Origin of the sequence: Streptomyces sp. NPDC001985 (assembly GCF_040296845.1) — a bacterium.
Taxonomy (GTDB): domain Bacteria; phylum Actinomycetota; class Actinomycetes; order Streptomycetales; family Streptomycetaceae; genus Streptomyces.
Map to the genome: position 1 here is coordinate 1 of NZ_JBEOYB010000028.1, position 91,123 is coordinate 91,123.

Genomic DNA, 91,123 nt, shown 5'->3' on the forward strand with positions numbered 1-91,123 from the left:
CCGATGTGCAGCTCGTAGAGGACCGCGCCGCGCAGGGTCCGCCCGGGCCAGTCGTGGCGCCAGACGAAGGAGTCCGGGACCCGGCCCGTCCGGCCGGGCGTCTCGGGCATCACCTCGCCCGCCTTGGGCGCGGGCCGGCTCGTACCGGGCACCCAGGCCGCGCCGTTCCAGTACCGGACGTAGCCGGGGATGGAGGGGTCCGGGTAGTAGCCGGGCAGAGGACTGTCGTCGCCGCCGGCCGGGGTTGGGGCGCTCATACCGTGGTCCCGTATCTCCTCAAGAGCCTCAGTTCAAGGCTCCACAAATATCAGACGCTTGTGGGCACCTGGGCCCGTCCAGCTGTAACGACCACTATCCGGGGAGGTTCCGCGCATGCACCCGGCGCGGGGAAGCCCGTCCCCGGGAAGCGGGGGACCGGCCCCCGTGCCACAGGCCCCCGAAGCCCCGAGCGCCTCGAACACCGGTGAGGCCGGATTCGGTCGGGCCGCGTCGCTGAGCGAGGTGCGGGTGCCGGGCGTCGCCGGGCGGAGGACCGGGCCACCGGGGGCATGGGTGAGGGACGGCCGCGCGGCGGGGTGCGGTGCCGGCGCGCGCGGGCCCGGTCCGCTCCGCTCCGCACGGAAGGTCCCGGGGCCCGCCGGAGCAGCTACCCAGGGCGACCGACGATTACGGAAAGTTTTTCGGGAAAGCCGCGTCATAGCTGAGCACGAGCCCGCTCTCACCTTGCAAGGGCCCGCGAATGGCCCGGTCCGTACAGCGAAAGAGAGCCCTCATGCACTCCGTGGTCGAACGCGAACTCGAACTGAATCTGGTCCTGTCGCCCGAGCGCAGCATCCCGGTGCCCGCGCGGCTGACCTACCGCACCGCCGACCCGTACGCCGTGCACATCACCTTCCACATCGGCTCCGAGCACCCCGTCACCTGGACCTTCGCCCGGGAGCTGCTCGTGGAGGGGGTGTTCCGGCCGTGCGGGCACGGCGATGTGCGGATCTGGCCCACCAAGGTGGACGGGCGGAGCGTGGTGCTGATGGCGCTCAGCTCGCCCGACGGGGACGCGCTTCTGGAGGTGTCGGCGGCGGTGGTGTCGGCCTGGCTGGAGCGGACGCTGCGGGTGGTGCCGCCGGGCACCGAGGGCGGGCGGCTCGACCTCGACCACGAACTGGCCGATCTGCTCTCGCCCCGGCGGGCCAACCGGCTCTGGGCCGGCGGACGCTTCCCCGCGCACGGCGAGAAGGCCCCCCGGCCCGTCGACGAATCACCGGACGGTGACGGCGCCTAGTCCGTGACGTAGGTATGCGTGAGGAACTCCAGCGAGTGGCCGTCCGGGTCGTCGATGTAGACGCCCCGGCCCCCGTGGTGATGGTTGATCACCTGGGGCTCGTTGTGCATCGGGTCCGCCCAGTAGGGCAGTCCCCGGTCCTCGATACGGCCCAGGATGACGTCGAACTCCTCCTCCGGGACCAGAAAGGCCAGGTGCTGGGCGACTATCGAGCCCTCCGTCGTCAGATAGTCCAGCGTCACCCCGCCCTCCAGCGGGACCATCATGAACGGTCCGAACTCCTTCGGCTCGTCCCCTCCGATGAGCTCGCTGAGAAAGCGGGCCCCCGCGAGGCGGTCGCTGCTCTGCACAATGGTGTGGTCGAGTCGTGCCGGCATGGCTTCTCCTTCGAGGATCTCCACTGCTGCGGTGATCTCACGGTAGGCGGAGGGGCCGTGCCGGACCATCGGGCATTCGCCTTAGGACCGGGGTCCGGCGCCGGGCCGGTCCCCGGGACCAGCGAAATCAAGCTGGTTGGCGATAAATCACCCTGCGGACGGCCCGGTTGGGGGCTCAGAAGAGCTTGCCCGGGTTCAGAATCCCCAGCGGATCGAAGGTCCGCTTGACGCCCCGCTGCAACTCCAGTCCCACCGGGCCCAGCTCCCTCGCCAGCCACTCCTTCTTCAGCACCCCGACACCGTGCTCACCGGTGATCGTTCCGCCCAGTTCGAGCCCGAGCGCCATGATCTCGTCGAAGGACTCGCGCGCCCGGCGCGACTCGTCCGGGTCCTGGTGGTCGAAACAGACCACCGGATGGGTGTTCCCGTCGCCCGCGTGCGCGCAGACGCCGATCGTCAGACCGTGGCGCGCGGCGATGGCCTCCGTACCCTCGATCATCGCGCCCAGCCGGGAGCGCGGCACGCACACATCGTCGATCATCGTCGCCGACTTGATCGTCTCCAGCGCGGGGAGTGCCGACCGGCGGGCCTGGAGCAGCAGTTCGGACTCGGCGGGCGTGTCCGCCGGTACGACCTCGGTGGCGCCCGCCGCCCGGCACAGCTCGCCGACCGCCGCCAGATCGGCCGCCGGGTCCGGGGTGTCGAACGCGGCGAGCAGCAGCGCCCCGGTCGACTCGGGCAGTCCCATCCGGGTCATCGCGTTGACCGCGCGGACCGTCGTACGGTCCATCAGCTCCAGCAGCGACGGGGTGTGACCGCTCTCCATGATCGCGCAGACCGCCTCGCAGGCCGCGGCGGGCGAGGCGAACTCCGCGCCGAGCACCAACCGCGCGGGCGGCTTCGGGCGCAGTCCCAGGACCGCCTTGACCACGATGCCGAGCGTGCCCTCGGAGCCGACGAACAGCCGGGTCAGGTCGTAGCCCGCGACCCCCTTCGCGGTGCGGCGGCCGGTGGACAGCAGCCGGCCGTCGGCGAGGACGACCTCCAGGCCGAGGACGTACTCCGCCGTCACCCCGTACTTCACACAGCACAGGCCGCCCGACGCGGTGCCGATGTTCCCGCCGATGGTGCACGTCTCCCAGCTCGACGGGTCCGGCGGGTAGTGGAGGCCCACCTCGCCGACCGCGCGCGCGAGCACGGCGTTGACCACCCCGGGCTCGACCACGGCGATCCGGTCCACCGGGCTGATCTCCAGAATCCGGTCCATCCGGGTCAGCGACAGCACGATGCAGCCGTCGGAGGCGTTGGCCGCGCCGGAGAGTCCCGTGCGAGCGCCCTGCGGGACGACGGGGACGCGCAGCTCCGTCGCCGTGCGCATGACCTCCTGGACCTGTTCGACCGTACGCGGCAGCACCACGGCAGCGGGGGCGCCCGCGGCGCAGAAGCTCGCCATGTCCCGTCCGTACGAGACCATCACGTCCGGATCGGTGATCAGGGCTTCGGCCGGCAGGGCGGCACGCAGCCGCGCGAGGAGATCGTCCATGATCCCAGCGTCGCACCCGGGGCCATCGGTGTGAACCCGTCCGCGTTCCGCTCCGTGCCGCGGGGCGCGTTCTTCGGATGAGCTGCCCGCTGACGCACAGTGAGCGGTATGCGCAGTGAACATATGAAGAACGCCGCTGTCGGGACGCTCGTCGCCGCGACGCTGGTCGCCGGGGTGCTGGCGCTCGCGCCCCCCGACCCCGGGGCCTCGGGGGCCCGCCCGGCGCCCGGGCCCGCCGCGCGGGCGCGGACGGCGGCGGTGGCGGGCGCTCCGGCGGCGCTGCCGGAGCTGAACGCGCTGATCGCGGAGCGCGAGCGGTGGCTGCGCGCCAACCCCGGCGACGAGGAGTCCTGGGCCGTTCTGGGGACGGCGTACGCGGAGCGCGGGGCGCGGTTCGCCGACTGGGCCTCGCTCCCCCGGGCGGAGGGCGCGCTGCGGCGCTCGCTGGAGGTGCTCCCCGCGGACCGGGGCAACACCGAGGCGCTGCTCGGCCTCGCCGCCCTCGCCGCCGCCCGCCAGGACTGGACCACCGCCCGCGACCACGCCCTGCGGGCGCAGCAGCAGCGGCCCCGGCGGTGGACGGTGCACCGGGCGCTGGTCGAGGCGTACGGCGGGCTCGGCGACTACAACGCGGTCGGTACGTCCCTGGAGAAGCTGACGGCCCTGTACTCGGGGGCGCAGGCGCGGGGGCTCGCCGCGCAGGTCTACCGCGACCGGGGGTGGCGCGAGGACGCGGCGGCCAACGCGCACGACGCGGTCTCCGGCGCGGCCACGGTCACCGAGCGGGCCGCCGCCCTGTGCCGCCTCGGGGACTTCGCCTGGGAGCGCGGCGATCCGGAGGAGGCGCTCCGGAGCTACGGCCTGGCGCTCGAACTGGACCCGGGCGAACACCGCGCACGGGCCGCCCGGGCCCGGGCACTGGCGGCACTCGGCCGCACGGAGGACGCCTTCCGCGACTACCGGGCGGCGCTGGAGGGGCTGCCGCTGCCCGAGATCGCGCTGGAGGCGGGCGAGCTGTACGAGTCGCTCGGGCTCACCGGGGAGGCCGGGGAGCTGTACGGGCGGGCCCTGGCGGAGGCGGAGCGCGCGGCGGCGAGCGGGGTCAACCAGGAGCTGCTGCTCGGCCGGTACGAGGCGGACCACGGGGACCCGGAGGAGGCGGTGCGGCGGCTGACGGCGGAGTGGGAGCGCGGGCGGCACAGCATGGAGACGGCGGACGCGCTGGGGTGGGCGCTGTTCCGGGCGGGCCGGGGGAAGGCGGCGCTGCCGTACGCGAAGCGGGCGACGAAGGAGGGGCCGAGGATTCCGCTCTTCTCCTACCACCGGGGAGAGATCGAACGGGCGCTCGCCCTGTACGGCCCGGCGCGCCGCAGCATCGGCCAGGCGCTCCGGATCAACCCCCACTTCTCACCCCGCCTGGCACCGGAGGCCCGAAGCGCCCTGACCAGACTGGGCGACCCACCGGCAGGGGGGCCGCCGATGGGAGGTGGGGGGCGGAAGGTGAGAGGGGGCGCACCCGGCCCCGCCGGCGATTGAGGCACACCCACCCAGCCCAGCCGACGCTGGAGGCACACCCACCCAGCCCCGCCGACGCTGGAGGCACACCCACCCAGCCCCGCCGGCGCTGGAGACGCACCACCCCAGCCCCGCCGACGCTGGAGGCACACCCACCCAGCCCCGCCGCCGCTGGAAACGCACCCACCCAGCCCCGTCGGCGATTGAGGCACACCCACCCAGCCCCGCCGCCGCTGGAAACGCACCCACCCAGCCCCGTCGGCGATTGAGGCGCGGGGGTTCGGGGGCTGGCCCCCGACCGAGGCCCGCACCGTGCGGGTCACCTGTCGCACAGGGGCCGTCCTCAAACTCCCCCAGAGCTGCCTCCGGCAGGTACCCCCAGACAGGCCGGGTGGTCCAGCCCCACCGGCGATGGAGGCGCGTGCGGGGCGGGACGTCAGGTCTGGGCCGTCGCGTAGACGATCAGGTTGTCGAGGGGGTGCCCCTCGGCGTCGACAGCGCCATCGCACGTGATGAGGCGGAGGTCGCGGGTGTTCGGCTGCGCATAGACCCGCTCCGTCGGAAACGCCTTCTTCGCGACCGTCTCCGTCCGCGTCACCGTAAACCTCGCCGTCTCCCCCGCCGCGTTCCGCACCGCGATCTCCGCCCCCTTGCCGACCTTCCTCAGGTCGTGGAAGACCGCCTTCCCGAAACGGGTGTTGTTGTGACCGATGATCACGGACGCCCCCCGCTCCCCGGGGACGGGCGCCCCGGTGTACCAGCCGGCCGTCATGCCCTTCTCCGGGGGCGGGACCTCGACCGTGCCGTCCTTGTTGAGGCCGAGGGACATCAGCGTGCTCCGCACACCGATGGAGGGGATGGAGACCTGGACGGGAGGCGCGGGCCGCGCGGGAGCCGGCGCGGAGGAAGAAGCGGAGGCAGAAGCGGGGGCGGAGGCGGGGGCCCGGGTGCTCGGGGCGGTGTCCCCGGCCGCGCCGGTCTCCGAGGCGCCGGAGGAGCAGGCCGTCACGGCGGTGAGGGCGACGAGGACGAGCGCGAGGGCCCCGACGGGGCGCTGGGTGGTCATCAGGACTCCAGGAGGCGGACGGGGCCGCAGTGGCACCGCGCGCGCGGTGCCACTGCGGGAGGGTGGTGGACCGGCGTCAGCCGAGGGTGGCGCGGCGGCGGACGACGAAGGTCCCCGCGCCCGCCACCAGCGCGAAGGCGACCGCCGTTCCGGCGAGCGCCGCGGTCCCGTTCCCGCTCCCGTTCGTGCTCGTGCTCGTGCTCGCGGCGGTCTGCTCACCGGCGGCGACTCCCCCGCGCGGGGCGACGACAACCGGGGCGGCCTTGTCGCCCTTGTCGGCCTTGCCGGGCTTGACCGCCATGGGCGCGGCCGCGGGCTTCCGCTCCTTCGCCACCACGGGCTTGTCGCCGGCGGCGACCCCGCCGACCGGGACACGGACCATCGGGCCGGACGGCTTGCCCTTCTGGTCGCCGAGTTCCCTGACCGGGAACTCGGCGGGGTTCTCGGCGGGCCGCGCGGTGGACTTGTCGACCGGCTTCTCGACGGCGGGCACGGCCGTGGGCGACGAGTCGGCGAACGCCGCACCCGCCGGGAGGAGCGCCGCTCCGACGGCCGCGGTGGCGACGGCGAGGGCGCGCAGGGAGAGACGACGAGTCTTCAAGGTGGCTCCATTCGGAAAACCGGCTGGGACGTGGTGGTGCCGGGACCGCGTCGCGATCACGGACCGGCCCGTACGCCAGGCTGGCCTGAAGTTGTGAAGAACCTGTCAGATCGTTGTGGTGGGCGTATCAGCCCCGTCGCCCGCCCCCCGCCGCGCGCCCTCCTCCGGCGGACCGGCCACCGGCAGCCGGAGCGTGAACACCGCCCCGTGGCCCGCCCTGCTCTCCACGTCCACCGAACCCCCGTGCCCCTCCACCAGCTTGCGGACGATCGCCAGACCGAGCCCGCTCCCGCCGGTCCGACGGTTGCGGGACTTCTCGGCCCGCCAGAAGCGGTCGAAGACATAGGGCAGATCGTCCGCCGCGATCCCCTCCCCGGTGTCGGCGACGGCCACCGCGAGCCGGCCCTCGCCGCAGCGGTGCGCCCGCAGGGTGACCGACCCGCCGGGCGGAGTGTGCCGTACCGCGTTGGAGACCAGGTTCCCCACCGCCTGCCGCAGCCGGACCGGGTCCGCGCGCAGCACCGGCAGGTCCTCGTCCGCGACGGTGCGCAGGGTGACGCCCGCGGTGTCGGCGCGGCCCTGGTGGGCGGCGGCGACCTGGCAGACCAGTTCGGCGATCCCGACCGGTTCGGGGTGCAGCCGCAGGGCGCCCGCGTCGGCCTCCGCCAGGTCCTGGAGGTCGTCGATGATGTGCTGGAGCTGCACCGCCTCCTCCAGCAGCGAGGAGACAAAGGCCTCGTCGGGCTCGGCGATGCCGTCCTGCGCGCCCTCCAGCCAGCCGCGGATATTGCTCAGCGGGGTGCGCAGCTCATGCGCCACATCGCTGACCATCGCCCGTCGCTGGGCCTCCATCCGGGCACGGTGCGCGGTCATGTCGTTGAAGGCGGCGGCCAGCCTTCCGATCTCGTTGTCGGTGGTGACCGGTACGGGCTCGGAGCGCTCCCCGTCCTTCATCCGCTGGGCGGCGCCGGTGAGGGCGCGCAGCGGCCGGACGAGCCGGGAGGCGGCCAGCAGGGTCGCGCCGAAGGTCAGCGCGAGGACGAGGGCGGCGACGCCGACGATCCGGGCGGTGTTCTCCGGGGAGAGGTCGAAACCGGGGACGGTGGGCCCGTCGGAGTCGCCGATGAAGAGCAGCGCGGGCGGGGAGACATGGGAGGTGAGCTGCTCGCGGCGGGCGGTCTCGACGCAGGAGGCGATGTCCCGGTCGGCGGCGCTGTCGCCGGGCTTCGAGCGGGGCAGCACCAGCATGCCGTCGGAGGGCGGCGGGGCCGGGAGCGGGCGCACGGCGCTGCCGCCGCCGTCCACGACGGGCTCCGGCATCTTCTCCGGTGCCGGGGGCCCGCCCTTCCAGGAGAGGTCCAGGTTCAGCCGTACCCCCTTCCGTCCCTTCAGCTTCAGACAGTCGTCGGAGAGCTTGTTGAGCGCGGTGAGGGCCCTGGCCTCGGTACGGGTGGGCTCGGCGAGGGTGTTCTCGCCGCAGCGGGTGCCGGCGGGGACATCGCCGCCGTTGTGGCCGACGATCCGGATGTGCGGCCGGCCGCTCGGGGTCTCGACGATGTCGGCGGCCAGCGCGTAGTCGCGCAGACAGGCCACGGTCCCCCGGGCGGTCTTCCGCAGGGTGGCGCGCTCGGCGGCGGGGAGCCGGAAGGGGCCCACGGCGCGCGGGTCGATCCGGTCGGCGGGGTCGGCGCCGTTCGGTACGGCGGCGGGGGCGAGGGCGGTGTGCGGGTTGAGCGGGTCGACCACGGCGGACGCCTGCGCGGGCAGCGCGGGGGCGGGCGCCCCGGAACCGGAACCGGAACCGGAACCGGAACTTGAGCCTGAGCCTGAGCCGGAGCCGCTCCCGGCGCCCTGGCCCGCGGAGTCCGCGATGGTCCTGCGGTCCCGGGTGGTGAGCGCTATCCGGCGGTCGTACTTCCGGGCCAGGTCGCGCACGGTCTTCTGGACGCCGTCCCAGCGTGCGCTGGTGGCCGCGTGGCCGCGCAGGGCGTCGTAGATCCGGGCGCCGTCGGTGAGGTTCTGGCCCTGTTCCTGGCGGATGGCGCCGGTGGTGGTCTGGACGGCGAGCCAGGCGGTGGCGGCGACCGAGCAGGCGGCGACCAGCGCGGAGACGGCGAGCAGCCGGCCCAGGAGGCTTCTGCGCAGCGGCAGCCGCCGGGGGCTCCCCCGGCCGCGCTCCTGCCCGGGCCCACGACGGGACCGGCGACGGGGCTCACGACGGGGCCCGCCAGGGGGGCCGGGCTCACGGCCGGGCATGGCGCGGCTGCCTCTCGGGTGCCGCCAGCTTGTAGCCCACGCCGAAGACCGTGAGCAGCCGCTCCGGACGCCGGGGCGCGGGCTCGATCTTCTTGCGCAGATTCATGATGTGGACGTCCACGGTCCGGTCGCCTATGTAGCGGGCGAAGCCGTGCAGCTCCTCCAGGAGCTGCTGCCGGGTGAAGACCCGGCCCGGTTCGGCCACCATCGCGGCGAGGATGCGGAACTCCCCCGGGGTGCAGTCGATCCGGACGCCGTCGACGGTGACCTCGTGCCGCTGCGGGTCCACGACGAGGGAGCCGACCGCGAGCACCGGCTCCCCCGGCGGCTCCTCCGGCCCGGGGGCCGCCCTGCGGGCGCGCCGGAGCAGGGTGCGGACCCGGGCCATCAGCTCACGGGGGCTGTAGGGCTTGGTCATGTAGTCGTCGGCGCCCAGGTCGAGCCCGAGCAGCAGATCGTCCTCGGTGGTGCGGGCGGTGAGCATCAGCACCGGGAGTTCGTACGCCTCGGCGCGCAGGATGCGCAGCACGTCCAGGCCGTCGACCTTGGGCATCATCACATCGAGGACGAGCAGATCGGGTGGGCGGTGCCGGACGGCCTCGATGGCGGAGCGGCCGTCGCGCACGAGCGTGACGGCGTGGCCCTCCCGTTCGAGATAGCGGCGGACCAGCTCGGCCTGCTTCTCGTCGTCCTCGGCGATCATCACTTGTGCGCACACGAGCCGCATCGTAGGCGGAGGGCGGTGGCGGGCCGTGCGCCGGGCAGGGGCGGGGGCTGCCCGGCGGGGGCGTCCAGGGTGCGTCAGAGGTTGCCGCGCTTCTCCTGCTCGCGCTCGATCGCCTCGAAGAGGGCCTTGAAGTTGCCCTTGCCGAAGCCCATCGAGCCATGGCGTTCGATCATCTCGAAGAAGACCGTCGGCCGGTCCTGCACCGGCTTGGTGAAGATCTGGAGCAGATAGCCGTCCTCGTCGCGGTCGACGAGGATCTTCAGCTCGCGCAGCGTCTCGACCGGGACCCGGGTCTCGCCGGCCCACTCGCCGAGGGTGTCGTAGTACGAGTCCGGGGTGTCCAGGAAGGTCACACCGGCGGCGCGCATGGCGCGCACGGTCGAGACGATGTCGTTGGTCGCGAGGGCGATGTGCTGGACCCCGGCGCCGCCGTAGAACTCCAGATACTCGTCGATCTGGGACTTCTTCTTCGCGATGGCGGGCTCGTTGATCGGGAACTTGACCTTGAGGGTGCCGTCGGCGACGACCTTCGACATCAGGGCGGAGTACTCGGTGGCGATGTCGTCGCCCACGAACTCCTTCATGTTGGTGAAGCCCATGACGTTGTTGTAGAAGGCCACCCACTCGTTCATCCGGCCGAGTTCGACATTGCCGACGCAGTGGTCGATGGCCTGGAAGGTCCGCTTGGCGGGCGGCGCGACCATGGGCTCGGCGGCGGTGAACCCGGGGAGGTAGGGGCCGTCGTAGCCGGAGCGGTCGACCAGGGTGTGCCGGGTCTTCCCGTAGGTGGCGATGGCGGCGAGCACCACCGTGCCGTGCTCGTCCTTGAGTTCGTACGGCTCGGTGACGCCGCGCGCTCCGTGCGCGGTGGCATAGGCGTACGCGGCACGGGCGTCGGGGACCTCGATCGCGAGGTCGATCACCCCGTCGCCGTGTTCGGCGACATGGCCGGCGAGGAAGTGGCCCCAGTCGGTGGACTGTTTGATGACCGAGGTGAGGACGAAGCGGGCGGCACCGCTCTCCAGTACGTAACTCGCGGTCTCCCGGCTGCCGTTCTCCGGTCCGGAGTAGGCGACGAGTTTCATGCCGAAGGCCGTGGAGTAGTAGTGCGCGGCCTGGCGGGCATTGCCGACGGCGAAGACGACCGCGTCCATTCCCTTCACCGGGAAGGGGTCGGCCTCGCGCGCGGTGGTCAGGTGGTGATCCATGGTCTCAGTCATAGCCGCAGCGTGCGCTCGATCCACAAGGTGCGCAACAGTTCGTCATTTCACTGAGCAATCCGCACAACCCTGCCCCACCATGGTGATGCTTTCTGTACAGGATGACCACTCGGGAGAGCTGATGGCGATCGATCATCTGGACGGCCGCTTGATCGTGCTGCTGGCGCGCGAGCCCCGGATCGGGGTGCTGGAGGCGTCCCGGCGGCTCGGGGTGGCGCGGGGGACGGTGCAGGCGCGCCTCGACCGGCTCCGGGCGCACGGGGTGATCAGGGGCTTCGGCCCCGATGTCGATCCGGCGGCGCTCGGCTATCCGGTCACGGCCTTCGCGACCCTGGAGATCAAGCAGGGGCAGGGGGCGGATGTGCGGGCGCATCTGGCGAACGTCCCCGAGGTGCTGGAGCTGCACACGACGACCGGGCACGGGGACATGCTCTGCCGGCTGGTGGCCCGCTCCAACGCGGATCTCCAGCGGGTGATCGACCGGGTGGTGGGCTTCGAGGGGATCATGCGGGCCTCGACGGCGATCGTGATGGAGAACCCGGTGCGGCTGCGGATCATCCCGCTGGTGGAGCAGGCGGCGGCGGACGAGTAGCCCCCGGCGGGGGCCGGGTCAGCAGGAGGGGACCCGGGCTCCCTCGTCCAGGGCGCGGAGGGACTCCACCGCGCCCTTCAGGGTGGCCACGGGGATCAGCCGGAGCCCGTCATCGGCCCCGGCCCGCGCGGACTCGCACTCCCCTTTCGGCACCAGGAAGACCGTGGCGCCGTCGCGCTTGGCGGCCTGGGTCTTCAGCGCCACGCCGGCGACCGGGCCGACCGTGCCGTCGGCGCTGATCGTTCCCGTACCGGCGATGTTCCGGCCGCCGGTGAGATCGCCGCCGGAGCCGTTGCCGTCGAGCTTGTCGACGATGCCGAGGGAGAAGAGCAGCCCGGCGCTGGGTCCGCCCACATCGGCCAGCCGGAGGGTGACCTTCACCTTCTTCGGGTCCTCACCGAGGTACGAGAGCGCCGCCCGGGTCGCCTCGTGCTGGGACTCCGCCATGTCCGCGAGATTGCGCTCGGAGACCTCCTGGCTGGACTTGCCGGAGGGGTAGACGGAGTCGCGGGGCAGGACGGAGCGGTCCGTGCGCTGCCAGCTGTCGGCGACCCGGGCGAGATCGACCTCGGTGTCCGGGCCGGTGGCGAGGATCGTGGTCATCCGCAGCGCGCCCTGGGTCGGGCGGACGGGCGCGCCGGTGATGGAGATGACCGGGGCGCCCTTGTGCTCGCCGAGGACATCCGCGGTGTCCCCGGGCCCGGCGATGACGTACGGGAGGGGGGCGAGGGCGGCGACGGCGAGGAGGGCGGCGATGGGGAGGGCGCTGAGGGTGAGGGCGAGGGCGCGGGTGCGCGGAAGACGGAAGGCCACGCCCCCAATCTATCGGGCCGCCCCCGCCCCCGTGCCCCGCGGCCGGGGTGCCCGGGGGTGCCCCGGGGCCGGGAGCGCCTGGGGCCGGGGGGTGCCCGGGGCCCGGGGGTGCCCGAGCCACCCGCCGCGCGCGGCCCCTCGTCGGGGGCCCGCCCCCGAACCCCCGCGCCTCAAACGCCGGCGGGGCTCAGATGGCCCGGCTGTCCGACACGGCGGGGATCACTCAGACCACCGGGAAAGCGGGGTGGGTACGCCTCAAACAACGCCAAGGAGGCCGAGACGGCCCGGGGCGCCGACGAGGGCGGGGATCACTCAGGCCACCGGGAAGACCGGGTGGGTACGCCCCGAACACCGTGGAGGCCGAGACGGCCCGGGGCCCCGACGGGCGGGAATCTCAGCCCGTCCGGCGATTGAGGACGGACCCCGGGGCACACGGGCCCGCACGGGACGGAGGACGGCCCCGGGGTCAGCGGAGGGCGTCGGCGACCTCGCGGGCCGCGTCCATCACACGGCGCCCGACCCGCTCGGGAACAGCGTCCGCGAGCATCACCACCCCCACACTCCCCTCTATCCCCGTCACCCCCACCAGCGCCGCCGCAGCCCCGCTCGCCCCCGCCTCCAGCTCCCCGTGGGTCAGGGTGTACCCGGGCTCGTCCGCGTCCCGCTGCCGGGCGGCCAGAATCGCCCGGCCCGCCGCCCCCCGGTCGAGGGGGTGCCGGAAGCCCGCCCGGTACGCCACGTGATAGTCGGTCCAGGTCGGCTCGACCACGGCGACCGCCAGCGCCTCCGCCCCGTCCACCAGGGTGAGATGCGCGGTCGCCCCGATGTCCTCGGCGAGCGCCCGCAGCGCGGGCATCGCCGCCTCCCGCACCAGCGGGTGCACCTGGCGGCCCAGCCGCAGCACCCCGAGCCCCACGCGGGCACGCCCGCCGAGGTCGCGGCGGACGAGGGCGTGCTGCTCCAGGGTGGCGAGCAGCCGGTAGACGACAGTCCGGTTGACACCGAGCTTGTTGGACAACTCGGTGACGGTCAGCCCGTGATCGGTGTCGGCGAGCAGTTTGAGGACGCGCAGTCCTCGGTCGAGCGTCTGGGATGTCTCCGCGGTCACGACGCCCTCTCCTTCGGAGTGTGTGACGGCGGACTCTCATGGCGTTGTGTCGCGGCACCGGTCCCGTTGGCGCCGCGCCCCAGAGGCCCGCCGGCAGGCCAAGGCACACCGACTGGGCTCCGCGGCGGCGCTGCCACGGGGCGCTTGCATTGCCCGGGACAGTATCGACCCGGTCCGCTCAGCGGAAGACCTCGTCCAGAATCCGGGCGTCAGCACGTGATGGACCGGCTCCGGCGCCACTCCCCCGGGCCTTCCCCGGGCCTCCCCTGAGCCTTCCCGGCAGCCGGACTCACCGCATCCGGGTGGCCCACTCCTGCACCTTCTTGATGCGCTCCCGGATCTGCCCGGCGGTCGCCTCCGCGCTCGGCGGCCCGCCGCAGACCCGCCGCAGCTCGGTGTGGACGACGCCGTGCGGCTTGCCGCTCTGATGGACATAGGCGCCCACCATGGTGTTCAACTGCTTGCGCAGTTCCAGGAGTTCCTTGTGCGAGATGACGGGCCTGCGCTCGGCGGGCAGCTCCAGCAGATCGGCCTCGGAGTCGGGCTTCTTGCGGCTGTGGGCGATCTGCCGCGCCTGCCGCTTCTGGAGAAGCATCTGCACCTGGTCGGGTTCGAGGAGCCCGGGGATGCCGAGGTAGTCCTGCTCCTCCTCGCTGCCGGGGTGCGCCTGCATGCCGAACTCGGCGCCGTTGTACATGACCCGGTCGAAGACGGCGTCCGACTCCAGGGCCTCGAAGGGCAGGGTGTCCTGCTCGCCCGTGTCCTCGTCCTGCTCGCGGTTGGCCTCGTCCATCTCCTTCTCGGACTCGGCGTACGGGTCCTCGTCGTCGCCGTCCTTCTTCGGCCGGTCGAGGACGTGGTCGCGCTCGACCTCCATCTCGTTGGCGAAGCCGAGGAGCATGGGGATGGTGGGCAGAAAGACGGACGCGGTCTCACCGCGCCGGCGCGAGCGGACGAAACGGCCGACGGCCTGGGCGAAGAAGAGCGGGGTGGAGATGGTGGTGGCGTAGACGCCGACGGCGAGGCGGGGGACGTCGACGCCCTCGGACACCATCCGGACGGCGACCATCCAGCGGTCGCCGCTCTCGCTGAACTCGTCGATGCGCTTGGAGGCGCCGGTGTCGTCGGAGAGGACGACAGTGGCTTTCACCCCGGTGATCTCGCGGATGAGTTTGGCGTACGAGCGGGCCGCGTCCTGGTCGGCGGCGATGACCAGCCCACCGGCGTCCGGGATGGACTTGCGGACCTCGCTCAGCCGCTGGTCGGCGGCGCGCAGCACATTGGGCATCCAGTCGCCGCGCGGGTCGAGCGCGGTGCGCCAGGCCTGGGAGACGGCGTCCTTGGTCATCGGCTCGCCGAGGCGGGCGGCGACCTCGTCGCCGGCCTTGGTGCGCCAGCGCATGTTGCCGCTGTAGCTGAGGAAGATCACGGGCCGGACGACTCCGTCGCCCAGGGCGTTGCCGTATCCGTAGGTGTAGTCGGCGGCGGACCGGCGGATGCCGTCGTTGCCCTCCTCGTACGTGACGAAGGGGATCGGGTTGGTGTCCGAGCGGAAGGGGGTGCCGGTGAGCGCGAGCCGGCGGGTGGCCGGGTCGAAGGCTTCGAGGCAGGCCTCGCCCCAGGACTTGGAGTCGCCGGCGTGGTGGATCTCGTCGAGGATGACGAGGGTCTTGCGCTGCTCGCAGCGGTTGCGGTGGAGCATGGGGCGTACGCCGACACCGGCGTAGGTGATGGCGACGCCGTGGTACTCCTTGCTGAGCGGCCCGGCGCTGTAGTCGGGGTCGAGCTTGATCCCGACCCGCGCGGCCGCCGCGGCCCACTGCTTCTTCAGATGCTCGGTCGGGGCGACGACGGTCACCTGCTGGACGACATGGTGGTGCAGCAGCCAGGAGGCGAGGGTGAGCGCGAAGGTGGTCTTGCCGGCGCCGGGGGTGGCGACGGCGAGGAAGTCGCGGGGCTGCTCCTGGAGGTATCTGTCCATGGCGCCCTGCTGCCAGGCGCGCAGCTTGCCGGCGGTGCCCCAGGGGGCGCGGCCGGGGAAGGCGGGGGACAGGTGGTGGGAGTGGGAGGCGGTAGTAGTCACGGTCTCCGGTTCGGCGCTGGTCCAGTCACGACGGGTATGACAACCGGGCCACCCTACCGGGGTGCCGGCCCCGGCCGAGGCGCGCGGGGCGACCGGTGAGACCCGCTTCACACACCCCACCCGGGTCACCCCCCGAAGCCCGAGCACCCCAGCCCGTCCGGCAAACCCAGCCCGTCCGGCGCTTGAGGACGGACCCTGTGCCACAGGTGCCCGCATCCTGCGGGCCCGGGTCGGGGGCCAGCCCCCGAACCCCCGCGCCTCAGACGCCGGCGAGGCTGGATTTCGTGCCTCAGCTCACCGGAGCGGTGAAGGTGGCCCGACCCAAACGCCGGCGAGGCTGGATTTCGTGCCTCAGCTCGCCGGAGCGGTGAAGGTGGCCCGGCCCAAACGCCGGCGGGGCTGGATTTCGTGCCTCAGCTCGCCGGAGGGGTGGGGATGGTGCGGCCCAATCGCCGAAGCGGCTGGAGTGGTGCTGCTCGAACACAGGAGAGGCCGAGGCGGAGCGGCCTCAAGCGCGGAGAGGCCGGGTGGTGCCACTCGAACTCCCCCGGGGCTGCATCCGGGGGGGCGCCCACAGCGAGGCCGGGCGCCCGAACACACCAGAGAAGCAGAGGCGGCGCGGCTCAGGCGCCAGTGGTGGGGCAGGGCGCGGTGGGGACCCGGGGGCGGGCAGGGGCCCGGGGCTCGGGTGCGTCCGGGGGCGGGCTACGCGGGGTCGGGGCGTACGCGGAGGCGCGTCGCCACCCAGGCCCCCGCCAGCGCCACCACCGCCATCGGAAGGAACACCACCGCGAAGGCCACCGGCTGCGACTCCCCCGCCGCCGTGACGGCATGCCCCGCCACCGACCCCCCGCCGAGCGCGGCGAACGCCGCCCCTCCCGCAGCGAGCAGCATCACATTGGAGAGGCCGTCCGAGATCTGGAGGGAGGCCGAGTTCGCCCCGGCCTCCTCAGGCGCGGAGAGCTTCAGCAGCAGCACACTGGTCGAAGCGATCACCATGCCCATGCCGAAACAGCCAACCCCCCACGCGACCCCCACGATCCACACCGGCACCGACGGGATCAGCACGCTCGGCGCGGTGGCTATCGCGGCGGCCACCAGGATCATCCCGCCGACCATCAGCCGCTGCCGGTGCGGCTCCATGCGGGGCCGGGACTGGAGGAACGAACCGAGGGCCCAGGTCGCCCCACCGACCGCGAGCGAGAGCCCGGCCATCGTGGGCGACAGCCCCCGCTGGGTGACCAGCATCAGCGGTACGAAGGACTCGGCGGCGATGAAGGACCCGGCGGCGACACCGCGCAGCAGGACGACGGAGGGCAGCCCGCGTGCCGCGCGGTAGGTGCCCTTGGGCAGCAGCCCGAGCACGGCGGGCACCATCAGCGCCGCGCCGAGCGCGGCCGGGAGGAGGGAGATCCACTCCAGGTCCTGGGCCGCGTACTGGAGCAGCCCCACCCCCAGCGAGATACCGAGGGCGAGCCTGATCCTGCGGGCGTCGAAGGGCGGGCGGGGCGCGGCCTTGTCGGCGGGACCGGAGGCCGTCCGCCGTATCGCGGGCAGGGCGAGGGCGAGCGGGAAGACGACGAGGACGGGGATGCCGACGAAGACCCAGCGCCAGCCGAGCTGCTCGGTGACGGTCCCGGAGGCGAGCGGTCCGACGACCGAGGGGATCACCCAGCTCGCGGCGAAGGCGGCGAGGATGGCGGGCCGGAGCCGCTCCGGGTAGGCGCGGCCGATGACCACGTACAGCGCGACGATCACCAGCCCGCCGCCGAGCCCCTGCACGGCCCGTCCGAGGATGAAGAGCCACATGGTGCCGGCGGTCCCGGAGAGCAGCAGCCCGACCGCGAACGCCGAGATCCCGGCGGCGAGCGGCCGGAGCGGCCCGTCGCGGTCGGCCCACTGCCCGGAGAGGACCATGGCGAAGAGGCTGGTGGTGAAGTAGGAGGAGAAGGCGAAGGCGTACAGCCCGATCCCGTTCAGCTCCCGCGCGGCGACGGGCATCGCGGTGCCGACCGCGGTCGCCTCGAAGGCGATCAGCAGCACGACGGCGATGATCCCGATACTGAGCGCCCGGTGGGTCCGCCCGAGAATCCCGCTGGCCTGAGCCCGTTCCTCGCCGCGTGCGGCGTCGGGCTCGGCGGTGTTCACAGCTGTCGGCGGCGTGACCTCGGCGTCACGGGGTTCCAGGGCGGTCATGGCCCAAGAGTAAGGGGCATGGCCGAATGTGAACCCTGTCGCAGGTCGCTACCGGAGGTGGTCCCTTGGTCGTACGTCTGTGAACGCCGTGTGGCAGTCGTATTGCGGGATGCGGAGATCGCTTGAGCCCACCGCCCGCGGCGGCCTACGGTCGGATCAGTTCCAGCACACGGCCGTGTGCCCGAGTGGTTGAGGGACTCGCCTGCAAAGCGAGTTAGGTCGGTTCGATTCCGATCACGGCCTCTCATCGACACCCGTACCGGGGCCTCCGACCGGAGGTCCCGGGGGCACCCCCGGAAAGACACAGCAGGCGCGGCTCTCCCGCGCCCGCCCCGCCCCGCTCAGACGCGGGCCCCTCCCAGGTCCCCCAGAATCGCGTCCACCGTCTCCTGAGGCGTCTGGTCGCTCGTGTCCAGCCAGAGGCCCAGGCGCGGGGTGTCGCGGCGGAGGGCCGTGTCCAGGGCCTCGACCGTCCAGGGCGGGCCGTAGCCCGTTTTGGGGCGGGCGGACTCGCGGGCCGTGACCGCGGCGGGGGTGGGGGCCAGAACCACCACGTACAGGGGCCGGGTGTGGATGAGGGTGAGACAGGCGGGGAGGTCGGCGCCGATCACGATGTCCTGCACCACCGCCGTCCAGCCGGACTCCGCGTAGGTGTCGGCCGTGCGGGCGGAGAGGCGGTGGCGGAGGCGGAGTTGGGCGAGGGCCTCGGCCTCGTCGGGTGAGCCCATCTCGACCCGGCCGGAGACCGTCATACGGCGGAAGACATCACCCCGGACATGCGCCGCCCTGGGGAGCCGCTCCGCCAGTGCCTGGGCGACCGTGGACTTGCCGGAGGCCATGATCCCGGTGATGAGGACGACGGCCGAGTTCAACTGCTCGCTCATGATCCGACGCTATCCCCGGACCCCTCGGCCCCGCCATCCCTGCCCCAGACAGCTCAGGGCACTCAGGAACCACACGAGACACGGGGACACGGGGACACGGGGGCACGGGGATGGCACCACCGCGGCACACACCGGGGCGGGAGCACACACCGGCACAGGGCCGGATCGGGGTGTACGAGATCATTGGCGGCTCGCCCCGGACGGCCCCGGATCTCCCGCCCGCGCGGCGGCGACGGCGCCCGCACGGTCCCGCTCGCGACCCCTCCGGCGGCGCCGGCCCCGGGCGGTTCGCCGCCGAGGCGGGCGGACGCGGCCCGGCACCTCTCCGGGCCCTGGCTCCTTCCCGTACGGGAGGCGGGGCCCGACCCCGCCCCCGCCCGTGGCGCGGGCGGCCGTGAGCAGCCCGGGGGCGGCGAACACGGCGATGGCCGCCGCCCGAGCCGACTCACCCTCACCCCCACCGGCCGGACCCCGGCGCCCCCCGGTTCCGGCGCGCCCGAACAGGCCCTGGGCCGCCGGGCGGGCCTCGTCCGATGTCTTCCCGCTCGGTGCGGTGCCGGTGTACACGGCGGGCGGGCGGGCCGCCCTCCAGGCGAGCGCGCACCGCCCTCGCCGACGGCCTCCCGAAGCCCTGGGTCGTCTCTTTCGGATCGTGCCGGGCTCGCGATCCACCGCACCGGACCCCGCTCACCGATCCGGCCCGATCCGAAAGAAACTCCCTAGCCGTGGGCGACGGCGGCCTGGGGGCGGATCGGAAGGCGGTTGACCGGGCGGCCGGTGGCGGCGCGGACGGCCGCCGCCACCGCCGCCGGGGAGGTGACCACGGGGGCCGCGCTCGCCGCCTTCGCGCCGAACGGCGCCACCACGTCCCGCTCCTCCACCAGCTTCACAATGCGGATGTCGGGCGCGTCGAGCGAGGTCGGCAGGGCGTATCCGGTGAGGTCGGGGTGGCGGATCACCCCCCGGGCCGAGCGCAGGTTCTCGGTGAGGGCCGTGCCGACCCCGAGGGTGATCCCCGCCTCGATCCGGCTGGCGAGCTGCGCCGGGTTGAGCACCCGGCCCACGTCCTGGGCGACCGCCATCTCGACCACCCGGACCGAGCCCAGCTCGATGTCCACATCGACCACCGCGCGCACCGCGCAGAAGGCCATGCCGACGAAGGCGTCGCCCTGGCCGGTCTCGTCGAGCGGCTCGGTGGGGTGCGGACGGCACTGGGCCGTGGCCCACAGCTCCTTGCCCTCCATCGCCTCCATCACCGTGGTGGAGAGGACGCCGTCGTACGAGGTGATCTTGCCGTCGGCGATCTGGAGCAGCTCGGTGGACATGCCGAACTGGTGGGCCAGCGGCTGGAGCAGTTGCGTACGGACCATCTTCGCGGCCCGTTCGACCGCGCCGCCCGAGACCCAGGTGTGCCGGCCGTGGGCGGCGGGGCCCGCGGGGGGCTGGTCGGTGTCGACGGCGGCGACATGGACCTCGTCGACGCCCAGGGTCTCCTGGACGATCTGGCGGGCGAGGGTGGTGAAGCCCTGGCCGGTCTCGACGGCCGCGCAGATGACGGTGGCGATACCGTCGTGGATCTTGACGGTGGCGGTGGAGACCTCGTCGGTGCCCTCGGCGCCGAGCATGTGCACCATGCCCAGGGCGTACCCCACGCCCCGGCGCACCGCGCCCGGCTCGCCCGCGCCCTCCGGGCCGCCGGGGAGGAGCCAGTCGTCCTCGGGCGTGTCCTTGGGCAGCGGCGGCAGCGGGAAGTCCCGTACGGCCTGGAGCAGTTCGGCGACCGGGGCCGGGCAGGTCACGGTCTGGCCGGTGGGGAGGATGTCACCGGTCGCGAGCACATTGCGGAGCCGCAGCTCGGTGGGGTCGAGTCCGAGCTTGACGGAGAGCTTGTCCATCTGGGCCTCGTAGGCGGCGCACACCTGCATCGCGCCCTCGCCGCGCACATGGCCCGACGGGGGGTTGTTGGTGCGGACCGCCCAGCCCTCGATGAAGGCGTGCGGGACGACATAGGGGCCGCAGGCGAAGGCGACGGCCGCCGCGAGGGACTCGGAGGACGAGTCGGCGTAGGCGCCCGCGTCCAGCAGGAGTTGTGCCTCCACCTTCACCAGCCGGCCGTCCGCGTCGGCGTGGTGGCGGTAGCGCAGCAGCGTCGGGTGGCGGTGGGCGTGGCCGAGGAAGGACTCCTCGCGGGTGGCGGTCAGCTTGACCGGGCAGCCGGTGCGCAGCGCCAGCAGCCCCAGCGGGAGCTGGAAGCCGGGGTCCTCGCGGTCGCCGGTCGCACCGGGGACACCGGTGACCACGATCTTCACCCGGTCCGGCTCCAGGCCGAAGCAGTTGGCCGCGAGATCGCGGTCGGTGTGCGGGTCGGTGGAGGCGACGTACAGCTCGACCCCGCCGTCCGGGCGCGGTACGGCGAGACCGGCCTCGGCGCCGATCGGCGCGGGGTCCTGGCGGCCGATGCGGTAGAGGCCCTCGACGACGATCTCCCCGGCGATGTCCGGGTCGCCGTAGCGCAGCGGGATGTGCCGGATCAGATTGCCGTCGGGGTGCAGCGGCTCGGCGGCGAACGCCTTCTCCGGGTCGGTGACCGGCTCCAGCACCTCGTACTCGACGGCGATGGCGGCGGCGGCGAGCCGGGCGGTATCGGGGTGGTCGGCGGCGACGGCGGCGATGGCCTCGCCGTGGTGGCGCACCAGTTCGGAGGCGAAGACGGGCCGGTCGGCGATGCGTCGCCCGTACGAGGTGTCACCGGGGATGTCCTCATGGGTGACGACCGCGCGGACCCCGGGCATCTCCAGGGCCGCCGAGGTGTCGATGCCGGTGATCCGGGCGTGGGGGTGCGGCGAGCGCAGGATCGCCGCCCACAGCAGGCCCTCGGCCCAGAGGTCGGAGGCGTACGGGAAGGTGCCCTCGGTCTTCGCCCGGGCGTCGGCCGGGAGGAGCGAGGTCCCGAGGCCGTGGGCGGGCTGCTCCGGCCGGGGGAAGGGGGCCGCGTCGTTGGTCACGCCATGCCTCCGTCATGCGGGTGGGGCTGCACACTACCGGCGCCGGGGGGCGCCTGGTGCGGAATGCGGGCATCCGCCGCCGGGTGGGCGGCCTGCGCGGCTTCGCCCGCCTCCGCGGCGGCGGCGGCGGAGGCCTCCCGGCCCGCCACCACCTCCCGTACGGCGTCGAGGACTCCGCGGTAGCCCGAGCAGCGGCAGAGGTTGCCGCAGAGGGCCTGGCGGGTCTCCAGTTCGGTGGGGCGGTGGTTGCCCTCCAGCAGGTCATGGACGGTCATGGCCATGCCGGGGATGCAGAAGCCGCACTGGACGGCGCCGCAGGCGGCCAGGGCCCGCTGGACGTCGGAGGGTTCGCCGTCGGTGGCGAGCCCCTCGACCGTACGGACCTCGCAGCCGGCGGCGGTCGCCGCGGGCACCAGACAGGAGGCGACCAGCCGGCCGTCCACCTGGACGTTGCAGGCGCCGCACTCGCCCTGGGAGCAGCCGTCCTTGGCGCCGGCGAGGCCGAGGCGCTCGCGCAGGACGTAGAGCAGGGACTCGCCGATCCAGGCGTCGGTGACGGGGCGGTCGGTGCCGTTGACCCGCAGGACGTAGGAGGTGGGCGGGTGCTCCTGCGCGGCGGCGGCGAGGGCCGCGGCGGAATCGGGGACGGGAGGGGGCGCGGGGGCGGCCCCTTCCGGCTCCGTGGCCGGGGCGGCGGCGGGCGGCTCGCCGGTGCCGGGCGCGCCGGCCACGTCGGTGTCCGGCGCGGGAGCCGCGTCCGCGACCGGGTCCTCACGGGGTTCCGGGGCGCCGGGGCCGGGGGTGTCGGGCGCGAGTGCCCCGGGAGACCGCGGGGCCCCCTCGGCTCCTTCGGTCGCTTCGGCCCGTTCCGTTCCCGCGGCCTCGGGAGCCGGCGGCTCTCCGGCGGTCTCCTCGCCGGTCACCGGGGAGCCGTGGGCCCGGGGCGCACCTGTCCCGGGGGGGTCGGCGGCGAAGCCGTGGCCCCCGGCCGCCGGAGTGGCGGACGGCGGGACGGACCCGTCGGCCGGGGCCGGGCCGGCCTGGGCCTCGGGCTCGGCGCCGAAGGCGTGGTCCTCGGAGACCGCAGTGCCGGACGGCCCCGGGGCGGTCGCCGGGTCGGCCGGGGCGGCCTGGTCCGGTTCCCCGGCGGCGAGGAGCCCCGCCGGGTGGGGCTCCGGGAGGTCTTCGGGTGCCGGGGGGACGGCGGTCGGCGCACCGCTCCCGTGGTCGGCGGGGTGTTCCCCGGCCGGGGGGGCGGCGGGCCCGGCGGGGGCGTGGGTGCCGGTCGCGGTGGTGTCCGGGGCCGGTTCCCGTGCGTCCGGCGCCGCCGGGGCGGGGGCCTCGGGCGCGTGGGCGGCGGGCGCGTGGGCGGCGGGCGCGTGGGCCGTGGGCGCGGCGGCGGCCTGCTCCCGGGGCGGTTCGGTGTCCCGGGGGCCGGGCCCGCCGGGGGCGTGGGCGTCCGGCCCGGCGGCCCGGCCCTCCCCGGGTGCCGGGGGCGCGGGCGGGAACGCCCGGTCCTCGGGGCCGGTGGCCCAGGGCGCGGGAGCGCCGCCCGGGAGGGTGGAGGGGGGCTCGGCGGCCCAGGGCGCGGTGGCGCCGCCGGGCAGGGTCGCGGGCGCCGAGTTCCACTGGGAGTGGAGCATGGAGGCGGTGAACTCCCCCGTCTCCTCGGGGAGATCCCCGCGGGCGACGGGAATGGTCCACTGCCCGGTGACGTCCGCGCCCGGCGCGGAGTGCGGGGCGTCCTGGAACGCCCACTGCCCGGTGGCGTGCGGATCGGCGCCGGGATGCCCCTCGCCGTGGACCTCCGGGCCCCCGGGACCGCGCTGCCCGGGGTCGGCGGCGTACGGCGCGGGGTGGCCGCCCGGCTCCGGCCAGACCTGGTGACCGTGGTCCTCGGCGGCCTGGTGGGACCGGTGGTCCTGCCAGGCCTCCGGGACCTGCGGGTCGGCCGCCGGGGTGAGCGGCAGGATCATCGGCGGCACATAGCCGTGCCCGGGGGCCTCCAGCGGGGAGGCGCCCGGCATGTCCTCCGGCGGGATGTGCACGAAGGCCGTGGCCTCGTAGTCGTACTCGCCGTGGGGCGTCGGCTGCCAGCCGCCGTGCTCGGCGGGGTGCCCCTGCCGCTGGGCGTGCTGGTGCGGGTGCGCCCCGCTGTCGCCGTGGGCGTTGTTGCCGCTGTTGCCGCTGTTGTCGCTGCTGTTGCTCATGACAGCGCCCTCCCCAGTGCACGTCGGGCCAGCGCGGCGACGGTGCGCCGCAGATGCAGTACGGCGGGCGGGTGGACGGCCTGCTCCTCGCCGTCGGCCGGCGGTGGCGGGTCGGGGATGCACGCGGTGGCGACGTACTCCCCGAAGGCGGTGAGCGCTTCGGCCGCGAGCCCGCGCCGGCCGTCCCAGTCGATGAGCGAGGCGATCCAGCGCTCGGCGTCCATGGGCCGCAGCGGCATGGGCGCGATGGCGCCCACCGCGCAGCGCACCCCGCGCCGCACGGGGTCGAGGACGACGGCGACGGACGCGGTGGCGCGGCCGGGTCCGGTGCGTCCTGTCGCCTTCAGGAAGACCTGGGGGGCGTGCAGCAGCGGTACCCGCACATAGCCGATGAGTTCGGCCGGCGCGAGCAGCTCGCGGCCCGTCAGCAGATGGGAGACGGGCAGTTCGCGGCGGACGCCGCCGGGGCCGGCGATGACCAGCTCCGCCTCCAGCGCGGCGAGCACGGGCAGGCTGTCGCCGGTCGGGGCGGCGGTGGCGATATTGCCGCCGAGGGTGCCCGCGTTGCGGATCTGCGGGGGTCCGGCGGCGCGCGCGGACGCCGCGAGCGCGGGCATGAGGGCGGCGAAGTCGGGACGGCCCATCCGGGCGTGGGTGAGCCCGGCGCCGAGGAGGGCGTGGCCGTCCTGGTAGCGCCAGCCGCGGATCTCGCTGATCCGGCCGAGGCCCACCAGTCCGGCGGGCCTGAGCTGGCCCCGGTTGACGGCCGCCATGAGGTCCGTTCCCCCGGCGACCGGCACGGCCGCGGGCATGGCGGTCAGCGCCGCGACGGCCTCGTCGAGTGTGGTCGGCAGCGTCACCGACCGCGTTGTCTGCGGTGCGTGTGTGGTCACCCAGCTGCCCCTTCCCGGTGTCCGGCGTTCCCGCCCGTGTTGCCGTACCGTACGTGCTCACAGGCCGGACGTGGCAACTCTGGCACATCTTCCGGGCCGACCGGCGAGAGGGTCCGCGAAGGACGCATCCGCGAGGGATGCGCCCTTCCGACAGCGGCGTCCACTTTTGTCATATCTTCGGCACCACATACGGATTGCCGGTCTTCAACGCTGTTGTACGACTTGTTCCTCATGGCCGTTCAACGGTCCCAGAGTCCGGGGCGGCGGACACCGGGGTTGGCGCCGACTCACACGTTCGGGGGCGTCCCCTCGCGCGGGAACCCGGTCACCCCGGGGCGCTTCTGCCACGGCAACGGGCCGCCGGGCGGCCGGTAGTCGACACCGAGGGCGTCGAGCCGCCGGTAGTGGCTGCCCATCCGCCGCTCGAACGCCGCGTAGTCGCGCTCCTCGGGGGCGGGCAGCTCGGACCAGGCGACCTCGGCGAAGGCGGCGAGACGCGGGAAGACCTGGTAGTCGATGCGGGCGCGCTCCTGCATCACCTCGGTCCAGACATTGGCCTGGGTGCCGATGATGTGCGCGCGGGCCTCGGGGCCGAGGCTCGGCGGCACCGGCTCGAACCGGTAGACGTCCTCCAGGGTGCGGACCCAGCCGATCGGCATCGGCTCGTCGGGGCCGCCGTCCTGACGGAAGTCCAGATACACCTGCTGCTCGGGGCACATCACGACGTCGTGGCCCGCCTCGGCCGCCGCGATCCCGCCGGCGTAGCCGCGCCAGGAGGAGACGGTGGCGCCGGGCGCGATGCCGCCCTCCAGGATCTCGTCCCAGCCGATGAGCCGGCGGCCCCGGGCGGTCAGCCAGCTGTCGAAGTGGCGGATCAGCCAGGCCTGGAGGCCGTCCTCGTCCCCGACGCCCAGCTCGGCGATGCGGGCCTGGGCGGTGGCGGACGCCTTCCACTGGTCCTTGGGGCACTCGTCGCCGCCGATGTGGATGAAGGGCGAGATATCGGCGGGGAAGAGTTCCAGAATCTCCTCCAGGACGCCCTCGTAGAACCGCAGGGTGTTCTCGGTGGGCGCGAGGACATTGGGATTGATGCCCCAGGTGTCCCAGGGGGAGAGGGCTGAGGTGTCGATGACATCGGTGTTGCCGAGTTCCGGGTAGGCGGCGATCGCCGCCTGCGAGTGGCCCGGCACATCGATCTCGGGGACGACGGTGATATGCCGCTCGGCCGCGTAGGCGACGATTTCCCGGATGTCGTCCTGGGTGTAGTAGCCGCCGTAGGGCCGCTCGTCCCAGAGTTCGGAGAACCGGTGGCCCCATTTCGTGCGCGAGCGCCAGGCGCCGACCTCGGTCAGCCGGGGGTGGCGCTTGATCTCGACGCGCCAGCCCTGGTCGTCGGTGAGGTGGAAGTGGAAGACATTGAGTTTATGGGCGGCCAGCAGATCGAGATAGCGCAGGATGTCGGTCTTGTGGGTGAAGTGGCGCGCCACGTCGAGCATCATTCCGCGCCAGGAGAAACGGGGCCGGTCCTCGATGATCTGGGGGGCGACGCTGTGCAGCGCCTCGGGGTCCACGGCCGCCCGGCGGAAGGCCGCGGGGCCCAGCAGCTGACGCAGGGTCTGCGCGCCCCAGAACACCCCGGCGGCGCTGCCGCCGCGGATCTCGACGCCCCGGTTCTGCACGACCTGGAGCCGGTAGGCCTCGGCCTCCAGGCTGGGGTCGACGAGGAGGGTGAGGGAGTTCTCCGCGTTCTCGGTCTCCCCCGGCGGCAGTGGCAGCCCGAGCGCGGGTCCCACCACCGAGCGCAGCCACCGCTCGGTGGTGCCCGTGCCCGGTCCCGCGAACAGGGTGGTGCGGGCGTCGGGGGTGAAGCTGCCGCCGGCGGTGACTTCGGCGGCGCGGGGAGCCGGAATCAGATCCACGGGAATGTTCTCAAGCGTCATGACGTCCATCCTTGATCGCTTTCTGTGCCTGTGGCCAGGCCCTTGCCGCCGCTCCACACGGCGTTGCCGGTCCTTCACACCGGGGGTCCATCAGTCCTTCACGGCGCCGCCGAGACCGGAGACCAGCCTCCGCTGGACGAGGACGAAGAAGATCAGCACGGGCACGGTCATGATGGTGGAGCCCGCCATGATGCCGCCCCAGTCGTTCTCGTCGGGTTTGAAGAAGACCAGCAGCGCCATGGGCAGGGTCGACTGCGAGGTGTCGCTGATGATGAAGGACTTGGCGAAGAGGAAATCGTTCCAGGTCGAGATGAACGAGAAGACACTGGTGGCGACCAGGCCCGGGAAGACCAGCGGGAAGAGGATCTGCCAGAGGAATCGGGTGCGGCTGGCGCCGTCGATGTAGGCGGCCTCCTCCAGCGCCTCGGGCACCGCCTTCACAAAGCCCCGGAGCATCCAGATCGCGAACGGGAGGGAGAAGGCGATGTGCGGCAGGATCAGCGACCAGAGGGTATTGAGCTGGCCCGCGTCGCGCATCAGGAAGAACAGCGGGATGGTCAGCGCCTCGATCGGCACCATCTGCGCCACCAGGAACATGATCAGCAGGGTGGTGCGGAATTTGAACTTGAAGCGGGTGACCGCCGTCGCGGCGAGGAAGGCGATCAGCGCGGAGGCGATGACCACGACGGTCGCGACGAAGAGGCTGTTGAGGAAATAGCGTCCGAATTCCTGCTGCTCGAAGACGCGGCGGAAGGAGTCCAGCGACGGATTGAGCGTCCAGGGGAGCGCGTCGGTCGACTGGATCTCGCCCGCCGGTTTGAAGGCGGAGAGCACCATCCAGTACAGCGGGAAGGCCACGACCACCGCGACGACGAGCGCGAACGCCTCGGCGGCGAGCCGCCAGGGACGGCGGATGCGGAGCATGCTCGTACGGCTCACAGTTCTTCTCCCTGGCGTCGCAGAAGGCGCAGATAGACAAGGGTGACGACCAGCAGAATCAGCAGCATGACGACGCCGATCGCCGAGCCCAGGCTGTACTGCGAGGACGCGAAGGCTTTCTGGTACGCGTACACATTGAGCACGAGATTCTGGCCCGCGATACCGCCGCCATTGGTCATCACATAGATCTGCGTGAAGACCTTGAAGTCCCAGATGATGGACTGAATGGTGACGACAACCAGAATGGGCCGGAGCATCGGCGCCGTGATCGAGCGCCAGATCCGCCACTGGGAGGCGCCGTCCAGCGAGGCCGCCTCCAGCACTTCGGTGGGGATGGCCTTGATGCCCGCGTACACGGTCACCATGACGAACGGGAACGAGCACCAGACGACCTCGAAGAGCACCAGCGCGAAGGCGCTGTAGCGCTCATAGGTCCAGGAGAAGTCGCCGAGGCCGAGCACGCGGTTGACCGGGCCGTAGTCCGGGTCGAAGAGGAAGACCCAGACGGTGGAGCCGGTGATCGCGGGGGTGGCCCAGGCGCCGAGCGCGGCCATCATCAGGACGAGCCGGGGCAGTGCGCGGACGCGGGTGAGCAGCACGGCGAGCGCGCATCCCACGGCCAGTGTGGTGACCACACAGGCGGCGGCGAAGAGCACCGTGGAGAGCAGGACCTGCCAGAACTGGCTGTCGGCGAAGAGTTCCCGGTAGTTGCCGAAACCCTTGAAGGTGGTGGGCTCGCCGCCGCTGACCTGGGCCTGGGTGTATTCGAGGAAGGAGATCAGACCGAGCTGGTAGATCGGGTAGACCAGCAGCGCGGCCAGGACGACGAGCGCGGGCAGCAGATAGAGCCAGGGGGTCCAGCCGCTGCCCTTGCGGCCGTGGCGCCTGATCCTCGGGGGTTTCCGTTCGGCCGGGGCCGGCGCGGTCTTCGGGGAGACCGCGGCCGGGCCGGCTGCTGTGGCGTGGTGCGTCATATCGGTCAGCCCGCGTCGTTGAACGCGGTGTCCATCTTCTTGGCGGCGTCGCCCGAGGCGGCGGCCACGTCCTTCTTGCCGCTGATGATCTCCTGGAACATCGTCGGCAGAACGAGGGAGGCGTCGATCTGGCCCCACCCGGAGGACGCGGGGACGAACTTGGCGCCCGCGCCGAGCGTCTTCACGAACGGCTCGACGAAGGGCTCGGCCTTCGCGACCTCGCCGCGCACATCGGTGTAGGTCGGCAGGAAGCCCATGGCGTCGAAGAACTTGCGCTGGGACTCCTTGCCGGCCAGCTCCTTCATCAGATCGACGGCGAGGGTGCGGTGCGAGCTGCTCTTGAGCACCCCGATGTTGTTGCCGCCCGCGAAGGCCGGCGCGATCTCGCCCTCCTTCGCGCCGGGCAGCGGCACCACGGCGTACTTGCCCTTGACCGAGCCCGCCTCGACGGCCTGGTGGCTGAAGTCGCCGCCGATCGCCATGGCGGCCTTGCCGGAGGCGAAGGCGGTGACGACCGCGTTGCCGGTCATGGCCGCGCACTTGGCCGCCGGACAGTTGTCGTCACCGAAGAGGGAGGTGTACGCCTTGATGCCCTTCTGGGAGGCGTCGCTGTCGATGGCCGACTTGTAGGAGCCGCCGCTGCCCTCGGCCAGCTCGCCGCCGTTGGCCCAGATGAACGGCATCGCGCCGTAGGTGTACGCGCCGCCGACGGCCATGCCGTACAGGTCCGGCTTCTCCTTGCGGATCTTCTTCGCGGTGGAGATCAGCTCTTCCTGGGTCTTCGGCGGCTGGATGCCCAGCTCCTTGAAGACGTCGGTGCGGTAGTACAGCGCCCGCACACCGACGAAGAGGGGGGCGCCGTAGACCTTGTCGTTGACGGTGACCGACTGGGTGGCGGTCGGGTCGCTGTCCTTGGCCTCGTCCCAGGCCTTGAACTCCTCGCTGATGTCGGCGAGTCCGCCGTCCTTGACGTACCCGGCGGTGTCGGTGTTGCCGTACTCGATCACATCGGGGGCGCTCTTCGGGTCGTTGAAGGCGGCCTTGATGCGCTGGGCGCGGGTCTCGACGGGTATGTACTCGACCTCGACCTTGGTGTCCTTGTTCTCCTTGGTGAACGCCGCGACGGCACCGTCCACGACCTTCTTCTTGGGGTCGTTGTTGACCTCCTGGAAGAGCCAGACGCGCAGGGTCCCGGACTTCTCGTCCTTCGATGAGCTGTTGTCGGAGGTCTGGGGGGCGCAGGCGGTGGCGGTGAGACCCGCGAGCACCAGAGCCGCGGTGGGGGCGGCGAGACGGGAGCTGAGCTTCATGAGCGGTCCCCTACGGTGAGCGTTGCAGCATCTGCAACGTACGTTTCGTGCTGCACAACACGAGGAGGCTAGAGCGGGTCACACAAAGGGACAAGAGGTCTCAACCACTCTGTGACCGGCGGACGCATCCTGTGCAACGCGAAGCGCCCCGGGGCGGGGGAAGGGGAACAACCGGTGAGCGGGCGGACACGGAAACGGCCCCGGGGGCACGCTTCTCGCGTGCCCCCGGGGCCGTATCACCGTGATGCCGGGGCCTGCCCGCGCGGCGGGCCGGCGGGCGCCGCCCTCGCGGGCGCCGCCCCGGTCGGCGCTACTTCTTGTCCTTGCCGCCCTTGTCCTTGTCCCCGCCGGGGCCCATGGACTCGTAGATCTCCTTGCACATGGGACAGACCGGGTACTTCTTGGGGTCGCGCCCCGGCACCCAGACCTTCCCGCACAGCGCGACCACGGGAGTGCCGTCGAGGGCGCTCGCCATGATCTTGTCCTTCTGGACGTAATGGGCGAAGCGCTCGTGATCGCCATCGCCGTGCGACACCTGCGGCGTCGGCTCTACGAGGGTTCCCGTCCCAGTCCCGCGATCGGGCTCAAGAGTGCTCATGAGCTCCAAGGGTACCCGTGCCGGACGCCCCCGGGCCGCACCCGGGTCCGCGCGGTCAGTTGAGCGAGGGATCGTCCGGATAGGTGGCGAACATCGCCAGTTCGCTGCGCTGGCGGCGCAGCACCGCGCGCCAGAGCGTCTCGGGCCGGGGCGAGGAGACATCGCCCGGCTCGGACTCCACGACGTACCACGCGCCGTCCTCCAGTTCGCTCTCCAACTGGCCCGGGCCCCAGCCCGCGTACCCGGCGAAGATGCGCAGCGACCCGAGGGCCGCGCCGAGCAGTTCGGGCGGGGTCTCCAGATCGACCAGGCCGATCGCCCCGTACACCCGGCGCCAGCCGAGCGGGCCCTCGTCGCCGGGGATGACGGCGACGCCGAGCGCGGAGTCGAGGGAGACCGGGCCGCCCTGGAAGACCACTCCGGGCTCGCCGGCGAGCGGGGCCCAGGGCAGCAGGATGTCGCCGACGTCCACCGGGGTGGGCCGGTTGAGGACCACGCCGAGGGAGCCCTCGTCGTCGTGGTCGAGCAACAGCACGACCGCGCGGTCGAAATTCGGGTCCGCGAGGGCCGGAGTGGCGACGAGCAGCCGCCCTGTGAGCGAGGACACCTCGGTCATGCGAGACATGATCCCGCATCTTCGCCGTTCTCGGGGCCCGACCTGAGGACCGCGCCGCCGCGCAGCTCACCGGGGGCGCGGGGACCGGCCCGGGAACATCCGGAACATTACACTCCGCATCCCGCCCCCAACCGAGCGTGCTGTAGCGAACTCATGACGTCACACAGCCTCCCCGCCCTTACGGCACAGGGACTGTGGCCCCTTACCCTTTTCTCTGACCCTCTGCCCGACGTCCCCCTGCTCCACCGAGGGGGACCCCCTCCGGAACGCGAGATTCATGACCGGCACAGACGATGTACTGCTTGTCCACGGCGGGACCCCGCTGGAGGGCGAGATCCGCGTCCGAGGCGCCAAGAACCTGGTGCCGAAGGCGATGGTCGCCGCTCTCCTCGGCAGCGAGCCGAGCAGAATGCGCAATGTGCCCGACATCAGGGACGTACGGGTGGTGCGCGGGCTGCTCCAGCTGCACGGGGTGACCGTCCGTCCGGGCGAGGAGCCCGGCGAACTGGTGCTCGACCCGACGCATGTCGAGAGCGCCAATGTCGCCGACATCGACGCCCACGCGGGGTCCTCGCGCATCCCGATCCTCTTCTGCGGCCCGCTGCTGCACCGGCTCGGCCACGCCTTCATCCCCGGTCTGGGCGGCTGTGACATCGGCGGCCGGCCGATCGACTTCCACTTCGACGTGCTGCGCAAGTTCGGCGCGCGGATAGAGAAGCGGGACGACGGCCAGTATCTGGAGGCCCCGCAGCGGCTGCGCGGCTGCAAGATCCAGCTGCCGTACCCCTCGGTCGGCTCCACGGAGCAGGTGCTGCTGACGGCGGTGCTCGCGGAGGGCGTCACCGAGCTGTCGAACGCGGCGGTGGAGCCCGAGATCGAGGATCTCATCTGTGTGCTCCAGAAGATGGGCGCCATCATCTCCGTGGACACCGACCGGACGATCCGGATCACCGGTGTCGACCGGCTCGGCGGCTACACCCACCGGGCGCTGCCGGACCGTCTGGAGGCCGCGTCCTGGGCCTCGGCGGCGCTGGCGACCGAGGGCAACATCTATGTGCGGGGCGCCCAGCAGCGCTCGATGATGACCTTCCTGAACACCTACCGCCGGGTCGGCGGCGCCTTCGAGATCGACGACGAGGGCATCCGCTTCTGGCACCCCGGGGGCTCGCTCAACGCGATCGCCCTGGAGACGGACGTGCACCCCGGTTTCCAGACCGACTGGCAGCAGCCGCTGGTCGTGGCGCTCACCCAGGCGGCGGGGCTCTCCATCGTCCACGAGACGGTCTACGAGTCCCGGCTCGGCTTCACCTCGGCACTCAACCAGATGGGTGCGCACATTCAGCTCTACCGCGAGTGCCTGGGCGGTTCGGACTGCCGCTTCGGGCAGCGGAACTTCCTCCACTCGGCGGTGGTGTCGGGGCCGACGAAGCTCCAGGGCGCGGATCTGGTCATCCCCGACCTGCGCGGCGGCTTCTCGTATCTGATCGCGGCGCTGGCGGCGCAGGGCACGTCGCGCGTGCACGGGATCGACCTGATCAACCGGGGCTACGAGAACTTCATGGAGAAGCTCGTGGAGCTGGGCGCGAAGGTGGAACTGCCCGGCGGGGCGCTGGTCTAGCCCACAGGGCCCTGTGGGGCTCCCGGGGGCCCTGGGGCGGCCGGGAGGGCCGGGCAGGGCTCCCGGGCCCGCCCCGGAGCACGGGACGCAGCAAGGGCGGCCACCCTGGCAGGGTGGCCGCCCTTGTCGTGTTCAGCGGTCGTGCGGGTAAGCCGGAAGGCTTACTTGCCCTTGGCCGCTTCCTTCAGCTTCGAGCCCGCCGAAACCTTCACGCTGTAACCGGCCGGAATCTGGATCGGGTCACCGGTCTGCGGGTTACGCGCGGTACGAGCCGCACGGTGGGTGCGCTCGAAGGTCAGGAAGCCGGGGATGGTGACCTTCTCGTCGCCCTTGGCGACAATCTCGCCGACGGTCTCGGCGAGGGCGGCCAGCACGGCGTCGGCGTCCTTGCGAGTCACCTCGGCGCGGTCGGCCAGCGCGGCCACCAGCTCACTGCGGTTCATGTTCTTACTCCCGTGTTTCTACTTGCCTGTGAGGCGTGAGATCGAAGCCGATGCTGCCAGGGCCCTCTGACAGTCCCCGGACCAGGGTCTGCATCAGACCCTCTCGCCCGGTTACGCATCCTGCCCCCACCAACGGCGGGAACGCCAATCCGGCACCCTCCTGAGTCACACGAAAAGCGCCACTACCACATCGTGGTGACGCTCCGTTCACCAGGCGGGGACTCCGTGGAGCCGCCGGGGCCATGGTCCGCCACCCTAGATCGGCGGCCGGGGCCCGGCATCCCACGACGCGCCGGAGGTCAGGGCGGGCGAGCCGGTCGGGTTGCGGGGAGACACCGCCTCGGGGGGTGGCCCTGGGGCGGGGGCTGTGATGAGAACTGTAAGTGTCCGGCGCCCCCGCCGCGACCGGGGGTACGCCCTCCGCGAAGCCCGCCCCCCTCCGCCCCGCGCACCCCGGGCGGCCCGAGCACCCTCAGCCCGTCCGGGGGCACCTCCCAGAGGCAGCTCCGGGGAAGCTTGAGGACGGACCCCGCGCCACAGGAGGCCCGAGCCATTTCAGCCCGTCCGGCGTTTGAGGACGGACCCCGCGCCACAGAAGGCCCGAGCCATTTCAGCCCGTCCGGCGTTTGAGGACGGACCCTGTGCCACAGGACCCCGCATCCTGCGGGCCACGGTCGGGGGCCAGCCCCCGAACCCCCGCGCCTCAAACGCCGGCGAGGCTGGGTGTGCTCAGGCTTCCCGGCGAGGCTGGATGTGCCCAGGCCTCCCGACGGGACCGGGTGTACCCAGGCCTCCCGACGGGACCGGGTGTACCCAGGCCTCCCGACGGGACCGGGTGTACCCAGGCCTCCCGACGGGACCGGGTGTACCCGGGCTCCTTCCGCCGGCAGGGCCGGGGGTGGCGAGGTCTCCCGGGGAGGCCGGGGGTGGCCGGGCTCCACTCCGCCGGGCAGGCCGGGGGTGGCCGGGTCTGCCGGCGGGAGGGAGGAGACGGTCAGCCGTTGCCGTTCAGGACCGGGGCGTGCGCCGCGCCCGCCGCCTTCGCGGCATTGCGGACCGCCCCCGCCACCGCCCCCGCCACCTTGTCGTTGAAGACCGACGGAATGATGTAGTTCGGATTCAGCTCGTCCTCCGTCACCACATCCGCCAGCGCACTCGCCGCCGCGAGCATCATCTCCGTGTTGACGGTGCGCGACTGAGCGTCCAGCAGCCCCCGGAACACCCCGGGGAAGACCAGCACATTGTTGATCTGGTTCGGGAAGTCGGACCGCCCGGTCGCCACCACCGCCGCCGTCCGGCGGGCGATCGCCGGGTCCACCTCGGGATCGGGATTCGCGAGCGCGAACACGATCGCCCCCTCCGCCATCGCCGCCACATCCTCCGCGCCCAGCAGGTTCGGCGCGGAGACCCCGATGAAGACATCGGCGCCCACCACGGCCTCCTTGAGGGTGCCGGTCACCCCTTCGGGGTTCGTGTTGTCGGCGATCCAGCGCAGCGGCGACTCCGGCGCGGCGTCGACCAGGTCGGCGCGGCCCGCGTGGACCACACCGTGGATGTCCGCGACGACCGCGTGCTTGACGCCCGCGGCGAGCAGCAGCTTCAGGATGGCCGTGCCGGCCGCGCCCGCGCCGGACATGACGACCCGTACATCCCCGACCCCCTTGCCGACCACCCGCAGCGCGTTGGTCAGCGCGGCGAGCACCACGATGGCGGTGCCGTGCTGGTCGTCGTGGAAGACCGGGATGTCCAGGGCCTCCCGCAGCCGCGCCTCGATCTCGAAGCAGCGGGGCGCGGAGATGTCCTCCAGGTTGATCCCCGCGAAGCCGGGCGCGATGGCCTTGACGATGGCGACGATCTCGTCGGTGTCCTGGGTGTCCAGGCAGATCGGCCAGGCGTCGATCCCGGCGAACCGCTTGAAGAGGGCCGCCTTGCCCTCCATCACGGGCAGCGAGGCCATCGGGCCGATGTTGCCGAGCCCCAGGACGGCGGAGCCGTCGGTGACCACGGCGACCGAGTTCCGCTTGATGGTGAGGCGGCGGGCGTCCTCGGGGTTCTCGGCGATCGCCATGCAGACCCGCGCCACACCGGGGGTGTAGATCATCGAGAGGTCGTCGCGGTTGCGGATGGGGTGCTTCGACTGCATCTCGATCTTGCCGCCGAGGTGCATCAGGAACGTACGGTCGGAGACCTTCCCGAGGACGACGCCCTCGATGTCGCGGAGTCCTTCGACGATCTCCTCGGCGTGCGCCGTGGAGGTGGCCGCGATGGTCACATCGATCCGCAGCTTCTCGTGGCCGGAAGCGGTCACGTCCAGGCCGGTCACGGAGCCGCCGGAGGACTCCACGGCCGTGGTGAGCTGGGAGACCGCGGTACCGCTCGCGGGGACCTCCAGCCGGACCGTCATCGAATACGAGACGCTGGGCGCCGTTGCCATGACCGGGTTCCTCTGCTTTCCCTAGCTTCATTGCTATGCGCCCGGCCCCGGGCACCCCGGGGCGGACGCACTCCGATGGTCGCACCTACCAGCCGGTAGCCGGTAATAGTGGTCGTTTTGTTTCTGGAAGAAACTTTCCACTATACGGAATACCGCGACCGGACCATCCCAGCACAGCAGCAGGCCCGTGCCCCACCGAGAGTGGGACACGGGCCTGAAGAGACGCTGAAAGTGGCACCGACCCGCCATGCTCGCCTCGCGGCAAGTGGTCGCTCTGAGCGACGAAGGTTGGGCCCGGGGGCTTGGATCGAGCCGGTGCCACCCCCAGGCTAACAAACCACCCCGGCAAGTGATTCCTTCTCGGCGGGTTGACTCCTCGTCACTCCCGTGTCTGCTCCGGGCGGGTCTGCCCCCGGCCGCCCTGGCCCCGCTCTCCGCCGGGCCGCTCGCGTCTGCGCCCGCCCTGCCGTCTGCCGCGCGGCGGACGGCCTCCCTGACCGCCCTGGCCACCCTGGCCGCCCTCACGGGCCTGCTCGCGGCCCTGCTCACGGCCCTGCTCGCGGGTCTGCTCGCGCGGCTTCTCCCGGAACCGCTCCCGGAGCCGGTCTCCCACCCGCTCGGCGAGCAGCTCCGGCACCCCCTCCGCGTCCGGCTCGTCCCGGCTCCCCGAGACCACCGTCAGCTCCTGGGTCGCCCGGGTCAGTGCGACGTACAGCACACGCAGCCCGACGGGCGTGCCGTCGGCGATCTCCGCGGGCGAGACCACGACGGTCGCGTCGTACTCCAGCCCCTTCGCCTCCAGCGAACCGAGCGCCACCGCCCGGTCCCCCAGCCCCTCCAGCCAGCGCGCGGCCTCCTCGCGGCGGCTCATGGCCACCACGACGCCGACGGTGCCGTCGACCCGGTCGAGGAGCCGGCGCGTCTCCTCCCGCACGGTCTCGCCGAGGTCGCGCCCGCCGACGGCCGTGAAGCGGGGGACGACCCCGGTGGAGCGGACCGCCGCCGGGGACTCCATGTCCGGCATCGCCAGCGCCAGCACCCGGGCCGCCAGCGCGGCGATCTCGGCCGGGTTGCGGTAGTTGACGGTGAGCTGGAAACGGCGGCGCGGACGGGTGCCCAGCGCCTCGTCGCGGATCTCCGCGGCCTCCTGGGGCTCCGGCCAGGAGGACTGGGCCGGATCGCCGACGACCGTCCAGGTGGCGTGGCGGCCCCGGCGGCCCACCATGCGCCACTGCATCGGGGTGAGGTCCTGTGCCTCGTCGACGATGACATGCGCGTACTCGGTGCGCTCGGCCGCCAGCCGCTCCGCCCGCTCGCGCTGGGTCTCCTCGCGCTGGGGCATCAGCTCCTCCAGACCGGTGAGCTGGTCCAGCGGGTCCAGCTCCCGCTTGCGCCGGGGCCGGGCCGGCGCCCCCAGCAGGGCCTGGAGCTCGTCGAGGAGGGCGACGTCGTGCACGGACAGGGGGCCCTTGCCGTCCTCGCCCGCCCGCTTCAGCGAGCGCGCCAGCCGGCGCACCTCGCCCTGGTCGAGAATCCGTCGCGCCCACCGGCCGAGCCGCCGCTCGTCGGCCATGGCGGCGAGCACCCCGCGCGGGGTCAGCTCGGGCCACCACTCGTCCAGGAAGGAGCGGAAGCTGTCCTCGCCGCTGACGTCCTCGTCGAAGGAGGAGCGCAGTTCGGCGGCGAGTTCGGGATCGCTGTGGCGGCCCGCCGAACCCGACCGGGTCCAGAGCGCGTCCAGCAGCAGCCGGCGGGCGCGCGGGCGCAGCAGATTGACCGGCGCGGTGCCGCTGAGGACATTGGCCCGGATACGGCGCAGCTCGGCGGCCTCCAGCTCCAGCCGGCGTCCGAAGACGACCACCCGCAGCCGCTCGGGCGTACCGGCGGCCTCCTCCTCGCCCAGCGTCAGCTGGCCGTCCCGCACGGTCACCGTCGGCCCCGGGCGCTCCAGGGCGCCCCGGGCGGCGTGGCGGAGGACCTTCAGCATCCGGCACGAGCCCTTGACCCGCGCCACGGCGGGTTCGTCGTAGACGGTGGCCTCGGCGCCGTCGACCAGATGGCCCACCGCGCGGATGGCGACCTGGCCCTCCTCGCCGAGCGAGGGCAGCACGCCCTCGGTGTAGGCGACGAGCAGCGGAGTGGGCGAGACGATGAGGATGCCGCCCGCGTACCGTCTGCGGTCCTGGTAGAGGAGGTACGCGGCCCGGTGCAGCGCCACCGCCGTCTTGCCGGTGCCGGGGCCGCCCTCCACATGGGTGACGGAGGCGGCGGGCGCCCGGATGACCAGGTCCTGTTCGGCCTGGATGGAGGCGACGATGTCCCGCATGGTGTGGCTGCGGGCCTGGCCGAGCGCGGCCATCAGCGCGCCGTCGCCGATCACGGGGAGGGCGGCGCCGTCGAGCCGCGCGGTCAGCTCGGGACGCATCAGGTCGTCCTCGACCCCGAGGACCCGGCGGCCCTTGGAGCGGATGACCCGGCGGCGCACCACCCGGCCCGGCTCCACCGGTGTCGAGCGGTAGAAGGGGGCGGCGGCGGGGGCGCGCCAGTCGATGACCAGGGGCGTGTAGTCGGTGTCCAGCACCCCGATCCGGCCGATGTGCAGGGTCTCGGCGATGTCGGCGGTGCTGTCGGGGCGCACGGCGTCGTCGGCCGGCTCCACCGAGGTGTACGCGCCGTCCGGGCCGCGCTGTCCGTCCTTGCCCGGCAGCAGGTCGATCCGGCCGAAGAGGAAGTCCTCGAATTCGTTGTTGAGGCGGCTGAGGTGGACGCCCGCGCGGAAGACCTGGGCGTCCCGCTCGGCGAGCGCCCCGGGGGTGCCGACCTGGCCGAGTTTGGCGGCGTCCTTCATCAGGAACTCCGCCTCGTCGATCTTCTCCTCCAGCCGGCGGTACACCCGGTCGAGATGTTCCTGCTCAACGGCGATCTCTCGGTCCCGGACGGAGTCCTCGGGGGTGGAATGTCCCCGGACGGTGTCTCTTGCGACCTGATCGACAGCGTCGACAGCGGCTTCCTGCGCGGCCACCGAGGCCCCCTTCTGACGTGCACTGGGCAGCCGCCAACCGTACGCGAAGGGGGCGAATCTGTCAGGCGTCGACCTCCACGAGCTTTCTGCCGTCGAACGTACGCACCTCGAAACGGTCGATGTCCGCGCGGGGCATGGCGGCTCCGCCGTGGACGTAGAGCGGCTCACCCGACGTTCCGTTCGGGCCGTCCGCCGGGCCGTAGCCGCGGCGGGGGACGGCCCAGGAGGCCACGATCTCCTCCTCGCCGCTCCTGGAGACGGCGATCAGCGAGCACTTGAGCGGGCCCGTGACATTCCTCAGCTCCAGGACGGTGTGGGTGCCCCACTCCCTCTCCTCGGTGCCGACGGTGGCCCGGACGCGGGTGGTGGAGTCGGTGGCGGTGACCTTGGCGTCCATGGTGCGGAGGGAGGTGTCCTCGGCCGGGGGCGCCTGCGCGGCGGGGGCGGCGGCGTCGGCGGTGACCACGACGGCGGTGAGCGGGCCGCCGACGATCAGGGCCCCGGCGACGGCGATCAGGCACAGGGCGCGGCGGCGCCTGGCGGCCCGCTGCCCCGCGACCTCCGCGAGCAGCCCTTCGAGCACCCGCCCGCCGGGCGGGGCGGGGGCGCGGGGCGGGGTGGCCGGGGGCAGCGCGGCGAGCACGGGCTCCATGCCGGAGAGCTCCTCCAGACGGGCCGCGCAGACATCGCACCCGACGAGATGGGTCTCGAACACGGAGGCGTCGGTGTCGTCGAGCACCCCGAGCACATACGCGCCGACCGCGTCGTGGACGGACTCGTGCTCGTGCCCGCTCATGCCGTGACCCCCCTCTCCTCCAGTGCGAGCTTCATCGAACGGAGGGCGTAGAACACCCGGGAGCGGACCGTCCCGCTGGGTATGCCGAGGGCCTCGGCGGCCTCGTTGACCGTACGTCCCCTGAAGTACGTCTCCAGAAGGACTTCCCGGTGCGCGGGAGTCAAATCATCGAACGCGTCCGCGAGCGTCATCAGCCAGAGCGCCCTGTCGATCTCGTCCTCGGCGGGGATGACGTCGAGCGGCGACGGATCGACCTCCCTCGGCCGGGCCTGGCGGCTGCGGTGCCCGTCGATGACGATCCGGCGGGCGACCGTCACCAGCCAGGGCCGGACGGAGCCGGTCGTCCGGTTGAGCCGGCCGGCGTTCTTCCAGGCGCGGATGAGGGTCTCCTGCACCACGTCCTCGGCGCGCTGGCGGTCGCCGGCGACAAGGCGCAGAACGTAGGCGAGGAGGGGGCCGGCGTGGTCGCGGTAGAGCGCGCGCATGAGGTCCTCGTCGGGCGCGGAGGGGGCACGGAGCGGTTTCCCGCCGCGATGGCGGGCCCTGCGCGGACGGTCGTCGGCCACGGCGGCATCCTCGCGCACCCGACCCTCCCGGTCGACCCCCACGACACCCTCATCCGGGAGCCCCCCGCCCACGGGGAGCGGGGTCCTGTGGGCGCGGGGTCGGTGCTCAATCTCCCCCAGAGCTTCCTCTGGGGGGTGCCCCCGGAGGTGCTGGGTCCACCCAGCCCCGCCGAAGCCGCCGAGGCAGCTCCACTTCAGCCCCCGCCGGCGATTGACGCAGCACCACTCCAGCCGCGCCGAAGCCCCCCATACAGCTCCACTCCAGCCCCGCCGACGATTGACGCAGCACCACTCCAGCCCCGCCGGAGCCCCCCATACAGCACCCCTCACCCCCGCGGACGAGCGACGCAGCACCACTCCAGCCCCGCCGGAGCCCTCCATACAGCTCCACTCCAGCCCCGCCGACGATTGACGCAGCACCACTCCAGCCCCGCCGGAGCCCCCCATACAGCACCCCTCACCCCCGCGGACGAGCGACGCAGCACCACTCCAGCCCCGCCGGAGCCCTCCATACAGCACCACTCCAGCCCGCCGGCAAGCGACGCAGCACCCCTCACCCCCGCCGGCGATTGACGCAGCACCACTCCAGCCCCGCCGGCGTTTGAGGCGCGGGGGTTCGGGGGCTGGCCCCCGACCGTGGCCCGCACCGTGCGGGCACCTGTCGCACAGAGTCCGTCCCCAAGTGCCGGACAACCCGGGTTCGCCCGGCGATTGGGGCGCGGGGCCTCGGGGCCGGGCCCCGGGTGTGGGCCGTGCACGGGGCGGAGGTCAGGCGCGGGTCATCGAGGCGGTGCGGCGGCGGTGGCGGGCCACACGCTCCCGGTTTCCACAGACCTCACTCGAACACCACCTCCTCCTCCGCCCCCGCGAACTGTCCAGATACACCCGCCGGCACCCCTCCCCCGAACACTCCCTCAACCCCCCTCTCGCCACCGAATCCGTCAGCAGCTCCACCGCGTCCCGCGCCACCGCCGCCAGCAGCGCCCCGCACTCCGGCGCCGTCCCCAGCACCATCACCAGAGCGCCGCTGGTGTCGTCCCGCACGGCCCGGATCGGCGGCGGCGGCCCCGAGGCCGCCGCGTTCACCCGTTCCAGGGCGGTCGGGGCGTACCGCCCGTCGATCTCCGCCCGCACCACCTGGTTGATCCAGCCGCGCAGTTCCACGAACCGCCCCACCCAGGGGCCGTCCACCGCGCTCACCGGCGTACCTGCGGGAAGCAGCCCCGCGGTCAGCAGCCAGTGGGCGAGCCGGCCGGGGCCCGCGAGGGGTTCGCGTCCGGCCGACTCTCCTGTCGCCATCAGATCCAGGCAGAGCCGGCCCGAGTCGAACCGCCAGTCGTGAGGAGCCGTACCGGTCGCGCCTGTCACCATGCGCCTGTCACCGCCTCAAGGTCACTGCCTCGGGCACTCCGCCGGGTCCGCCACGGGTGCCGCAAAGTCCTGCCGCGGGGTCTTCCCACCAGAGTGCCCGTCCCGGCGGGTGCCCGGAAGCCTTTCCGGCGCGGGCGGCCGGAACCCCTCCCCCGGGAACCCGGCCCGGGCCCGGGCCCGGTTCAGGGGCGGGCCGCGTCCCGTGCGGCGGCGGCCCCGCCGCAGAAGACGGCCTCCAGGGTGCGGGGCAGGGTGTTGAGGACGGCGCTGTTGTTGGAGGTGTTGGCGGCCGAGGTCACCGAGCGGGCGCCGTCCCCGGAGGTGAAGGAGTAGGTGTAGTACCCCTGGACGGTGCCGTTGTGCCCGTACACGGAGACCCCGCAGGAGAGATCGCGGCGGCGCAGCCCGAGCCCGTACCCCTGGGTGCTGTTGACCGCGGTCCACTTCCGCATCTGCGCCAGCCCCGCGGTGGAGGTCAGCTCGCCCCGGAGCAGCGCGGCGAAGAAGGTGTTGAGGTCCCGGGCGCTGGAGATGAGCGCGCCCGCGCTCTGGGCCCAGGACGCGGTCTGGCGGGTGGAGTCGATCAGCGACGCGTTCGCCGAGTCGGGGGTGAGGTACCCCTTGGTGTGCGTGCCGGGAATGGCGGTGGAGGGGTGGACGTAGAAGGTGTCCGCGAGACCCAGCGGGTTGATGATCCGCTCGCGGTAGGCGGCCCCGGTGGAGACGCCGGTGAGCTTCTCGACGAGCATGCCGGCGACCACGAAGTTGGTGTTGGAGTAGGAGTACGCCGCGCCGGGCTGCCCGGTCCTGGGCTCGGCCAGGGAGATGTCGAGCAGTTCCCGGTGGGTGAAGACCCGGTTCCGTACGGCTTCGAAGCCGGCGACGGTACGGGCGAACAGCACGTTGGTGTAGTCGTACAGGCCGCTGCGGTGGCTGAGGAGATGACGCACCGTGATCCGGTCGTCCGGCAGCACCCCGGGCAGATGGCGGGTGACCGGGGAATCGAGGGTGAGCCGGCCCTCGTCCACGAGCTGGAGCAGCACCACGGCCGTGAAGGTCTTGGTGACGCTGCCGACCCGGAAGCGCTCGGCGGCGGTGACGGCCCGTCCGGTGGCGCGGTCGGCGACGCCCTCGGCGAAGGTGCGCACGGACGCGCCGTCCTGGACGCGCGCGAGGGCGCCGGGCGCGCCGTGGGAGAGCGCCGAGCGCAGGGCGGCGCGCAGGGCGACGGCGTCGGGCGCGGCGAGCACGGGGGCGACGGCGTCGGGCGCGGCGAGCACGGGCGCGGAGGAGGACGCCGTCGCGGCGGACCCCCCGCCGGCCGCCCGTACGGGCACCGCCGCCGCGCTCGCGCCCGCCCCCTCCCCCACCGGGACCGCCAGGAGCGACAGCACGGCCGCGCCCAGCGCCGCGCCCCTGCCCACCGTGATCGAGATCATCTGCCTCAGCTCCCGTTCCGCGTTCGACGAACGGCCGCGCGGCGGTCGCGAGCGCGGCTCCCCGTGTGAACGGCGCAATCCGGCGCGGGTTTCGCTCCCGTGCGCCGGACACCCCCGGATGGCAGCGCCCGGGGCGCGGAGGTGCGGGTGGGTGCGGGCGTGAGTGTGGGGGACCCATCCCCCCGTCGCGGGTCCCCCACGGTGGGCGCGTCATCGGCGGCACGGAGCGCCGGCGGCCCGTGGCCGATTCCCCCTGGCACACCGCCCCCGTCGGTGCGGCGCCGTGCGACCCGGATCGATCCGGGTCCCGACCACGGGACCACTGTCCCGCACGGGCATGGCGGCGAACCTTGCGGAAACCTTGCGCCGGCGGTGCGAGCCGGCGGTGAAGTGCCGGCGGCACCGGCACAAGACGGCCGGGCGGCGCTCAGGCCGCTTCCGGGACGGGCACCCAGTGGCCCGGGCCGCGCTCCAGCCGGCCCGACTCGCCCGCCAGCCCGGCCGCCGCCGCGCACAGGGCATCGAGGCCCGGGTGGCGCAGCCCCCGGCGCCAGACCAGGGAGAGCGGGGAGAGCGGCACGGGGTCGGTGAGCGGGCGCAGCACGGCCTCCGGCATCGCCGGGAAGTCGACGGTCGCCAGCACCGGGCGGCGGGTCTTCGCCATCACCCGCCGGAGCTCCTCGGCCCCGACCGCCATCGGCGCGGGCGGCGCGATCCCGATCCCCCGGCCCGCGAAGAGCCGCCGGGCCAGCTCCGTCCACTCCGGGGTGCGCGGATTGCCGGCCCCCGCGTAGACCGTCTCGCCCGCGAGCGCGTCGAGCGGCACCCGCTCGCGCCCGGCGAGCGGATGGTCGTACGGCAGGATCACCGCCAGCGGTTCGTACCGGACGAGCCGGTGGGCGAGGGGGGCCCGCAGCGCGTCGGCCAGCCCGTGGAAGTAGCCGAAGGAGACATCGAGCCGGCCGGCGGCGATCTCGGCCGCCGCGCCGGTGAGCCCGCTCTCGAAGCGCGCCATCAGCTCGCACCGGGGATCGAGTTCCCGGGCCCTGGCCAGGACACCCGCGCCGCCGCCCGGCTCCACATCGCCCAGCAGGCGCTGAGCCGCGATGTGCGCAGGCTGGAGCGCGAACTGGGCGCCGAGCTGTTCCTCCGTACCACCCGGCGGGTCACCCTCACCGCCGACGGCGAACGCCCATGGGCATGTTCGGCGTCAGCGCGGTGATCATGATCGCCGGGTCGCGGGGCTCGTACGCGCTCGCCGGGGCGGTCACCGCGACCGGCCTGGTGGTCACCGCGCTGGTCGCGCCGTGGACCGCCCGGCTGGTGGACCGGTACGGGCAGGCCAGGGTCGCCGTTCCGGCGGTGGTGCCGGCCGTGCTCGGGGCGCTCGCGCTGGTTCTGTGCGTACGTCTCGACGCGCCCGACTGGACGCTCTTCGCCGCCTGCGCCGCGACCGCCACCGCCACCGCCCCCAACACCGGCGGGATGTCCCGGGCCCGCTGGGCCCGTCTCCACCGGGACGACCCGGCCGCCCTGCACACCGCGAACTCGTTCGAACAGGCCGCCGACGAGGTGTGCTTCATGCTGGGCCCGGTGCTCGCGGCCCTGCTCTGCTCGGCGCTCTTCCCGGAGGCGGGCACGGTGACCGGCGCGGTGCTGCTCCTCGCCGGGGTACTGGTCTTCACCGCGCAGCGCGCCACCGAGCCCCCGCCCGCCCCGCGCCGCGCGGGCGCCCGCTCCCCGCTGCGCGTATCCGGCGTCCTGCCGCTGCTGCTGGTCTTCCTGGCCACCGGCACGGTCTTCGGCGCGCTGGAGGTCTCCACCCTGGCCCATCTGGACGGCCCGTGGGCGGGCGCGCTGCTCGGACTCCAGGCGGCGGGGTCGGGCGCCGCCGGACTGCTGTACGGGACGCTGCGGCCGGCCCGCGATCTGCCCGGGCGGCTGGGGCTCTGTCTGGGGGCGATGGCGGCGCTGATGGTGCTGCCGCTGCTGGCCGCCCGCACCGGCTCGGCGGTGCCGCTGGCGCTCGCGCTGCTGTCGGCGGGTGCCGCGACCGCGCCGGCGATGGTCACCGGGATGACGCTGGTGCAGCGGCTGACCCCGCGCGGCTCGCTGAACGAGGGGATGACCCTCTCGGTGACGGCGATTCTCGGGGGCATCGCGGTGGGCGCGGCGGCGGCCGGGCGGATCGCCGAGGGGCCGGGCGCGGTGTACGGCTATACGGTGCCCGTCGCGGCGGCGGCGGTCGCGGCGCTGCTCACCGTCCCGATCCGGGCGGCTGCGCGCCGGGCGGACCGGGCGGCGGCCGGACAGGCGGGCGGGCCGGAAGGGCGGGCGGGCCGGAAGGGGCGCGCATGACCTCCGCACCGGCCGGGCGCACGCGGACATGACAGAGGCCCGGCTGCCGTAGCAGCCGGGCCTCTGCCCACATGGGATGAAGTGGAGATGGCGGGAATCGAACCCGCGTCCAACGGTGCGGAATCAGGGCTTCTCCGAGCGCAGTCCGCTGCGATTTTCTCGGCCCCGGAGATCACACGGACAAGTCTCCGACGGGCTCAGTCACTGTTTGATTTCCCTCTGGACCCCGTGACCGGGTCCAGAGGTTTAGTTCCCTAGTTGACGCCAGGAACCGGGTCGGGAACGCTCCCCGGGCTGACGCTCCATGAGTGAAGGTTCGTTCTTACTGCTTATCAGGCAGCGAGAGCGAAGGCTTCGGAGTTATCGCGCTTAGAATTGGCGATTGTTTTTTGCGACATATGGTTTACGAGATCATTGCCGCTTCCTCGGCTCGCTTCACCTGCTTCGACATCCGCTGTCGAAACCGATCATCCCCATGTTTTTTTATCAATGCTTCCCGCGGAAGGGTTGCCCCTCCGGTGGTCGGCAGTGCCATCGTACGTGACCAACGCGGCCACATGCCAGCGTATTCCCGCGATGGCGCGGGTCAGGCCCGCTGACGGCGGCGCACGGCCGACATCGCCCGGTCCGCCTCGCGGCGGTCCTGGCGCTCGCGCAGGGTCTGCCGCTTGTCGTACTCCTTCTTGCCCCGGGCCAGCGCGATCTCGATCTTCGCCCGGCCCTCCCGGAAGTACAGCACCAGGGGCACGATCGTGTGACCGGTCTCCTGGGACTTGGACTCCAGCTTGTCGATCTCCGCCCGGTGCAGCAGCAGCTTCCGCTTCCGCCGCGCGGAGTGGTTGGTCCAGGTGCCCTGGGTGTACTCGGGCACATGGACGTTGTGCAGCCAGGCCTCGTGGCCGTCGATCTGGACGAAGCCGTCGGCCAGCGAGGCCCGCCCCTGCCGGAGGGACTTCACCTCGGTACCGGTGAGCACGAGACCGCACTCATAGGTGTCGATGATCTGGTAGTCGTGCCGCGCCTTCTTGTTCTGCGCGATCAGCTTGCGCCCTGGGTCCTTTTCCTTAGCCATAGTGCGTTCATTTTCGCACTACCCCGCAACAGATTTAAGCCCGAGGATCAGTCGGACGCCCCGGGCGCGGTGCCGAGGCCGTCCAGCACGTTCCTCGCCCGCTGCTGGGCGCCCTCGCCCGCCGGGAGGTCGGGGGCGATGCCCTCGCCGTCCACATCGTGTCCCGCGGGGGTGCGGTAGTGCCCCACGGTCAGCTCCGCCACCGAACCGTCGGGCAGCTCGCTGGGCATCTGGACCGAGCCCTTGCCGAAGGTGCGGGCGCCGACCGTCACCGCCCGGCCCCGGTCCTTGAGCGCCCCGGTGACCAGTTCGGCCGCGCTCATCGTGCCGCCGTCGACGAGCGCGACCACGGGTCTCGCCGTGTCACCGCCCGGCGCCGCGTACAGGGCCCGCTCCTTCCCCCGCACGTCATAGGTGGCGACCAGGCCGCCGTCGAGGAAGGCGGAGGCCGCGTCCACCGCCTCGTGGACCAGACCGCCGCTGTTGCCCCGCAGGTCCAGCAGCACCCCGGCGCCCTCGGGGGCGGTCCGCACCGCCTCCCTGACCCGGGTGCCGGTGCCCCGGGTGAAGGCCACGACCTTGATCACCACGGCCCCGTCGTCGAGCCGCTCGACGGTGACGGACTCGGTGCTCAGGGTCGTACGGGTCAGGGACTGGGTCCAGGAGCGGCCCGCGCGCTCCAGGCCCAGCGCCACATGCGTGCGGTCCCGGCCGCGCAGCAGCCCCACGACCTCGGTCACCGGGCGGCGGTCGACCGCCGCGCCGTCGATGGTGCGCAGCCGGTCCCCGGCCCGGATGCCCGCCCGGCCGGCCGGTCCGCCGGCCCGCACCCGGGCGACCTCCACCCGGCCGTCCCCGGAGCGGCGGGCCCAGAGCCCGACACCGGTGTACTGGCCGTCGAGGGCCTGGCGGAAGGTCTCGTACTCCCGGCGGTCGTAGACCGCGCCCCAGCGGTCGCCGCTGCGGCGGACGGCCTCCCCGGCCGCCCGCGCACCGGACTTGCCGTCGGCCTCGGCCGCGGCCGCGGCCCGGGCGACCGTGCCCTCGTCGGCGGCAGGCCCGGCGGGGGGCGGATCGCCGGCGCGCGGCCCGGGCGGGGGCGCGCCGGTGACGGGAGCGCCGGCGGCGACCGGGGCGAGGGCGCCCGGACCCGACGGCCGGGCGGCGGGCGGGCGGTCCTGGGCGCCCGGGTCGCGCGGGAGCGAGTCGGTGGCCGCCGCGGTGGCCAGAACGGTCACAAAAACCAAGGACAGGCTCGCCCCACGGCTGACGCGGCGGGGCCGGCGGCGGCAGAGATCCGAGCCCGGCATGAGGCCGAGTCTAGGCGAAGCAAAAAGCGCCGTACGGCTGTTGCCGTACGGCGCCCGGGGGTGATCGTCACACCTTGAGGTACTTGCGCAGGGCGATCAGAGCGGCGAAGGCGGGCATCAGCAGACCGATGGCGAGCACCAGCGGCAGCTTGGTGAAGACCGCGTCCCAGCCGATGAACTCCACCAACTGCACCTTGTCCGCGAGGGCGAGGCCGTGATCGATGAGGAAGTAGCGGCCCAGCAGCAGGAAGCCGCAGGCGACCGCGCCGCCGAGCAGCCCGGCGAAAGCGGCCTCCATGATGAACGGCATCTGGATGTAGAAGCTGGACGCGCCGACGAGCCGCATGATCCCGGTTTCACGCCTGCGGCTGAACGCCGAGACACGCACCGTGTTGACGATCAGCATGGTGGCGATGACCAGCATCAGGCCCATCACACAGAGCGCCGCCACCCGCATGCCGTTCATCAGCGAGAAGAGGTTCTCCAGGATGTCCCGCTGGTCCCGGACCTGGTGGACACCGTCGCGCTGCGCGAAGGCGCTCGCCACGACCTGGTACTTCTCCGGGTCCTTGAGCTTGACCCGGTACGACTCCTGCATCTGGTCCGGGGTGATGGTGGCGGCGATCGCCGTGTCGCCGTACTGCTCCTTGTAGAGCTTGTACGCCTGCTCGGCGGTCTCGTAGTGGACCTTGTCGACGATCTCCATCTTCTCCAGGTCGGCCTTGATCTGCTGCTTCTGCTGATCGGTGACCGCGCCCTTGCCGCAGGAAGCGCGATTGGTCGTCGCGTCGTTCTTGTTGCAGAGGTAGATCGAGACGTTGACCTTGTCGTACCAGAAGTCCTTCATCGTGTTGACCTGCTGACTCATCAGCAGCGCACCGCCGAAGAGCGCGAGCGAGAGCGCCACGGAGACAATGACGGCGAAGGTCATGGTGAGATTGCGGCGGAGACCCACGCCGATCTCCGACAGTACGAACTGGGCGCGCATCGCGTGCGTTCAGCCTTTCCTTGCGCTTCTCTGCTCGGTGCACGGCCGCCGGGGCGCGGGGCCCCGGCGTCCGCTCAGTGCTGGTAGCCGTAGACGCCGCGCGCCTGGTCACGTACGAGACGGCCGAGTTCCAGCTCGATGACCCGCTTGCGCATCTGGTCGACGATGTTCTGGTCGTGGGTCGCCATCACCACGGTCGTGCCGGTGCGGTTGATCCGGTCCAGCAGCTTCATGATCCCGACCGAGGTCTGGGGGTCGAGGTTACCGGTCGGCTCGTCGGCGATCAGCAGCATCGGACGGTTGACGAACGCGCGGGCGATGGCGACCCGCTGCTGCTCACCGCCGGACAGCTCGCCCGGCATCCGGTCCTCCTTGCCGCCGAGCCCGACGAGGTCGAGCACCTGCGGCACGGCCTTGCGGATCTCGCCCCGGGGCTTGCCGATGACCTCCTGCGCGAAGGCGACGTTCTCGGCGACGGTCTTGTTGGGCAGCAGCCTGAAGTCCTGGAACACGGTGCCGAGCTGGCGGCGCATGTGCGGGACTTTCCAGTTGGAGAGCCGGGCCAGATCCTTGCCGAGGACATGGACCAGACCGGTGCTGGCGCGCTCCTCGCGAAGGATCAGCCGCAGAAAGGTCGACTTTCCGGAACCGGACGAGCCCACGAGGAAGACGAACTCGCCCTTTTCGATGTCGAGGGAGACATCCCGCAGGGCGGGGCGGTTCTGCTTGGGATAGCTCTTGGAAACACTGTCGAATCGGATCACGGGTGCACCACGGTCGGCCGGGGGTAGGTGTGCGTGACACTACGCGAAGGGGGCTCGCGGGCGCAGTCGGCGGCCGGGCTTGCGCGCTTTGTCCCTTCAGGCTTCCCCCGCGCCGGGGGGAGCGGCCGGGTGGGGCGCGCCGAATGGCACGGGAGCTGGCACAGTGGTAGGGGAACAGTCGCGACGCGCCGGGCGTTGTCGAGGAGAAGTGTGCTGACGGTCCGCGTCCGCGGCTCCGGCGCGCGGGAGGAGGAGAGCGCATGACCTATGACCGACTGGTATGCGCCAACTGCGCGGCCCCGGTGGCCGAGGGCCGCTGCCCGGTGTGCCGGGCGAACCGCGAGCGGCTCCGGCAGGAGGAGGGCGGCGGCGGTCCCTTCGGCGGGCTGAACCCGGCGGCACTGCTGATGTTGCTGGCCGTGCTCGTGGGAGCACTGGCCGTGCTGGCCTCGCGCACGGCGTAACCGCCGCGCGCGCACCCCGGGCGGCCCCGCCTCGCCCGGACGGGACATCGCCCGCGGGGACCGCGTGAGACATCAGGAGGGCCCGGGGTGCTGTGCCGCACCCCGGGCCCTCCCCCTGTTCCCGGAGCGCGGTGCTCCGGGACGGTGTCCATCGCGCTGTCACCGCGCCGTCACCGCTCCGCGGCGCCTTCCGGCGCCCGCCGGTCAGACGGCCGTGCGGTTGCCGCCGACGAGACGCGGCAGCATACGGAAGCCGATACCACCGGCGATCATGGTCGCGGCGCCGATGAGCAGGTAGGTGGTCTCCAGAGCGCCGGTCTCGGCCAGCTCCTCCTTGGCCTCGCCCTGCTCCACCGGCTGCGAGCCGGCGTTGTTGGTGTCGGTGTTGTCGGTGCACTCGACGCCGTCGGAGTTGACGGTGCAGTCGCCGCTGCCGCCGCTGCTCTCCGTGCCGCTGGTCTCCTTGCCGCCGGAGTCACCGCCGCCCGAGTCGCCGCCGCCGGACTCGTTGCCGCCGGACTCGTTGCCACCGTTGTCACTGCCGCCGTCGTCACCCGGGGCGCTGGTCCCGGTCGGGGCGGGGGTAGTGGGCTTCGGAGGCTGGGTCGTCGGGCTCGGCGGCTCCGTCGTGGGGCTCGGCGGCTGGGTGGTGGGCTTCGGAGGCTGGGTCGTCGGGCTCGGCGGCTCCGTCGTGGGGCTCGGCGGCTGGGTGGTGGGCTTCGGAGGCTCCGAGGTCGCCGTGGCGGTCGGCGTCGGGATCGTGGTCGGCGGCACGGACGGGGTGGGACTCGCGGTCTCCGTCTCCGTGATGCCGAGTCCGGCCTCGGAGCCCACGCTGAAGTCGGAGCTGACGGCCGAGGCGGCCCCCGCGGCGGTCAGGGACGCGCCGGCGGCAACCACCGCACCCGCGGCGATTCGCGCGACACGGATGCGCATCTTCTTGGTCATCTAACTGCTACCCCCAGTAGCTGATCGTTCAGTGGAGCAGGGTCCAGCGCGGCGACCTCAGGGGATTTCGAACTCTCTCCTGGCTCTCAGCCGCACCGGAAACACGCATGCCGCGCGTTACCCTTCCCAGTTTTCCCAGACGCGTCAAGGCAGTTGTGGGAGGGGATGCCCGGTATGAAGAGGATTGACCGAGGTGCGGCGATGCAACTGTGACATAAAAGCGAGCGCATCACCGGGAGATGGCAGTTTCCTTGTCGACAAAGAGAGTTGATGTGTTCATCGGTTCATATACCGGTACGGCGATAATCCGATACGTGAATTCCGGTGCCGGCACGGGAAATCCACAAACGGCGGAGGTGCCGGACTCGTATCGAGCCGGCACCTCCGCCGTATCACTCCGCTGTCACTTCTCCTGGCGCTTGCGCCAGCGAATCCCCGCCTCCAGGAATCCGTCGATCTCCCCGTCCAGCACCGCCTGGGGGTTGCCCACCTCGAACTCGGTGCGCAGGTCCTTGACCATCTGGTAGGGGTGCAGCACATAGGAACGCATCTGGTTGCCCCAGGAGTTGCCGCCGTCGCCCTTGAGGGCGTCCATCTTGGCCTGCTCCTCCTGGCGGCGGCGTTCCAGCAGCTTCGCCTGGAGGACGTTCATCGCGCTGGCCTTGTTCTGGATCTGGGAGCGCTCGTTCTGACAGGAGACGACGATGCCGGTCGGGATATGGGTGATCCGGACCGCCGAGTCGGTGGTGTTGACGCCCTGGCCGCCGGGGCCCGACGCGCGGTACACATCCACCCGCAGCTCGGTCTCGTCGATGTCGACATGGTCGCTCGACTCCACCACCGGGAGCACCTCGACGCCCGCGAAGGAGGTCTGGCGGCGGCCCTGGTTGTCGAAGGGCGAGATGCGCACCAGACGGTGGGTGCCCTGCTCGACGGAGAGGGTGCCGTAGGCGTACGGCGCCTTCACCACGAAGGTGGTCGACTTGATGCCGGCCTCCTCCGCGTAGGAGGTCTCGTAGATCTCCGTGGAGTAGCCGTGGCGCTCGGCCCAGCGCATGTACATGCGCTGGAGGCGCTCGGCGAAGTCCGAGGCGTCCACTCCGCCGGCCTCGGCGCGGATGTTGACCAGCGCCTCCCGCTCGTCGTACTCGCCGGAGAGGAGGGTGCGGACCTCCATCTCGTCCAGCGCCTTCCGGACGTCGACCAGCTCCGACTCGGCCTCGGCGAGGGTGTCCGCGTCGTCCTCGGCCTCGGCCAGCTCGAAGAGCACGCTGAGGTCGTCGATACGGCCGCGCAGGGCCTCGGTCTTGCGCAGCTCGGCCTGGAGATGGGAGAGCTTGCTGGTGATCTTCTGCGCCGCCTCCGGGTCGTCCCAGAGGGACGGGGCCGCGGCCTGCTCCTCGAGCACGGCGATGTCGGCCCTCATCCTGTCGAGGTCCAGGACGGCCTCGATCGACCCCATGGTCGAGGAGAGGGACTTCAGCTCTTCGGATACATCGACGACTGCCACGGGTCCAGCGTAACGGCTCCGGGGGACGTTCCCGGCGGGTCCCTGTCATACGGGGTCCGGTACGGGGCGTTCCCCGGGCTCCGGCGGGCCTGGTGAGCGGTGTTTCCGGGACCCGGGCGGCAGGGGGGCCGGCCGCCCGGGGCCGCAGCCGGAGCCGCCGCCGGGGTCCGCCGCCCGGGCCCGCAGCCACGGTCCGCCCCCACCGCCGCAGCCCGGGGCCGCCGCCGGGGCGCCGGGTCTCCGGGGCGCCGGCGGGGCCGGGGCGGGCCGGGGGTCCGGCGGGGCGGTCCAGGGGGCTTCCTTCGGACCGGGCCGGATCGGTGAGCGGGGTCCGGTGCCGTGGATCGCGAGGCGGAGGGCGGAGCCCACGCGGAGCGCCGGCGGCGGACCGTGGCTGCGGCCCCGGGGCCCGGCGAGATCCGAGAGAAACGGTTCAGGGCGCGGTGGGCGAGGAGTGCCGGGAGTCGCGTCCGGGGGGCTCCGGGTCGCTGTCGCCCAGGGCGAACCAGCCGCCGACGCCGAGCGCCGCGGCGAGCGCCAGGCCCGCCACGCCCAGGGTGATACGGCGCTTGCGGACGGCTCCGGAGACCCCGCCGGACCTGCCGGGGCCGGCGCCCTTCCCCGTTCCCCTGTTGCGGGCCGAGCCGGGGCGGCGCTGGCCGGGGGCCCGGGGGGCGCGGGCCGTGCCGTGGGCGCCGCCCGCCAGTTCGTCGGGGGCCGGGACCCTCATGGAGGTGTGGGTGTCGCGGTTGGAGTCGGCGGGGGCCGCACCGGGGACGAGCGGGACCGCGCCCCGGCGGCGCACCTCGCCCTGGGGCTCGGGCGCGGCTTCGCGGTACGGCTCGGACACCGGCTCGGTGTCCGGTTCGTCCACCTCCAGCGGAGGCATGCCCGCCAGCATCGGCAGCAGCTCGCGCAGCCGGGTGCCCAGCTCGGACGCGCGCAGCCGGGAGGCGGGGGCCTTGGCCAGGCACTGCACGATCAGCTGCCACAGCTCGTCGGGGATGCCCGGGAGCGGGACGACCGTCTCGGTGACATGGCGGCGCAGCACGGCGCCCGGGTGGCCGCCGCCGAAGGGGGTGAAGCCGGCGAGGAGTTCGTAGAGCACGGTCGCGAGGGCGTAGATGTCGACCGCCGCCCGCGGGGGCAGCCCCTCGACGATCTCGGGCGCCAGATAGTCGGGGGTTCCGATGATGCGGGACGACTTGGTGCGGCGCGGGGTGTCGATGAGCTTCGCGACGCCGAAGTCGGTCAGCAGGGCGGGGTGCGAACCGGCGGGGCCGAGCGGTCCCTCCATGTCGAGCAGGATGTTCTCGGGCTTCACGTCCCGGTGGACGACCCCGGCCTTGTGCGCGGCGGCCAGGGCGTCGGCGACATCCGCGGTGATCGCGACGGCGGCCTCGGGGGCGAGCCGGCGTTCGCGGTCAAGACGGGTGCGCAGATCGGTGCCCCGGATGAGATCCATGACGAGCGCGAGGTCGTTTCCGTCGACCACGAGATCACGGACCCCGACGATCCTGGGGTGGTCGAGTCCGAGCAGGGCGGTGCGCTCCTGGACGAAGCGTCCGACCAGCTCCTGGTCGGACGCGAGGTCCTCGCGCAACAGCTTGACGGCGACGGGCCCCTCGGGGCCCTCCCCCGCCCAGACCGTGCCCGCGCTGCCCCGTCCGAGGATCTGGTGGGCTGTGTACCGGCTGCCGATATTCCGTGCCAAGACTGCTCCCTCAGCGGCTGGCGTTGGCCCATAACGTACGCGGGGAACCGGGGCGCGTGTGCCCCGGATGGCGCCAACCTTCACTTCCCGGGACGAAAGAGACCCGGGAAGTCGACAAATCCATTCAGTGGCCCGGAGCGCGCGGCCGTGCCGGGACCGCCCCCGGGACCGGCCGGGTGCGGGGTCCGGTGTCCGGGACCCGGCGGCCGGCCCCGGGCCAGGAGGACCGGGCCAGGAAGGCCGCCCCGCCGGTTACTGGCCGCCGCCCGAGCCGGAGCCCGAGCCGCCCAGCTCGGAGACCCAGTCCGTCACCTTCGCGATGCCGTCGCCGATGGCGTCCCAGTACCCCTGGCCCTGGGCGACCCAGTCCTGGAGCGGGGTCAGCTCCCAGACCAGCCAGCCCGCGACCACGAGCATGAGCACGGAGACCAGACAGCCCTTGAGGCAGCCCAGACCCGGGATGCGGGTCGGGTTGGCGCTGCGCTGGCGCGGCTGCCGGGGCTCCCGCCGCGCGGGCGGCTGCGGCTGCTGGGGTTGCTGCGGCTGCTGGGGCGGCGCGTACGGCTGGGGCGCGTACTGCTGCTGTTGCGGCGGCTGCGGCTGGGGCCGCTGCCGGCGGGGCTGGGGACGCTGCGGCGGCTGCTGGGGCTGCGGCGGCGCGTACTGCTGCTGGGGCGGGTACGGCGGCTGCTGGTGCTGCTGGTGCTGCTGCTGGGGGTGGCCCTGCTGGGGGTGGGGCTGCTGCTGGCGCTGCGGACGGCGGCGCAGCGGGTCCTGGCTCGGGTCCAGGTACTGGACCTGCGTCTGGTCGTTGCGGTCGCGGGCGGCCTGGAGCTGGGACTGCCAGGGGTGCGGGTCCCCGGGCCCGGGCTGCTGCGGGGAGCCGTCCGGACGCGGCGGTACGGGAGGCATCACCGCGGTCGGGTCGGCACCGGGCGGCCCGGTGTGCGGCAGCACGCTCGTGGCGTCGGCGGCACCGGCCGGGGAGCCGGTCTGCCCCATCACGCTGGTCGCCGCGTTCGGGTCGAAGCCCGCGTTGTTCGGCAGCACCTGGGTGAGGTCGGCGGCGCCCGGCGTCGGGGGCACGGGGGCCGGCGCGGGGTCGGGCGCGAGCAGGCCGGCCACCCCGAGGGCCGCGTCGACCTGGGCGGGGGTGGAGTGGACGCCGATCCCGGCGGCGACGGTGCGCAGCGCGCGGGCGAGGTTCTCGGCGCTGGGCCGCTCCCCCGGCTCCTTGCGCAGACACCGCTCCATGACCGTCCACATCGGCTCGGGGACGGTGGTGGGGCGGCGGGGCTCCTCGCTGAGATGGCGCTGGAGCACCTCCAGCGCGGTGCCACCGGCGAACGGCGGACGGCCGGTGACCAGCTCGTACATCAGAATGCCGGCGCCGTAGACATCGACGGCGGAGGTCTGGGGGCGCCCCTCGGCGGACTCGGGCGCGACATAGGCGGGGGTGCCCACGAACTCGTGCGCGCGGGTGAGGCCCGGGGAGTCGGCGAGGCGCGCGATGCCGAAATCGGTCAGCATCGGGTGCATCTGGCCGTCGGCGTCGGTCTTCAGCAGCACGTTCGCCGGCTTCAGGTCGCGGTGGACGACCCCGTCGGCGTGGCTGGCGGCGAGCGCGTCGGCGACCTGGGCGGTCAGCAGGGCGCCGGCGACCGGGGTGAAGGGGCCGTTCTCGCGGAGATAGCGGTGCAGGTCCGGGCCGTCGATCAGATCCATCACCAGGGCGAGGAGATCCCCCTCGACCACCAGGTCCCGGGTCCTGACGATATTGGGGTGGGTCAGCCGGAGCAGGACGGACCGCTCGCGCAGAAAGCGCATCACGACATCCGCGTCGTTGGCCAGCTCCTCCTTGAGGACCTTGATCGCGACGGTCTCGCCGGGCTGGCCCGGGACGGCCGCCTCGGCGCCCGCGGTCTCCCTCTGACGGGCACGCCAGACGGTGCCGGTGGCACCGCGTCCGAGCGGCTGCTCCAGGAGGTACTTGCTGCCTACAGGCCGCACGTCATGCGCTCCCTGCTGATCGTGGTCCTTGCGTGGTCCGGGCCCGCTGTGGCCACCCGGGTGTCCGACCCACTTTAGGGCCTGTGCCGAGAACACCGGCGGTTGTCCACAGGCCGTGGTCCGGGAGCGCCCCCGGTGATCTCCGCCGGGCCCCTCGGGGACACGGGCCCGCCGCCGGCGGCCGTGTCCCGCCCGCGGGGAAGACGCCCGCTCGGCGGCGAAGGTTGCCGGACCGCCGCGTGCCGTACGCAACATCCGCTTCCGGTCCAGAACCCAACCAGGCATTTTTCCGTCCGGAGCGGACCAATCAAGATCACTTATTGACAGTCCCCGGGCGTGTTGTCAGCGGCAGGTGCGAGGATGCCCTCAGCGCGGAGCCGTGGGGGCGGGAGCCCCACGGGCCGCGCCGACCTGCCGGGTGGGGGCGATCCGAGGCGACCCCTGCCGGGCACCCCGCGCAGAAGGGATTGCTGACGGCGATGCAGATCCGGCTGACCGTTCTCGCGCCGCGCGGCGGGCAGCCCGCGGCGGGGCCCGCGACGGCGGTCGCCGGGGCGGAGGCCGCCGCGGCCCGCGCGGGCTCCGCGACCCCCGCCGGTGCGCACGCGCGCGGGCCCTCCGGCGCGCGCGCGTGCGATGTGCTCGTCACCGCACCCGCGGGGACGGCGCTGGCCGCCGTGGCCTCCGCGCTGGCGACCGCCGTCGCGGGCCCCGATGTCCACGGCACCGTCGTGGTCTACGCGGGCGAGGAGCGGCTGGACGCCCAGCGCCGCACCCTCGGCGAGCCGCCGCTGGTCGACGGCGCGGTGCTCTCCCTCCAGCTCCCCGGCCCCGTGGGCCCGTGCGCGACGGACGCCGCCGCCCGGCTCCATGTCGTCGCGGGCCCCGACGCGGGCGGGGTGCATCTGCTGCACGGCGGCCGGATCAGTGTCGGCCGCTCCGCCGCAGCCGATGTCCCGCTCGACGACCCCGATGTGTCCCGGCTGCACTGCGAGGTGACCGTGGGGGACGACGGCCGGGTCACCGTCGCCGACCTCGGCTCCACCAACGGCACCACGCTGGACGGCAGACCGGTGGGCGACCGCCCGGTGCGGCTGCCCGCGGGCGCGCTGCTGCGCCTCGGCGAGTCCACGCTCCTGCTCGCGCCGGGCGACCGCTCGGCGCCGCTGGCCACGGTCCCCGACGGCGAGGGGCATCTGCGGGTCCCGGCGGCCGGGGCGGAGCGGGACGGCGCGGGGCCCGGCCCGGAGCCGGCCGGCGCGGAGGCGGGCCGGGCCGGCGGCGACCCCGGCCCGGAGGCGTCCATATCCCCGGCGGCGGGCGGCGGCCCGCACACCCCCGCCCCCCGGGGACACGGATCGTCCGACGGCTCCGGCCACGGCCCGGCCCGGGAGCCCTCCGCTGAGGCGCCCCGGAGCGCCCGGGACGCGGCGGGCCCCGTGGTGCGGGTGCCCGCGCAGTACACCCCGGCCCCGGCCGCCGGCGACGGCCTCCCCGCCGGGGAGGCGCACGGCCCCGGGGCGCCGGAGCCGGAGGGCGCCCGGGCCGCCCCCCGCAGGCGCGGCATAGGCGCCTGGGCCCGGCGGTTCACCGGAGGCCGTGAGGAGACCGCCGAGGAGACCGCGCCGGAGCCGGGCCCGCCGCCGGTGGCCGCCGCCTCCGTCGCCGACTGCTGGCCCGACCCCGCCGCCGTACTGCTCACCGCCCTGGGCCCCGGGCCCCGGCTCTGGGAGCGGGGCCCCGGCCACCCCGAGGCGCTGGTGCTGCGGCTGGGCACCGCCGACCGGGACGGGCTGCCGTCCGTGCCGGTGACCGTGGGGCTGCGCGAGGCCGGTTCGCTGGGTCTGGCCGGTCCCCGGGAGCGGCTCGCCGGCACGGCCAGGTCCGCCGTGGCCCAGCTCGCCGCGCTGCACGCGCCGGCGGGGCTGGAGATCGTGCTGATCAGCGCCGACCGGGCGCGGAGCCTGGAGGAGCGCAGGGCCGAGTGGTCCTGGCTCGGCTGGCTGCCCCATCTGCGGCCCGCGCACGGCCAGGACTGCCGGCTGCTGCTGGCCTACGACCGGGACCAGGCCGCCGCCCGCGCCGCCGAGCTGACCCGCCGGCTGGACGACGGCCCGCTCGGCGCCGGCTGGCCGAGCGCCGACCGTACGACCGTCTCCGACGCCGCCGACCGGTACACCGGGCGGCGCACGGTCGTCGTGGTCGACGGGGACCCCGGCTCGGCCGCCCTGCGCGAGACGATGGCCCGGCTCGCGGGTGTGGGCCCGGCCGCCGGCATCCATCTGATCGCGCTGGCGGAGACACCCGCCGCCTCACCGCTCTCGCCCATAGCCGCGACCTACGAGTCGGCGTGCGAGGCCTCGCTCGCCTTCCGCGAGTGCGGAGCCGTCGCGATACTGAGCGGCGATGTGGCCACCGCGCTGCGGCTGCTGCGCACGGCCGGCGGGCTCCCCGCGGGCCAGGGCACACCGGCCGCGGTGGACGCGGTGTCGGCGGCCTGGGCCGAGCGGTTCGCGCGCGCCCTCGCCCCGCTGCGCACCGAGGGCCCGGGCCCCGGCCCGAGCGCCGCGACCGCGCTGCCCCGTTCGGCCCGGCTGCTGGACGAACTGGGTCTCGCCCGCGCCACCCCCGCCTCCCTGATGGCCCGCTGGGCCTCGGGCACCTCCGACGGGGCCGTGGTGCTGGGCACCGGCCCGGCCGGCCCGCTCTGTGTCGACCTGGCCGAGGACGGGCCGCATCTGCTGATCGAGGGCCCGCCCGGCAGCGGGCGCACGGAACTGCTCCGCTCGGTCGCCGCCTCGCTGGCCGCCGCGGGCCGGCCCGACCGGCTGGGTCTGCTGCTGGTGGACGGCGCGGGCGGCGGGCGCGGTGAAGGGCTCGCGGTCTGTACGGAGCTGCCGCATGTCACCGAGCACCTGGTGGCGAACGACCCGGTGCGGATGCGGACGTTCGCCCAGGCCCTCGGGGCGGAGCTGAAGCGGCGCGCCGAACTGCTGGGCGGGGTGGAGTTCGCCGACAGCCACACCCGGCGCCATGCCACCGAGCGGCTGGCGGGCCGCCGTCCGGCCGTCCCGTCCGACCCGCACGAACCCTCGTCGCGCGGCGATCTGGAATCCGCGCCGAGCGGCACGCTCCGGCTCCGCCCGGGCGGGCGGGTGCGGGCCGTGTCCTCGGCGTCGGAGCGTCCGCTGCCCCGGCTGGTGGTCCTGGTGGACGACTTCGACGCGCTGGTCGCCCCGGCTCTCGGCAGCACGGGCCGGCCGGCGGCCGGTTCGGTGGTCCGCGCGCTGGAGGCCGTGGCCCGGCACGGCGGGCGGCTCGGAGTGCATCTGGTGACGGCCTCGGCCCGCCCGGACCGCACGGCGGACACCGAGCCCGCGCGGGCGGCCCGGCTGCGGGTGGCGCTGGACGCTCCCCCCGCGTCGGCCGGACCGGACGATCCGCTTCCGGGCCGGGGCGGGCTGCGGCATCCGGACGGCCGGGTGACCCCCTTCCAGGCCGGCCGGGTGACGGGCCGTATCCCGCGCACGGCGACGCTGCGGCCGACCGTGGTGCCGCTGGAGTGGGAGCGCATGGGCGATCCGCCGACCCGCCGACCCGTGCGCGAACTGGGCAACGGGCCGACCGATCTGGCCCTGCTCGCCAGTGCGCTGGAGCGCGCCGCCCACCTGGTGGACGCGGCTCCGGTGCCGCCCCTCTCCGCCGTACACCCCTGACCAGCGGTGCCGCGGGGGCCGGTGCCCGCGGCACCGGCGCACTCCGGCGCGCCACCGGGGCGACCTCACCTCACGGAGGCATCACGAAAGGCTCTCGGGTCCCCTGACGGCTATTGCGGGCCCCCGGTACCGGGCGTACACCTGTCGGGCAACGGGACAGCGGACGCGAGAGACGGGGCAGAAATGCACACACCTCTTCGCACGGGAAGGGCCGCGGTGGCGTTCGCGGCCATCGCCGCCCTCGCCCTCGCCGGCTGCGGTGACAGCGGCGGGAGCGGCGGCGACAGTGCGGACACCGGCAAGGACACGAGCGGGGCGCCGGCGGCCGGCGTCGAACTGCCCAGGCTGAGCGGCGAGAAGATACAGGTCGCGGCGGTCTGGAGCGGCCCGGAGCAGGAGAACTTCGTCAAGGTCCTCAACGAGTTCGAGAAGCGGACCGGGGCGGATGTCACCTTTGTGCCGGCCCAGGACCCGATCATCAACTTCCTCGGCACGAAGATCGCGGGCGGCAGTCCGCCGGATGTGGCGATGCTGCCGCAGCCGGGCGCCATCCGGCAGGCCGTGGAGCGGAAGTGGGCCAAGCCCGTCGGCGCGGCGGCCAGGGCCCAGCTGGAGAAGAACTACTCGGTCGGCTGGCAGACGATCGGCCAGATCGAGGGCGAGCAGTACGGCGTCTACTACAAGGCCGCCAACAAGTCGCTGGTCTGGTACAACAGCGCGGCCTTCGAGAACGCGGGCGCGAAGGTGCCGGAGACCTGGAAGGACTTCCTCGCCACCGCCGAGACGATCTCCGCCTCGGGTGTCCCGCCGGTCTCGGTCGCCGGGGCGGACGGCTGGACGCTCACGGACTGGTTCGAGAACATCTATCTCTCCCAGGCGGGCCCGGACCAGTACGACCGGCTCGGCCGGCACGAGATCAAGTGGACCGACGCGTCCGTGAAGGCGGCGCTGACCACCCTGGGCGAGCTGTTCGGCAAGCCGAATCTGATCGCGGGCGGTGCGGACGGCGCGCTCCAGACCGAGTTCCCGGCCTCCGTCACCCAGACCTTCACGGGCGGCGACCAGCCCAAGGGCGCGATGGTCTTCGAGGGCGACTTCGTCGGTGTCAACATCGCGCAGACCGACGCGGAGATCGGTACGGACGCCAAGGTGTTCCCCTTCCCCGCGGTTGGCTCGAAGCCGCCGGTGGTGACGGGTGGCGACGCGGCCGTCGCCCTCAAGGACAGCAAGGGCGCACAGGCGCTGCTCACCTTCCTCGCCTCGCCCGACGCGGCGCGGATTCAGGCCGCCGAGGGCGGGTTCGTCTCGCCGAACAAGTCGCTGGATCTCGATGCGTACCCGAATGACGTGCAGCGCGACATCGCGAAGGCGCTGATCGAGGCGGACAGCGATTTCCGGTTCGATATGTCGGACCAGATGCCGCAGTCCTTCGGCGGAACGCCCGGCAGCGGCTTCTGGAAGCACCTTCAGGACTTTCTGAAGGACCCGAAGGATGTGGCCGGAATTCAGCGGAAGCTGGAGTCCGACGCCGCCAAGGCGTACAAGAGCTGACGGGTGTCCACCGCGACGGCGGCGGGGGGCCCGGCGCGTCCGGGACCCCCCGCGAAGAAGCGCAAGAGCGTGACAGGCACACGTAAAATCGTCGCGGCCGGCTTTCTGCTGCCCGCGCTGGTGCTGCTGGGCGCGCTCGTGGTCTACCCGATCGGGTACTCGGTCCAGCGGTCGTTCTTCGACCAGTCCGGCAGTGGATTCGCCGGTCTCGACAACTATGTGGAGATCTTCACCGACGACACGATTCTGACCGCGGTGAAGAACAACGCGGTGTGGGTCGTGGTCGCCCCGGCGGTCTCCACGGTGCTGGGGCTGATCTTCGCCGTACTGACCGAGCGCATCCGCTGGGGCACGGCCTTCAAGCTGATCGTCTTCATGCCGATGGCGATCTCGATGCTGGCCGCCGGGATCATCTTCCGGCTGGTGTACGAGCAGGACCCGGAGCGGGGCGCGGCGAACGCGGTCTGGGTGGGGGTGCACGACACCTTCAACGAGTCGGCCACCTTCCAGCGGGCGCATCCGCTGCCGGCGCATCCGCTGAAGGCGGGCGGCGGCGGTTCCTTCGTCACCAAGGAGCCCGTGAGCGCGGACCGCCCGGTGCTGCTGCCGCTGGTGGGGGTGCCGCCGGAGAAGATGCCCTCCGACGCCGGGGCCGCGAGAGCCCAGGAACCGGGAGCGGGCGACGGCCGGATCACCGGCACCGCGTGGCTGGACTTCACCAAGGGCGGCGGCGGCCGGCCCAATGTCGTCGACGCCGGGGAGCGGGGGCTCAAGGGCATCAGAGTGGAGGCGGTGAAGGACGGCGCGGTGGTGGCATCGGCCCGGGCGGCGGCGGACGGCACCTTCTCGCTGCCGGCCTCGGCGGAGGGCGCCCAGGTGCGGCTGCCCGCCGAGAACTTCCGGGAGCCGTACAACGGTGTCGACTGGCTCGGCCCGTCGCTGGTGACCCCGGCGATCATCGGCAGCTATGTCTGGATGTGGGCCGGGTTCGCGATGGTGCTGATCGCGGCCGGTCTCGCCGCCGTCCCGCGCGAGCTGCTGGAGGCCGCCCGGATGGACGGCGCGAACGAGTGGCAGGTCTTCCGGCGGATCACCGTCCCGCTGCTGGCCCCGGTGCTGGCGGTGGTGCTGGTCACCCTGATGATCAACGTCCTGAAGATCTTCGACCTGGTCTACATCATCGCGCCGGGCTCGGCCCAGGACGACGCCAACGTACTGGCCCTCCAGCTCTACCGCTCGTCCTTCGGCACGGACGCGCACCTGGGCGTCGGCAGCGCCATCGCGGTGCTGCTGCTGTTGCTGGTGATTCCGGTGATGTACGTCAACATCCGGCGCATGCGAAGGGAGCAGGGCCGATGACAGCGCCGACCACGGCGAACGGCGTGGCGAAGGCAGAGCGCTCACTCCCGGCGCGGATCGCGGCCGGTGCCGCCGGCGGTGTGATGCGGGTGTTCCTGGTGGTGGTGGCCCTCTTCTGGCTGATGCCCACCTTCGGCCTGCTGATCTCCTCGCTGCGCGGCCCGTCCGACATCGCGGAGAGCGGCTGGTGGCGGGTGTTCAGCGCACCCGCCGAACTGACCACCGAGAACTACTCCCGGCTGCTGGAGAACGAGGCCATCACCGACTCGCTGTTCTCCAGCGTCATGATCACCGTCCCGGCGACGGTGCTGGTGGTGGTGATCGGCTCGCTGGCGGGGTACGCCTTCGCCTGGATGGACTTCCCGGGCCGCGATTGGTGGTTCATGGTGGTCGTGGGGCTGCTGGTGGTCCCGGTGCAGGTGGCGCTGGTCCCGGTGTCCAGGCTCTTCGGCGAGGTCGGGCTCTTCGAGACCACGCTCGGGGTGGTCCTCTTCCATGTGGCGTTCGGTCTGCCGTTCGCCATCTTCCTGCTGCGGAACTTCTTCGCCGAGATCCCCCGGGAGCTGCTGGAGGCCGCACGGCTGGACGGGGCGGGTGAGCTGCGCCTCTTCGCCCGGGTGGTGCTGCCCCTGGGGGCGCCGGCCATCGCCTCGCTGGGCATCTTCCAGTTCCTGTGGGTCTGGAACGACATGCTGGTCGCGCTGATCTTCGCGGACTCCCAGAGCGCGCCGATCACGGTCGCCCTCCAGCGGCAGGTGCGGCAGTTCGGGAACAACATCGACGTGCTCGCGCCGGGGGCGTTTCTGTCCCTGATCATTCCGCTGGCCGTGTTCTTCGCCTTCCAGAAGCAGTTCGTCTCGGGGGTGATGGCCGGGGCGGTGAAGTAGCGGCCGGCGCGGCGACGCGGGCCGGGTCCGGGGCGGCACGGGGGTGCGCCCCGTACCCGGCCGGCGTCGGCGGGTGGCGGGACACGCCCCCGGGCGCCTCCCGCAGGGTGGCTCCCGCCGAGCACGTCCGGCCGAGCACCTCCCGCAGGGCCCCATCCCGCCGCGCGCCGACTCCTCGCCGCGCGCCGACTTCCCGCCGTATGCCGACTTCCGCCGTATGCCTTCTCGCCGCATGCCTTCTCGCCGCGCACGATCCGCCGATCCAGAAATAGCTAGAAAGTACACCAAAGCGGACTAAAGTACCGGCCGATGACGCCCCATCGGTTCGCCTCGCTGCCGCCTGCCCTCCTTCTCCTCCGGGACCCGGAGGAGACCGGTCCCCGGCCCCGGCCCGCCCTCGCGCTGGCCGCCGTCTGGACCGTCACCCGCCTCGGGATGCTCGCCCTGCTGCTCATCGACCGGCTGGGCGACTCGGGCGTGGCCGGCGAGGTCCACCGGCTCTACCGGAGCTGGTACGGACAACTCGTCCACGGGGCCTTCCCCCTGGGCGATGTGACCTGGCAGTACCCCCCGGGCGCGGCGGTGGTCTTCCTGTCGCCCGCCGCGCTGCCCTGGCTGACGTACTTCCAGGCGTTCGTGGTCGTGGTGCTGCTCGCGGACGCCGTCGTCACGGCCGCCCTGGCGCGGGCCGGCACACAGGGCGCCTGGCTCTGGGTGTGCGCGCTGCCGCTGCTGCTGAATCTGCCGCTCGCCCGCTACGACGTGCCCGTCACCGCCGTCGCCGTCCTCGCCCTGCTCGCCCTGCGCGGCCGGCCGCATCTGGGCGGTGCGCTCGCGGGAATCGGGGCGCTGATCAAGGTGTGGCCGCTGCTGACCGTCCTGGGTACGCCCCGGGGGCGTACCACCCGGGCCGTCTGGGGCTCGGCCGCCGCCTCCGCCGCCGTGCTGATGGCCGTACTGCTGACCGGATTCAGCCACCCCCTGGACTTTCTCCGGCAGCAGGGCGCGCGCGGAGTGCAGATCGAGTCGCTGGGCGGGACCGCGCTGCTGCTGGCGCGGAGATGGGGGTGGCCGGGCGAGGTCGCCTTCCAGTACGGGGCGTTCGAGTTCACCGGCCCGTACGTCACCTCGATGGCGCGGCTCTCGCTGGCGCTGAGCCTGGGCGCGCTCTGCTGGCTGGTGCTGTGGCGGATCAGGGCCCGCCGCTGGAATCCGGCCACGCCCTATGATGCCGCGTTCGCCGCCGTGCTCCTCTTCACGGTCACCAGCCGGGTCATCAGCCCGCAGTACATGATCTGGCTGCTGGGTCTGGCGGCGGTCTGTCTGACCTCCCGGCACACCACCCAGCGCCTGGTGGCGCTGCTGATGGTGCCCGCGGCGGTGCTCAGCGCGCTGGTCTTCCCGCTGCTGTACGACGATGTCATCGACGGCACCCCGGTGGGGTGTCTGCTGATGGTGCTCCGCAATGGGCTGCTGCTGGTGGCGGCGGTGCTCTCCTGCCGGCGGCTCTGGCTGACGACCGTCTGACCGCCCGCGGCGCCCCGGGCGGCCGGGGCCGGGCGGCCGGGGCCCCGGCCGTCGCCGCCGCACCGCCCGAGGGCCGCCCGCCGGTGGTCAGGCGGCGGGGCGGCCTCCGGGCGGTGCGGCGGGTGCGGCGGGTCCGGCGGGTCCGGCGGAGCACCCCGTCGGACCCGCCGGCGGGTCAGCCGCGCGGCGCCAGCGGGGCGGCGGACCCGGACCCCGGCTCGGGGGCTCCCTTCGCGGGGTCGTACCGAGGGTTCTCCGGGTCGTACGGAAGCTCGATCTCCGGCTGTTCGTCGCGGTCGAACGGCGGAGGCGTGTCCGTCCAGCTCTGTTCCAGATGGGTCGTGTACTCGATGACCTCGCCCTTCACCCGGTCGTGATCGTCCCGGGTGGCCACGGTGAGGGTGCCGAGCGGGGCCCCGGTCCTCTTGTCGAGCACGATCCGGCGTTCGATGCCTCCGGGGCTGGGCAGGGCGACCCCGTACCCGGGACGGCCCGAGCGGTCCTTGATCTCCCCCAGGGCGCGGACCCCGGGCTCGGCGGCGAGCAGGCGGTACGCGGCGGCCCGCAGCTCCGGTCCCGCGGGCATGCCGACCGCGATCTCCAGCGCCTTCGCCGCCACCAGTTCGCGCAGATGGCGCGCCGGGGCGTTGTACTCCTCGTCGACGAGTTCGTGCAGCCGCTCGCGCAGCCCCTCGACGTCGGTGGGCAGGCCGCGCAGTTGCCTGATCTGGATCTCGCCCATCGGCATGGTGTCCCCGCTGCCGCCGGGAGCGTCCTGGGCGATGAGGCCCGACGCCTCGTGGCGGAGCTTCCCGAAGCCGGTGAAGACATCCCAGGCACGGGGCGCGCCGGACTGCCGCCAGGCACGTTCGTCCCCGAGGGACGCGGGGCGGGCGCCGATGCCGGTGGTCCGGGACCAGCGCCGGTTGGCGTCCCGGGCCAGCCACTCCCGGGACTCGTACCGGTCGTCGACCACATATCCGGGGCCGCCGTTCGCCCCGGGCACCCGGAACATCGCGCCGTGGCGCTCCTTCTGGTACCAGAAGGCGCCATCGCCGGCCGGGTCGCCCCCGGCCTCCTGGCGCTCGGCGGCGGCCAGCAGATAGGCCCCGCCGGACGCGCCGTCACCGAGGGTGCCCTGACCTGCTTCACGGGCGGCGTCGCGGGCGGTGCCGGGCGCGGACGACCCGCCGTCCCCGGCGGGCAGCAGCGTCACCCCGAGCACGGCGGCGGTCGCGGCCGAGGCCAGCCCGATGCCCCACCGGGGACTGAGCAGCCTCCCGGGACCCGTCCGTCCGCTTCCCGTCCCCGCCGCCGTACGCTCCCGCCGCACACCGGCCGCGCCGCGGGTGCCGTGCGCGCCGTGGGTACGGTGGGTGGCCCGGTCGCCCGCCATGGCCGCCGCCAGCTCCCGTTCCCTGACACCCTCTCCGGCCGGTGCCTCGGGGTCCAGATGCGCCGGACGGGCTGCCGCCAGCCGCCGCAGAACATCGTGTCTCATCCTTCACACTTCCTCTCGTACGAGCTGAACCCGGCCGTCCGCCGCGCGCGCCGGTGCCTTCGGCGCCTCGCGGTCCGGTACGTGTGGCGGGGCGCCGCCCCCGTTCGGCGCGGGGCTCCCGGCCCGCCGCTGGGGCGCGGCGTGGTCGACGGCTCTGGTCAGCCGTCTGCGCGCCCGGTGCAGCCGGACCCGCATCGCCGCCGCCGAGCAGCCGACGACCCGGGCCGCCTCGGCGGGCCCGAGCCCGTGCCAGGCCGCGAGGACCAGCACCTCCCGGTCGTCGTCGGGCAGGGTCGCCAGGGCTCTGAGCAGCGCGTTCCGATCCGCCACATCGTCGGCGATATCGCCCGTGCCGGCGCCTGCCGAGCGCTCGGTCCACTCCCCCAGCTCGGCGGCGAACGACTCCCGTCTGATCTCCGCCCGCACGGTGTCCCGCAGCACATTGCGGGCCACGCCCAGCAGCCAGGGCAGGGGCTCCCCCGGCACATCGGCCCAGCGCCGCCAGGCGACGGCGAAGGTCTCGCTCACCACCTCGTCGGCGACCTGCCGGCCGGCTCTGCTGACCACATAGGCCCACACCCGCCCGCGGCAGGCGTCGTACATCGCGGTGAAGCGGTCCGCTTCCTCGGCCACCGCCCGCACCTCCGTCCCCTCCGGGTTCGATCTGTCATGGAGAAGTGGTGCGGCGGGGCCGATCGTTACAGCCCGCGCGCCGGCTCGTGGGAATCCGTGGCCCGCCCCGCTCGCGCTCTGATGACTCCCCGGAGGCGGAGACGGACGAGGTCCCGGACGAGAGGACCCGGCCGGGCCGGTGCGGTGCGGTGCGGTGCGGTGCGGACAACGGGTGGATACGCGAGGGCGCCCGCCTCCCCGAAGGGTGGCGGGCGCCCCTGCGCGCTCTCCGCGCTCCCGGTACTCCCGGTGCTCCCAGTGCTCCCGGTGCTCCCGGTGCTCCCGGTGCTCCCGGTGCTCCCGGCCGCGGACCCTAGCTGTGGGTGCGCAGCAACTGCCGCATCGTCCGCATCGCGACCGACAGATTCGCCAGGTCGAAGGTGTCCGAGCCCTGGATCTCCTCCAGTGTCGTCCGCGCCCGGCCCAGGATCGAGGCGTTCTGCTCCTCCCAGCTCTTGAACCGCTCCTCGGGGGTCGAGGCGCCGTTGCCCACCGAGAGGACATCGGCCGTCAGCATCGCGTGGGCCGCGTACAGGTCCTCACGGATCGACGCACGGGCCATCGACTGCCAGCGGTCGGCCCTCGGCAGCTCGATGATCCGGTCCATCAGCTGGGTGATCCGCAGCCGGTCGGCGAGGTCGTAGTAGACCTCGGCGACCGCCATCGGCTCCTTCTGGGTCCGGTCGGCGATGGCGACGATGTCCAGCGTCGGGAAGGCGGAGGAGAATCCGGCCACCCGCAGCCCCAGCTCCTCCGGCACGCCCGCGTCGGTCAGCTCCTGCAGAATGCGCTGGTACCACTCCAGATCGGCGCCGCGCAGCATCTTGGGCAGCTCGGCCCAGACCTGCTCCACCCGGGTCGCGAAGAACCCGATGGTCTCCTCCAGCTGGAGCGGCTGCGGCCGGTTGCCCAGCAGCCAGCGGGTGCCGCGCTCGACGAGCCGGCGGGAGTGCAGCCTGACCCGGGTCTGGACATCGGCCGCGACCTTGTTGTCCAGGGCCTCCACCGCGTCCCACACCGAGCTGAGGCCGAAGATCTCCCGGGCGGCGGTCTGCGCGCGGACGACCTCCTCGATCGACGCGCCCGTCTCCTCCCGCAGCCGGTGCAGGAAGGTGGAGCCACCGGTGTTCACGGTGTCATTGACCAGGACGGTGGTGATGATCTCCCGGCGCAGCGCGTGGTTCTCCACGGCCTCGGTGAACTTCTCCCGCAGCGGCCTGGGGAAGTACGCGTACAGCAGCCGGCGCAGATACGGGTCGTCGGGCAGGCTCGTCCCGATCAGCTCGTCCGCGACCGTGATCTTGGTGTACGCGAGGAGGACGGCCAGCTCCGGCTGGCTCAGCCCCCTGCCGTTGTTGAGCAGCTCACGGATCTGCCGGTCGTTGGGCAGGAACTCCAGCGAGCGGTCCAGCGCCCCGTCCCGGCCCAGGCGCCGCATGAAGCGGGTGTGGGCGTGGAGGAGGGAGGGCGACTGGGCGACGGCGTTGGCGAGGGCGACGTTCTGCGCGTAGTTGTTGCGCAGCACCAGGGCGCCGACCTCGTCGGTCATCTCCGCCAGCAGCAGATTGCGCTGCTTGACGGTCATGTCGCCGTCCGTCACGAGGGCGTTGAGCAGGATCTTGATGTTCACCTCGTGGTCGGAGGTGTCCACACCGGCGCTGTTGTCGATGGCGTCGGTGTTGACCCGGCCGCCGGTGCCCTCGGGACCGCCGCTGCGGGCGAACTCGATCCGGCCGAGCTGGGTCAGTCCGAGGTTGCCGCCCTCGCCGACGACCTTGGCCCGCATGTCGTCGCCGTTGACCCGGATGGCGTCGTTGGCCTTGTCGCCGACATCCGCGTTGGACTCGCCCGTCGCCTTCACATACGTACCGATTCCGCCGTTCCACATCAGGTCCACGGGGGCCTGGAGGATCGCCTTCATCAGCTCGGCGGGGGTGAGCTTGGAGACCTCGGCACCGATGCCGAGGGCGGCCCGAATGTGCGCGTTGACCGGGATGGACTTGGCGGTACGGGGGTGGATGCCGCCGCCCGCCGAGAGCAGCTTCTTGTCGTACTCGGCCCAGCTGGAGCGGGGCAGCTCGAAGAGGCGGCGGCGCTCGGCGTAGGAGGTGGCGGCGTCCGGGTTCGGGTCGATGAAGATATGGCGGTGGTCGAACGCGGCCACCAGCCGGATGTGCTCGCTGAGCAGCATGCCGTTGCCGAAGACATCGCCGGACATGTCGCCGACGCCGACGACGGTGAAGTCCTCGGTCTGGGTGTCGTGGCCCAGCTCGCGGAAGTGCCGCTTGACGGACTCCCACGCGCCGCGCGCGGTGATGCCCATGCCCTTGTGGTCGTATCCGGCGGAGCCGCCGGAGGCGAAGGCGTCGCCGAGCCAGAAGTCGTAGGCGACCGCGACCTCGTTGGCGATGTCGGAGAAGGACGCGGTGCCCTTGTCGGCGGCGACGACGAGATAGGTGTCGTCCTCGTCGTGGCGCACCACGTCGGCGGGCGGCACGACCTCGCCCGCGACCATGTTGTCGGTGATGTCGAGCAGGGCGGAGATGAAGGTCTTGTAGGCGCCGATGCCCTCGGCGAGCCAGGCGTCCCGGTCCACGGACGGGTCGGGGAGCTGCTTGGCGACGAAGCCGCCCTTGGCGCCCACCGGCACGATCACCGTGTTCTTGACCATCTGCGCCTTGACCAGGCCGAGGATCTCCGTACGGAAGTCCTCCCGCCGGTCGGACCAGCGCAGCCCGCCGCGCGCCACCTTGCCGAAGCGCAGATGCACGCCCTCGACCCGGGGGGAGTAGACCCAGATCTCGAACGCCGGGCGGGGCGCGGGGAGGTCGGGGATGGCCTGCGGGTCGAACTTCATCGACACATAGCCGTGGTGGGTCCGCTTGCCCTTGGCGTCGCCCGGGCCCTTGGCCTTGGTCTTGCCCTTGGTGGCGCCCTCGGCCCGGGTGTCGCCCGTGTTGTCGCCGGCTCCGGCGGCGCCCTGGAAGTAGTTCGTCCGCAGTGTGGCCTTGATCACGGTGAGGAAGGAGCGCAGGATGCGGTCCTCGTCGAGGCTGGCGACCTGGTCCAGCGCACCGTCCAGCTCTTCGAGGAGCCCATCGGTCAGCTCGGTGCCCGCGCGCTGGCGCTCGGGGGACATCCGGGCCTCGAAGAGGGAGATCAGCAGCCGGGTGGTGTGGACGTTGGTGCGGAGGGTGTCCTCCATGTAGTCCTGGCTGAAGGTGGCTCCCGCCTGGCGGAGGTACTTGGCGTAGGCGCGGAGCACCATCGCCTGCCGCCAGGTCAGACCGGCGCCCAGGACCAGCGAGTTGAAGCCGTCGTTCTCCGCGTCACCGGTCCAGACGGCGGCGAACGCGTCCTGGAACCGCTCCCGGGCGTCGTCGCCCAGGTAGTCGCCGTTGCCGGCGGTGGGCGGCATCCGCAGACCGAAGTCGTAGATCCAGGCGACGGAGCGGTCGGAGCAGCGCAGCTCGTACGGCCGCTCGTCCACGACCTCGCAGCCGAGGCGCTGGAGCACCGGCAGCACGGCGGAGAGCGAGACCTGCTCACCGGTGCGGTAGATCTTGAAGCGGCGCTCGCCGGGGGCCGCGCCGACCGGCTCGTAGAGGGAGAGGGCGAAGTTCCGGCCGGAGCTGGTGAGCGCTTCGAGGTGGACCAGGTCGGCGACGGCGGCGCGCGGGGAGTGGTCGGCCTTGTAGCCCTCGGGGAAGGCGTTGCCGTACAGGCGCAGCAGCTCGGCGGCGTGCTCCTCGCCCAGCTCGGCGGTGAGCGCGTCGGCGAAGCCGTCGGCCCAGGAGCGGGCGGCCTCGACCAGCCGTGCCTCGATGCGCTCGGTGTCGGCGTCGGTGAGGTGCGGCAGCTCGGTGCCCGGGGGGACGCGGACGACGAAGTGGATACGGGAGAGAATCGATTCCGTGTTCCACGCGGTGAAGTCGACGCTGGTGCCGCCCAGCTCCTCCTTGAGGATGTCGATCAGCCGCAGCCGCACCCCGGTGGTGTAGCGGTCGCGCGGCAGGTAGACGAGGGCCGAGTAGTAGCGGCCGTACTCGTCCTGGCGGAGGTAGAGCCGCAGCCGGCGCCGCTCCTGGAGGTAGAGCACGCTGGTGACGATGGTGCGGAGCTGGTCGACGGGGGTCTGGAACAGCTCGTCCCGGGGGTAGGTCTCCAGGATCTGGATCAGGTCGCGGCCGTCGTGGCTGTTGGGCGAGAAGCCCGCGCCTTCGAGGACCTCGGCGACCTTGCGCCGGACGACCGGCACCCGGCGGACGGACTCGGTGTACGCGGCGGAGGAGAACAGGCCCAGGAAGCGGCGCTCACCGATGACATTGCCGTCGTCGTCGAACTTCTTGACCCCGACGTAGTCGAGATAGCTGGGCCGGTGGACGGTGGCGCGGCTGTTGGCCTTGGTGAGGACGAGGAGCTTGTGCTCACGGGCCTTGGCGCGGGCGTCGGCGGGCAGCCGGCTGAAGGAGGGGCTGACCGGGTGCGGGTCGTCCTCGCTGTGGTGCGGGTCGGAGCGGAGGATGCCGAGGCCGGTCCCGGGGACCGCGGCCAGCGCGTCGTCCGTGGTCAGCTGATACTCGCGGTAGCCGAGGAAGGTGAAGTGATCGGCGGCGAGCCAGCGCAGCAGCTCGCGGGTCTCCTCCACGTCCTGGTCGAGCAGATCGGCGGCGATCGGCTCCTTCGGCAGCTCGTCGGCGATGCGCAGCGCGGCGTCGCGCATCTTCTCCCAGTCCTCGACGGCCTCGCGCACGTCCGAGAGGACCCTCAGCAGGTCGGAGGTGATCTGTTTGAGGTCGGCGCGGTCGGTCTCGCGGTCGATCTCGACATGAATCCAGGACTCGACCAGGGCATCGTGCGGGAGGGCACGGTTCCCCTTGGTGTGCTTGCTGTGCTCGTCGCTGTGGAGAACCTCGATGAGCCTGCCGGTCACATCGCGGCGGACCGTGACCTGCGGGTGGATCACGACATGGATGCCGCGGTTCTGCCGGGAGAGCTCATTGGTGACCGAGTCCACCAGGAAGGGCATGTCGTCGGTGACCACCTCGACGACGGAGTGGCTGCACGTCCAGCCGTTCTCCTCGACGGTCGGGGTGTGGACCCGCACATTGGCCGTGCCCTGCGGCCGGTTCTCCGCCAGCCGGTAGTGGGAGAACGCCGCCCCGTAGACGTCGACCGGGTCGCGGTCGGTGAGGTCCTCGGGTGCCGTGTGCAGGTAGTAGCGCTGGAGGTAGCCGAGCAGGGTGTCCCGGTCCGGACGCTGCTCCCGCTCGGACCCGGCGGGGAGGTGCCCCCAGCCGGGACTGTTCTCAGCTACCCGGGCCGCCCGTGCGAGCAGCTCGGCCTTGGCTTCGTCCAGCTTGGTCTGCATGTCCTCTGGCTCCTGTCGCGCGCCGTTGCGTGACGTAGGTGGAAGATGCGACGCGACGCCACGACACGGGGTGTCCGGTCGTGGTCGACGGTATGCCGCGATGAGAGTGGTCCGGACCGCATTCGACAAAATTCAACGAGGGGGCCGGCACCGGGGGATCACCGATCGCCCGGACGCGGTGGCGTTCCGGGCGCAGGCCGGGGGCTTCGCTGCCCCCAGGGCGTATCGCGCTGATCACGGCTCCAGGCTATCGCCCCGCACCCCCGAAGCGTCATGAGCCTTATGTGTACAAAAGCGGGGTGAGAAGTTTGACACTCTGCGCAGCGACACAGGCCCTCTTGGCAAGCACTCCCTGACGGTGCAGTTTGTCGGTGATGACACACGGTCGCCCCCGGCGGCACTGCGTCACCCGAACCGTCCTTTCCGTTCAGTCCGACCCCGGGAGCAGCCAGATGGCAGCCAAGGTCCTGATCGTCACCGGCGACGCCGCCGAGTCGCTGGAAGTCCTCTACCCCTACCAGCGGCTGCTGGAGGAGGGGTACGAGGTGCACATCGCGGCCCCCACCCGGAAGAAGCTCCGGTTCGTCGTGCACGACTTCGAGCCGGGCTTCGACACCTACACCGAGAAGCCGGGGTACACCTGGCCCGCCGATCTGGCCTTCTCGGAGGTCGATCCCGGGCAGTACGCGGCGCTGGTGATCCCGGGCGGTCGCGCCCCGGAGTATCTGCGGAACGACCCGGAGCTGCGCAAGATCACCAAGGCTTTCTTCGACGCGGACAAGCCGGTGGCCCAGATCTGCCACGGCCCGCTGCTGACGGCGGCGGCCGGTGGCCTGGAGGGCCGCCGGGTGACCGCCTATCCCGCCCTGGAACCGGATATGCAGGCGGCGGGGGCGAGTTTCCAGGACGCGGAGGCGGTGGTGGACGGCACCCTGGTCTCCTCCCGCGCCTGGCCGGACCACCCGGCGTGGATGCGGGAGTTCCTCAAGGTGCTGAAGTCGAAGGGCTGAGACCCGGCCGGGCCCGCGCACCGGGAGGCGCCCGGTGCGGGGCCGCCCGGGGCCGCCGGTGTGAGGCCCGCCGCGGGGCCCGGTGCCGCTGGGGCGAGGCGGGTGGCGGGGGGGGGTTGCGGTGGCGGGGGGGCGCGGTGGCGTGCGGCGCGGGTGGCGGGGACGGCCTCACGCCACCAGGCGTATCGCCTCGTCCACCGCTTCCTGGAGGGTGTCCACCACCGGCACCCCCACCGCTTCCAGACTGGCCCTGCTGTGCGACCCGCCCGTGTAGAGCACCGCTCGCGCGCCGACGTGCGCGGCGGCCACGGCGTCGTCCACCGCGTCCCCGATCACCACGGTGCGCTCCGGGGGCGCGGTGTCGGCGAGCGCCCGGAGGTGGCGCTCCATGTGCAGCGCCTTCGAGCCGCCGGAGGGGCCCTTGCGGCCCTCGACCCGGACGAAGTGGCTCTCGATGCCGTATCCGCGCACGACCGGGACGAGCTGGTCGTGCTCGTACATGCTCAGCAGGGACTGGCTGTGGCCCGCGAGCCGCCACTGGTCGAGCAGCAGCTCGACGCCGCTCGTCAGCCCGCAGCCGGTGCGCTGCTCGATGTAGTGCCGGTGGAAGGCGCCGTCCATCAGCTCCCACTCGGCGGCGGTCGGCAGCCGGCCCATCAGCCGCTCGTAGAAGAGGGGGATCGGTATGCAGTACAGCTCGCGGTACCGCTCCAGGGTGATGGGTTCGAGGCCGAGGCCGATCTCTGCGAAGGCGGCGTTGGTCGCGGCGATGACCGCGGTCACGTCGTCGAGCAGGGTGCCGTTCCAGTCCCAGACCAGGTGGGTGGCGGCGGACGCCCCCGGGCGCCCCGTCGTCAGCGCGCTGTTCCCCATGTGATTCCCCATGCGAAAACCGTACCCGCCGGGTCCGACAATCGGCTGATCTCCTTGAGAACGCGCAGGTCGGAGCGGTACGGCTCAGGACAGCAGGGCCGGGATCTCCTGCACTCCGTACCAGAGCAGCTCATGGTCCTCGGCCCCGTCGACCGTGAGCTGGGCGCCCGCGTCGCCCTGGTCGGCGGCCTCCAGCGCGCGGGCCGCCGCGGTGACATCGGCGACCGCGTCGTCCGCGTCGACATGCACCGCCGCCGCGCCGGTCAGCGGCACCGCGGAGGCGATCCGCAGCCGCCCGGGCGAGCCCGGGGCGGACGGCCGGCCGGGGTCGGCCGCCGCGTCCTGGTCGCGCACGTCCACGGCGACGACGACCCGCCGGCCCTGCTCCTCCGGGGCGTCGGCGAGCAGCCGGAGCGAGGCCGCCGCCGCCCGGCCGAGGGCCGCGTACTCCAGCTCCTCGACGTCGTCGGAGACGTACCACTCGCGCAGCCCCGGCGTGACGCCGTACGCGGTCACCGGGCCGGGGCCCAGTTCGCCCTCCGTGTGCGCCGCTGCGAGACCGGAGAGGGTCAGGGGAACGTACACACGCATGGGATGGCCGCTTTCGTCGTCGGGAGGCGACCTCAGGATACGGGGGAGGTAACTCTTTCGGGCTGCCGCTCCACCCCGGCCCGCCGTCACCCGCGCACCCCCGGTTCACCCCCGCGTCCCCGGTGTTCCCGGGGCCGGAGGCGGCCTCCTTCACCCGGTTCGGTGAACTTTCCGGGCCGCCTCCCCCGCGCCGCCCGCCCATTGCGGGCCCGGCGGGGGACCCCGTAGAAGATCCCCCAACAAGTTACTGGCCGGTATCGAGAGGTCCGGCCCGGTGAGCAGGGGGGACACGCATGAACAGGACGAGGCCGACGGGGCGACACGACCAGCGCCGACCCGCCGGGGTCACGGCGTCGGCGGTGGCCCGCGCGCGGCGGCAGCGCCCGCACTACTGGTTCGCCGAACGCCTTCTCGCGGTGCTCAGCGGTCAGCGCCCGGTGCACTGGATGCTGGGCCACACCGCCGGTGAGGCGTACGAGCAGCTGGTGCGGCTGGCGCCGGGCGCGCCGCTGCTGCCCGCCGACCGGGTGATGCCGGTCCTCCGGCACTGCGGCGAGTTCCACCCCGGCCCCGGCGTGATCGAGGCATTCGCCCGGATCGGCTCGGGCGACCGGGTCAGCGCGATGGCCTTCCGGCTGGAGCAGGGCCCGGACCGGCGCTGGCGCTGCTCGGCCGTGGAGCTGGGCGGCGAGCGCGCCGCCCTCGCCGCCGCCCGGGAGTAGCCCCCCGGAGGCCCCCGCGAGCCCGCCCGGGGGCCCGGGAGCCCCCCGAGCCCGCGCCCGGAGCCCGCCGGAGGCCCCCAGGGGCCCGCGGAACCCGCACCGGTCCTTTCTCCGCCCCCCGGGTGGCCCCGGGCCCCACAGGGCCACAGAAGCCACCCCGGACACACCGGGAACGGACATCGGGCCGGACGCCGCTGTGGCGTCCGGCCCGATACCGGTGATCCCCCGCCCCGCGAACGGGGCGGGCGGTGCTACTTCTTGCGGCGGCGGCCCGAGCTCTTCTGGGCCTTGCGCCGCTCGGCGCGCGTCATCCCGTCCGACTCGGAGCGGGCGGGCTGTCCGTCGGTGTCGAAGTCGCCCTCGATCACACCGCCCTCGCCGTCCACCGTGGGCGCGGAGAAGTGCAGCCGGTCCGGACGCTGCGGGGCCTCCAGGCCCTTGGCGCGGATCTCGGGCCGCGCGGCGGGAACCGTGTCCTTCTTCTCCAGCGAGGGACGGTCGGCGGCGTCCTCGACCGGGACCTCCTCGACCTGCTGCTCGACCTGGACCTCCAGGTTGAACAGATAGCCGACGGACTCCTCCTTGATGCCGTCCATCATCGCGGTGAACATGTCGAAGCCCTCGCGCTGGTACTCCACGAGCGGGTCCTTCTGCGCCATGGCGCGCAGACCGATGCCCTCCTGGAGGTAGTCCATCTCGTAGAGGTGCTCGCGCCACTTGCGGTCCAGGACCGAGAGCACCACACGGCGCTCCAGCTCGCGCATGATGTCCGAGCCGAGCTGCTTCTCGCGCTCCGCGTACTGCGCGTGGATGTCGTCCTTGATCGACTCGGCGATGAACTCGCCGGTGATCCCGGCGCGGTCACCGGCCGCGTCCTCCAGGTCCTCGATGCCGGTCTTCACCGGGTAGAGCTGCTTGAAGGCGCTCCACAGCCGGTCGAGGTCCCACTCCTCCGCGAAGCCCTCGACGGTCTCCGCCTGGATGTAGGCGTCGATGGTGTCGTCCATGAAGTGGGCGATCTGCTCCTGGAGGTCCTCGCCCTCCAGGACACGGCGGCGCTCGGCGTAGATGACCTTGCGCTGCCGGTTGAGGACGTCGTCGTACTTCAGGACGTTCTTGCGGGTCTCGAAGTTCTGCTGCTCGACCTGCGACTGGGCGGAGGCGATGGCGCGGGTCACCATCTTGTTCTCGATCGGGACATCGTCGGGAACATTCGCCATGGCCATCACGCGCTCGACCATCTGGGCCTTGAACAGGCGCATCAGATCGTCACCGAGCGAGAGGTAGAACCGGGACTCGCCCGGGTCGCCCTGACGGCCGGAACGGCCGCGCAGCTGGTTGTCGATACGCCGGGACTCATGGCGCTCGGTGCCCAGCACATAGAGCCCGCCGAGGTCCTTGACCTCCTCGAACTCGGCCTTCACGGCCTGCTCGGCCCGCTCCAGCGCGTCGGGCAGGGCCGCGGCCCACTCCTTGACGTGCTCGATCGGGTCCAGGCCCCGCTGGCGCAGCTCCGCCTCGGCGAGGTCGTCCGGGTTGCCGCCGAGCTTGATGTCGGTGCCGCGGCCGGCCATGTTGGTCGCGACCGTGACGGCGCCCTTGCGGCCGGCCTGGGCGACGATGGTCGCCTCACGGTCGTGCTGCTTGGCGTTGAGCACCTCGTGCTGGACACCGCGCTTGTTGAGCTGCTGCGAGAGGTACTCGGACTTCTCGACCGAGGTGGTGCCGACCAGGATCGGCTGGCCCTTCTCGTGCTTCTCGGCGATGTCGTCCACGACGGCCGCGAACTTGGCGACCTCGGTGCGGTAGATCAGGTCCGACTGGTCCTTGCGGACCATGGGCCGGTTGGTCGGGATGGGGACGACACCGAGCTTGTAGATCTGGTGGAACTCGGCCGCCTCGGTCATCGCCGTACCGGTCATTCCGGACAGCTTGCCGTAGAGAAGGAAGAAGTTCTGGAGGGTGATCGTGGCGAGGGTCTGGTTCTCGTCCTTGATGTCCACCCCTTCCTTCGCCTCGATCGCCTGGTGCATGCCCTCGTTGTAGCGGCGGCCGGCGAGGATACGGCCGGTGTGCTCGTCGACGATCATGACTTCGCCGTCGATGACGACGTAGTCCTTGTCCTTCTTGAAGAGTTCCTTCGCCTTGATGGCGTTGTTGAGGTAGCCGACGAGCGGGGTGTTCACCGACTCGTAGAGGTTGTCGATGCCGAGCCAGTCCTCGACCTTGGCGACACCGGCCTCATGGATGGCGGCGGTCCGCTTCTTCTCGTCGACCTCGTAGTCGCCGGTCTCCTCGATGCCCTTGAGCTGGTTGCCGGGCTCGCCCTTGGTCAGGCGCTTCACCAGCTTGGCGAAGTCCCCGTACCACTTGGTGGCCTGGTCGGCGGGGCCGGAGATGATCAGCGGCGTACGGGCCTCGTCGACGAGGATCGAGTCGACCTCGTCGACCACGGCGAAGTTGTGGCCGCGCTGGACCAGCTCGTCCTGGGACCACGCCATGTTGTCGCGCAGATAGTCGAAGCCGAACTCGTTGTTCGTGCCGTAGGTGATGTCGCACGCGTACTGCTCACGGCGCTGGGCCGGGGTCATGTTCGCGAGGATGCAGCCCACGGTCAGGCCGAGGAAATTGTGAATCCGGCCCATCACCTCGGAGTCGCGCTCGGCGAGGTAGTCGTTGACCGTGATCAGATGCACGCCCTTGCCGGAGAGCGCGTTGAGATACGTCGGAAGGGTGCCGACGAGGGTCTTGCCCTCACCGGTCTTCATCTCGGCGACATAGCCGAGGTGCAGCGCGGCGCCGCCCATCAGCTGAACGTCGTAGGGACGCTGGCCGAGGACGCGCTTGGACGCCTCGCGGACGGTGGCGAACGCCTCGGGAAGCAGATCGTCAAGGGTCTCGCCATTGGCGAAGCGCTCCTTGTACTCCTCCGTGAGCGCCCGCAACTCGGCGTCGGAGAGGCTCACGAAATCCTCTTCGATGGAGTTGACCTGGTCCGCGATGCGGTGCAGTTTGCGCAGGATCTTGCCTTCGCCTGCACGCATGAGCTTGTTGAAGACGGACACTGAGGCTGGTCTCCTTGCCGATCGGGCCTGGCTGGGTCGTGGTGAACGCCGGCGCGGGCACGGCAGGCGGGCCCCACCGCAACGGCCATCGTAAGCGAGGACCCCGCTGGGTCGGGAGGTGCGCGGTCCGGCAGGCCCGCTGTCACCCGCTCTGAGAACGCGCGGGAGCCGTGGAAGGTGCCGCGGACGGAGAGGAAAAGTGCTCGCACCGCTCCCCCGGTGACCGGAGAATCCGGTCATGGAGCCGATCACCCTCACCACCGAGCGCCTGCTGCTGCGCACCTTCACCGACAGTGACACGGAAGCGGTCCATCAGGCGTGTCAGGACCCCGACATCCAGCGCTGGACGACGGTCCCCTCGCCGTACGGACTCCGGCACGCGGAGGAGTTCACCCGGAAGCTGGTCCCGGAGGGCTGGGAGGCCGGGACCATGTGCACCTTCGCCGTGCTGCCCCGGGCGGGCGGCCCGCTGATGGGCTCGGTCGGAGTGACCCTGCGCACGTACTCGGGCACCTGGGAGATCGGATTCTGGACGGCGAAGGAGCACCGGGGGCGCGGCGTCATGACGGAGAGTGTGCGCGCGGTGGCGCATCTGCTCTTCACCCGGCTCGGCGCCACCCGGCTGGAGTGGCGGGCCGAGGTCGGCAACACGGCTTCGCGCGCGGTCGCCGAGAGGGCGGGCTTCACCGTCGAGGGCGAGCTGCGGGCCGGCCTGCTGAACAAGGACACGCTCCGTGACATCTGGGTGGGCTCGCTCCTCCCCTCGGATCTGGGCCTGACCAGCCGTTACGCCTATCTCCCCGCCCACCCGCGGCCCGGCACCCAGAGCCGCCCGGGCCCGCGGGCCGGGGCGGAGGGTGAGTGAGGAGGACCCGGGGGGCGGGCACGGGCTGTCGGTGCCGCCGTCTATCGTGCGGACCATGACGACGCTGCCTCCTCCCGTTGCCGAACTCTCCGCCGACGAGGCCCGCCGGATAGCGCTGCGCTCCCAGGGGCTCCTGGGCACGCCCGACCGGCGGGCCGGGGTCCGCGGAGTGCTGCGGCACCTGGGCGCCGTCCAGCTGGACACGATCTCCGTCCTGGCCCGCTCCCACGAGCTGATCCCCTACGCCCGGCTGGGCGCCGTCGGCCGCCGGACCGTCGAGGACGCGTACTGGACCGAGGGCCACAGCTTCGAGTACTGGTCCCACGCGGCCTGCGTCCTGCCCGTCGAGGAGTGGCCGCACTTCGCGTTCCGCCGGCGCGCCTACCGCGCCCGCCCGCAGTGGCACCACGACCTCCCGGACGGCGTGTACGACACGGTGATCCGGCAGCTCCGCACGGAGGGCCCGCTCACCGCGACGGAGCTGGGCGGCGCGAAGAACGGCGGCGAGTGGTGGGACTGGTCGGCCTCCAAGGTCGCCGTCGAGCGGGCGCTGATGTACGGCGAGGTGGTGTGCACGGAGCGGCGCGGCTGGAAGAGGGTGTACGACCTGGCGGAGCGGGCGATCCCCGCCGGTCTGCTCGGCGACGAACCGGACGACGCCGAGTGCCTGCGCCGGCTGGTCCGGCTGGCCGGGCAGGCCCTGGGGGTGGGCACCCGGTCGGACATCGCCGACTACCACCGGCTCAGGGGCGAGGAGTTCGACGCGGTGGTCGCCGACTCCGGTCTGGTGCCGGTGAGGGTCGAGGGCTGGTCCAAGCCCGCCTGGGCGGACCCGTGGGCGCTGTCGACCATGCCGCGCGGGCGTCACCGCACGACGCTGCTCTCCCCCTTCGACTCGCTGATCTGGGAGCGGGCCAGGACCGAGCGGATCTTCGGGTTCACCCACCGGCTGGAGGCCTATGTCCCCAAGCCGAAGCGGGTGTACGGATACTTCGCGATGCCCCTGCTCTCGGGCGGCCGGCTGCTGGGCCGGGTCGATCCGGCGCGCGAGGGCACGACGCTGGTGGCCCGCCATGTGTCGCTGGACACGCCGAAGGCCGTGGAGCCCATGGCGCAGGCGCTGCGGGAGGCGGCCGGGTGGGTGGGCTGCGACACGGTCCGGGTGGAGCGCGTGGACCAGCCCGAGCTGGCCGCCGGTCTGGTCTCGGCTCTGGGCTGAGCGCCGCCGGCCCCGCTCGGGCGGCGCCCGGGCGGGCGGAGGGACCGGGCGAGGGGGACGGACGGGGCGGAGGGACGGACGGGGCCGCGGGCGGACCAGCGGCGGCCGGGCCGGGCCTCGCCGCCCCGGAAGCACGGCCGGGTCAGCGGATTTCCAGGATCTTCTCCCGCATCGCGTAGACCACGGCCTCCATTCTGGAGTGGAGCTGGAGCTTCTCCAGGATGTTGCGGACGTGGTTCTTCACCGTGTTCTCGGAGATGAACAGCTCCTTGGCGATATCCCGGTTGTTCATTCCCGTGGCGACCAGTTTCAGCACCTCCAGCTCCCGGTCGGTGAGCCGGGGCGCGGGCACGAGACGGCGCTCGTCGGTGCGCTGGATCATCGATTTGAATTCGGTGAGCAGCTTGGACGCCATGGAGGGGCTGATCTGCGACTGGCCGTCGGCGACCGCCCGGATCGCCGTGGCGACCTCGTCGGTGGAGATCTCCTTGAGGAGGTACCCGGTGGCACCCGCCTTGATCGCGTCGTAGAGATCGGCCTCCTCGTCGCTGATCGTCAGCATGATGATCTTCGCACTGGGGGCCACCTCCTTGATCGACGTGCATGCCTCGATACCGCCGCGCCGGGGCATGCGCACATCCATCAGCACGATGTCCGGGAGGAGGTCCGCGGCCTTGTCGACCGCCTCCGCCCCGTCCCCCGCCTCGCCGACGACCTGGATGTCCTCCTCCTGGGCGAGAACGATCTCCAGTCCCCGCCGGAAGAGGGCGTGGTCGTCCACGACCAGCACCCGGATGGGCTCGGCGCGGCTGCCACCCGTGGTGGCCGCGCCGACGCCGGCGACCGGGCCCCCGGCGTCGGCCGTGTCGTCGTGCACCGGCCCGAAGCTGTGCGCCATCGTTCCTCCCCCTGAAGGCAGTGGCCTGAAGGACATGTCAGGTTCGCCAACACCTGCGCACGGGGCACGGGTTGGCCTGAGAGTCCATGCTTTCATGCCTGGACGGCGCAGCGGTGATCCCGCGGGTCGCACGGTGGTGCCCCCGAGGGCGCACAGGGCGCTCCGGGGGCACCACCGGTCCTGCTTCCCCGGGTGCCGGGGCGGCGGGGTCAGCCGCCCAGGGCACCTCCGGCGCCGCCTGCCTCCGACCCGGCCAGCGGGTCGGTCTCCAGGTGGATGACGCCGTAGTCGTAGGCGTGTCGCCGGTAGACGACACTGGGCTGCTTCGTCTCGGAGTCGACGAAGAGATAGAAGTCGTGCCCGACCAGCTCCATTTCGTAGAGCGCCTGGTCGAGCGTCATCGCGGCGGCCGTGTGGACCTTCTCGCGGACCACCAGTGGTCCCTCGCCCTGGACTTCGAGCGGGCCGATCCTGGTGGTGGGAATGGTTTCGGGCTTGTCCTCCGAAGCGGGCTTGCCCTGGGCGTCCAACTCGGCGATACCGGGGACCACATCGGGCACCTCGGCGGCCGACAGCCGTCCGTTGCCGCGGCGTGTGAAGCGCTTGTCGTGCTGCTTGCGCAGCCTCGCCTCCAGCTTTCCGGTGGCGAGGTCGAGCGCTGCGTACGGGTCGCCGGCCGCGGCCTCGGCCCGGATCACCGGACCCCGGGAGTGGAGTGTGATCTCCACCCGGTCGGAACGGTCGGCCTGCCGCGGGTTGAGCTCCTTGGACACTTCAACGTCCAGGCTGATCACCTTGGCGTCAAGCTTCTGGATCTTGTCCAGCTTCAGCTTCTCGGCCACGTGCTTGCGGAACCGCTCGGGCACCTCGGTCTTGCGGCCCTTGACGACGATGTCCACGCAGAACTCCGTTCCCGGATTGCTCCGCCCGCCGGTGGCTGCGGAGCGTCTCCCTCTTGCACCAGACCCCGGTGAATGTTCCGGAGTCTCGGACTAGGCGACTTTCACCTCCTCCTCCCCAGTCGACAAGATCCCCACCCCACCAGCTCTCGGGGTTTTCCGTTGCCCCGAATCCCTGGCCGGAAGCACAGCAGTGCATTCGCTGAGGTACGGCATCCCTTTCGCGGACCCTCACAACCGAACATAGCTCGATTGGACTGATGTCGGCACCCGCTACCAGCAACAACCTCCGTTCAGAGCATTTTCGGCTCTTACTACCTGCAACGTTGCGCCTGCCCCGTCAGTTCCGGTTTATTTCTGCGATCTGGGGTGCCGTGGCGACGACGGCGGCGGTAGCCGGGGTGCGCCCGGGGAGGGACACGTCCCGCAGCGCCCGTGCCGCCTCGGCCAGCGAGGCGCCCGTCGTCATCAGATCGTCCACCAGCACCGCCCTGCCGCCCTCCAGCAGCCGCCCGGCACCGGCGACGGCCTCCAGGGCCCCGGAGAGGTTCTCCACCCTCTCGCGGGCGGTCAGGCCCGACTGGTCGGCGATCTCCCGCCGCTGCCGCAGCACGGGGAGCGCCGAGGCCCGTGTCCCGGTGCGCCGCAGCTCCCGGGCCGCCGCGAGCGCGACCCGCCGCCCCGCGTCGTGCCCCCGGGCACGCACCGCCCGCCGGGACGAGGGCACGGGCACCAGCAGCAGGGGCGCCTCCCCCGCCCATGGCGCCCCCGTGGCACGGACCCCGGCGGAGCGCCGCGCCACCGAGACGGCACACGGCGCCGCGGCGGCCCGCACCGCGACCGCGAGCGCTCTCCCCAGGGGCCGGGCGAGACCCAGCGCCCCCCGCTCCTTGTGGGCGATGAGCACCGCCCGTACCGCGTCCCCGTAAAGAGCCGTCGCGTACACCTCCGGGAGGCCCGGGGGCTCGGGGTCGGGCCTCGCACGGCGCGCGGCGGAGCCGTACAGCTCCCGCGCGCACTCGTCGCACAGCGGTGTGCGCGGGGCACCGCACCCACCGCACGCGGCCGGCAGCACCAGGCCGGAGATCTCCTGCCACCACCCCCGCATGACCACCACTGTGCCAAGGCTCCCGGACCCCCGCCACCCCTGTGGAAAACTCCCGGAACGGCGGAATCCGGGACGGCGGCGGACCGGGCGCGCCGGGGCGGATCAGCCCGGGTAGACGGGTGCCGAACCCTTGGTGACGACCGTCTGCCAGTTGGCTCCCGCCGGGAGCCGCACAATGCCGTCGCCCCCGGAGTGGGCCACCAGCGGACGGCTCCCGTCGTCGGAGGCGGCGACCGCCCTCACGCTGTTGAGGCCGGGCACCACGGACGCGGGCGAACTGGAGCCGTCGGTCTGGATGTACCGCACCTGCTGCACGCCGCCGGACTCCTTGCCGACCACCACGAGACGGCTGGGACCCGCCCAGGACACCGCCGTCACCGTCTCCATCTGAGGCGCCGCGTTCCGCAGCTCGGCGACGGACACGACCTGGTCGTCCTTCGGCCCCTCGCGCTCCACCCGGCCGATCTTCAGCGTGGTCCTCCCGTCCTTCGTCAGAAGGAGCGCGATCCGGGTGGCGTCGGCCGACAGCCGCAGCGACTCGACCCGGGCACCGTCGAGGCCCTGGACGATCCCGACCTCCTCGGGCTCGCCCCCGCCGTCCTCGAAGCGCAGCAGGGCCGGGCGCGCGGGGTCCCGGTCGGCGATCCACAGATCGCCGCGCCCGTCCCAGCTGGGCGCCGAGAGCCGCTGGTGCGGCAGGGCACCCTTGCTCTGCGCCACCAGGGCCGCCCCGGCGCCGTCGGAGGTGATCGACGCGACGTGCAGCTGCTTGTGGTCCTTGGAGACGGCGGCGGCGGTGCTCTCGTCGCGGGCGACCGCCACCTGGCTCATCCGGTGCGCCCCGCTGCCCAGCGGCCCCACCACGGGCACCGGCTTGTCCTCGGCGTCGTCCGGCAGCACGGCCAGCTGGTCCCGCTCGTCCACGAAGTACTGGTTGCGGGCCCGGGCCGAGGACTGGTCGGGGGCGTACCCCTCCTCCTGGCCACTGGGCAGGACGCAGAGCGATGTGCCGTTGGCGCGCTGGAGCTCCACCTGGTCGACCCGGGTGGAGGACAGGTCCTTGAGCGTGAAGAGGATCTGGGTGGCCAGCCGGTTGCACTGGGTACGGCCCATGCCCGCCGCCTTCTCGTTCAGCGGCACCTTGAGCGTGTTCCGGTCGTCGAACGTGAGGGACTTGACGCCCTTCTTCAGCGCCGTACCGGCCGGGACGGACGATTCCACCACCGGCCCCAGCCAGTTCGTCGGCCCGTCCAGCAGCGCCTTGACCGACTGGGTGACGGGGTCCATCCGGGTGACGGGGTCCATCCGCTGTCTGATGAAGATGGGATCGGCGACCACAGTGGGCCGCCCGGCGGCGAAGTAGAACTTGTTGACCGGCCGGTAGTTCCGCTGGAAGTCGGAGGCGCCCAGCACCAGCCCCGGCGGCAGGCTGTCGATCCGCCACTGCTTGCCGTCGGGCCCGCTGTGCCGGCTCAGATGGATCGTCTTGTGGTAGTCGGCGGGCGTGATCGCCTGATAGGCGTGCTGCGCGTCCACCGTGGCGATCTGCCGGCCGTGCAGCGGATAGTCCACACCCGGGTTGTCCCGGCCGCCGGGCCGGGGCTCCCCCTGATCGGGGGCGGCGGCCAGCACCGTCGTCCCGGCCTCCGGACGCCACTTCTTCGACATCTCGGGGGTCAGATAGGCGCGGGCGGTGGCGAAGTTGGCGTCGTCGCTGGTGATCGCCTCCAGGAAGCCGGTGACGACCTCGCTGGGCAGCGCCCCCTTGCGCGGCGGCACCGCCTCCACCCGCACCTGGGAATCGGCGCGGGGGGACGCCTTGACGGCACGGATGTCACCGCTGCTGGGCATCGAGGCGCACCCGGCCAGCAGCACTCCGCTGCCGCCGAGCAGCGCGCCGAGGCGCAGCGCCCCCCGGCGGCCCTTGCGGCGATGGTCAGCGCCCACGATTCGGGTCCTCCCGGTCCGGCGAAGTGTGTGTCACGGAGCCGTCGTGCCGCTCCGCCGGGCGGGCCACCACCCGGGCGCCGCTGCCGGGCAGCGCGGTGGGATCGACCCCCGGAGGAGGTGCGGCCACCGGCAGCGCCGAACGGGCCGCCACCGACTGAACGGGTACGGTCGCCAGCAAGTGCCCGGAGCCCTGCTGCCCGGCCGGGGGATCGGCCGCCCGCTCCCGGTTCTGCCGGGAGTCCTCCGGCTCCAGGGGTATCGGCGAGCCCCGCAGCGGCTCGTCCGCGGTGCGCGGCAGCGTCAGCCGGAACTGGGAACCCCCGCCGGGCTCACCCCACGCCTGGAGCCAGCCGCCGTGCAGCCGGGCGTCCTCGACCGCGATGGAGAGGCCGAGACCGGTGCCCCCGGTGGTCCGCGCCCGGGCCGGGTCGGCCCGCCAGAAACGGTTGAACACACGGGTCGCCTCACCCGGCTTCAGGCCCACGCCGTAGTCCCGCACGGCGACCGCGACGGCCCCGCCGGCGACCGCCATGCGCACCACCACGTCCCTGCCCTCGCCGTGCTCGACGGCGTTGACCACCAGGTTCCGCAGCACGCGCTCGACCCGGCGGGCGTCGGCCTCCGCCACCACGGGCTGCTCGTCGCCGATCACCCGTACCCGGCTGCCCTTGCGCTCGGCGAGCGGTTCGGCACCGCCGATCACCCTGCGCACAACCTCCCGCAGATCTATCGGCTCGGCCTCCAGCGCCGCCGCACCCGCGTCGAAGCGGCTGATCTCCAGCAGATCGGAGAGCAGCGACTCGAAGCGGTCGAGCTGGTCCCCGAGCAGCTCGGCCGAGCGCGCCGTCACCGGGTCGAAGTCGACACGTGCCTCATGGATGACATCGGCCGCCATCCGGACCGTCGTCAGCGGGGTCCGCAGCTCGTGCGAGACATCCGAGACGAAGCGGCGCTGCATCCGCGACAGCTCCTCCAGCTGCTGGATCTTCAGCTGAAGGTTCTGCGCCATCTTGTTGAAGGCCTCGCCGAGGCGGGCGATGTCGTCCTCGCCGGTGACCTTCATCCGCTCCTGGAGGCGGCCGGCGGAGAGCCGCTCGGCGATCCCGGCGGCCATCCGCACGGGTGTCACGGTCTGCCGCACCACCAGCCAGGCGATGGCCCCCAGCAGCACCGTCACGAACAGCCCGGCCGTGGCGAGCGTCCCCCTGACGAGACCGAGGGACTGCTCCTCCTGCGCCAGCGGGAAGAGGTAGTACAGCTCATAGGGGTTGCCGTCGATGTCGTTGAGCCGGGTGCCGACGACCAGCCCGGGCTCCGGCTCGTGCTCGCCGTTCTTGTACACGATCTGGGTGTACGTCTCGAAGGTGCCGGTCCCCTGCCCCACGGTCGCCCGCAGATCCTCCGGTATGGACGCCACATTGACGCTTCCCGAGGTCCGCGGCCCGCGGTTGGGTCCCCCGCCCTCGGAGTCGGCGCTCAGCGCCACCACGTTGAAGGCGCCCTGGCCGCCGCTGGCGAGCTGCTCCACCAGATCCGACCGCCAGGAGCTGTTCGCGGCCCGGCCGTCGTCGGTGCCGCCGCGCCCACCGGGATCGGCCGGCTCGTTGGCGCGCTCCCGCGCGACGGCGAAACCACCAGCTGCCTGGCTCTGGGCCGCCTGCGACTTGGCGTCGAGGAGTCCGTTGCGCACCTGGCCGATGACGACGAAACCGAGGAGCACCACCACACCCAGTGACATCAGCAGTGTGGTGACCACGACCTTGAGCTGGATGTTCCGCCGCCACAGCCGCACAGCGGGCAGCAGCGGACGGCGCAGCCAGCGCATCACGAGCCGGACCAGCGGACGCCCGGACTCCCCGTCGCGGCCCGGCCGCCCGCCCCGCGGCGGACGGCCGGCTCCCGACGGCCCATGACCCGGTCCGGCAGCCCGCCCCGTACGGACTCCCGGATTCCCGGGCTTCGGAGCAGTGCTGCCCTGGGACATGTCAGCTCGGCCCGGCCTTGTAACCGACACCACGGACGGTCACCACGATCTCCGGCCGCTCCGGGTCCTTCTCGACCTTGGACCGCAGCCGCTGGACATGAACATTCACCAGCCGGGTGTCAGCGGCGTGGCGATACCCCCACACCTGCTCCAGCAGCACCTCACGGGTGAACACCTGCCACGGCTTGCGTGCGAGGGCCACCAGCAGATCGAACTCAAGCGGGGTCAGCGCGATGGACTGCCCCTCCCGCTTCACCGAGTGACCGGCCACGTCAATGACCAGATCCCCGATGGCCAGCTGCTCCGGCGCCGGCTCCTCCGACCTCCTCAATCGCGCCCGGATACGGGCGACCAGTTCCTTCGGCTTGAACGGTTTGACAATGTAGTCGTCGGCCCCTGACTCCAGGCCCACGACCACGTCCACGGTGTCGCTTTTCGCAGTGAGCATCACGATCGGCACACCGGACTCGGCCCGGATCAGCCGGCAGACCTCGATGCCGTCCCGTCCGGGCAGCATCAGGTCCAGCAGCACAAGATCCGGCTTGGCCTCACGGAAAGCGGCAAGTGCCTTGTCACCGTCCGCTACGAACGACGGCTCGAAACCTTCACCACGCAGCACAATCCCGAGCATCTCGGCCAGTGCGGTGTCGTCGTCGACGACAAGGACTCGTCCCTTCATAATCGACATCATCCCATTAGCTAATCGTGACCTGGCGTGACCTGGCACACAGCGCCGCTATTCCGTCCCCGGTGACCGGCGACAACGTGCCCGTCTCGGTCACGATCGCCGTGATCAGTTCCGGTGGTGTGACATCGAAGGCGGGGTTGTACGCCTGGGTGCCCAGCGGCGCCAGCGGCAGCCCTCCCCCGGCCGCCGGCCGCTGGGGCGCGGGCAGCTCCGTCACCTCGTGGGCCGACCGCTGCTCGACCTGGATCGACGCGCCGTCGGGGGTGTCCCCGTCGATCGTCGTCGTGGGCGCGACCACGATGAACGGCACATGGTGGTACTTCGCCAGCACCGCCAGCGGATAGCTCCCCACCTTGTTCGCGACGGAACCGTCGGCCGCGATCCGGTCCGCGCCGATGAGCACCGCGTCGACCTTCCCCGCCGCGAACAGCGAGCCCGCCGCGTTGTCGGTGAGCAGGGTGTACGGGAGACCGTTGCGCGCCGCCTCGAAAGCCGTCAGCCGCGCGCCCTGGAGCAGCGGACGGGTCTCGTCCACCCAGAGCCTCCGCAGCCGCCCGGCGCGGTGGGCGCTCAGCGCCACCGCGAACGCCGTGCCCTCCCCGCCCGACACCAGCGCCCCGGTGTTGCAGTGGGTGAGGATGCGGTGACCGCCGCCGGGCAGCAGCTCGTCGAGGAGCGCGAGCCCGTGGCCGGCCATCCGGGAGCTGGCCACCGCGTCCTGCCGGTGCAGCTCCACCGCCGCCGCGAGCGCCGCCCGGGCGGCCCGCTCGGGCCCCTGCCCCGCCGCGGCCCGGTACGCCTCCGCCGCCAGCCGCACCCCGTACCCCAGGTTCACCGCGGTGGGCCGCGAACCCGCCAGCTGTACCGCGGCCTCCTCCACGTCATAGCCCCGTGCCGCCGCGAGAGCCACCCCGTAGGCGCCCGCGATGCCCAGCAGCGGCGCGCCGCGCACGGCGAGCGTCCGAATCGCCCGCACCAGCGCGGGAACGTCCGTGCAGACCAGTTCGGTCTCCTCGGCGGGGAGCCTGGTCTGGTCGAGAAGCACCAGGACCGGCCCGTCGGGAGGCTCCTCCCAGCGCAGCACCGGCATCGTGGGCGGCTCGTCGCGGGCCGTGTTGTGCGCGTACTGATCAGCCATTGGCCCAGTCTGCCTGGTGAGCCACCGACATTGAAGGCACGAAGGAGATACCGGCCCCACCCGCCGACCGGCCCCGCGTGGCACGATGGCTGCCAGCCTGCCGAACTGACACACGGACGGCCCCTGTGCACATGTCGGTTCTCCGAACCGACCTCACAACCGATTCATGAGGTGGACGACTGTGAACGACACTCCGGGCTGGGCCTCGCCCGGGTCCGCTCACTCCGACGGCCGGAACGCGGACGTGCCCCGTCCCGCCGAGCCCTCCGACGGGACCGGCACCGCCTCGAAGTGGTCCAGCAACCAGCCGCCCCCGAGCCAGTGGTCCGCACCCTCCGGCCCGGGCCAGTACGGACCACCGCAGCCACCGCCGCCGCCGCACGGCTGGGGCGGCGGCCCGCCGCAGGGCAACTGGGGTCAGCCGCCCGCCGCCAGACCCGGTGTCATCCCGCTGCGCCCGCTCGGCGTCGGGGAGATACTCGACGGCGCCGTGTCCACCCTGCGCGCCCACTGGCGCACCGTGCTCGGCATCACGGTCACCGTCTCGGTGATCGCCCAGATCGCCAGCGTGCTGGCCGAACGCCATCTGCTGCCCGACCCGGTGGCGGTCGACGCCGACCCCGGCTCCGCGGAGTACATGCGGCAGACCGTGGACGCGACGCAGGCCGGCCTCGTCGAGCTGATCCCGACGATGCTCATCACCCTGATCGCCACGCTCTTCATCACGGCGCTGCTCACCGTCGTGGTCAGCCGCTCCGTGCTGGGACAGCCGGTGACCCTCGCCGGGGCATGGCGCGAGGCCCGCCCCCGGCTGCTCCAGCTCTTCGGCCTCACCCTGCTGCTCCCGCTGATGGTCGTGGCGATCGGAGGAGCGGCCATGCTGCCCGGCCTGGTCCTGGGCGGCACGGCCGGGGAGACACTGCTCGCCCTGGGAACACTGGCGGCCATTCCGCTCGTCCTCTGGCTCATGATCCGGTTCTCGCTGGCCTCGCCCGCTCTGATGCTGGAGCGCCAGGGGATCATCGCGTCCCTGCGCCGCTCGGCCAAGCTCGTCCAGGGCACCTGGTGGCGGGTTTTCGGCATCTTCCTGCTGACCCTGGTGATCACCCTGCTCGTCTCGATGATCATCGCGGTTCCGTTCACGGTGATCGGCTTCATCGTGGACGGCAGCGGCTTCGGCGATCTCCTCTCCGGCCGTACGCCCGACTTCGGCTGGCCCTTCCTGATCACCACATCCATCGGCTCGGTGATCGCCGCCTCCCTCACCTACCCGGTCTCCGCGGGTGTGAGCGTCCTCCTCTACATCGACCAGCGCATCCGCCGCGAGGCACTCGACCTCGAACTCGCCCGCGCTGCCGGCATCCCCGGCTACACCGGCGACCCCGGCAGCGGGCCCGGGAACTGACTCCGGGTTCACCACGGGGGTGCGACGGCCCGATCGCTGATCAGCACAGGCGATGACGCCCTGGTCGGCACGCCGCGCACCCCCGCAGCCCGCACCCGTGAGACAGCCCGGCACAAGCTGCCCCGGCCCCGGGTACCCGAGAGCGCCCCGAGCCTCCTCCAGAGCGCGTACAGCCGCTCCTGGGGGTGGGCCGGGAATCATCCCCGGCACAGCCCCCTTCGTCACCACCCCGGTGGACTCACCGGACGGTTCGCCATAGGCCCGCTCACCGCCCTGTGATGACGGCCCACCACCTCCCGGCCCACTCCACGCACAGAGGCGACCTGCCACGTCGTACGGCTCACCACCCGCTCGTACGGTCCGCTGGGACCGGCCGCCATGGCCAACGCCCGCGCCCCGCTGGAGCCGGCACCCGAGACGGATCAGCACAGCTTCCGGAAAAAGGTCCTGAACGCAGAAATGCCTCAGCCCCCCGGACCATAAAGATCCAGGGGACTGAGGCTAAAAATTGTTCGGCGGCGTCCTACTCTCCCACAGGGTCCCCCCTGCAGT

General features: G+C 72.7%; 66 protein-coding genes, 1 tRNA gene, 1 other RNA gene and 2 pseudogenes. 18 read left to right on the forward strand and 52 right to left on the reverse strand.

Translation table 11 applies throughout. From position 1 onward, the window contains the following. A partial coding sequence (locus tag ABT122_RS14875) for a DUF2510 domain-containing protein (protein WP_351550779.1) occupies nt 1-257 on the reverse strand: 257 nt, incomplete at its 3' end. A gap of 515 nt (nt 258-772) precedes the next feature. Here ABT122_RS14875 and ABT122_RS14880 point away from each other — a divergent pair. Next, the gene (locus tag ABT122_RS14880; RefSeq protein ID WP_351550782.1) at nt 773-1,279 is read left to right on the forward strand and encodes an SsgA family sporulation/cell division regulator; all 507 of its coding nucleotides are present in this window, start codon (nt 773-775) and stop codon (nt 1,277-1,279) included. Here the strand turns inward: ABT122_RS14880 and ABT122_RS14885 are convergent. After that, a complete protein-coding gene (locus ABT122_RS14885; protein ID WP_351550785.1) occupies nt 1,276-1,656 on the reverse strand; it encodes a VOC family protein in 381 nt (126 codons plus the stop codon). The two genes, ABT122_RS14880 and ABT122_RS14885, sit on opposite strands and share 4 nt — an antisense overlap. A gap of 175 nt (nt 1,657-1,831) precedes the next feature. Next, complete coding sequence (locus ABT122_RS14890) at nt 1,832-3,199, reverse strand: FAD-binding oxidoreductase (protein WP_351550788.1); 1,368 nt, start codon at nt 3,197-3,199, stop codon at nt 1,832-1,834. A 108-nt stretch (nt 3,200-3,307) separates the two neighbouring features. Here ABT122_RS14890 and ABT122_RS14895 point away from each other — a divergent pair, with 108 nt between their 5' ends. Then, nucleotides 3,308-4,735 carry a tetratricopeptide repeat protein gene (locus ABT122_RS14895; RefSeq protein ID WP_351550791.1) on the forward strand — a complete coding sequence of 476 codons (1,428 nt, stop codon included), beginning with the start codon at nt 3,308-3,310 and terminating at the stop codon, nt 4,733-4,735. 415 nt (nt 4,736-5,150) lie between these two features. Here ABT122_RS14895 and ABT122_RS14900 read toward each other — a convergent pair whose 3' ends face one another. From ABT122_RS14900 to hppD, 5 genes are all read right to left on the reverse strand, one after another. After that, nucleotides 5,151-5,780: a class F sortase gene (locus ABT122_RS14900; RefSeq protein ID WP_351550794.1), complete on the reverse strand. Its 630-nt coding sequence runs from the start codon at nt 5,778-5,780 to the stop codon at nt 5,151-5,153. Between the two features lie 76 nt (nt 5,781-5,856). Further along, entirely contained in the window at nt 5,857-6,381 is a 525-nt protein-coding gene (locus tag ABT122_RS14905; protein WP_351550797.1) for a hypothetical protein, read from the reverse strand. Between the two features lie 105 nt (nt 6,382-6,486). After that, entirely contained in the window at nt 6,487-8,637 is a 2,151-nt protein-coding gene (locus tag ABT122_RS14910) for a sensor histidine kinase (RefSeq protein WP_351550800.1), read from the reverse strand. Continuing rightward, on the reverse strand, nt 8,624-9,355 hold the full coding sequence (locus ABT122_RS14915) for a response regulator transcription factor (protein ID WP_351550803.1): 732 nt from the start codon (nt 9,353-9,355) through the stop codon (nt 8,624-8,626). Before ABT122_RS14915 ends, ABT122_RS14910 begins: the two co-directional genes overlap by 14 nt. Nucleotides 9,356-9,438: 83 nt before the next feature. After that, a complete protein-coding gene (gene hppD, locus ABT122_RS14920) occupies nt 9,439-10,572 on the reverse strand; it encodes a 4-hydroxyphenylpyruvate dioxygenase (RefSeq protein WP_451068891.1) in 1,134 nt (377 codons plus the stop codon). A gap of 133 nt (nt 10,573-10,705) precedes the next feature. Here hppD and ABT122_RS14925 point away from each other — a divergent pair, with 133 nt between their 5' ends. Beyond that, a complete protein-coding gene (locus tag ABT122_RS14925; RefSeq protein ID WP_351550951.1) occupies nt 10,706-11,176 on the forward strand; it encodes an Lrp/AsnC family transcriptional regulator in 471 nt (156 codons plus the stop codon). Between the two features lie 18 nt (nt 11,177-11,194). Here the strand turns inward: ABT122_RS14925 and ABT122_RS14930 are convergent, their stop codons facing one another. From ABT122_RS14930 to ABT122_RS14945, 4 genes are all read right to left on the reverse strand, one after another. Further along, nucleotides 11,195-11,989 carry a hypothetical protein gene (locus ABT122_RS14930; RefSeq protein WP_351550809.1) on the reverse strand — a complete coding sequence of 265 codons (795 nt, stop codon included), beginning with the start codon at nt 11,987-11,989 and terminating at the stop codon, nt 11,195-11,197. Nucleotides 11,990-12,455: 466 nt separating this feature from the next. Next, nucleotides 12,456-13,097 (reverse strand): IclR family transcriptional regulator, encoded by a 642-nt coding sequence (locus ABT122_RS14935; protein ID WP_351550812.1) that lies wholly within the window; start codon nt 13,095-13,097, stop codon nt 12,456-12,458. 289 nt (nt 13,098-13,386) lie between these two features. Further along, on the reverse strand, nt 13,387-15,180 hold the full coding sequence (locus ABT122_RS14940; RefSeq protein WP_351550815.1) for a DEAD/DEAH box helicase: 1,794 nt from the start codon (nt 15,178-15,180) through the stop codon (nt 13,387-13,389). Between the two features lie 705 nt (nt 15,181-15,885). Then, a complete protein-coding gene (locus ABT122_RS14945; RefSeq protein ID WP_351550818.1) occupies nt 15,886-17,376 on the reverse strand; it encodes an MFS transporter in 1,491 nt (496 codons plus the stop codon). Between the two features lie 171 nt (nt 17,377-17,547). On the opposite strand from ABT122_RS14945, the gene ABT122_RS14950 reads away from it, so the two are divergent. Beyond that, nucleotides 17,548-17,619 (forward strand) — tRNA-Cys (locus ABT122_RS14950). A 98-nt stretch (nt 17,620-17,717) separates the two neighbouring features. Here the strand turns inward: ABT122_RS14950 and ABT122_RS14955 are convergent. From ABT122_RS14955 to ABT122_RS15000, 10 genes are all read right to left on the reverse strand, one after another. Further along, entirely contained in the window at nt 17,718-18,260 is a 543-nt protein-coding gene (locus ABT122_RS14955; RefSeq protein WP_351550821.1) for an AAA family ATPase, read from the reverse strand. Nucleotides 18,261-18,979: 719 nt separating this feature from the next. Then, nucleotides 18,980-21,265, reverse strand: a complete 2,286-nt coding sequence (locus tag ABT122_RS14960) for a xanthine dehydrogenase family protein molybdopterin-binding subunit (protein WP_351550823.1) — start codon at nt 21,263-21,265, stop codon at nt 18,980-18,982. Next, the gene (locus tag ABT122_RS14965; protein ID WP_351550826.1) at nt 21,262-23,475 is read right to left on the reverse strand and encodes a 2Fe-2S iron-sulfur cluster-binding protein; all 2,214 of its coding nucleotides are present in this window, start codon (nt 23,473-23,475) and stop codon (nt 21,262-21,264) included. Before ABT122_RS14965 ends, ABT122_RS14960 begins: the two co-directional genes overlap by 4 nt. Next, nucleotides 23,472-24,368, reverse strand: a complete 897-nt coding sequence (locus tag ABT122_RS14970; RefSeq protein WP_351550829.1) for an FAD binding domain-containing protein — start codon at nt 24,366-24,368, stop codon at nt 23,472-23,474. Before ABT122_RS14970 ends, ABT122_RS14965 begins: the two co-directional genes overlap by 4 nt. 287 nt (nt 24,369-24,655) lie before the next feature. Further along, nucleotides 24,656-26,308, reverse strand: coding sequence for a beta-N-acetylhexosaminidase (locus tag ABT122_RS14975; RefSeq protein ID WP_351550832.1), 1,653 nt, complete (start codon nt 26,306-26,308; stop codon nt 24,656-24,658). A 90-nt stretch (nt 26,309-26,398) separates the two neighbouring features. Continuing rightward, entirely contained in the window at nt 26,399-27,232 is an 834-nt protein-coding gene (locus ABT122_RS14980; RefSeq protein WP_451068892.1) for a carbohydrate ABC transporter permease, read from the reverse strand. 11 nt (nt 27,233-27,243) lie between these two features. Further along, the gene (locus tag ABT122_RS14985; protein WP_351550838.1) at nt 27,244-28,221 is read right to left on the reverse strand and encodes a carbohydrate ABC transporter permease; all 978 of its coding nucleotides are present in this window, start codon (nt 28,219-28,221) and stop codon (nt 27,244-27,246) included. Nucleotides 28,222-28,226: 5 nt separating this feature from the next. Next, the gene (locus ABT122_RS14990) at nt 28,227-29,531 is read right to left on the reverse strand and encodes an extracellular solute-binding protein (RefSeq protein ID WP_351550841.1); all 1,305 of its coding nucleotides are present in this window, start codon (nt 29,529-29,531) and stop codon (nt 28,227-28,229) included. Nucleotides 29,532-29,841: 310 nt separating this feature from the next. Beyond that, the gene (locus ABT122_RS14995) at nt 29,842-30,129 is read right to left on the reverse strand and encodes a DUF3039 domain-containing protein (RefSeq protein ID WP_351550844.1); all 288 of its coding nucleotides are present in this window, start codon (nt 30,127-30,129) and stop codon (nt 29,842-29,844) included. 55 nt (nt 30,130-30,184) lie between these two features. Further along, nucleotides 30,185-30,745, reverse strand: coding sequence for a YqgE/AlgH family protein (locus tag ABT122_RS15000; protein WP_351550847.1), 561 nt, complete (start codon nt 30,743-30,745; stop codon nt 30,185-30,187). A 277-nt stretch (nt 30,746-31,022) separates the two neighbouring features. Between ABT122_RS15000 and murA the strand changes: the two genes are divergently transcribed. Then, nucleotides 31,023-32,363: a UDP-N-acetylglucosamine 1-carboxyvinyltransferase gene (gene murA / locus ABT122_RS15005; protein WP_351550850.1), complete on the forward strand. Its 1,341-nt coding sequence runs from the start codon at nt 31,023-31,025 to the stop codon at nt 32,361-32,363. 161 nt (nt 32,364-32,524) lie between these two features. Here murA and ABT122_RS15010 read toward each other — a convergent pair whose 3' ends face one another. The 8 genes and pseudogenes from ABT122_RS15010 to ABT122_RS15045 all read right to left on the reverse strand — a co-directional run bounded on the left by ABT122_RS15010 (nt 32,525) and on the right by ABT122_RS15045 (nt 43,302). Then, nucleotides 32,525-32,806, reverse strand: coding sequence for an HU family DNA-binding protein (locus ABT122_RS15010; RefSeq protein ID WP_003954777.1), 282 nt, complete (start codon nt 32,804-32,806; stop codon nt 32,525-32,527). Nucleotides 32,807-33,800: 994 nt separating this feature from the next. Next, nucleotides 33,801-35,240: an NAD-dependent malic enzyme gene (locus ABT122_RS15015; RefSeq protein WP_351550854.1), complete on the reverse strand. Its 1,440-nt coding sequence runs from the start codon at nt 35,238-35,240 to the stop codon at nt 33,801-33,803. A gap of 616 nt (nt 35,241-35,856) precedes the next feature. Continuing rightward, nucleotides 35,857-38,262: pseudogene (locus tag ABT122_RS15020) on the reverse strand (HelD family protein); the annotation flags it as partial. Nucleotides 38,263-38,323: 61 nt separating this feature from the next. Further along, complete coding sequence (locus ABT122_RS15025) at nt 38,324-39,058, reverse strand: anti-sigma factor family protein (protein WP_351550856.1); 735 nt, start codon at nt 39,056-39,058, stop codon at nt 38,324-38,326. Further along, on the reverse strand, nt 39,055-39,642 hold the full coding sequence (locus ABT122_RS15030) for a sigma-70 family RNA polymerase sigma factor (protein ID WP_351550858.1): 588 nt from the start codon (nt 39,640-39,642) through the stop codon (nt 39,055-39,057). The genes ABT122_RS15025 and ABT122_RS15030 overlap by 4 nt, the downstream gene beginning before the upstream one ends. Nucleotides 39,643-40,392: 750 nt before the next feature. Next, nucleotides 40,393-40,995, reverse strand: coding sequence for a CGNR zinc finger domain-containing protein (locus ABT122_RS15035; protein WP_351550861.1), 603 nt, complete (start codon nt 40,993-40,995; stop codon nt 40,393-40,395). Nucleotides 40,996-41,177: 182 nt separating this feature from the next. Further along, a complete protein-coding gene (locus ABT122_RS15040; RefSeq protein WP_351550863.1) occupies nt 41,178-42,434 on the reverse strand; it encodes a serine hydrolase domain-containing protein in 1,257 nt (418 codons plus the stop codon). 427 nt (nt 42,435-42,861) lie between these two features. Next, nucleotides 42,862-43,302, reverse strand: coding sequence for a type 2 periplasmic-binding domain-containing protein (locus ABT122_RS15045; RefSeq protein ID WP_502976145.1), 441 nt, complete (start codon nt 43,300-43,302; stop codon nt 42,862-42,864). Here ABT122_RS15045 and ABT122_RS33610 point away from each other — a divergent pair. Both ABT122_RS33610 and ABT122_RS15055 read left to right on the forward strand, forming a co-directional pair. Beyond that, nucleotides 43,282-43,656 carry a helix-turn-helix domain-containing protein gene (locus ABT122_RS33610; RefSeq protein WP_502976146.1) on the forward strand — a complete coding sequence of 125 codons (375 nt, stop codon included), beginning with the start codon at nt 43,282-43,284 and terminating at the stop codon, nt 43,654-43,656. The genes ABT122_RS15045 and ABT122_RS33610 overlap by 21 nt on opposite strands. Continuing rightward, nucleotides 43,620-44,792, forward strand: a pseudogene (locus tag ABT122_RS15055) (MFS transporter); the annotation flags it as partial. The gene ABT122_RS33610 and the pseudogene ABT122_RS15055, both read left to right, overlap by 37 nt. Before the next feature lie 79 nt (nt 44,793-44,871). On the opposite strand, the gene ssrA reads toward ABT122_RS15055, so the two are convergent. The 5 genes from ssrA to ftsE form a co-directional block, all read right to left on the reverse strand. After that, nucleotides 44,872-45,267: a transfer-messenger RNA gene (gene ssrA / locus ABT122_RS15060) on the reverse strand. Nucleotides 45,268-45,378: 111 nt separating this feature from the next. Beyond that, complete coding sequence (gene smpB / locus ABT122_RS15065; RefSeq protein WP_351550866.1) at nt 45,379-45,864, reverse strand: SsrA-binding protein SmpB; 486 nt, start codon at nt 45,862-45,864, stop codon at nt 45,379-45,381. A gap of 47 nt (nt 45,865-45,911) precedes the next feature. Beyond that, a complete protein-coding gene (locus ABT122_RS15070; protein ID WP_351550869.1) occupies nt 45,912-47,174 on the reverse strand; it encodes a S41 family peptidase in 1,263 nt (420 codons plus the stop codon). 67 nt (nt 47,175-47,241) lie between these two features. Beyond that, nucleotides 47,242-48,162, reverse strand: a complete 921-nt coding sequence (ftsX, locus tag ABT122_RS15075; RefSeq protein WP_351550872.1) for a permease-like cell division protein FtsX — start codon at nt 48,160-48,162, stop codon at nt 47,242-47,244. 74 nt (nt 48,163-48,236) lie between these two features. Then, on the reverse strand, nt 48,237-48,926 hold the full coding sequence (gene ftsE, locus ABT122_RS15080; RefSeq protein ID WP_351550875.1) for a cell division ATP-binding protein FtsE: 690 nt from the start codon (nt 48,924-48,926) through the stop codon (nt 48,237-48,239). A gap of 260 nt (nt 48,927-49,186) precedes the next feature. Between ftsE and ABT122_RS15085 the strand changes: the two genes are divergently transcribed. Continuing rightward, nucleotides 49,187-49,390, forward strand: a complete 204-nt coding sequence (locus ABT122_RS15085; RefSeq protein ID WP_351550878.1) for a hypothetical protein — start codon at nt 49,187-49,189, stop codon at nt 49,388-49,390. Between the two features lie 204 nt (nt 49,391-49,594). Here ABT122_RS15085 and ABT122_RS15090 read toward each other — a convergent pair whose 3' ends face one another. The 4 genes from ABT122_RS15090 to ABT122_RS15105 form a co-directional block, all read right to left on the reverse strand. Beyond that, nucleotides 49,595-50,338 (reverse strand): hypothetical protein, encoded by a 744-nt coding sequence (locus ABT122_RS15090; RefSeq protein WP_351550881.1) that lies wholly within the window; start codon nt 50,336-50,338, stop codon nt 49,595-49,597. A 403-nt stretch (nt 50,339-50,741) separates the two neighbouring features. Next, the gene (gene prfB, locus ABT122_RS15095) at nt 50,742-51,848 is read right to left on the reverse strand and encodes a peptide chain release factor 2 (RefSeq protein ID WP_351550884.1); all 1,107 of its coding nucleotides are present in this window, start codon (nt 51,846-51,848) and stop codon (nt 50,742-50,744) included. 433 nt (nt 51,849-52,281) lie between these two features. Next, entirely contained in the window at nt 52,282-53,562 is a 1,281-nt protein-coding gene (locus tag ABT122_RS15100) for a serine/threonine-protein kinase (RefSeq protein WP_351550887.1), read from the reverse strand. A 252-nt stretch (nt 53,563-53,814) separates the two neighbouring features. Further along, nucleotides 53,815-55,572, reverse strand: a complete 1,758-nt coding sequence (locus ABT122_RS15105; protein ID WP_351550890.1) for a serine/threonine-protein kinase — start codon at nt 55,570-55,572, stop codon at nt 53,815-53,817. Nucleotides 55,573-56,051: 479 nt separating this feature from the next. On the opposite strand from ABT122_RS15105, the gene ABT122_RS15110 reads away from it, so the two are divergent. The 5 genes from ABT122_RS15110 (at nt 56,052) to ABT122_RS15130 (ending at nt 64,612) form a co-directional block, all read left to right on the forward strand. Next, a complete protein-coding gene (locus ABT122_RS15110) occupies nt 56,052-59,288 on the forward strand; it encodes an FHA domain-containing protein (protein WP_351550893.1) in 3,237 nt (1,078 codons plus the stop codon). A 183-nt stretch (nt 59,289-59,471) separates the two neighbouring features. Then, nucleotides 59,472-60,839 (forward strand): ABC transporter substrate-binding protein, encoded by a 1,368-nt coding sequence (locus ABT122_RS15115; protein WP_351550896.1) that lies wholly within the window; start codon nt 59,472-59,474, stop codon nt 60,837-60,839. Nucleotides 60,840-60,842: 3 nt separating this feature from the next. Continuing rightward, entirely contained in the window at nt 60,843-62,198 is a 1,356-nt protein-coding gene (locus ABT122_RS15120; RefSeq protein WP_351550899.1) for a carbohydrate ABC transporter permease, read from the forward strand. After that, entirely contained in the window at nt 62,195-63,085 is an 891-nt protein-coding gene (locus ABT122_RS15125) for a carbohydrate ABC transporter permease (RefSeq protein ID WP_351550901.1), read from the forward strand. The genes ABT122_RS15120 and ABT122_RS15125 overlap by 4 nt, the downstream gene beginning before the upstream one ends. A gap of 309 nt (nt 63,086-63,394) precedes the next feature. Continuing rightward, nucleotides 63,395-64,612, forward strand: coding sequence for a glycosyltransferase 87 family protein (locus ABT122_RS15130; protein ID WP_351550903.1), 1,218 nt, complete (start codon nt 63,395-63,397; stop codon nt 64,610-64,612). Nucleotides 64,613-64,787: 175 nt separating this feature from the next. Here the strand turns inward: ABT122_RS15130 and ABT122_RS15135 are convergent, their stop codons facing one another. The 3 genes from ABT122_RS15135 to ABT122_RS15145 form a co-directional block, all read right to left on the reverse strand. After that, complete coding sequence (locus ABT122_RS15135) at nt 64,788-66,113, reverse strand: CU044_5270 family protein (RefSeq protein WP_351550906.1); 1,326 nt, start codon at nt 66,111-66,113, stop codon at nt 64,788-64,790. Between the two features lie 3 nt (nt 66,114-66,116). After that, nucleotides 66,117-66,746 carry an RNA polymerase sigma factor gene (locus ABT122_RS15140; protein ID WP_351550909.1) on the reverse strand — a complete coding sequence of 210 codons (630 nt, stop codon included), beginning with the start codon at nt 66,744-66,746 and terminating at the stop codon, nt 66,117-66,119. A 352-nt stretch (nt 66,747-67,098) separates the two neighbouring features. After that, nucleotides 67,099-72,156, reverse strand: a complete 5,058-nt coding sequence (locus tag ABT122_RS15145) for an NAD-glutamate dehydrogenase (protein WP_351550912.1) — start codon at nt 72,154-72,156, stop codon at nt 67,099-67,101. A 452-nt stretch (nt 72,157-72,608) separates the two neighbouring features. Between ABT122_RS15145 and ABT122_RS15150 the strand changes: the two genes are divergently transcribed. Beyond that, on the forward strand, nt 72,609-73,166 hold the full coding sequence (locus ABT122_RS15150; RefSeq protein WP_351550915.1) for a DJ-1/PfpI family protein: 558 nt from the start codon (nt 72,609-72,611) through the stop codon (nt 73,164-73,166). A 168-nt stretch (nt 73,167-73,334) separates the two neighbouring features. Here the strand turns inward: ABT122_RS15150 and ABT122_RS15155 are convergent, their stop codons facing one another. Next, nucleotides 73,335-74,051, reverse strand: a complete 717-nt coding sequence (locus ABT122_RS15155) for an HAD family hydrolase (protein ID WP_451068882.1) — start codon at nt 74,049-74,051, stop codon at nt 73,335-73,337. Between the two features lie 72 nt (nt 74,052-74,123). Beyond that, entirely contained in the window at nt 74,124-74,630 is a 507-nt protein-coding gene (locus ABT122_RS15160; protein ID WP_351550918.1) for a DUF6912 family protein, read from the reverse strand. Nucleotides 74,631-74,923: 293 nt separating this feature from the next. On the opposite strand from ABT122_RS15160, the gene ABT122_RS15165 reads away from it, so the two are divergent. Further along, entirely contained in the window at nt 74,924-75,352 is a 429-nt protein-coding gene (locus tag ABT122_RS15165) for an Rv3235 family protein (RefSeq protein WP_351550921.1), read from the forward strand. Nucleotides 75,353-75,603: 251 nt separating this feature from the next. On the opposite strand, the gene secA is transcribed toward ABT122_RS15165, so the two are convergent. Beyond that, nucleotides 75,604-78,417 carry a preprotein translocase subunit SecA gene (secA, locus tag ABT122_RS15170; RefSeq protein WP_351550924.1) on the reverse strand — a complete coding sequence of 938 codons (2,814 nt, stop codon included), beginning with the start codon at nt 78,415-78,417 and terminating at the stop codon, nt 75,604-75,606. A 238-nt stretch (nt 78,418-78,655) separates the two neighbouring features. Here secA and ABT122_RS15175 point away from each other — a divergent pair, with 238 nt between their 5' ends. Continuing rightward, on the forward strand, nt 78,656-79,282 hold the full coding sequence (locus ABT122_RS15175) for a GNAT family N-acetyltransferase (protein ID WP_351550927.1): 627 nt from the start codon (nt 78,656-78,658) through the stop codon (nt 79,280-79,282). Nucleotides 79,283-79,337: 55 nt separating this feature from the next. Then, nucleotides 79,338-80,501 carry a winged helix-turn-helix domain-containing protein gene (locus ABT122_RS15180; RefSeq protein WP_351550930.1) on the forward strand — a complete coding sequence of 388 codons (1,164 nt, stop codon included), beginning with the start codon at nt 79,338-79,340 and terminating at the stop codon, nt 80,499-80,501. A gap of 142 nt (nt 80,502-80,643) precedes the next feature. Here ABT122_RS15180 and ABT122_RS15185 read toward each other — a convergent pair whose 3' ends face one another. From ABT122_RS15185 to mtnA, 7 genes are all read right to left on the reverse strand, one after another. Continuing rightward, complete coding sequence (locus ABT122_RS15185; RefSeq protein WP_351550933.1) at nt 80,644-81,399, reverse strand: response regulator; 756 nt, start codon at nt 81,397-81,399, stop codon at nt 80,644-80,646. A 209-nt stretch (nt 81,400-81,608) separates the two neighbouring features. After that, entirely contained in the window at nt 81,609-82,298 is a 690-nt protein-coding gene (hpf, locus tag ABT122_RS15190) for a ribosome hibernation-promoting factor, HPF/YfiA family (RefSeq protein ID WP_351550935.1), read from the reverse strand. 340 nt (nt 82,299-82,638) lie between these two features. Then, nucleotides 82,639-83,406 carry a ComF family protein gene (locus tag ABT122_RS15195; protein ID WP_351550938.1) on the reverse strand — a complete coding sequence of 256 codons (768 nt, stop codon included), beginning with the start codon at nt 83,404-83,406 and terminating at the stop codon, nt 82,639-82,641. Nucleotides 83,407-83,508: 102 nt separating this feature from the next. Continuing rightward, on the reverse strand, nt 83,509-85,353 hold the full coding sequence (locus ABT122_RS15200) for an LpqB family beta-propeller domain-containing protein (RefSeq protein ID WP_351550941.1): 1,845 nt from the start codon (nt 85,351-85,353) through the stop codon (nt 83,509-83,511). Beyond that, nucleotides 85,343-87,340, reverse strand: coding sequence for an MtrAB system histidine kinase MtrB (gene mtrB, locus ABT122_RS15205; RefSeq protein ID WP_351550943.1), 1,998 nt, complete (start codon nt 87,338-87,340; stop codon nt 85,343-85,345). The genes ABT122_RS15200 and mtrB overlap by 11 nt, the downstream gene beginning before the upstream one ends. 1 nt (nt 87,341) lies before the next feature. Continuing rightward, nucleotides 87,342-88,031: a two-component system response regulator MtrA gene (gene mtrA, locus ABT122_RS15210; protein WP_187438793.1), complete on the reverse strand. Its 690-nt coding sequence runs from the start codon at nt 88,029-88,031 to the stop codon at nt 87,342-87,344. A 4-nt stretch (nt 88,032-88,035) separates the two neighbouring features. Next, nucleotides 88,036-89,166 carry an S-methyl-5-thioribose-1-phosphate isomerase gene (gene mtnA, locus ABT122_RS15215; protein WP_351550945.1) on the reverse strand — a complete coding sequence of 377 codons (1,131 nt, stop codon included), beginning with the start codon at nt 89,164-89,166 and terminating at the stop codon, nt 88,036-88,038. Between the two features lie 181 nt (nt 89,167-89,347). Here mtnA and ABT122_RS15220 point away from each other — a divergent pair, with 181 nt between their 5' ends. Further along, entirely contained in the window at nt 89,348-90,571 is a 1,224-nt protein-coding gene (locus ABT122_RS15220) for a DUF7847 domain-containing protein (RefSeq protein WP_351550948.1), read from the forward strand. Nucleotides 90,572-91,123 lie beyond the last annotated feature (552 nt).

Bases quoted from the DNA above. Each gene is read 5' to 3' on its own strand.
- ABT122_RS14880 (WP_351550782.1), top strand. From the start codon at position 773: ATGCACTCCGTGGTCGAACGCGAACTCGAACTGAATCTGGTCCTGTCG.
- ABT122_RS14885 (WP_351550785.1), bottom strand. From the start codon at position 1,656: ATGCCGGCACGACTCGACCACACCATTGTGCAGAGCAGCGACCGCCTC.
- ABT122_RS14890 (WP_351550788.1), bottom strand. From the start codon at position 3,199: ATGGACGATCTCCTCGCGCGGCTGCGTGCCGCCCTGCCGGCCGAAGCC.
- ABT122_RS14895 (WP_351550791.1), top strand. From the start codon at position 3,308: ATGCGCAGTGAACATATGAAGAACGCCGCTGTCGGGACGCTCGTCGCC.
- ABT122_RS14900 (WP_351550794.1), bottom strand. From the start codon at position 5,780: ATGACCACCCAGCGCCCCGTCGGGGCCCTCGCGCTCGTCCTCGTCGCC.
- ABT122_RS14910 (WP_351550800.1), bottom strand. From the start codon at position 8,637: ATGCCCGGCCGTGAGCCCGGCCCCCCTGGCGGGCCCCGTCGTGAGCCC.
- hppD (WP_451068891.1), bottom strand. From the start codon at position 10,572: ATGGATCACCACCTGACCACCGCGCGCGAGGCCGACCCCTTCCCGGTG.
- ABT122_RS14925 (WP_351550951.1), top strand. From the start codon at position 10,706: ATGGCGATCGATCATCTGGACGGCCGCTTGATCGTGCTGCTGGCGCGC.
- ABT122_RS14945 (WP_351550818.1), bottom strand. From the start codon at position 17,376: ATGACCGCCCTGGAACCCCGTGACGCCGAGGTCACGCCGCCGACAGCT.
- ABT122_RS14955 (WP_351550821.1), bottom strand. From the start codon at position 18,260: ATGAGCGAGCAGTTGAACTCGGCCGTCGTCCTCATCACCGGGATCATG.
- ABT122_RS14965 (WP_351550826.1), bottom strand. From the start codon at position 23,475: ATGAGCAACAGCAGCGACAACAGCGGCAACAGCGGCAACAACGCCCAC.
- ABT122_RS14975 (WP_351550832.1), bottom strand. From the start codon at position 26,308: ATGACGCTTGAGAACATTCCCGTGGATCTGATTCCGGCTCCCCGCGCC.
- ABT122_RS14980 (WP_451068892.1), bottom strand. From the start codon at position 27,232: ATGCTCCGCATCCGCCGTCCCTGGCGGCTCGCCGCCGAGGCGTTCGCG.
- ABT122_RS14985 (WP_351550838.1), bottom strand. From the start codon at position 28,221: ATGACGCACCACGCCACAGCAGCCGGCCCGGCCGCGGTCTCCCCGAAG.
- ABT122_RS14990 (WP_351550841.1), bottom strand. From the start codon at position 29,531: ATGAAGCTCAGCTCCCGTCTCGCCGCCCCCACCGCGGCTCTGGTGCTC.
- ABT122_RS14995 (WP_351550844.1), bottom strand. From the start codon at position 30,129: ATGAGCACTCTTGAGCCCGATCGCGGGACTGGGACGGGAACCCTCGTA.
- ABT122_RS15000 (WP_351550847.1), bottom strand. From the start codon at position 30,745: ATGACCGAGGTGTCCTCGCTCACAGGGCGGCTGCTCGTCGCCACTCCG.
- murA (WP_351550850.1), top strand. From the start codon at position 31,023: ATGACCGGCACAGACGATGTACTGCTTGTCCACGGCGGGACCCCGCTG.
- ABT122_RS15010 (WP_003954777.1), bottom strand. From the start codon at position 32,806: ATGAACCGCAGTGAGCTGGTGGCCGCGCTGGCCGACCGCGCCGAGGTG.
- ABT122_RS15015 (WP_351550854.1), bottom strand. From the start codon at position 35,240: ATGGCAACGGCGCCCAGCGTCTCGTATTCGATGACGGTCCGGCTGGAG.
- ABT122_RS15025 (WP_351550856.1), bottom strand. From the start codon at position 39,058: ATGAGCGGGCACGAGCACGAGTCCGTCCACGACGCGGTCGGCGCGTAT.
- ABT122_RS15035 (WP_351550861.1), bottom strand. From the start codon at position 40,995: ATGGTGACAGGCGCGACCGGTACGGCTCCTCACGACTGGCGGTTCGAC.
- ABT122_RS15040 (WP_351550863.1), bottom strand. From the start codon at position 42,434: ATGATCTCGATCACGGTGGGCAGGGGCGCGGCGCTGGGCGCGGCCGTG.
- ABT122_RS33610 (WP_502976146.1), top strand. From the start codon at position 43,282: ATGGTCGTACGGCAGGATCACCGCCAGCGGTTCGTACCGGACGAGCCG.
- smpB (WP_351550866.1), bottom strand. From the start codon at position 45,864: ATGGCTAAGGAAAAGGACCCAGGGCGCAAGCTGATCGCGCAGAACAAG.
- ABT122_RS15070 (WP_351550869.1), bottom strand. From the start codon at position 47,174: ATGCCGGGCTCGGATCTCTGCCGCCGCCGGCCCCGCCGCGTCAGCCGT.
- ftsX (WP_351550872.1), bottom strand. From the start codon at position 48,162: ATGCGCGCCCAGTTCGTACTGTCGGAGATCGGCGTGGGTCTCCGCCGC.
- ABT122_RS15085 (WP_351550878.1), top strand. From the start codon at position 49,187: ATGACCTATGACCGACTGGTATGCGCCAACTGCGCGGCCCCGGTGGCC.
- ABT122_RS15090 (WP_351550881.1), bottom strand. From the start codon at position 50,338: ATGACCAAGAAGATGCGCATCCGTGTCGCGCGAATCGCCGCGGGTGCG.
- ABT122_RS15110 (WP_351550893.1), top strand. From the start codon at position 56,052: ATGCAGATCCGGCTGACCGTTCTCGCGCCGCGCGGCGGGCAGCCCGCG.
- ABT122_RS15115 (WP_351550896.1), top strand. From the start codon at position 59,472: ATGCACACACCTCTTCGCACGGGAAGGGCCGCGGTGGCGTTCGCGGCC.
- ABT122_RS15125 (WP_351550901.1), top strand. From the start codon at position 62,195: ATGACAGCGCCGACCACGGCGAACGGCGTGGCGAAGGCAGAGCGCTCA.
- ABT122_RS15130 (WP_351550903.1), top strand. From the start codon at position 63,395: ATGACGCCCCATCGGTTCGCCTCGCTGCCGCCTGCCCTCCTTCTCCTC.
- ABT122_RS15135 (WP_351550906.1), bottom strand. From the start codon at position 66,113: ATGAGACACGATGTTCTGCGGCGGCTGGCGGCAGCCCGTCCGGCGCAT.
- ABT122_RS15145 (WP_351550912.1), bottom strand. From the start codon at position 72,156: ATGCAGACCAAGCTGGACGAAGCCAAGGCCGAGCTGCTCGCACGGGCG.
- ABT122_RS15150 (WP_351550915.1), top strand. From the start codon at position 72,609: ATGGCAGCCAAGGTCCTGATCGTCACCGGCGACGCCGCCGAGTCGCTG.
- ABT122_RS15155 (WP_451068882.1), bottom strand. From the start codon at position 74,051: ATGGGGAATCACATGGGGAACAGCGCGCTGACGACGGGGCGCCCGGGG.
- ABT122_RS15160 (WP_351550918.1), bottom strand. From the start codon at position 74,630: ATGCGTGTGTACGTTCCCCTGACCCTCTCCGGTCTCGCAGCGGCGCAC.
- ABT122_RS15165 (WP_351550921.1), top strand. From the start codon at position 74,924: ATGAACAGGACGAGGCCGACGGGGCGACACGACCAGCGCCGACCCGCC.
- ABT122_RS15175 (WP_351550927.1), top strand. From the start codon at position 78,656: ATGGAGCCGATCACCCTCACCACCGAGCGCCTGCTGCTGCGCACCTTC.
- ABT122_RS15180 (WP_351550930.1), top strand. From the start codon at position 79,338: ATGACGACGCTGCCTCCTCCCGTTGCCGAACTCTCCGCCGACGAGGCC.
- ABT122_RS15185 (WP_351550933.1), bottom strand. From the start codon at position 81,399: ATGGCGCACAGCTTCGGGCCGGTGCACGACGACACGGCCGACGCCGGG.
- ABT122_RS15195 (WP_351550938.1), bottom strand. From the start codon at position 83,406: ATGCGGGGGTGGTGGCAGGAGATCTCCGGCCTGGTGCTGCCGGCCGCG.
- mtrB (WP_351550943.1), bottom strand. From the start codon at position 87,340: ATGTCCCAGGGCAGCACTGCTCCGAAGCCCGGGAATCCGGGAGTCCGT.
- mtrA (WP_187438793.1), bottom strand. From the start codon at position 88,031: ATGATGTCGATTATGAAGGGACGAGTCCTTGTCGTCGACGACGACACC.
- mtnA (WP_351550945.1), bottom strand. From the start codon at position 89,166: ATGGCTGATCAGTACGCGCACAACACGGCCCGCGACGAGCCGCCCACG.